88 protein-coding genes and 1 pseudogene (1 of these 89 cut by a window edge) are annotated in these 108,817 nt (G+C 71.5%); 48 read left to right on the top strand and 41 right to left on the bottom strand.

Annotated elements, in window-relative coordinates; all coding sequences use genetic code 11:
* Positions 1 to 103 precede the first annotated feature (103 nt).
* Positions 104 to 892, bottom strand: a complete 789-nt coding sequence (locus CF165_RS38075; protein WP_093952443.1) for an SDR family oxidoreductase — start codon at positions 890 to 892, stop codon at positions 104 to 106.
* Between the two features lie 302 nt (positions 893 to 1,194).
* Between CF165_RS38075 and gltB the strand changes: the two genes are divergently transcribed.
* Complete coding sequence (gene gltB, locus CF165_RS38070) at positions 1,195 to 5,748, top strand: glutamate synthase large subunit (protein WP_093952442.1); 4,554 nt, start codon at positions 1,195 to 1,197, stop codon at positions 5,746 to 5,748.
* Positions 5,741 to 7,249: a glutamate synthase subunit beta gene (locus CF165_RS38065; protein ID WP_093952441.1), complete on the top strand. Its 1,509-nt coding sequence runs from the start codon at positions 5,741 to 5,743 to the stop codon at positions 7,247 to 7,249. Before gltB ends, CF165_RS38065 begins: the two co-directional genes overlap by 8 nt.
* 48 nt (positions 7,250 to 7,297) lie before the next feature.
* On the opposite strand, the gene CF165_RS38060 is transcribed toward CF165_RS38065, so the two are convergent.
* On the bottom strand, positions 7,298 to 8,212 hold the full coding sequence (locus CF165_RS38060; RefSeq protein WP_093952440.1) for a glycoside hydrolase: 915 nt from the start codon (positions 8,210 to 8,212) through the stop codon (positions 7,298 to 7,300).
* A 226-nt stretch (positions 8,213 to 8,438) separates the two neighbouring features.
* On the opposite strand from CF165_RS38060, the gene CF165_RS38055 reads away from it, so the two are divergent.
* From CF165_RS38055 to CF165_RS38045, 3 genes are all read left to right on the top strand, one after another.
* On the top strand, positions 8,439 to 9,326 hold the full coding sequence (locus CF165_RS38055; protein ID WP_093952439.1) for a trypsin-like serine peptidase: 888 nt from the start codon (positions 8,439 to 8,441) through the stop codon (positions 9,324 to 9,326).
* Positions 9,327 to 9,407: 81 nt separating this feature from the next.
* Positions 9,408 to 10,802, top strand: a complete 1,395-nt coding sequence (locus CF165_RS38050; protein ID WP_093952438.1) for an alpha/beta hydrolase — start codon at positions 9,408 to 9,410, stop codon at positions 10,800 to 10,802.
* Positions 10,803 to 10,840: 38 nt separating this feature from the next.
* Complete coding sequence (locus CF165_RS38045; RefSeq protein ID WP_143268737.1) at positions 10,841 to 11,158, top strand: hypothetical protein; 318 nt, start codon at positions 10,841 to 10,843, stop codon at positions 11,156 to 11,158.
* A 6-nt stretch (positions 11,159 to 11,164) separates the two neighbouring features.
* Here CF165_RS38045 and CF165_RS38040 read toward each other — a convergent pair whose 3' ends face one another.
* Positions 11,165 to 11,761, bottom strand: a complete 597-nt coding sequence (locus CF165_RS38040) for a hypothetical protein (protein ID WP_093952436.1) — start codon at positions 11,759 to 11,761, stop codon at positions 11,165 to 11,167.
* Between the two features lie 12 nt (positions 11,762 to 11,773).
* On the opposite strand from CF165_RS38040, the gene CF165_RS38035 reads away from it, so the two are divergent.
* Positions 11,774 to 13,177, top strand: a complete 1,404-nt coding sequence (locus CF165_RS38035) for a class II 3-deoxy-7-phosphoheptulonate synthase (RefSeq protein WP_167441695.1) — start codon at positions 11,774 to 11,776, stop codon at positions 13,175 to 13,177.
* A 7-nt stretch (positions 13,178 to 13,184) separates the two neighbouring features.
* Here the strand turns inward: CF165_RS38035 and CF165_RS38030 are convergent, their stop codons facing one another.
* Positions 13,185 to 13,967, bottom strand: coding sequence for an SDR family NAD(P)-dependent oxidoreductase (locus CF165_RS38030; protein ID WP_093952435.1), 783 nt, complete (start codon positions 13,965 to 13,967; stop codon positions 13,185 to 13,187).
* An 86-nt stretch (positions 13,968 to 14,053) separates the two neighbouring features.
* Here CF165_RS38030 and CF165_RS38025 point away from each other — a divergent pair, with 86 nt between their 5' ends.
* Positions 14,054 to 14,890 carry a helix-turn-helix transcriptional regulator gene (locus CF165_RS38025; RefSeq protein WP_093952434.1) on the top strand — a complete coding sequence of 279 codons (837 nt, stop codon included), beginning with the start codon at positions 14,054 to 14,056 and terminating at the stop codon, positions 14,888 to 14,890.
* Positions 14,891 to 14,899: 9 nt separating this feature from the next.
* Here CF165_RS38025 and CF165_RS38020 read toward each other — a convergent pair whose 3' ends face one another.
* The 5 genes from CF165_RS38020 to pknB all read right to left on the bottom strand — a co-directional run bounded on the left by CF165_RS38020 (position 14,900) and on the right by pknB (position 21,037).
* Positions 14,900 to 16,213, bottom strand: a complete 1,314-nt coding sequence (locus CF165_RS38020; RefSeq protein WP_093952433.1) for a wax ester/triacylglycerol synthase family O-acyltransferase — start codon at positions 16,211 to 16,213, stop codon at positions 14,900 to 14,902.
* Positions 16,214 to 16,399: 186 nt separating this feature from the next.
* Positions 16,400 to 17,101 (bottom strand): hypothetical protein, encoded by a 702-nt coding sequence (locus tag CF165_RS38015; protein WP_093952432.1) that lies wholly within the window; start codon positions 17,099 to 17,101, stop codon positions 16,400 to 16,402.
* Between the two features lie 138 nt (positions 17,102 to 17,239).
* Positions 17,240 to 18,745 carry an SPFH domain-containing protein gene (locus CF165_RS38010; protein WP_093952431.1) on the bottom strand — a complete coding sequence of 502 codons (1,506 nt, stop codon included), beginning with the start codon at positions 18,743 to 18,745 and terminating at the stop codon, positions 17,240 to 17,242.
* 58 nt (positions 18,746 to 18,803) lie between these two features.
* Entirely contained in the window at positions 18,804 to 19,013 is a 210-nt protein-coding gene (locus CF165_RS38005) for an NfeD C-terminal domain-containing protein (RefSeq protein ID WP_093952430.1), read from the bottom strand.
* Positions 19,010 to 21,037 (bottom strand): Stk1 family PASTA domain-containing Ser/Thr kinase, encoded by a 2,028-nt coding sequence (pknB, locus tag CF165_RS38000; RefSeq protein WP_093952429.1) that lies wholly within the window; start codon positions 21,035 to 21,037, stop codon positions 19,010 to 19,012. The genes CF165_RS38005 and pknB overlap by 4 nt, the downstream gene beginning before the upstream one ends.
* Before the next feature lie 103 nt (positions 21,038 to 21,140).
* Here pknB and CF165_RS51370 point away from each other — a divergent pair, with 103 nt between their 5' ends.
* A complete protein-coding gene (locus CF165_RS51370; protein WP_158226873.1) occupies positions 21,141 to 21,509 on the top strand; it encodes an Rv2175c family DNA-binding protein in 369 nt (122 codons plus the stop codon).
* A gap of 499 nt (positions 21,510 to 22,008) precedes the next feature.
* Positions 22,009 to 22,098 (top strand): annotated as a pseudogene (locus CF165_RS37990) (CGNR zinc finger domain-containing protein); the annotation flags it as partial.
* 3 nt (positions 22,099 to 22,101) lie between these two features.
* On the opposite strand, the gene CF165_RS37985 reads toward CF165_RS37990, so the two are convergent.
* From CF165_RS37985 to merB, 5 genes are all read right to left on the bottom strand, one after another.
* Positions 22,102 to 22,881, bottom strand: coding sequence for an LLM class F420-dependent oxidoreductase (locus CF165_RS37985; protein ID WP_093952428.1), 780 nt, complete (start codon positions 22,879 to 22,881; stop codon positions 22,102 to 22,104).
* Complete coding sequence (locus tag CF165_RS37980) at positions 22,878 to 23,804, bottom strand: phytoene/squalene synthase family protein (protein ID WP_093952427.1); 927 nt, start codon at positions 23,802 to 23,804, stop codon at positions 22,878 to 22,880. The genes CF165_RS37985 and CF165_RS37980 overlap by 4 nt, the downstream gene beginning before the upstream one ends.
* The gene (gene crtI, locus CF165_RS37975) at positions 23,801 to 25,273 is read right to left on the bottom strand and encodes a phytoene desaturase family protein (protein WP_093952426.1); all 1,473 of its coding nucleotides are present in this window, start codon (positions 25,271 to 25,273) and stop codon (positions 23,801 to 23,803) included. The genes CF165_RS37980 and crtI overlap by 4 nt, the downstream gene beginning before the upstream one ends.
* Before the next feature lies 1 nt (position 25,274).
* Positions 25,275 to 26,357 (bottom strand): polyprenyl synthetase family protein, encoded by a 1,083-nt coding sequence (locus CF165_RS37970; protein ID WP_093952425.1) that lies wholly within the window; start codon positions 26,355 to 26,357, stop codon positions 25,275 to 25,277.
* Between the two features lie 61 nt (positions 26,358 to 26,418).
* Entirely contained in the window at positions 26,419 to 27,108 is a 690-nt protein-coding gene (merB, locus tag CF165_RS37965) for an organomercurial lyase (RefSeq protein WP_093952424.1), read from the bottom strand.
* A gap of 106 nt (positions 27,109 to 27,214) precedes the next feature.
* Here merB and metF point away from each other — a divergent pair, with 106 nt between their 5' ends.
* From metF to CF165_RS37950, 3 genes are all read left to right on the top strand, one after another.
* Positions 27,215 to 28,099, top strand: coding sequence for a methylenetetrahydrofolate reductase [NAD(P)H] (metF, locus tag CF165_RS37960; RefSeq protein ID WP_093952423.1), 885 nt, complete (start codon positions 27,215 to 27,217; stop codon positions 28,097 to 28,099).
* Between the two features lie 42 nt (positions 28,100 to 28,141).
* On the top strand, positions 28,142 to 29,830 hold the full coding sequence (locus tag CF165_RS37955) for a DUF885 domain-containing protein (RefSeq protein WP_205661077.1): 1,689 nt from the start codon (positions 28,142 to 28,144) through the stop codon (positions 29,828 to 29,830).
* A 402-nt stretch (positions 29,831 to 30,232) separates the two neighbouring features.
* Complete coding sequence (locus tag CF165_RS37950) at positions 30,233 to 31,105, top strand: DMT family transporter (RefSeq protein ID WP_093952421.1); 873 nt, start codon at positions 30,233 to 30,235, stop codon at positions 31,103 to 31,105.
* A gap of 4 nt (positions 31,106 to 31,109) precedes the next feature.
* On the opposite strand, the gene CF165_RS37945 is transcribed toward CF165_RS37950, so the two are convergent.
* Both CF165_RS37945 and CF165_RS37940 read right to left on the bottom strand, forming a co-directional pair.
* A complete protein-coding gene (locus tag CF165_RS37945; RefSeq protein WP_093952420.1) occupies positions 31,110 to 31,682 on the bottom strand; it encodes a GNAT family N-acetyltransferase in 573 nt (190 codons plus the stop codon).
* Complete coding sequence (locus CF165_RS37940; RefSeq protein ID WP_093952419.1) at positions 31,679 to 32,191, bottom strand: YbaK/EbsC family protein; 513 nt, start codon at positions 32,189 to 32,191, stop codon at positions 31,679 to 31,681. Before CF165_RS37940 ends, CF165_RS37945 begins: the two co-directional genes overlap by 4 nt.
* A gap of 221 nt (positions 32,192 to 32,412) precedes the next feature.
* Here CF165_RS37940 and CF165_RS54120 point away from each other — a divergent pair, with 221 nt between their 5' ends.
* The 5 genes from CF165_RS54120 to CF165_RS37915 all read left to right on the top strand — a co-directional run bounded on the left by CF165_RS54120 (position 32,413) and on the right by CF165_RS37915 (position 36,473).
* Positions 32,413 to 33,303, top strand: coding sequence for an SAV_6107 family HEPN domain-containing protein (locus CF165_RS54120; RefSeq protein ID WP_093952418.1), 891 nt, complete (start codon positions 32,413 to 32,415; stop codon positions 33,301 to 33,303).
* Positions 33,293 to 34,060: a maleylpyruvate isomerase family mycothiol-dependent enzyme gene (locus CF165_RS37930; protein ID WP_093952417.1), complete on the top strand. Its 768-nt coding sequence runs from the start codon at positions 33,293 to 33,295 to the stop codon at positions 34,058 to 34,060. The genes CF165_RS54120 and CF165_RS37930 overlap by 11 nt, the downstream gene beginning before the upstream one ends.
* Before the next feature lie 71 nt (positions 34,061 to 34,131).
* Complete coding sequence (locus CF165_RS37925) at positions 34,132 to 34,863, top strand: VOC family protein (protein WP_093952416.1); 732 nt, start codon at positions 34,132 to 34,134, stop codon at positions 34,861 to 34,863.
* 42 nt (positions 34,864 to 34,905) lie between these two features.
* Positions 34,906 to 35,325 (top strand): alpha/beta fold hydrolase, encoded by a 420-nt coding sequence (locus CF165_RS37920; RefSeq protein ID WP_205661076.1) that lies wholly within the window; start codon positions 34,906 to 34,908, stop codon positions 35,323 to 35,325.
* Between the two features lie 56 nt (positions 35,326 to 35,381).
* The gene (locus tag CF165_RS37915; protein ID WP_439098538.1) at positions 35,382 to 36,473 is read left to right on the top strand and encodes a GNAT family N-acetyltransferase; all 1,092 of its coding nucleotides are present in this window, start codon (positions 35,382 to 35,384) and stop codon (positions 36,471 to 36,473) included.
* Positions 36,474 to 36,479: 6 nt separating this feature from the next.
* On the opposite strand, the gene def is transcribed toward CF165_RS37915, so the two are convergent.
* From def to pdxA, 3 genes are all read right to left on the bottom strand, one after another.
* Positions 36,480 to 36,980: a peptide deformylase gene (gene def / locus CF165_RS37910; protein WP_093952414.1), complete on the bottom strand. Its 501-nt coding sequence runs from the start codon at positions 36,978 to 36,980 to the stop codon at positions 36,480 to 36,482.
* An 87-nt stretch (positions 36,981 to 37,067) separates the two neighbouring features.
* Positions 37,068 to 41,738: an Lhr family helicase gene (locus CF165_RS37905; RefSeq protein WP_205661079.1), complete on the bottom strand. Its 4,671-nt coding sequence runs from the start codon at positions 41,736 to 41,738 to the stop codon at positions 37,068 to 37,070.
* Positions 41,739 to 41,940: 202 nt separating this feature from the next.
* Positions 41,941 to 42,966, bottom strand: coding sequence for a 4-hydroxythreonine-4-phosphate dehydrogenase PdxA (gene pdxA, locus CF165_RS37900; protein WP_093952412.1), 1,026 nt, complete (start codon positions 42,964 to 42,966; stop codon positions 41,941 to 41,943).
* 192 nt (positions 42,967 to 43,158) lie between these two features.
* On the opposite strand from pdxA, the gene CF165_RS37895 reads away from it, so the two are divergent.
* The 4 genes from CF165_RS37895 (at position 43,159) to CF165_RS37880 (ending at position 47,283) form a co-directional block, all read left to right on the top strand.
* On the top strand, positions 43,159 to 44,994 hold the full coding sequence (locus CF165_RS37895; RefSeq protein ID WP_093952411.1) for an Hsp70 family protein: 1,836 nt from the start codon (positions 43,159 to 43,161) through the stop codon (positions 44,992 to 44,994).
* Between the two features lie 39 nt (positions 44,995 to 45,033).
* Positions 45,034 to 45,228, top strand: a complete 195-nt coding sequence (locus CF165_RS37890; RefSeq protein WP_093952453.1) for a DUF3046 domain-containing protein — start codon at positions 45,034 to 45,036, stop codon at positions 45,226 to 45,228.
* Positions 45,229 to 45,465: 237 nt separating this feature from the next.
* Positions 45,466 to 46,512, top strand: a complete 1,047-nt coding sequence (gene recA, locus CF165_RS37885; protein ID WP_093952410.1) for a recombinase RecA — start codon at positions 45,466 to 45,468, stop codon at positions 46,510 to 46,512.
* Between the two features lie 243 nt (positions 46,513 to 46,755).
* Positions 46,756 to 47,283, top strand: coding sequence for a regulatory protein RecX (locus CF165_RS37880; RefSeq protein ID WP_093952452.1), 528 nt, complete (start codon positions 46,756 to 46,758; stop codon positions 47,281 to 47,283).
* Positions 47,284 to 47,310: 27 nt separating this feature from the next.
* Here the strand turns inward: CF165_RS37880 and CF165_RS37875 are convergent, their stop codons facing one another.
* From CF165_RS37875 to edd, 4 genes are all read right to left on the bottom strand, one after another.
* A complete protein-coding gene (locus CF165_RS37875; protein WP_093952409.1) occupies positions 47,311 to 48,573 on the bottom strand; it encodes an MFS transporter in 1,263 nt (420 codons plus the stop codon).
* Positions 48,574 to 48,593: 20 nt separating this feature from the next.
* Positions 48,594 to 50,561, bottom strand: coding sequence for a PEP/pyruvate-binding domain-containing protein (locus tag CF165_RS37870; RefSeq protein ID WP_093952408.1), 1,968 nt, complete (start codon positions 50,559 to 50,561; stop codon positions 48,594 to 48,596).
* Between the two features lie 216 nt (positions 50,562 to 50,777).
* A complete protein-coding gene (eda, locus tag CF165_RS37865; protein ID WP_093952407.1) occupies positions 50,778 to 51,398 on the bottom strand; it encodes a bifunctional 4-hydroxy-2-oxoglutarate aldolase/2-dehydro-3-deoxy-phosphogluconate aldolase in 621 nt (206 codons plus the stop codon).
* Entirely contained in the window at positions 51,395 to 53,281 is a 1,887-nt protein-coding gene (gene edd, locus CF165_RS37860) for a phosphogluconate dehydratase (RefSeq protein WP_167441690.1), read from the bottom strand. The genes eda and edd overlap by 4 nt, the downstream gene beginning before the upstream one ends.
* 254 nt (positions 53,282 to 53,535) lie before the next feature.
* Here edd and CF165_RS37855 point away from each other — a divergent pair, with 254 nt between their 5' ends.
* From CF165_RS37855 to CF165_RS37830, 6 genes are all read left to right on the top strand, one after another.
* Entirely contained in the window at positions 53,536 to 53,823 is a 288-nt protein-coding gene (locus tag CF165_RS37855; RefSeq protein WP_026469165.1) for an Rv0250c family protein, read from the top strand.
* The gene (sdhC, locus tag CF165_RS37850; RefSeq protein ID WP_093952406.1) at positions 53,820 to 54,644 is read left to right on the top strand and encodes a succinate dehydrogenase subunit SdhC; all 825 of its coding nucleotides are present in this window, start codon (positions 53,820 to 53,822) and stop codon (positions 54,642 to 54,644) included. Before CF165_RS37855 ends, sdhC begins: the two co-directional genes overlap by 4 nt.
* Positions 54,645 to 54,705: 61 nt before the next feature.
* Positions 54,706 to 56,622, top strand: coding sequence for a fumarate reductase/succinate dehydrogenase flavoprotein subunit (locus CF165_RS37845; RefSeq protein WP_093952405.1), 1,917 nt, complete (start codon positions 54,706 to 54,708; stop codon positions 56,620 to 56,622).
* Positions 56,619 to 57,371: a succinate dehydrogenase/fumarate reductase iron-sulfur subunit gene (locus CF165_RS37840; RefSeq protein WP_003054483.1), complete on the top strand. Its 753-nt coding sequence runs from the start codon at positions 56,619 to 56,621 to the stop codon at positions 57,369 to 57,371. The genes CF165_RS37845 and CF165_RS37840 overlap by 4 nt, the downstream gene beginning before the upstream one ends.
* Before the next feature lie 88 nt (positions 57,372 to 57,459).
* Positions 57,460 to 57,999 (top strand): GNAT family N-acetyltransferase, encoded by a 540-nt coding sequence (locus CF165_RS37835; RefSeq protein WP_093952404.1) that lies wholly within the window; start codon positions 57,460 to 57,462, stop codon positions 57,997 to 57,999.
* Positions 57,996 to 59,114 (top strand): amidohydrolase family protein, encoded by a 1,119-nt coding sequence (locus CF165_RS37830; protein WP_158226872.1) that lies wholly within the window; start codon positions 57,996 to 57,998, stop codon positions 59,112 to 59,114. Before CF165_RS37835 ends, CF165_RS37830 begins: the two co-directional genes overlap by 4 nt.
* Here the strand turns inward: CF165_RS37830 and CF165_RS37825 are convergent.
* Positions 59,098 to 59,283 carry a DUF397 domain-containing protein gene (locus CF165_RS37825; RefSeq protein WP_093952402.1) on the bottom strand — a complete coding sequence of 62 codons (186 nt, stop codon included), beginning with the start codon at positions 59,281 to 59,283 and terminating at the stop codon, positions 59,098 to 59,100. The genes CF165_RS37830 and CF165_RS37825 overlap by 17 nt on opposite strands.
* A 3-nt stretch (positions 59,284 to 59,286) precedes the next feature.
* Positions 59,287 to 60,138, bottom strand: a complete 852-nt coding sequence (locus CF165_RS37820; RefSeq protein ID WP_093952401.1) for a helix-turn-helix domain-containing protein — start codon at positions 60,136 to 60,138, stop codon at positions 59,287 to 59,289.
* 170 nt (positions 60,139 to 60,308) lie between these two features.
* On the opposite strand from CF165_RS37820, the gene CF165_RS37815 reads away from it, so the two are divergent.
* The gene (locus CF165_RS37815; protein ID WP_093952400.1) at positions 60,309 to 61,379 is read left to right on the top strand and encodes a DUF4037 domain-containing protein; all 1,071 of its coding nucleotides are present in this window, start codon (positions 60,309 to 60,311) and stop codon (positions 61,377 to 61,379) included.
* A gap of 72 nt (positions 61,380 to 61,451) precedes the next feature.
* Here the strand turns inward: CF165_RS37815 and CF165_RS37810 are convergent, their stop codons facing one another.
* Positions 61,452 to 61,970: a hypothetical protein gene (locus CF165_RS37810; protein WP_093952399.1), complete on the bottom strand. Its 519-nt coding sequence runs from the start codon at positions 61,968 to 61,970 to the stop codon at positions 61,452 to 61,454.
* Positions 61,971 to 62,252: 282 nt separating this feature from the next.
* Here CF165_RS37810 and CF165_RS37805 point away from each other — a divergent pair, with 282 nt between their 5' ends.
* Entirely contained in the window at positions 62,253 to 65,921 is a 3,669-nt protein-coding gene (locus tag CF165_RS37805) for an ALF repeat-containing protein (protein WP_093952398.1), read from the top strand.
* A gap of 6 nt (positions 65,922 to 65,927) precedes the next feature.
* Positions 65,928 to 66,545 carry a hypothetical protein gene (locus tag CF165_RS37800; protein WP_093952397.1) on the top strand — a complete coding sequence of 206 codons (618 nt, stop codon included), beginning with the start codon at positions 65,928 to 65,930 and terminating at the stop codon, positions 66,543 to 66,545.
* Here CF165_RS37800 and CF165_RS37795 read toward each other — a convergent pair.
* The 5 genes from CF165_RS37795 to CF165_RS37775 form a co-directional block, all read right to left on the bottom strand.
* Positions 66,542 to 67,279 carry an SDR family NAD(P)-dependent oxidoreductase gene (locus CF165_RS37795; RefSeq protein ID WP_093952396.1) on the bottom strand — a complete coding sequence of 246 codons (738 nt, stop codon included), beginning with the start codon at positions 67,277 to 67,279 and terminating at the stop codon, positions 66,542 to 66,544. The two genes, CF165_RS37800 and CF165_RS37795, sit on opposite strands and share 4 nt — an antisense overlap.
* Before the next feature lie 76 nt (positions 67,280 to 67,355).
* On the bottom strand, positions 67,356 to 68,219 hold the full coding sequence (locus CF165_RS37790; RefSeq protein ID WP_093952395.1) for an amino acid ABC transporter permease: 864 nt from the start codon (positions 68,217 to 68,219) through the stop codon (positions 67,356 to 67,358).
* Positions 68,216 to 68,863: an amino acid ABC transporter permease gene (locus tag CF165_RS37785; RefSeq protein ID WP_093952394.1), complete on the bottom strand. Its 648-nt coding sequence runs from the start codon at positions 68,861 to 68,863 to the stop codon at positions 68,216 to 68,218. The genes CF165_RS37790 and CF165_RS37785 overlap by 4 nt, the downstream gene beginning before the upstream one ends.
* 97 nt (positions 68,864 to 68,960) lie before the next feature.
* Entirely contained in the window at positions 68,961 to 69,887 is a 927-nt protein-coding gene (locus CF165_RS37780; protein ID WP_093952393.1) for a glutamate ABC transporter substrate-binding protein, read from the bottom strand.
* Between the two features lie 54 nt (positions 69,888 to 69,941).
* Positions 69,942 to 70,670: an amino acid ABC transporter ATP-binding protein gene (locus CF165_RS37775; RefSeq protein ID WP_205661078.1), complete on the bottom strand. Its 729-nt coding sequence runs from the start codon at positions 70,668 to 70,670 to the stop codon at positions 69,942 to 69,944.
* 278 nt (positions 70,671 to 70,948) lie between these two features.
* On the opposite strand from CF165_RS37775, the gene CF165_RS37770 reads away from it, so the two are divergent.
* A complete protein-coding gene (locus CF165_RS37770; RefSeq protein ID WP_167441694.1) occupies positions 70,949 to 71,623 on the top strand; it encodes a response regulator transcription factor in 675 nt (224 codons plus the stop codon).
* Between the two features lie 5 nt (positions 71,624 to 71,628).
* Entirely contained in the window at positions 71,629 to 73,026 is a 1,398-nt protein-coding gene (locus tag CF165_RS37765) for a sensor histidine kinase (RefSeq protein ID WP_093952390.1), read from the top strand.
* On the opposite strand, the gene CF165_RS37760 is transcribed toward CF165_RS37765, so the two are convergent.
* Entirely contained in the window at positions 73,023 to 73,943 is a 921-nt protein-coding gene (locus tag CF165_RS37760) for a TAXI family TRAP transporter solute-binding subunit (protein ID WP_093952389.1), read from the bottom strand. The genes CF165_RS37765 and CF165_RS37760 overlap by 4 nt on opposite strands.
* Positions 73,944 to 74,006: 63 nt before the next feature.
* A complete protein-coding gene (locus CF165_RS37755; protein WP_167441689.1) occupies positions 74,007 to 74,360 on the bottom strand; it encodes a winged helix-turn-helix transcriptional regulator in 354 nt (117 codons plus the stop codon).
* A 92-nt stretch (positions 74,361 to 74,452) separates the two neighbouring features.
* Between CF165_RS37755 and CF165_RS37750 the strand changes: the two genes are divergently transcribed.
* Both CF165_RS37750 and CF165_RS37745 read left to right on the top strand, forming a co-directional pair.
* A complete protein-coding gene (locus tag CF165_RS37750; protein WP_240521958.1) occupies positions 74,453 to 74,947 on the top strand; it encodes a DUF1579 domain-containing protein in 495 nt (164 codons plus the stop codon).
* Positions 74,944 to 76,008, top strand: a complete 1,065-nt coding sequence (locus CF165_RS37745; protein ID WP_093952388.1) for an LLM class flavin-dependent oxidoreductase — start codon at positions 74,944 to 74,946, stop codon at positions 76,006 to 76,008. Before CF165_RS37750 ends, CF165_RS37745 begins: the two co-directional genes overlap by 4 nt.
* Positions 76,009 to 76,017: 9 nt before the next feature.
* On the opposite strand, the gene CF165_RS37740 is transcribed toward CF165_RS37745, so the two are convergent.
* A complete protein-coding gene (locus CF165_RS37740; RefSeq protein WP_093952387.1) occupies positions 76,018 to 77,982 on the bottom strand; it encodes a hypothetical protein in 1,965 nt (654 codons plus the stop codon).
* A gap of 228 nt (positions 77,983 to 78,210) precedes the next feature.
* Between CF165_RS37740 and CF165_RS37735 the strand changes: the two genes are divergently transcribed.
* The 5 genes from CF165_RS37735 to CF165_RS37715 all read left to right on the top strand — a co-directional run bounded on the left by CF165_RS37735 (position 78,211) and on the right by CF165_RS37715 (position 86,844).
* Positions 78,211 to 79,320, top strand: coding sequence for an ROK family protein (locus CF165_RS37735; protein ID WP_093952448.1), 1,110 nt, complete (start codon positions 78,211 to 78,213; stop codon positions 79,318 to 79,320).
* Between the two features lie 167 nt (positions 79,321 to 79,487).
* Entirely contained in the window at positions 79,488 to 80,444 is a 957-nt protein-coding gene (locus tag CF165_RS37730) for a carbohydrate ABC transporter permease (protein ID WP_093952386.1), read from the top strand.
* Positions 80,445 to 80,471: 27 nt separating this feature from the next.
* On the top strand, positions 80,472 to 81,311 hold the full coding sequence (locus CF165_RS37725) for a carbohydrate ABC transporter permease (RefSeq protein ID WP_093952385.1): 840 nt from the start codon (positions 80,472 to 80,474) through the stop codon (positions 81,309 to 81,311).
* Positions 81,312 to 81,347: 36 nt separating this feature from the next.
* The gene (locus CF165_RS37720) at positions 81,348 to 82,661 is read left to right on the top strand and encodes an ABC transporter substrate-binding protein (RefSeq protein WP_093952384.1); all 1,314 of its coding nucleotides are present in this window, start codon (positions 81,348 to 81,350) and stop codon (positions 82,659 to 82,661) included.
* Between the two features lie 7 nt (positions 82,662 to 82,668).
* A complete protein-coding gene (locus CF165_RS37715; RefSeq protein ID WP_093952383.1) occupies positions 82,669 to 86,844 on the top strand; it encodes a glycoside hydrolase family 38 N-terminal domain-containing protein in 4,176 nt (1,391 codons plus the stop codon).
* 103 nt (positions 86,845 to 86,947) lie between these two features.
* On the opposite strand, the gene CF165_RS37710 is transcribed toward CF165_RS37715, so the two are convergent.
* Positions 86,948 to 87,676 (bottom strand): protein kinase domain-containing protein, encoded by a 729-nt coding sequence (locus CF165_RS37710; RefSeq protein WP_093952382.1) that lies wholly within the window; start codon positions 87,674 to 87,676, stop codon positions 86,948 to 86,950.
* Between the two features lie 102 nt (positions 87,677 to 87,778).
* Positions 87,779 to 91,831, bottom strand: a complete 4,053-nt coding sequence (locus CF165_RS37705) for a family 43 glycosylhydrolase (protein ID WP_093952381.1) — start codon at positions 91,829 to 91,831, stop codon at positions 87,779 to 87,781.
* A 262-nt stretch (positions 91,832 to 92,093) separates the two neighbouring features.
* Between CF165_RS37705 and CF165_RS37700 the strand changes: the two genes are divergently transcribed.
* From CF165_RS37700 to CF165_RS37690, 3 genes are all read left to right on the top strand, one after another.
* Positions 92,094 to 93,473: a glycoside hydrolase family 43 protein gene (locus CF165_RS37700; RefSeq protein WP_167441688.1), complete on the top strand. Its 1,380-nt coding sequence runs from the start codon at positions 92,094 to 92,096 to the stop codon at positions 93,471 to 93,473.
* Between the two features lie 22 nt (positions 93,474 to 93,495).
* The gene (locus tag CF165_RS37695) at positions 93,496 to 94,932 is read left to right on the top strand and encodes an RICIN domain-containing protein (RefSeq protein ID WP_240521957.1); all 1,437 of its coding nucleotides are present in this window, start codon (positions 93,496 to 93,498) and stop codon (positions 94,930 to 94,932) included.
* 79 nt (positions 94,933 to 95,011) lie between these two features.
* On the top strand, positions 95,012 to 96,778 hold the full coding sequence (locus CF165_RS37690) for a cellulase family glycosylhydrolase (protein ID WP_093952447.1): 1,767 nt from the start codon (positions 95,012 to 95,014) through the stop codon (positions 96,776 to 96,778).
* Positions 96,779 to 96,806: 28 nt separating this feature from the next.
* Here the strand turns inward: CF165_RS37690 and CF165_RS37685 are convergent, their stop codons facing one another.
* On the bottom strand, positions 96,807 to 97,475 hold the full coding sequence (locus CF165_RS37685; RefSeq protein ID WP_093952378.1) for a TetR/AcrR family transcriptional regulator: 669 nt from the start codon (positions 97,473 to 97,475) through the stop codon (positions 96,807 to 96,809).
* A 72-nt stretch (positions 97,476 to 97,547) separates the two neighbouring features.
* Between CF165_RS37685 and CF165_RS37680 the strand changes: the two genes are divergently transcribed.
* Genes CF165_RS37680 through CF165_RS37670 form a run of 3 tightly spaced genes read left to right on the top strand, consistent with a single transcriptional unit; the run spans position 97,548 to position 100,657 of the window.
* Entirely contained in the window at positions 97,548 to 98,663 is a 1,116-nt protein-coding gene (locus tag CF165_RS37680; protein ID WP_093952377.1) for an FAD-dependent oxidoreductase, read from the top strand.
* A gap of 30 nt (positions 98,664 to 98,693) precedes the next feature.
* A complete protein-coding gene (gene miaB, locus CF165_RS37675) occupies positions 98,694 to 100,187 on the top strand; it encodes a tRNA (N6-isopentenyl adenosine(37)-C2)-methylthiotransferase MiaB (protein ID WP_093952376.1) in 1,494 nt (497 codons plus the stop codon).
* Positions 100,184 to 100,657 (top strand): Rv2732c family membrane protein, encoded by a 474-nt coding sequence (locus tag CF165_RS37670; protein WP_093952375.1) that lies wholly within the window; start codon positions 100,184 to 100,186, stop codon positions 100,655 to 100,657. Before miaB ends, CF165_RS37670 begins: the two co-directional genes overlap by 4 nt.
* A 19-nt stretch (positions 100,658 to 100,676) precedes the next feature.
* Here the strand turns inward: CF165_RS37670 and CF165_RS37665 are convergent, their stop codons facing one another.
* Positions 100,677 to 101,132 carry a hypothetical protein gene (locus CF165_RS37665; RefSeq protein WP_093952374.1) on the bottom strand — a complete coding sequence of 152 codons (456 nt, stop codon included), beginning with the start codon at positions 101,130 to 101,132 and terminating at the stop codon, positions 100,677 to 100,679.
* Positions 101,133 to 101,583: 451 nt separating this feature from the next.
* The gene (locus CF165_RS37660; RefSeq protein WP_093952373.1) at positions 101,584 to 102,897 is read right to left on the bottom strand and encodes a DUF349 domain-containing protein; all 1,314 of its coding nucleotides are present in this window, start codon (positions 102,895 to 102,897) and stop codon (positions 101,584 to 101,586) included.
* Between the two features lie 217 nt (positions 102,898 to 103,114).
* Between CF165_RS37660 and miaA the strand changes: the two genes are divergently transcribed.
* Positions 103,115 to 104,026 carry a tRNA (adenosine(37)-N6)-dimethylallyltransferase MiaA gene (gene miaA / locus CF165_RS37655; RefSeq protein WP_093952372.1) on the top strand — a complete coding sequence of 304 codons (912 nt, stop codon included), beginning with the start codon at positions 103,115 to 103,117 and terminating at the stop codon, positions 104,024 to 104,026.
* 10 nt (positions 104,027 to 104,036) lie between these two features.
* Positions 104,037 to 104,864 (top strand): diaminopimelate epimerase, encoded by an 828-nt coding sequence (gene dapF / locus CF165_RS37650; RefSeq protein ID WP_093952371.1) that lies wholly within the window; start codon positions 104,037 to 104,039, stop codon positions 104,862 to 104,864.
* A 15-nt stretch (positions 104,865 to 104,879) separates the two neighbouring features.
* On the opposite strand, the gene valS is transcribed toward dapF, so the two are convergent.
* On the bottom strand, positions 104,880 to 107,393 hold the full coding sequence (gene valS / locus CF165_RS37645; RefSeq protein WP_093952370.1) for a valine--tRNA ligase: 2,514 nt from the start codon (positions 107,391 to 107,393) through the stop codon (positions 104,880 to 104,882).
* Between the two features lie 9 nt (positions 107,394 to 107,402).
* Positions 107,403 to 108,656 carry an MFS transporter gene (locus CF165_RS37640; RefSeq protein ID WP_093952369.1) on the bottom strand — a complete coding sequence of 418 codons (1,254 nt, stop codon included), beginning with the start codon at positions 108,654 to 108,656 and terminating at the stop codon, positions 107,403 to 107,405.
* Between the two features lie 63 nt (positions 108,657 to 108,719).
* Between CF165_RS37640 and CF165_RS37635 the strand changes: the two genes are divergently transcribed.
* On the top strand, positions 108,720 to 108,817 hold the beginning of the coding sequence (locus CF165_RS37635) for an ArsR/SmtB family transcription factor (RefSeq protein WP_093952368.1). 406 nt of this gene lie beyond the right edge of the window; the window shows 98 of its 504 coding nt (coding positions 1-98); the start codon lies at positions 108,720 to 108,722; its stop codon lies beyond the right edge, outside the window.

The raw sequence follows: 108,817 nt of genomic DNA, 5'->3' as shown, positions 1-108,817 counted from the left end.
GAACGCCACATTGGGGCGCTGGCCACCGGTCAACAGGGCCGGGGGCTTGGGCGCCGCCCCCGGTTTCCACGCTACCGGGCGGGACCGACAGTTTCGGTGTCTGTCAGCCCAGGTCGGGGAGGCCCAGCTCCAGGTTCGGGGCCTGCAGGCCGCCGTCGACCTCGAGGATCTTGCCCGTGATGTAGCCGCCGGCCGGGGACGCCAGGAACACCACCGTCGCCGCGATGTGCTCCGCTTCGCCGATCCGCTTCAGCGGGGTCGCCGACTCCATCTTCGCCTTCAGCTCCGGGTTGCCGACCACGATCTCCAGGGCCGACGTCGCCACCGAACCCACCGAGATCGCGTTCACCCGCACCTTCGGGGCCAGGTCCGCCGCCGCGAGGCGCGTGTAGTGCGCCAAGGCGGCCTTTGCCGTTCCGTAGGCCGCGAAGCCGCGGCCCGACACCCGGCCCATCACCGACGAGATGTTGACCACCGAGCCGCCCGTCTCCACGAGGGACGGCGCCGCCGCCACCGTCAGCGCGTGGGCTGTCGCCACGTTGAAGCGGAATGCTTCCTCCATGAAGTCCACCGTCGACTCCAGCAACGGCCGCGGGTACGTGCCGCCGACGTTGTTGACCACCAGGTCGAGGCGGCCGAACTCCGACACCGCCGTCGCGGCCAGCGCCGCCGCCGCATCCGGCGACGAGAGGTCGACGGGCACCGGGAAGGCTCGGCGGCCCGCGTCGGAAACTCGCGCGGCGACTTCCTTGAGCTGGGACTCGGTGCGGGAGGCGATGACCACGTCGGCGCCCGCTTCGGCGAGCGCCACGGCGGTGGCGGCGCCGATTCCGCGTCCGGCGCCGGTGACGACCGCGACCTGGTCGGTGAGCTTGAACCGATCGAGGATCATGCGGCGAAATGTAACACGTTCTAGTGACCGGGGACACACTCCGCCGATCACGTCACGTTGGACTTGACTGGAGTTTCCGGGCCGTATACTTAGCGGAACGAACTACCGGGAACCCATCAGGAACTACGTCGTTCCGCGCAGCCAGATCGTTACCGTCCGCCGCCGTCCGGGGCGCTCTGGAGTGCTGCTGCCGTGTTTCCCAGGTGTTAAAGTCGCGCTAACGAAGCGGGCCATCGTCGTCCCGTGCGCTCCCCGGCCGGTAGCCCGGCCCCGCACGACAAGACGACGAAGGAGGTCCCTTCATGATCTTCTCCGCCATTCCCGGCAAGCAGGGTCTCTACGATCCGGAGACCGAACAGGACTCCTGCGGTGTGGCCATGGTGGCCGACATCCGCGGGCGCCGCTCCCACGGCATCGTCACCGACGGCCTGGCCGCGCTGACCAACCTGGACCATCGCGGCGCCGCCGGCGCCGAGCCCACCAGCGGCGACGGTGCCGGCATCCTGCTGCAGCTGCCCGATGCGCTGCTGCGCGCCGAAGCCGGTTTCGCGCTGCCCGAACCCGACGAGCACGGCCACCACACCTACGCCGCCGGTATCGCTTTCCTGCCCGAAGACGCCGAGCAGCGCCGCAAGGCCGTCGGGCTCACCGAACGCATCGCCGTCGAAGAAGGACTCGAGGTCCTCGGCTGGCGCGAGGTTCCCGTCGACGCCGACCGCGCCGACCTCGGCCCGACCGCCCGCTCGGTCATGCCGCACTTCGCCATGCTCTTCGTCGGCGCCGACGGAAAGTCCGGCTTGGCGCTGGACCGCCTCGCCTTCTGCCTGCGCAAGCGCGTCGAGAACGAGAGCGCGAACGCCGGCTGCGGCACGTACTTCCCGTCCCTGTCCTCGCGGACGATCGTCTACAAGGGCATGGTGACGCCGGAGCAGCTCCCCGCGTTCTTCTCCGACCTGCGCGACGAGCGCCTGGAAAGCGCCATCGCGCTGGTGCACTCCCGCTTCTCCACCAACACCTTCCCGTCGTGGCCGCTGGCCCACCCGTTCCGGTTCGTGGCCCACAACGGCGAGATCAACACCATCCGCGGCAACCGCAACCGCATGCGGGCCCGCGAGGCGCTGCTCGAATCCGACGTCATCCCCGGCGACCTTTCGCGGTTGTTCCCGATCTGCTCGCCGGACGCGTCGGACTCGGCGTCCTTCGACGAGGTGCTCGAGCTGCTGCACCTGGGCGGCCGGTCGCTGCCGCACGCGGTGCTGATGATGATCCCGGAGGCGTGGGAGAACCACGCCACCATGAAGCCCGAGCGCCGCGCCTTCTACCAGTTCCACGCCAGCCTGATGGAACCGTGGGACGGCCCGGCCTGCGTCACCTTCACCGACGGCAGCCTGGTCGGGGCGGTCCTCGACCGCAACGGCCTGCGCCCGGCCCGCTGGTGGCAGACCGCCGACGGCCGCGTCGTGCTCGCCAGTGAAGCCGGCGTGCTCGACGTGGCCCCGAAGGACGTCGTCGCCAAGGGCCGCCTCAAGCCCGGCAAGATGTTCCTGGTCGACACCGAGGCCGGCCGGATCGTGGACGACGAAGAGGTCAAGTCCGCGCTGGCCGCCGAATCGCCCTACGACTCGTGGCTGCACGCGGGCCTGCTGAAGATCGCCGAGCTGCCCGACCGCGACCACGTCGTGCAGAGCCACGACTCCGTGCTGCGGCGCCAGCTTTCCTTCGGCTACACCGAAGAAGAGCTGAAGATCCTGCTCGCGCCGATGGCCGAGAAGGGCGCCGAGCCGATCGGCTCGATGGGCACCGACACCCCGCCCGCGGTGCTGTCGAAGCGGTCCCGGCTGCTCTACGACTACTTCAAGCAGAACTTCGCCCAGGTGACGAACCCGCCGCTGGACGCGATCCGCGAGGAGCTCGTCACCTGCATGGCGCGGATCATGGGGCCGGAGCGCAACCTCCTGGCTCCGGGACCGGCGTCCTGCCGCCACCTGAAGCTGCCGTACCCGGTCATCGACAACGACGAGCTGGCCAAGCTCATCCACATCAACGACGACGGCGACCTCCCCGGCTTCGCCTGCAGCGTCCTTTCCGGACTGTACGAAGTGGACGGCGGTGCCGAAGCGCTCGCGAGCGCCGTCGAACGCGTCCGGCGCGAGGCGTCCGAGGCGATCGCGGCCGGCGCGCGCACACTCGTGCTGTCCGACCGGGACTCCGACCACCGGATGGCGCCGATCCCGTCGCTGCTGCTGGTTTCCGCGGTGCACCACCACCTCGTCCGCACCAAGGAACGCCTGCGCGTCGCGCTGGTCGTGGAATCCGGCGACGCGCGCGAGGTCCACCACATCGCGCTGCTGCTCGGCTACGGCGCCGCCGCGGTCAACCCGTACCTGGCCTTCGAAACCATCGAAGACATGATCGGGCAGGGCGCGGTCACCGGCATCGAGCCCGCCAAGGCGATCCGCAACTACGTGTACGCACTGGTCAAGGGCGTCCTGAAGATCATGTCCAAGATGGGCATCTCGACGGTCGGCGCGTACACCGCCGCCCAGGTCTTCGAATCCCTCGGCCTGAGCCAGGACCTGCTGGACGAGTACTTCACCGGGACGTCGTCGAAGCTCGGCGGCGTCGGCCTCGAGGTGCTCGCCGAAGAGGTCGCGACACGCCACCGCCGCGCCTACCCGGACAACCCGACCGAGCGCGTCCACCGTGGACTCGACACGGGCGGCGAGTACGCCTACCGCCGCGAGGGCGAGCTGCACCTGTTCACGCCGGAGACGGTGTTCCTGCTGCAGCACGCGTCCAAGACCGGCCGTGACGAGGTCTACCGCAAGTACACCGACGAGGTGCACCGCCTCTACCGCGAAGGCGGCACGCTGCGCGGGCTGTTCTCGTTCAAGGATGGCGTCCGCGAGCCGGTCCCGATCGACGAGGTCGAGCCCGCCGAAGCGATCTTCAAGCGCTTCAACACCGGGGCGATGTCGTACGGCTCGATTTCGGCCGAGGCGCACGAAACCCTGGCCATCGCGATGAACCGCATCGGCGGCCGCTCCAACACCGGCGAGGGCGGCGAGGACCCCGAGCGGCTCTACGACCCCGAGCGCCGCAGCGCGATCAAGCAGGTCGCGAGTGGACGGTTCGGCGTGACCAGCGAATACCTGGTCAACGCCGACGACATCCAGATCAAGATGGCGCAGGGCGCGAAGCCCGGCGAAGGCGGCCAGCTGCCGCCGAACAAGGTGTACCCGTGGATCGCGCGGACCCGGCACTCGACGCCGGGTGTGGGGCTCATTTCCCCGCCGCCGCACCACGACATCTACTCCATCGAGGACCTGGCCCAGCTGATCCACGACCTCAAGAACGCCAACGAGCACGCCCGCATCCACGTGAAGCTGGTGTCCTCGCTCGGCGTCGGCACGGTCGCGGCGGGTGTGTCCAAGGCGCACGCGGACGTCGTGCTCATCTCGGGGCACGACGGCGGCACCGGCGCGTCCCCGATGAACTCGCTCAAGCACGCGGGCACGCCGTGGGAGATCGGCCTCGCCGAGACCCAGCAGACGTTGCTGCTCAACGGGTTGCGCGACCGGATCACCGTGCAGGTGGACGGCGCCATGAAGACCGGGCGCGACGTCGTCATCGCGGCGCTGCTCGGTGCCGAGGAGTACGGCTTCGCGACGGCACCGCTCGTCGTCGCGGGCTGCATCATGATGCGCGTCTGCCACCTCGACACCTGCCCGGTCGGCGTCGCCACGCAGAGCCCCGAGCTGCGCAAGCGCTACACCGGCCAGGTCGAGCACGTCGTCAACTTCTTCAAGTTCGTCGCCGAAGAGGTCCGGGAAACCCTTGCCGCGCTGGGCTTCCGCACGCTCGACGAGGCCATCGGCCACGCCGAGCTGCTGGACACCGACGAGGCCGTCGACCACTGGAAGGCGTCCGGCCTGGACCTGGCGCCGATCTTCGAGATGCCGACGGAGACCCCGTACGGCGGCGCGAAGCGGCGCACCCGCGGCCAGGACCACGGCCTCGAGCACGCCCTGGACCGCACGCTCATCCAGCTCGCCGAAGCGGCGCTGGAAGACGCGCACCAGGTGAACATCGAGCTGCCGGTGCGCAACGTCAACCGGACCGTCGGCACGCTGCTCGGCTCGGAGATCACCCGCCGCTACGGCGGGGAAGGCCTGCCCGAGGGCACCATCCACGTGACCCTCACCGGGTCGGCGGGCCAGTCGCTCGGCGCGTTCCTGCCGCGTGGCATCACCCTCGACATGGTCGGCGACGCGAACGACTACGTCGGCAAGGGCCTCTCCGGCGGCCGGATCGTCGTCCGCCCCGACCCGGAGGCGACCTTCGCGGCCGAAGCGCAGACGATCGCGGGCAACACGATCGCCTACGGCGCCACCGGCGGCGAGATCTTCCTGCGCGGGCAGGTCGGCGAACGCTTCTGCGTCCGCAACTCCGGCGCCACGGTCGTCGCCGAGGGCGTCGGCGACCACGCCTTCGAATACATGACCGGCGGCCGCGCGGTGGTGCTCGGCCCGACCGGGCGGAACCTGGCGGCCGGCATGTCCGGCGGCATCGCCTTCGTCCTCGACGTCGACGCGAAGAAGGTCAACCAGGAAATGGTGGACCTCCTGCGGCCGACCGCCGACGACCTGGCGTGGCTCAAGAAAACCGTGCAACAGCACTACGATCTCACCCGCTCCGCGGTGGCCGCGTCGCTGCTCGGCGACTGGCCACGCCGCTCGGTGGCGTTCGCGAAGGTGATGCCGCGCGACTACCAGCGGGTTCTGGACGCGGCGAAGGCGGCGCGCGCCGCCGGCCGCGATGTCGACGAGGCGATCATGGAGGCCGCTCGTGGCTGACCCGACCGGTTTCCTGAAGTACGAACGCGAAGAGCCGAAGAAGAAGTCCAAAGAGGAGCGGCTCGCCACCTGGGGCGAGGTCTACGCGGACGTCGACCCGGCCGAGCGCAACGGACAGGTGCGCAAGCAGGCGTCGCGCTGCATGGACTGCGGCATCCCGTTCTGCCACTCCGGTGGTTCCGGCTGCCCGCTGGGCAACCTGATCCCGGAGTGGAACGACCTGGTCCGCCGCGGCGACTGGGCCGCGGCGAGCGACCGGCTGCACGCCACCAACAACTTCCCCGAGTTCACCGGGAAGCTGTGCCCGGCGCCGTGCGAGGCGGGCTGCGTGCTGTCGATCTCGCCGGCCTCGGGCGGGCCGGTGTCGATCAAGCGCGTCGAGCAGACGATCGCCGACCAGTCCTGGGAAGCGGGTTACGTCCAGCCGCAGGTGTCCGAAGTGTCCAGTGGACGGCGGGTCGCCGTGGTCGGGTCCGGCCCGGCCGGCCTGGCCGCCGCCCAGCAGCTGACCCGCGCCGGCCACGAGGTCACCGTCTTCGAACGCGACGACCGGCTCGGCGGGCTGCTGCGCTACGGCATCCCCGAGTTCAAGATGGAGAAGAAGGTCCTCGACCGGCGCCTGGCGCAGCTGCGCAAGGAAGGCACCCGGTTCGTCACCGGCTGCGAGGTCGGCGTCGACCTCACGGTGGAGGACCTGCGCGCGCAGTACGACGCCGTCGTGCTCGCGGTCGGCGCGCTGCGCGGCCGCGACGACACGACGACGCCGGGCCGCGAGCTGGCCGGCGTCCACCTGGCGATGGAGCACCTGGTGCCGGCCAACAAGTTCGTCGAGGGCGACGGCCCGCCGTCGGTCGACGCGAAGGGCAAGCACGTCGTCATCATCGGCGGCGGCGACACCGGCGCGGACTCCTACGGCACCGCCACCCGCCAGGGCGCGCTGTCGGTGACGCAGCTCGACCAGTACCCGATGCCGCCGTCCACCCGGGACGACGAGCGGTCGCCGTGGCCGACCTGGCCCTACATCCTGCGCACCTACCCGGCGCACGAGGAGGCGGGCGAGCGGAAGTTCGCCGTGGCGGTCAAGCGGTTCGTGGGCGACGGGAACGGCCGCGTCAAGGCGGTCGAACTGCAGCAGGTCAAGGTGCAGAAGGACCCGGCGACCGGCCGCCGCGAGGTGATCCCGGTCAACGACGAGATCGAGACGCTCCCGGCGGACCTGGTCCTGCTGGCGATCGGCTTCGAAGGCGTCGAGGAGATGCCGCTGCTTTCCGAGCTCGGCCTGTCGTTGACCCGCCGCGGCACGCTCTCGTGCGGCGCGGACTGGCAGACGGAGACGCCGGGCGTGTTCGTCTGCGGCGACGCCCACCGTGGGGCTTCGCTGGTGGTTTGGGCGATCGCGGAAGGCCGCTCGGTGGCCCACTCGGTCGACGCGTTCCTGACCGGCGCATCGGACCTCCCGGCCCCGGTCCACCCGACGGCCCTCCCGCTCGCCGTCGTCTGATCCGACCCGTCGAAGGCCCCCTCGCCACTGGTGAGGGGGCCTTCGCCGTCAGCTGCCGGAGGCCCAGTAGAGGCCGGGATCGCTGCCACTGCCCTTCCACAGGGCGTACAGCCGGTCGTCGAAGGCCGACAGAGCGGGGCCCCTGCTGCTGCCAGTGTTGCTCATCTGCCGCTGAGCGGCCCAGGTCGTCCCGTCACTCGAGGACCAGTACAGGGCGGTGTCGGTTCCGGTGCCTTTCCACAGGGCGTAGAGCTGCGTGCCGAACGCGGCCAGCGCGGGCCCCGCACTGGTGCCGGTGTTGACGATCTTCTGCTGAGGGGTCCAGCTCGTTCCGTCGGTGGAAGCCCAGTACAGGGCGGGGTCGCTGTGGCTGCCCTTCCACAGCGCGTAGAGCCGGTCCCCGAGCACCGCCAAGGAGGGGCCTTCGCTGGTGCCGATGTTGAGGATCTCCTGCTGATCGGTCCAGGTCTTCCCATCGCTGGAGGACCAGTAGAGGCCGGGGTCGAGTCCGGTGCCCTTCCACATGGCGTAGAGCCGCCCCTTGTACGCGGCCAGGGCCGGCTGGGCACTGGTGCCGCGGTTGCCGAGCAGCTGCTGGCTGCTCCAGGTGGAGCCGTCGCCGGAGGAAGCCCAGTAGATCGCCGGGTCGTTCTGGCTGCCCTTCCACATGGCGTACAGCGTTCCGTTCAACGCGGCCAGGCCGGGGCCTTCGCTGCTGCCGGCGTTGGGCATCTTCTGCTGACCGGCCCAGGTCGTCCCGTCGGTGGAGGACCAGTAGAGACCGGTGTCGGTGCCCGTGCCCTTCCACAGGGCGTAGAGCCGCTTGCCGAACGGGGTCAGCGCGGGCTCCGCGCTGGTGCCGGAGCCGCTGATGCTTTGCTGAGCGGTCCAGGACAGTGCCGCGCTCGCCTGCGCGGACGCCATGCCGGATCCCAGGGAGAACACCAGAACGCAGTTGATCATGACGAACAGATTTCGCGAAAATCCTGTCACCTTCCGCTCCCATCGGATGATCGTCGGGAAACCGCTTTCCGGAGGGATACGCCAGGGGGTTACACGCCTCGGCGCTTACGTCGAACGGTGGCCGCGGATCCGGCCGAACAGCGGTGTGCGCTCTGTGGCGAGGCAATTACTTTCGAGTGGCTGTGTCGCCTTTGCGACGATTCACTTCTGCGGAAGGTGGGGCGTCTTGAAGCACACGAAACTCCGGGCCGCGGTGGTCACCGCCGTCCTCTCCCTCGCGTTCGCCCTGGTCGGAACGCCCGCCCAGGCCGCGCCGAAACCCTTCTGGACGCCCGATGCCATGCGGGCGGCCGTTCCGATGGACTCGCTCGTCAAAGCCCCGGCCTTCACCCCGAAGGACGTCGCGCGCGGGCAGAGCGCGATCATCCGGAGCATCCCGAACGGCGGTGGGCCCTGGACCGGCGGCGGCAAGGTCACCCAGACCGCCGGGCGCGTGTTCTTCCTCTTCAACGGCCAGAAGGCGTCCTGCTCCGGCGACGCCGTCACCAGCACCAACGGCAGCGTGGTCGTCACCGCGGGGCACTGCGTGAAGTACCAGGGCACCTGGCACACGCAGTGGGTGTTCGTGCCCGGCTACAACAACGGCAACGCGCCCTACGGCCAGTGGACGGCGAAGACCACCCTCACCACGCCGCAGTGGGAAGCCAGTGAGGACATCAACTACGACGTCGGCATGGCCGTCGTCAACCCACTGAACTCCCAGCGGCTCACCGACGTCGTCGGCGCCCAGGGCATCGCGTTCAACCAGCCGAAGAACCAGAACATGTACACCTTCGGCTACCCGGCCGCGTCGCCCTACGACGGTACGAAGCTGATCTACTGCAGCGGCACCACGTTCACCGACTTCCTGCTGACCCAGGACCACGGCATGAGCTGCAACATGACCGGTGGCTCCAGCGGCGGGCCGTGGTTCCTGTCGTTCAACGAGGGCACCGGCGCCGGCGTGCAGGCCTCGGTGAACAGCTTCGGCTACAACTTCCTGCCGGGTTACATGTTCGGGCCGTACTTCGGCACCGACGCGCAGAACCTGTACAACCGCGCGCAAGCCGCGTGAGGTTCGTCAGCCCAGGGGAGGAGCCGTGGTTCCGGCCCCTGGGCTGACGTCCGCGCGCGCGGCCCGGGGCAGGCTCGGGGCATGCGAAAAACCCTGATCGCGCTGGCTTTCCTGCCGCTGCTCGCCGCGCCCCCGGCGGAGGCGGCCCCGAGACTGCAGTGGACGACCCCGTGCCCGGACTACGGCATGTCGCCGTCGCCGACGGCCGGGCTCGAATGCGCCACCCTGCGCGTGCCGCTCGACTACGCGCACCCCGGGCGCACCATCGAACTGACGATCTCCCGCCACGCCGCCACCCCCGGCAAGAGAAGGGGTGTGCTGCTGATGAACCCCGGCGGGCCGGGCAGCCCCGGGCTCGCCATGCCCGCCCAGCTGGTGCAGCGCATGGGTGATTCCGGCCTGCCGGACGCCTACGACGTCATCGGGTTCGACCCGCGTGGCACCACCTACAGCACGCCGGTGACGTGCGGCATGACGACTTCGGAGGAGCGCGGCGCCGTGCTCGGTCCGTACGCGAACGGGCCTGCCGACGTCGCCGCGACCGCCGCGAAGGCGCGGGCCGTGGCGGAGAAGTGCGGAAACGCGTCCACAAAGGACCTGCTGCCGCACATGACGACCGCGAACACCGCCCGTGACCTCGACCGGATCCGGGAAGCGCTGGGGGAGAAGAAGATCTCCTACTACGGCGTCTCGTACGGCAGCTACCTCGGCGCCGCCTACGCGTCGATGTTCCCTGGCCGGGGCGACCGGATCGTGCTCGACAGCGTCCTCGGGCCCGGTGGCCTCGACGTCCGCGCCAACCAGCGCTTCGCCGAAGGGTTCGACGACCGCTTCCCGGACTTCGCCGCGTGGGCGGCCGAGCGAGACGACGTCTACCACCTGGGACGGACCCCGGCGGCGGTGACGGCGAAGTTCTTCGAGCTCGCCGCCGTCCGCGGGCCGGAGTTCCGGTCCGACACGTGGAACGGGCTCTACGACGACGCGTTCTTCCCGGCACTGGCCCGGGAATGGGCGGGGACCTCGCGCACCGCGGCCGGGCCGCTCGACGGCGACAACCGCGCCGCGCTGCAGCTGCAGGTGATCTGCAACGACTCGAACTGGCCCGAGCGGATCGGCTACTACCAGCACGCGGTCGAACGCGAACGGGCGAAGCGCCCGATGTTCGGCCCGGCCACGGCGAACGTGAACCCGTGCGCGTTCTGGCCGGTCGAGCGCGCGGAGCCGCCGGTGCGCGTCGGCGGCCCCGGCCCGGCGAACGTCCTGCTGGTGCAGAACCTGCGCGATCCGACGACCCCGCTTTCGGGCGCGCGGGAAACGCTGGAGGCGTTCGGGGCCCGCGCGCGGATGGTGACCGTCGACGCCGGCGGGCACGGCGTCTTCACGCGGGAAAACGCTTGCGGCAACGAAGTGGTGCTGCGCTATTTGCGTGACGGGGTCTTCCCGGCGGCCGACGGGTCCTGTCAACCTGGTCGGTGAGGGGGGCTTTCCCCCTCGGGGGAAAAGGGGAAAGAATCATGAAAAGAATCGTGTTCTTCGCCGTGTCCGCGCTGGCTGCGATTCTGCTGACCGCGCCGACGGCGTCCGCGTCCGGAGGGAACCCGGTCTGCATCCCGGAAAGCCTGCGGTTGCTCGGCACGGACGGCACTTCGATCTGCCTGGCCGTCCCGACGCCGTCGATCACGCCGCCGTTCACCGCGTTCGCCGAACAGAACGGCAGCCAGGACACCTGGTGCCTGTACACCCAGCCGAAGTACGCCGGCGCCATGGTGCGGATCCCGCCGTTCTCGCGGACCAACGTGTTCGCGACGTTCGCCGCCGGCCGGCCCTGCTGAGCGGCCTCAGCTCAAGGCGGTGAGCAGCGCCCAGTAGCCGCCGCCGCCGACGACGACGCCCATCAGCAGCCCGGCCAGCACCTCCGGGGTGGTGTGGTCGCGCAGCCGCACGCGCGACCACGCCACCCAGACGACCGGCAAGGCGAGCAGCAGCGCCCACGGCCCGTACGTCAGCGTCAGCACCACCACGGCGGCCGAGGCGACCGCGGCGTGCAGCGAGATCTTGAACTTCGCCCCGAACGTGATCGCGACCGCGACCACGAGGCTGGCCAGCATCGACGCGGCCAGCGCGACCAGCGGCGCGGGCGCACCTCCGGCCAGCAGCCCGGCGAAGCCCAGGCCGAGCGACACCCCGGCGAACAGCAGCGGGACGCGGCGCCCCGCCCGGTTCGTCACGTGATGGCCGTCCCATTTGCCCCGTTTCGCGCCGTGGACGATGAGGGCCATCGGGAGCAGCGAGCCGGTGACGGCGATCAGCAGTCCCCAGCCCAGCGCGGGGAGCGGGCGGTGTCCGGTGGCGGACCAGGAGACGGCGAGGGGCAGTGTGAGGACCCACACCCAGGGAGCCAGGACCTCGGTGGCCAACCGGGCGAAGCGGAGCACGGGGCGAACCTTATCCTGGTCTGTGTGAACTGGACTGTGGACGTCCCCGTCGACACGCTGCCCGAGCTGCCGCCGCTCCCGCCCGTGCTGCGCGAGCGGCTCGACAAGGCGCTGGCCCTCCCGGCCGCGCAGCAGCCGGAGTGGCCCGACCCCGACGCGACCCGCCGGGTCCGCGGCGTGCTGGAGAGCGTGCCGCCGATCACCGTCCCGGCCGAGATCGACCGGCTGAAGAGCCGGCTGGCGATGGTCGCCCGCGGCGAGGCGTTCCTCCTCCAGGGCGGCGACTGCGCGGAGACGTTCGAGTCCAACACCGAGCCGCACATCCGCGCCAACCTGCGCACGCTCCTGCAGATGGCGGTCGTGCTGACCTACGGCGCGAGCCTCCCGGTGGTCAAGGTCGGCCGCATCGCCGGCCAGTACGCGAAGCCGCGTTCGGCCGCGACGGACGCGCTGGGCCTGCAGGTGTACCGCGGCGACATCATCAACTCGCTGGTCCCGAAGCCCGAGCTGCGCGTGCCGGACCCCGGCCGGATGATCCGCGCCTACGCGAACGCGGGCGCGGCGATGAACCTGGTCCGCGCGCTCACCGCGGCCGGCATGGCCGACCTGCACCAGGTGCACGACTGGAACAAGGACTTCGTGTCGGCTTCGCCGGCCGCGCAGCGCTTCGAGTCGCTGGCCAACGAGATCGACCGCGGCCTGCGGTTCATGTCGGCGTGCGGCGTCACCGACACGTCGCTGCAGTCGACCGAGATCTTCGCCAGCCACGAGGCGCTGCTGCTCGACTACGAGCGTTCGATGCTGCGCCTGGACAACGCCGACGCCGCCAACCCGAAGCTGTACAACCTCTCGTCGCACTTCCTCTGGGTCGGCGAGCGCACCCGCCAGCTGGACGGCGCGCACATCGCGTTCGCCGAGCTGCTGGCCAACCCGATCGGGTTGAAGATCGGCCCGACGACCACGCCCGACCAGGCGCTGGAGTACGTCGAGCGGCTCGACCCGCGCCACGAACCGGGCCGCCTGACCCTCATCGCGCGCATGGGCAACGGCAAGGTCCGCGAGGTGCTGCCGGCCATCGTCGAGAAGGTCGAGGCGTCCGGGCACAAGGTCATCTGGCAGTGCGACCCGATGCACGGCAACACCCACGAGTCGTCCACCGGGTACAAGACCCGCCACTTCGACCGCATCGTCGACGAGGTCCAGGGCTTCTTCGAGGTGCACAACAAGCTGGGCACCTACCCGGGCGGCATCCACGTGGAGCTGACGGGCGAGGACGTCACGGAGTGCCTGGGCGGCGCCCAGGAGATCTCCGACGTCGACCTGTCGGGCCGCTACGAGACGGCCTGCGACCCGCGGCTGAACACGCAGCAGTCGCTGGAGCTGGCGTTCCTGGTCGCGGAGATGCTCCGCGGCTGAGGCCGGTTCACGCCCCGGCGCCGCCGTCGACCGGCACGATCGCGCCGGTCACCATGGACGCGCGGTCGCTGAGCAGCCAGGCCGCCGCCTCGGCGACCTCGCGGGGCTCGGCCATGCGGCCGAGCGGGATCGAGGCGTTGATCTGCTCGACGATCCCGGGGGACGCCGCTTCCCACGTGTCGATCATTTCCGTGGCGGTGCCGCCGGGGGTGATGCCGTTCACCCGGATCCCTTGCGGGCCCCAGGTCACGGCGGCGGTCTCGGTGATGCTGTTCAGCGCGCGCTTCATGGCGCCGTAGGCGGGCAGGGCGGGGTTGGCGCGGCGGCTGCCGATGCTGGAGGTGTTGACGATCGCCCCGCCGCCGTGGCGTCGCATGAGTGCGGCTTCGGCGGTCATGGCGGTCCAGTGCGCGCGGAAGTTCACGGCGAACTGCTGGTCGATGTCCTCGTCGGTGGTGGCGTCGAGCGGGCCGGGCTGTTGAATGGCCGCGCCGTTGTTGAACGCGCCGTCCAGCCGTCCGTGCAGCTCCTCGACGCGGTCGACCGCCGCGCGGATGCTCTCGCGGTCGGCGAGGTCCAGGGTGACGGCGTCGGCGACGCCGCCGTTGGCGCGGATCTCGGCGACGATCCGCTGGAGAGCGTCGCTGGTGCGGGCGGCGAGCACGACGGCGGCGCCCTCGGCGGCGAAGAGCCGGGCCGCGGCCGCGCCGATGCCGCGGCTGGCGCCGGTGATGAGCACGACCTTGCCGGTGAGCAGGCCGATCGGGCGGAATTCGCTGGTGTTCGTCATGCCTTCGACGCTGCCCCGGTCCGCGGCCGGGAGACAGGCATCATCCGTACCAGGATCGGGACCGGCAGGCGTCGCATACTGGAGGTATGGACAAACAGGAGCTCGGGGCGTTCCTCCGCAGCCGTCGTGAGCGGCTGCGGCCGCAGGACGTCGGCCTGCCCGCCGGGCCGCGCCGGAGAACGCCGGGCCTGCGCCGCGAGGAGGTGGCGGTGCTCGCGCACATCTCCACCGAGTACTACGTCCGCCTCGAGCAGGGCCGGGCGCCGCGTCCGTCGGGCGAGGTCCTGGCCGGGATCGCCGGTGCGCTGCGGCTGACCGACGCGGAGTCCGAGCACCTGCACGTCGTGGCGGGCACCGCGCCGATCCGGAGCGGCCTGCACCGCCGTGACGTGCGCCCCAGCATCCTGGCGCTGCTGCAGCGGCTGCCGCAGACGGCCGCCTTCGTCATCTCCGCCACGTTCGAGGTGCTGGCCTGGAACGACCTGGCGGCAGCGCTCATGGAGGACTTCGCCGAGGCCTCTCCCGAGGGGCGCAACCTCGCCCGCAAGGCGTTCCTCGGGCCGGCCGAGCCGCCGTACGGGATCTCCGACGCCGCCGAGTTCCGGCTCAGCGTCGTCATGGACCTCCGCACCGCACTGGCCCGTTACCCCGCCGACCCGGCGGTGCGCGGGCTCGTCGAAGAACTGCGCGCGGGCAGCGCCGACTTCGCCCGGCTGTGGGAGCGGCACGACGTGCAGGCGACGCCGGTGCTCACGAAGACCTTCCGGCACCCGGCAGTGGGGGAGGTGACCGTCGACTGCGACTCCCTCGCCCTGCCCGACCGCGACCAGAACCTCGTGCTCTACACGGCGCCGCCCGGCTCCCCCGGGGCCGAGGCGCTGGCGTTCCTGGAGGTGGTCGGACCGGCGGGCGTCACCTTCTGACGAGGCCCGTCAGGAGGCGTCCACCAGGCGGGCCACCGACTTGAGGACCGCGTCCCGCAGCGAGCCGACGTCCGGGACCGCTTCGCCGTTGGCCTGGAGTCCGATGTGGACGGAGTCGCGGTACGGGGCGACCGCGATGCCGACCGCGTGGCGCGGGGCCAGCGGCACGAACGGGTAGATCTCCGCCAGCCGGGCGCCGCCGATCGACAGCCGGGCCGGGGGCACCGGGACCGTGGTGATCACCAGGTCGAACAGCATCGGCGCGGCGAGGCCCGCGGTGCGCGTGCCCAGCCGGTGCAGCAGGGGCGGGACGCGGCCGGCGAGCAGCGGCAACGCCCCCGCGCCGCGGGCCGGGCCCGCCGCCTTGTTGCGGGTCATCGCCCGGCGGACCAGCCGGAGCCGCTCGACCGGGTCGTCCTCGCCGACCGGCAGGTCGCACAGGTAACCCGACAGCTTGTTGCCGCCGAGCTGATCGCCCGCCCGGCCGCGCACGCTCACCGGGATCAGCGCGCGCAGGGTGCGGCCGTCGGCGCGCTGCCCGCGGTTCACCAGCCACTCGCGCAGCGCGCCGGCCAGCACCGCCAGGACGACGTCGTTCGTCGTGCCGCCGTGCGTCCGGCGCACCTGGCGCAGTTCGGTCAGCGGCAGCCGCACGAACCCGAGCCGCCGCTCGGCGGACGGCGGCGCCGACACCGGGGAGAGCGGCGGACGCGCGGCGCGCACCACCGACGACGCGATCCCGGCGGCCTCGTTCGCCTGGCCCCACACCGTGCCCAGCGCGTCCTTCACCGTGTCCAAAGTGGAGCGAGGGGCGGGGATCGGCCGGGACGGGGAGATCCGTTCCGGCAGCTTGACGCCGTCGAGCAGGCCGGCGGCGACCGCGTACGCCCCCGCGCCGTCGGTGAGCGCGTGGTGCAGTTTCAGCAGCAGCGCGAACTTCCCGTCCGGCAGCCCGGTGACCAGGGTCAGCTGCCACAACGGCCGGGACGTGTCGAGCGGCTCGGCGATCCACCGCGACGCGTAGGCCGTGAGCGGGTCCGGCTCGTACAGCGAGCTCAACCGCACGTGCTCGATGTGGTCGGCCGCGACGAACTCCGGGTCCTCGGCCCAGCTCGCCGAGCCCGGCGGGAACAGCTCGGCCCGCGCCCGCTGGCGCAGCTTCGGCAGGCGGGCGGCACGTTCGGCGAGCAACGCGGTCAACGCGGCGGGATCGACCGGGCCGCGGGCGGTGAAGGTGACCACCGCCCCCATGTGCATCGGAGAGGTTTCGCTTTCCAGGCAAAGGAAAGCGACATCGAGTGCGCTGAGCGGCGAGCCTGCCATGGGCGACCTTTCCGGGTTTCGCGGAGGCGCACGGCCACGTGCGTCGGAAGGGAGGAAACCCACTGCACCAGCCCGACGTGACGGGCGGGTGGTCGACGTGTTTCCACGAAGCTAACGACCCACCCCGTTCATCCATTCGAGATACCCCGGGCCGCGGTGCCCCGGCTCACAGCTCAAGAACGGGACTCAATCACCTGGAGCATGCCCGGGTTCTTCCGCGCGGACCACCGCTGTCCCCCAATCAGGGGTGAGCGCGACCTGCTTGCCGACGCGGCGGACCGGCAGGCCGTTCGCCTGCCGCTTGCCGAGCCCCGGCCAGATTTCCGCGGCGTCCTTCGACGCGGCGCGGATCGCGCCGCCGTCGAGCGTCGTCCGCGTCTCCGGGATCTCGCGGTCCGTCCACTGCACGACCAGCTTCAGCGGGCCGGCCGAGGGGAGCGGCCACAGGAAGATCTCGTGGTCGACGGCGAACCGCGTGCCGCCGACCGGTTGCGCCCGCAGCACCGGGTCCTCCGGCTCGGACGCGGACGGCACCGAGACCGTTTCGGAGCTCGCCCGGCTGCCGTCGGCGTAGAGGACACCGATGAGCAGCCCGTTGTAGTCGGGCTTCCGCCGGTGGTCGATCAGCCCCTCGGCGGGGTTGTCGACCAGGCTGTCGCGGGAGTACACGGTGACGCGCAGTGTCAGCGCCTCCGGCCACACCTCGATGGCCCGCAGCGCGATCACCGTGCGTTCCGACCGGCCCAGCGGCTGCGCCCACGGCAGCACGGCCGGGACGATGTGCTCGCGCGGGGCGTCGGTCCAGTGCCGGCCGTTGAACGCGTAAAGCTCCTGCTCCGGCACGGGGAACAGGGGACGCTCACGGGGACCGCCGGTGAAGAAGCTCATCGGACGGCCCGCGACGCACGGTCCGGCACCATGCGCCCACGGTAGGACAAGCGAGCGGGAATTTCCGCCCCCGTTCGGGGGTACGGCCCCTGTTCCCTGTGATCCGGGACACAGGGGCCGTACACGCACGGTGAACGATCAGTCGCTGAGCTTCAGCTCGCCGTTGCGCCGGGCGGCCTCGTCGAGCTCCTTGTCCGCCGGCTTGCCCATGGCGTCCATCAGCTGGCGGGCCAGGCCGAGGCCGGTTCCGCCGAGCGACAGCGCCTTGGCGAACATGTCGGACATGCCGTCGGCGCCGTTGAGCACGACCATGTGATCGATGTTGCCGAACGCGCTCGCGCCGGCCTCGACGATCTCCGGCCAGCGCTCGGCCAGCTGCTGCGCGACGACGGCTTCCTGGTTCTCCGCCAGCGCCGCCGCGCGCGCCTTGATCGCGTCCGCCTCGGCCAGACCCTTCGCGCGGGCCGCTTCGGCTTCCGCGAGACCGCGTGCCTTCGCGGCTTCCGCTTCCGCGAGACCCCGGGCCTTCGCCGCGGCGGCCTCGGCTTCACCGGTCGCCCGGGTCGCGCCCGCCATCGCCTCGGCGCGTGCCTTCGTGGCCTGCGCCTCGGCCTCGGCGGCCGTCTTCACGCGGGTCGCGTCCGCCGCGGCCCGCAGCTCGGTCTCCTTCGCCTCGGCCTGGGCCTTCGCGATCGAAGCGTCGCGGGCGGCGTCGGCCGCGGTCCGGGTGTCGTACGCCTTCGCGTCGGCCGGCTTGCGGACCTGCGACTGCAGCCGCTGCTCGGCCAGCGCCGCTTCCAGCTCGGCCGCCCGCGTCTCCTGGACGACGACCTCCTGGCGCGCGGTCGCCTCGGCCAGCGGACCCGATTGGGACATCTTCGCCCGGGCCTGGTCGACCTCGGCCTGGTAGCCGGCCTGCTGGATCTGGCTTTCGCGGACGGCGGCGGCCTTCTTCGCGGCCGAGATCTGCTCGACTTCGGCGGCTTCCTGGTCGCGCTGGGCTTCGGCGATCCGGGCCGACGCGGCGATCGCGGCGGCGTGCGGCTTGCCGAGGTTCAGGATGTAGCCGGACTCGTCGTCGATCTCCTGGATCTGCAGCGAGTCGACGATCAGCCCCAGCTTGATCATCTCGGTGGCCGAGGACTGGCGCACCTCGCCGGTGAGCGCGTCCCGGTTGTGGATCATCTCCTCGATGGTCAGCCCGCCCACGATCGAGCGCAGGTGCCCGGAGAAGAGCTCGTGGATCGTGTCGTTCATGCCCTTCTGCTGGTCCAGGAACCGGCGGGCGGCGTTGGCGATCGAGGCGAAGTCGTCCCCGACCTTGTAGATCACGACGGCCCGGACGGTGACCGGCAGGCCCTGCTTGGTCACGCAGGAGACCTGCAGGTTGACGCCCCGGGTGTCCAGCGACAGCCGCCGCGCGGTCTGGAAGCCGGGCAGGACGTTCACCCCACGGCCGGTGATGATCTTGAAGCCCAGGCTGTCCGCCGTGTCCGCGCGGTCGACCCGGACGCCGAGCCCGGAGATGATCAGCGCTTCGTTCGGTTCCGCGACCTTGTACAGCAACCGCAGGACCCCGAAGATCACGAACAGCAGGACGATGAGCCCACCCGCCGCGTACAGCAGGATTTCGACGAGACTCATGGCACCGACCCCCTCGCTCTTTTTCTGTTGTGCGTGTGTTGGTCCCCCTTCTACGCCGTCAGCGGCTCAGGGGTTGCCACCGCTCGACGTAAACCGTCCGAGGGGGTTCGAAGTCGACCACGAGCACCTGGGTGCCGGAGGCGAAGGACTCGTCCGGGTCGGCCGGGTAGGCGTAGAACGCCTCCGTGCCGCCCCGGACGTTCAGCAGTACCTCGCCGATGAGGCCGGGGCCGATCGTGCCCGTCACGCGGCCTCGGCTGCCGATCATCCCCCGAAGCCCTTCAGCTTGACCTTGCTGCCCTTCTGCACGAACGTGCCCGGCTGCGGGTCCTGCTCGAAGACGAAGTCGAACCCGCCGCCGCCGCGCCCGCGGCCGCCGTCGCGGTCGGCCTTCAGCCCGGCCTGCTCGAGGATCTTCTGCGCGTCGCCGAACGAGCGGAACCGGACGTCCGGCACCTGGACGGCGTTGTTGACGAAGACGCCGATCCGTTTCGCCTTCGGCTGCGTGTTGGCCGACGGGTCGGTCCGGGTCACCGCCCCGCCCGGGACGTCCTGCTTGAACTCCTCGCCCGCCTGGAACGGCTCGAACCCGGCCTGCTGCAGGATCTGGAACGCCTCGTCCTTGGACCGGCCGGTGACGTCCGGGACCGGCGGCAGCGGGATCGGGCCCTTCGACACGATGATCGTGACCTGGCCGCCGATGGTGAGCTGGCTGCCCGCCGACGGCGTCGTGCGGATGACGGCGCCCTGCGGGACGTCGGAATCGAAGTCGTCGCCCCCGCGGACCGGCGTCAGCTGGGACGCCTTGATCGCCTGCTCGGCGTCGGCCAGTGCGGTGCCCGGCCGGATGTCCGGCACCACCGGGCGGCCCTTCGACAGCACGACCGACACCGAGGAGTTCGGCGCCACCGTCGTGCCCTCCGCGGGGCTGACGCGCAGCACGGTGTTCGACGGCGCCGTGTTGTCGAACTCCTGGCTGAACTGCGGGTTCAGTTTCACCGCCCGCAGCGCGTCCCCGGCCGCGGCCTGGTTCAGGCCGACGAGCTTCGGCACGGTCGCGATCTTGTCGCCGCCGCCGTCGGTGAGCATGAACGCGAACGCCGTGATCAGCCCGCCGAACAGCAGCACCGCGGCGGCGATCAGGGCGATCCGCTTCCGGTTGTCCTTCGGCTTCTCCGGTTCCGCCTGGCTCCGCCGCCGCGGGGCCGGCCGCACCGGCGGCACCGCGCCGCCCACGGGCACCCCCGGTGGCGGGGTGCCCGGGTGGCTCAGCGCCTGCGTCGGGTTGGGCCGGTGCACCGGCATCGTCTTCTCGGAGTCCGGCAGGACCTGCGGGATCCGCGGCAGCGTCCGCTCGGTGTCGGCGAGGTCGCCCTGGCCGTGCGAAACCGGGACCGGCACGGTCACCGGGAGCAGCCCCAGCTGCGCGCGCACCGCCGTCAGCTCGGTCAGGAAGTCGCCGGCGTCGGCCGGGCGCAGCGCCGGGTCCCGCCGGGTCGCGCGCGTGATCAGGTCGTCCAGCGCCGGCGGGAGGTCCGGGCGCAGCTCGCTCGGGCGCGGCACGTCGTCGTTCACATGCCGGTAGGCCACCGAGATCGCGGTGTCGCCGGTGTAGGGCACCCGGCCGGTGAGCATTTCGTAGAGCAGGATCCCGGCCGAGTAGACGTCGCCGCGCGAGGAGGCCGCGCCGGTCGCGACCTGCTCCGGCGACAGGTAGGCGACCGTGCCGAGGATGACGCTCGAGCTCGTCGTGCCCGCGCTCGCCACGGCCCGCACCAGGCCGAAGTCGGCGACCTTCACCGCGCCGCCGGTGTGCGGTCCCGTCCGGCCGATCAGCACGTTCTCCGGCTTCACGTCGCGGTGCACCAGGCCTGCCCGGTGCGCGGCGGCCAGCGCCGACAGCACCGGCTCGGCCACGCTCAGCGCCAGCGCGACGTCCAAGGGACCCTTGTCGTCCAGCAGGTCGCGCAGCGTGCCGCCGTCGACCAGCTCCATCACCAGGAACGCCAGCCCCGACTCCGCACCCTGCGGCAGGTCGAACCCCTGGTCGTGCACCGCCACGACGTGCGGGTGGTGCAGCTGTGCCGCGGACTGGGCCTCCCGCACGAACCGGTCCACGAACGACCGGTCGTCCGCGAACCGCGGGTCCATGATCTTGATCGCGACCGGACGGTCCAGCCGGGTGTCCGTCCCCCGGTAGACGGAAGACATTCCGCCGTGGGCGAGCAGCCGGTCCACCCGGTAGCGCCGCTCCAGGAGCGTGCCGACCAGGCTGGGGTGGGTGCGTGTCACGAGTATGGATCGTACGGAACCGCGTACGCCTCGTGGAGGAGACCTCGCGGGTCACCCGTGCGTACTAGCGGGTGAGGGGACGAAATGTGGCACAGTGTCACCTGTGAGTGGGATTCCTGTCGCCGAAGACATCCTCGATACCGCCATCGAGGTCCTCCCGTTGCAGGAGGTGGCGAACGTCCTCGGGACGTCGAGCAACAAGGTCCGGCAGATGCTGCGGGACGGGCAGCTGATCGCGGTGAGGCGGCGCGGCGAACTGTGCGTGCCCAGCGACTTCTTCGTGAAGGACGGGGTCGTCAAGGGCCTGACCGGGACGATCACCGTGCTCGCCGACTCCGGGTACAGCCGGACGGAGATGCTGCGGTGGCTGTTCGCCGCGGACGACACGCTGCCGGGCAGCACCCCCATCAACGCGCTGCGCACCAGCCACGGCACCGAGGTCAAGCGGCGAGCGCAGGCGATGGCGTTCTGACCTGCGCAAACAGGTCACCGCGGCGGCTGCTTGGACGGCCGCGGCGGTGAGCAGGCACGCCGGGAGCGACCACACCGGCCGCCGGGCCGGTGATCTTCACGCTCGCCGCCGTCGCTGGGCCGCGTAGGTGTCGTGTCGTTGCGGCTTGGTAACCCACCACCCCGAAGCCGGATTGTGACTACGGACGGTAGCACCGCGTCAAGGCGGGAAAGCGTGCCTTGACCCGGTACTGCCGTCCGTGTTCTGGCTTCGTATCGGGGTGGCAGGGAGGGGTCTGGGTGGGGTGCCGGTTATGCCGTCAGCGTGCCTTTCACGCGCGGGAGGCGCCTGACATGGGCCGCTACGACTTTGCCTGAACCCTGCCCGCAGGGGGTAACAGATGGTGATCATGCCGATCCCGGCGCAGGAGATCGTCGAGGCGGTGGTCGCCCGCCGCAGTGGCGCGTTGCGGACCAGAACCCTGAAGCCGACCTTGAGGCTGGGCTTCTTCGGCGGAGCCGCGCACACAGGCGGCGGCAGCCCGCGGCGGTTTTGCTCGCCCCGGTGCGCGACGCGCGAACGCGTCGCCGCGCACCGGGCGCGGAGGTGAAATTCAGCTCTGGGTCTTGTCGCGCCAGGCAATCCACTTCTTCAGCGCGCCGAGGTCGTGGTCCGGGCCGCCCACGCCGACCGTGAACGTCGTGACGCCCAGGTCGAGGAGCTTCGGGCCCAGCTCGTCCGGCTCGCCCTGCACGCCGCACGAGCGCTCGATCTCGGCCGGGTCGCGGCCGACGTCCGCGCAGTGCTGGTCGAGGATCTTCACCTTGCGGCCGACGACCTCCGGGTCGCCGAAGCCGTGCCAGATGTCGCCGTGCTTCGCCACGAGCTTCAGCGTCTTCTTCTCGCCGCCGCCGCCGATGAGCACCGGGATCTTGCGGGTCGGCGCCGGGTTCAGCTTGCCAAGGCGCGACTCGATCCGGGGGAGGGACTCCGCCAGGTCGTCGAGGCGGCCGCCCGCCGTGCCGAACTCGTAGCCGTACTCGTCGTAGTCCTTCTCGAACCAGCCGGAGCCGATGCCGAGGATGAGCCGCCCGCCCGAGATGTGGTCGACCGTGCGGGCCATGTCGGCCAGCAGCTCGGGGTTGCGGTAGCTGTTGCAGGTGACCAGCGCGCCGATCTCCACCCGGGACGTCGACTCCGCCCACGCGCCCAGCATCGTCCAGCACTCGAAGTGCTTGCCCTCGGGCTCGCCGTACAGCGGGTAGAAGTGGTCCCAGTTGAAGACGATGTCGGCGCCGAGGTCCTCGGCCGCCGACGCGGTGCGCCGGATGGTGTCGTAGTCGGCGTGCTGCGGCTGGAGCTGCAAGCCGATCCGGATGCGTCGTTCGGTCATGATCGCAGCCTACGACCGCCGCGGAACGTCTCGCTCGCCCAGACCGCGGCCAAGGGTGGTAGCGCGACTACCAGCCTCCGCCGCTTCGGGACCACCGCCCGCCGCGTCAGGATGTCGTAGTCCAGCGCGACGATCTCGTCGAGGATTCCTTCGTACAGCGTCAACGCCGTCCGCACGCAGGGCCGCGATTCGGGACGCAGCAGCGCCACCCCGGCTTCGGCCCGCCGGTACACCGCCCGCGTCCGCGCCACGAAGTACGCCAGCGCGGCGCGGATCCGCGGATCGGGGCACCGCCGCTCCAGCAGCTCCCGCGAGACGCCGAACGCGGCCAGTTCCGCGGCCGGCAGGTAGAGCCGCCCGCGGTCGAGGTCCTCGCCGACGTCGCGCAGGAAGTTCGTCAGCTGGAACGCCTCGCCGAGGGCGATCGCGCCCGGTTCGGCGTCGGCGAGCGGGCCGACGGTGCCGAAGACCGGCAGCATCTGCAGCCCGATGACCGCGGCCGAGCCGTACATGTACTCGCCCAGCTCCGCGAACGTCGTGTATTCGACGGGCTTGAGGTCCGCCCGCATCGACTTCAGGAACGCGTCGAACAGTTCCCGCGAGAGGCCGTACCGGCGCACCGTGTCCGACAGCGCCACCAGCACCGGGTCGTCCGGCGTCCCGCCCTCGAAGACGACGTCGACCATGGCCGCGACACGGTCCAGCTCGGCCGCCGGGTCACTGCCCGGCGACGGGTTGTCGACCAGTTCGTCGGCCATCCGCGCGAACCCGTACAGCGTGTGCGCGGCCGGCCGGGCCCTGGCCGGCAGCAGCCGCGTGGCCAGGAAGAACGTCCGCCCGTAGTGCGCGTTGATGCGGCGGCACGCGGTGTAGGCGGCGCGCAGGGCCGGCTCGGTGATACCCGCGGCGTCGAGTTCGTTCACCGGCCGGTGATCCTTTCCGCTGCCAGTTGTCCGGAGATGAGCACCGGCGGGATGCCGACACCCGGGGTCGTGCCGCAGCCGGCCAGTACCGCGTTGCCCGCCGCGCGCACCAGGTTCGCCGGCCGGAAGGGGCCGGTCTGCGCGAACGTGTGCGCCAGCGAGAACGGCGTCCCGGCCGTCAGCCCGCGTGCCGCCCAGTCCGCCGGGGTGATCGTCTCGTCGACGGTGAACTCGTCGCCGAAGCCGGTCAGCCCGCGTGCCTCCAGCGTGCGAAGCAGCTCTTCGCGGTACGGCCCGCGTAGGCGTTCCCAGTCGATCGGCCCGCGACGCAGGTTGGGGGCGGGCGCGAGCACCGAGACGATCTCGCCGCCGCGGCCGGCCAGCCCCGGGTCCGTCGCCGTCGGCCGGGTGACCAGCAGTGACGGGTCGCTCATGAGCTTGCCTTCGCGGATGATCTCCGCGAACGTCCGCTCCCAGGCGCCGCCGAAGAAGATCGTGTGGTGCCCGAGGTCCCACGCTTGGGTGGTGCGGCCGTGCAGGACCACGGCGGACGGCGAATAGCGCAGCGGCACCGGCCGCCGGGGCCGCGCCCCGAGGAGCCGGTAAGCCGTCCCCAGCTCGGTGGCCAGCACGACGGCGTCGCACGCGATGCGTTCGCCCGAGCGCGTGCGGACCGCTCGCACTCGCGACGCGACCCGTTCCAGCCAAGCGGCTTCGGTGCCGAAGCGCACGTCCGCGCCCGCCCGTGCGGCGGCACCGGTCATCGCCCGGCCGATTTCACCCATCCCGCCTTCGGGGTAGTAGACGCCGCCGACGGTGTCCATGTAGGCGATGACGCCGTACGCCCCCATCGCCCGCGCCGGATCGAGACCCGCGTAGAGCGCCTGGAAGGAGAAGAGCCGCCGGACGCGCTCGTCGAGCAGGTACCGGCCGACGCGCGGGCCCAGCCTGCCGAACCCGCCCAGCGCGGCGAGCTTCGCCAGCTCGGGGCGGGCCAGGCCGAGCGGCGAGTCGAAGTTCGCCGCGAGGAAGTGGTCCTTCTGCACGGTGTAGAGCTCGGTCAGCCAGCGCCGCAGCGCCCGGTAGCCCACCGCTTCGCGGGCGCCGGCGAAGGCGCGGATCTCGGCCTCCATCGCCTCGCCGTCGGTGTGCAGCGCCAGCGTGGAGCCGTCGGCGAAGCGCGCCCGGTAGGCCGGGTCGAGTCGGGTCAGGCGCACGTTCTTCGCCAGCGGCTCGCCGACCGCGGCGAACGCCTCTTCCAGCAGCTCCGGCATGGTGAGCACGCTCGCGCCGGTGTCCACGGCGTTGCCGTCGAAGCTCTGCTGCCCGGCCCGCCCGCCCGGGACGTCGGCCTGCTCCAGCAGCGTGACCCGCCGTCCCGCGCCGAGCAGGTGCAGTGTCGCCGAAAGCCCGGCCAGCCCGGCCCCGATCACGACGACGTGGTCCGCCCGGCCGTCGATCTTCCGCACGTCAGTACGTCCGCTGGGTGGCCTTGACGACCAGCCCGGTCAGCGCCTCGGGCGCCGGCTCGGCCAGGTGCGCGCGCTCGAGGGCGGCCATCGCCGCTCGAGTCAGCTCGTCGATCCGCCGCTCGACCGCGTCGACCGCGCCGACCTGCTGCAGGGCCATCCGGACGGTCTCCACGCCCTCGTCGGACAGGTCGGCGTCGCCGATCGCGTCCGCGATCACGGTGGCCGCGGCCCGCTCGCCCTTTTCCGCGGCGAGCTGCAGGCCGAGCGCGACCAGCAGGGTGCGCTTGCCTTCCCGCAGGTCGTCGCCGGCGGGCTTGCCGGTGACCGACGGGTCGCCGAACACGCCCAGCAGGTCGTCGCGCAGCTGGAACGCGACGCCGACTTCGCCGCCGAACTCCAGCAGGGTGGCGATCAGCTCGGGGGAGGCGCCACCGAGCGCGGCGCCCAGGTGCAGCGGCCGCTGCACGGTGTAGGCGGCCGTCTTCAGCTTGTCGATCTTGAGCGCGGCCTCGACGGAGGCGTCGCCGGTCGCCTGCGTCCGGACGTCGAGGTACTGCCCGGCCAGGACCTCGGTGCGCATCGCGCGCCAGGCCGGGCGCGCGGCGGCGAGCGTCCCGGCCGGCAACGGGGCGTCGGCGAACATGTCGTCCGCCCAGGCCAGCGCCAGGTCGCCGACCAGCACCGCGGTGGCCAGGCCGAACGTCGACGGCGAACCGAGCCAGCCGCGGTCCGCGTGCAGCTTCGCGCCCGCGATGTGGACGGTCGGGAAGCCGCGGCGGGAGTCGGAGGAGTCGATCAGGTCGTCGTGGATCAGCGCGCACGCCTGGATCAGCTCGAGGCTGGACACCGCCTGCAGGACACCCTCGGCGTCCGGGCCCGCCGGGTCGCCGCCCGCGCCGCGCCAGCCCCACCAGGCGAACGTCGGGCGCAGCCGCTTGCCGCCGTTCAGCACGAACCCGCTCAGCGCGTCGATCCCGGCGGCCACGGTCGGCTCGGTCACGAGGATTTCGGCGCTCGCCCGGCCGAGGAACCCGGCCAGCGCGCGCTCGACGTGGGCGGGCAGGTCGACGTCGGCGTTCATGACGTCATCCTCGCCGAACCCGTGGCCGCCCGGTCGGCCGGGGCACCCCCGGTGTGGCGAATCAGACTGCGGCCGTGGCCGCCCAGAACGGGCCCGTCAGGCCCGCTTCGGCGAAGTAGGCGACGGCGTCGTCCGGTTCACGCCGCCGGTAGCCGCGTTCGAGCCTGCCCTCGTACCAGCCACGCGCGAGCCGCCAGAGCGTGACCAGATCCAGCACGGACCCCTTGGCCTGCCCGGTTTCCGCCAGCCAGGCGTCCACACAGGACTCGCAGCAGAAGAGCCGCTGGTTCGCGCAGGTGTGCAGCACGTCGTCCCACATCCGCGCGGCGGGCACGAGGAAGTGCGCCACCTGGACGCCCTCGGGCGGCGTCGTCCGGTTCACGACCAGCGCGTGCGGCTGCCCGCAGCCGGGACAGCGGGTCGCGACGAGCACCTCCGGCTCGGCGTCGACCAGGTGGGGGATGGCGAACGAGTCCCACGCGCAGCCGCCCCACCAGAGCGTGTGCGAGCCCATCACGGAGAAGCCGAGCGACTTCGCGGCGAACGGGTGCGCCAGCACGACGTGCTCGCGCTCGTCGAGGACCAGGTGGTGGGCGTCGGCCAGGCGGTGCAGCGCCTGCTTGGCGACGGCCAGGGACCCGCCCGCCGCGTCGGCCAGCTCCGGGGCGCTCGGCGCACGGCCGTGACCGGCGAAGGCGCGGTAGACCGCGAGGCGCACGTCCTCGTCCCAGCTCGCGTCGTCGTCCCTCATCGCTCACTCCCGGGTCCAGCTTAGTCCTCGAAGGTGACTCGAATGACTGTCTCGCGACGCGGACGGGGGCTCCCGGATGCCGGGCGTCGGCCTTTAACATGCGTTTATGACGTCGGTGATCGAGCGGTTGCGCGGAGACGGGCCGAAGTTCTCCATCGAGTTCTTCCCACCCCGTGACACGGCGGACGAGGCCGTCCTGTGGAAGGCCGTCCGGGAGCTCGAGCCGTACGACCCGGCCTACATGTCGATCACCTACGGCGCCGGCGGCTCCAGCCGCGACGGCACGATCCGCAGCATCGCCCGCGTCGCGACCGAGACGACGCTGGTGCCGATGGCGCACCTGACCGCCGTCAACCACTCCGTCGCCGAGCTGCGCAACGTGATCGGCTGGTACGCCTCGGTCGGCGTCCGCAACATCCTCGCCCTGCGCGGCGACCCGCCGGGCGACGTCTACGGCGACTGGATCCCGCACCCGGAGGGCCTGACCTACGCCGAAGAGCTGGTCCAGCTCGTGCGCGAGCTGGGCGACTTCTGCGTCGGCGTGTCGGCGTACACCTACGGCCACCCGCGCTCGCCCGACCTGGAGACCGACACGAAGTACCTGGTCCGCAAGCTGCGCGCGGGCGCCAACTTCGCGATCGCCCAGCTGTTCCACGACGCCGAGGACTTCCTGCGGCTGCGCGACCGCGTCGCCGCGACCGGCTGCGACGTCCCGGTGCTGCCCGGCGTCATGCCGCTGACCACGATGCGGACCCTGCAGACGACGATCAAGCTGTCCGGCGCGCCGGCCCCGCGGAAGCTGCTCGACCGGCTCGAGCCGCTGGCCGACGACCCCAAGGCGTTCCGCGCCGCGGGCATCGACGTCACCACCGAGCTGTGCGAGAAGCTGATCGCCGAGGGCGTGCCGAACCTGCACTTCTACACGTTCAACCGGTCGAAGGCGACGCGCGAGGTGATCGCCCGGCTGGGCCTGGTCCCAGCCCGTGCTTAAGTACGTACCACTGCCCACCGGTGGCCCGGTAGCGTGCGGCGCATGGCTTCTACTGCTTCCGAGGGCGTGCACGGGATCTGCGACCGCTATGTCGACGACTACGCGGCCGCGGACCCCGTCGCGGCGACCGCGCACGGCATCGCCGGGCACGACCACCGGCTGACCGACTACTCGGCGGACGGGTTCGCCGAGCGCGCCGGGCTGGCCGCGCGGGCCCACGCCGCCGTCGCCGCCGCCGAACCGCGGGACGCCGCCGAACGCGCCGCCAAGGCTGTGTTCACCGAGCGCGTCGGCCTGGAGCTGGAGATCCACGAGGCCGGCCTCGACGTCGCGAACCTCAACGTCATCGCCAGCCCGGTGCAGGAGCTGCGGATGGTGTTCGACCTGATGCCGCTCGAGAACGAGCACGACTGGTCGGTCGTCGCGACCCGGCTCGGCGAGGTGCCGAAGGCGCTGGCCGGCGTCCGCAGCGGCCTGCTTTCGGCAGCCGACGCGGGGCACGTCGCGGCCCTGCGCCAGGTCGCGAAGGTGGCGGAGCAGTGCGAAACGTGGGCCGGCCTGAAGGAGGAGAAGGGGTTCTTCACCGCGCTCGCCGGCGGAGCGTCTTCGCAGGGCGAAGCGCTGAAGTCGGACCTCGCGCACGGCGCCCGCGCCGCCGACGAGGCGTTCGCGGAGTTCGCCGGGTTCCTGCGTGCCGAGCTGGCGCCGAAGGCCCCGGTCAAGGACGCCGTCGGCGAGGACGTCTACCGCCTGTGGTCGCGGTACTTCGTCGGCGCCACGCTGGACCTGCGCGAGGCCTACGAATGGGGCTGGGCGGAGTTCGCCCGGATCGAGGAGGAGATGCGCGCCGTCGCGAACCGCGTCAAGGCGGGCGCGACCCCCGCGGAAGCCGCCGCGGTGCTGGACGCCGACCCGCGCTACCGCGTCCGCGGCCGTGCTGAGTTCGAGGCCTGGATGCAGCGCCTGTCCGACCAGGCGCTGGAGTCGTTGCGCGGCAAGCACTTCGACATCTCCGACCGCGTGATGGCCCTGGAGTGCAAGATCGCCCCGCCGGGCGGCGGCGTCGGCGCGTACTACACGGGACCGAGCGAGGACTTCGGCCGTCCGGGCCGGATGTGGTGGTCGCTGCCCGCGGGCCGCGACGAGTTCAGCACCTGGCGCGAGACGAGCACCGTGTACCACGAAGGAGCCCCGGGCCACCACCTCCAGATCGCGACGGCGGTGGACCAGTCGGGCGCGCTGAACAAGTACCAGCGGATGATGGCGTTCACATCGGGCCACGCGGAGGGCTGGGCCCTGTACGCGGAGCGCCTGATGCAGGAACTGGGCTACCTTGCGGACGACGGCGACCTGCTGGGCATGCTTTCGGAGCAGCTGTTCCGCGCGGCCCGGGTGATCGTCGACCTGGGCATGCACCTGGAGCTGCAAATCCCCGCGGGCACCGGCTTCCACGAAGGCTCGCGGTGGACCCCGGAGCTGGGCCTGGAGTTCATGCTGAGCCGCACGATCACGGACCCGGCCCACCTCCACGACGAGATCGACCGCTACCTCGGCTGGCCCGGCCAGGCCCCGGCGTACAAGATCGGCGAGCGCCTCTGGCTGGCGGCGCGCTCGGAGGCCCAGGTGAGGGCCGGGAAGCCGTTCGACATCAAGCGGTTCCACACGGAGGCGCTGAAGCTGGGCGGCATGGGGCTGGACACGCTGCGGGAGCAGCTGTCCCAGCTGGACTGACGTGTGGGCCGAGGCCTCCTGCCGTGTGCCCGGGCCCCGGAAACGCACGTCCGCTCGCCGTGCGTGGCGGCGGCGGCTGCTGCGATGTCATAAATGAGTCATTTACGTCGCCGGACGACATGAATGACTCATTCATGTCGTCGAGCGCGGCGCCCGGCTCGGCGGCCCCTTGACCGCTGCTCACCGGGGGCGCCGTGCGGCCCTGGGGAAAACTCGTCGCGCCGCCCCGTTCTCCCCGCTAGATTCCCCCTCGTGCGCCGAATTCTCTTCGTCACCCCGCCGCCTCGCGCCTGAGCGGGGTGGTCCCTCGCCGCGTGGCTCCGAGGCCCGCGGCTGATTTGTCTTGCGCACCGCCCCGCGTCGTCGAACTCCCTTTTCCTTCGACGCAGGAGCGTTCTTCCGATGTCCATCGCCACACCCGCGCGCGCCCGTTCGTCGGCCGCGCTCGTTCTCGCCGGTGTCCTGTGGGGCACCGGCGGCCTCGCCGGCTCGCTGCTCGGCGACCTCGCCGATCTCCACCCGCTCGCCGTCGCCGCCTACCGGCTGCTCGTCGGCGGCGGCACCGCGTCCCTGTTCGTTCTCCTGACCGGCGGCACCTTCCCGCGCACGGCCGAAGCGGCGAAACGCGTCGCCGCGGTCGGCGGGCTGTTCGCCCTGTTCCAGGCGAGCTACTTCGCCGCCGTCGCGCTCAGCTCGGTGAGCGTCGCGACCATGACCACCATCGGCGCCGCACCCGTTGTGGTCACCCTCGCCGGGCGGCGGAAACCGCACCGCTGGACGCTGGTCTCGCTGGCCGGCACCCTCGCCGGCCTGGTGCTGCTCCGCTGGTCACCGGGGGAAGCGACCTCTCTCGCCGGGCTCGGCTTCGCGCTGCTCGCGGCGGCCGGCTTCGCCACCCTCACGCTGCTCACCGCCAAGCCGGTCGAGGGCCTGGAGCCGTTGCCCACGACGGCGTTCGGCTGCCTGGCGGGCGGGCTGCTGCTCGCCCCCGTGGCGAGCTGGTCCGGCATGGCGTTGCCGCTGCACGCGGACGTCCTCCTCGTGGCGTGCTACCTCGGCGCGGTGCCGACCGCGCTCGCCTACGCCGCGTACCTGCGCGGCCTGGCGGACGCGCACCCGCTTCTGGGCGCGCTGGCGGCGGTGCTCGAGCCGCTGACGGCGGCGGTGCTGTCCGCGGTCCTGTTCGGCGAGCGGCTGAGCGTCACGGCGTGGTGCGGCGCCGCCGTGCTGGTCGCGGCGCTGGTGGTCGGCTACTGCCGCCCGGAACCGCGGTGAGGGATCAGCGCGGTTCGAGGGGCAGCGCGCGCCCGAGGATCGCGAACGGCCGCGGGTCGCCGGCGAAGTGGTAGTCGCGCAGGACGTCGACGAACCCGGTCCGGCGGTAGAGCTTCCACGCCCGGCTGGTGCCCTCGGGCGTGGAGAGCAGCACGTTCGCGCTGGGCACGCCGTCGAGCAGGCCGCGCAGCAGGTCCTCGCCGATCTGGTGGCCCTGGTTCTCCGGCCGGACGTGGATCTCGGTCAGCTCGAAGTAGTCCGACAGCCAGCGGTCGGCCTCGGCGGGCCCGGACCGGCGGCTCAGGCCGTGGCGGACCTGCTCGTGCCACCACTGCCCGGCCCGCCCGCGGTAGCCGTAGGCGACACCGAGCAGGACGTCGTCGGCGTCGAGGGCGGCCATGCAGCGCCAGCCCTCACGCAGCGCGTGGGTGAGCCACATCGGTGCGCGCTGCTCGGCGGTGCCCACCGGGTACCGCATCGCCCGGACGTAGATGTCGAGCGCTTCGGGCAGGCGTGCGCGGAACTCGTCCGCGGAGAGCTGGACGTAGCGGGAGCAGCCGGCGGGCATCGCGGTCACGGCTGTCCATCTTCCTCCGCGCCGCCGAGCGCGCCCGGGGTGCCCCCGGTCAACGCCACCAGCCCGGCGAAGGTGGTGGGGTAGACGGTCTTCGGATGCCCGGCGGCGGCCCAGACGACGTCGTGGTCCCGCAGCGCGGTGTCGACGAGCGTCGGCAGCGGCCGCGGGTGCCCGGCAGGGGCGACCCCGCCGATCGGCTGGCCGGTGTACGCCCGGACGAAGTCGGCGTCGGCCTTGCCGATCTCGGCGCCGGCCAGCCGGGCGAGGGTGGCCGGATCGGCGCGGTGGGCGCCGGAGGTCAGGGCGAGGAGCGCGTTTTTGTCGGACCCCAGGCGGAAGATGAGGCTGTTGGCGATGGCCCCCACGGGCACGCCGAGTGCTTCGGCCGCCTGGGCGGCGGTCCGGACCTCGGCGGGCAGCACGCGGATGCCTTCGGCGGCGGCGTGCTGCCCGGCTTCGGCCAGCGCGGCCGCCACCTTGGCGACGGCGGGGTGGTCCAGCGAACTCATGAACCTATGAGATCACGCCACCGACCTGGTGTCCCGCACCACGTCCGGGATCGCCCCGGTGGGCTTGAGCGGACGCCGGGTCGGGGTTACTCTGGAAATCGTTCGAACAAGCGTTCGACATCGGTGAGCGCGCACCGGTCAGGTGCCCGGTACCGGGACGGGGGAAGCGTCTCGGCACCGGGCCCCCGATCGGGCTCACCCCGCGCGGGAGGAGGGTCGCCATGTCCGTCAAGGTCGTGTCCCCCACGGATCCGGGGCAGCCGCAGCTGCCCATGTCGCTGCGCCCGCCGGTCACCCCGGCGGCGGCCGGAACCCACCACGTCCGCCCCCGGCGGCACTCGCCGGCCTCGGCTCCGGTGGTGGATTCCCGGCAGCCCGAGCTGCCGATGCCGCTGTGCCGTTCCGCTGCTGAGCTGGAGTCCGGCGGGGCTGGGCTGCCGGTGTCGTCGCGCTCGTCGGCTGTCGAGGTGGGGTCCGAGCAGGCTTTGCCGATGTCGCTGCGTTCGTCCGTCGCGGAGTCGGAGGCTGGCGTGCCTCAGGCGCCGATGCCGCTGCGTCCGCCTGCCGCCGAGGTGGAGTCCGAGCAGGCACTGGCCACGTCGCTGCGCCCGTCCGTCGCCGAGCCGGAGGCCGACCGGCCTCGGCTGCCGCCGCGTCCTCCGGCCACCGGCACGGAGTCCGACCAGTCCCTGCTCCCCATGGCCGTGCGCCCGCCCGCTCCGCCGGTCGCCGCCGGTCTGCTCGCGCAGGCGCGGCGCGGGCTCGCCGAGGCCGAGCGGGAGACCGATCCCGCGGAGCGGTTCATCGGCGCCTACCTCGCGGCGCTGCGCGGTGCCGCCGCCGTGCTCGCTGCCCGTGGCCGTCCGCACCGGGGCCGCGCGCGCCCGGCCAGCACCTGGGTCCTGCTCGACTCCGTCGCTCCCGAGCTGCGGGAATGGTCCGCCTTCTTCGCGGGCAACTCGGCCGCCCGCGCCGCCGCGCAGGCCGGGATCACCGGCAAGGTCACCGTTGAGTCGGCCGCTGGGCTGGTGCGGGCCGCCACGCCGTTCCTCGAACTCGTCCGCCGCCTGGTGCACGGCCTGCCGATCACCGGGGAAGCCCATGTCGCGTGAGCACGGCCTGGTCGACTCCGGGCGGCTGCTCACGGCGTTGGGGATCGAAGGCCGGGTGCTGGCCGAGGCCGTGCACGCGGCGCCGGTCGATGCCCCGGTGCCGGCCTGCCCCGGCTGGTCGCTCGGCGAGGTGGCCCGGCACGTCGGAAGCCTCTACCGGGTGGTCCGGCGCCGGCTGGTGGAGGGCCGGAGTCCCGAAGACTGGCAGCGTGACCCCGAACCGGGCCAGAGCCTGCGGGAGTTCCTGGAGACGGGCCTCGCCGAACTCCTGGACGAACTGGCCGCGCACGACCCGGAGGAGCGCGCCGACACCTGGTGGCCGGCGGACCCGACGTACGGGTTCTGGCGGCGGCGCATGCTGCACGAGACACTCCTCCACCGCGTCGACGTCGAGCAGGCCGCGGGCGCGGACCCGCGCGGGGTGCCCGAAGACCTCGCGCTCGACGGCATCGACGAAGCACTGACCCTGTGGTTCGGGCAGAAGCTGCCCATGCTGGGGCTGACCGGCACGAAAGCGGGCTCGGTCGGCGTGCGGTCCGGCGCGCACAGCTGGATCGCGCGGGCCGGACCGGAGACCACGGAAGCCTGGCGCTGTTCGGCCGAGGAGGCCGAGAACGCCGACGACGTCGTCACGGCGAAACCCGCGCAGATCTACCTGTGGCTTTGGGGCCGCGCGTCCCTGACCTCGGTGACCGTGCGGGGCGTGCACGACCAGGCGGCCCAGCTCTGGGCGCTGCTGCGGCTCGCGACCCGATGACCCGGCCGGTGGGGAAGCCGAACCGGAACTGTCGGGGGTGACTGTCGGGAATGGCAGCTAGCCTGCGGCGCATGAACACGCGCCTGGTGAACGTGGTGATCGACGCGGCGCGGCCGAGGGTCCTGGCGGACTTCTGGGCCGCGCTGCTCGGCTGGCACGTCGCCGTCGAGGAGTCCGGCGAGGTCGACGTCCGCGCCCCGGAGACCGACGGCTGGGACCTCGATCTCGTCTTCGTGCCGGTCCCGGAACCCAAGGTGGGTAAGAACCGGATCCACCTGGACCTGGCGAGCACGACTCTCGCGCACCAGGCCGAGCTGGTGGCGCGCGCCCTGGAGCTGGGCGGCCGGCGGGTCGACCTCGGGCAGGGCGCCGTGCCGTGGGTGGTGCTGGCGGACCCGGAAGGGAACGAGTTCTGCGTGCTCGAGCCCCGCGACCGGTACGCGGAGACCGGCGCGGTGGCGTCGATCCTGGTCGACGCCCACGACCCCGCGGTCCTGGCGGACTTCTGGGCGCGGGTCACGGGCCGCCCGATCGAGGTTCGCGAGGGCGAGGTGCTGGTGGGCCTGCGCGCGCCCTCGGGTCGCGGGCCGTGGCTGGAATTCCTGCGCAACGACGACGTCAAGCGGGTCAAGAACCGCGTGCACCTGGACATCGCGCCGCCGGCGGGCGCCGACCACGCCGCGGCCGTGACGGAGGTCATCGCGGCCGGGGCGGCGTCGGCGGACCTGGGTGGTCCCGCGCTTCCGTGGCGCGTGCTGACGGACCCGGAGGGCAACGAGTTCTGCGTGCTGACCCCGCGCTGACCTAGCTCGCCGTTCTTCCGGCTCGTCAAGGAGCATCCGGACGTGCTCGCCCAAGTTCCGCCCTACATCCACGAGGCGCTGGTCCGGGCCTACGTCGGCAACGCGAGTTTCCGGCAGCTGCGGGAGGCCGATCTGGATGCGCTCGTCGCGCCGTGGCTCGGTGAAGAGGGCCAGCCGGCGTTCTACCGCCAGATCGCCGCGTACGACGAGCAATACCTGGTCGAGAACGAGGAACGGCTGGGCGAGGTCGACCTGCCGGTCCGCGTCCTGTGGGGTGCCGAGGACACGTGGATCCCGCCGTCCATCGGCGAGCGGCTCGCCGCGGGCATCCGGGGCGCGACCTTCACCCCGGTCGCCGGCGCGGGGCACCTCATCCAGCTGGACGCCCCGGTCGCGCTGGCGACCGAGCTGCGGTCGTGGCTGAGTGTTTCGCCCGGGTTGCGAGAGCGCGTCCAACGCTGACCTGCGCGAAACACCGGCGCCCTGGAGCGGCAACAACCGCGGGGGACCGTGGGGGCATGGAGACCTCCAGAGCGTTGCCCCAGCCCGGCCGGACGGCCGCCGTCGAGGAGCCCGCCACCCCGTCGGCGTGGCGGGTGCGGATCCGGATGCACGACCACCCGGGCACGCTGGCCCGCATCGCCATCCGGCTCGCCGACCTCGAGTGCAACATCCTCGGCCTGAGCGTGCTGCCGGTGCCCGGCGGCGTGCTCGACGAGATCGTGCTGCGCCCCGCGACGGGCCTGCCCCGGCGGCACCTGGCCGACGCCATCCGCGCGGAGGGCTGCGAGTGCACCGCGATCATCGACGCGGACGTCCACGAGCTGGTCGACCCGTCTTCGTCGACGCTGCTGGCGGCCCGCCGGGCGATCGACGACCCGGCCCGCCTCGCCGACGTGCTGAAGGACGTCCTCGGCGCGGACGTCGTCACGCTCGTCCCGGCCGCCGAAGCGAACCCGGCCCGCACCGAGAGCGGGCACCGGGCGGTGTTCGAGCTGGGCGCCGACAGCGCCCTGGTGGCGCGCCGCCAGTGGGCACCGTTCGTGCAGCTGGAGCTGACTCGCGCCGAAGCCCTGGTGACGCTGCTCACCGCGGCGGTGCGGAACGTCGCCGGCCCGGTGGTCCTCGACCGTCCGGACGGCGCGGCGATCGTCCTGCGCAAGGGCGTCCCCGGCGACGCCGACGCGGTGTCCGAACTGCACCGCCGCTGCTCGATGGCGACGCTCTTCCGGCGCTACCACACGGGCATGCGGACGATGCCGCGCCGCCGGCTGCACCGGCTCCTGGTGCCACCGCGCGGCACGAGCGTGCTCGCCGTGTTCGGCCGCGAGGTGATCGGCCTGGGACAGCTGATTCCGCTGATGTCGGGCGGCGCCGAGATCTCGCTCCTGGTGGAGGACGCGTGGCAGCGGCAGGGAATCGGCACGGCGTTGCTGGCACGGCTCGCGGTGCTCGCGGAGGCACAGGGCATCACGGAGCTGTCGGCGGACTCCCTCGCGGGCGACGACGCGCTGCCCCGCACCGCGGCCCGCGCCGGCCTGCGCACGGAACCAGACATGGAACGCGGCGAGGAGGGTGGTGCCAAGCTGCGCTTGTTCCTGCCCGCTTGAGCAGGCTCAGCGCTTCCAGAACCAGTCTTTGTCCCGCGCTTCGCGCAGGGCGGTCTTCTTGCGCTCGGCGGTGAGCCGGTCGAGGTAGAGAATGCCGTCGAGGTGGTCGGTTTCGTGCTGCAGGCACTGCGCCAGCACGTCCTCGCCTTCGACCTCGATCGGCTCGTTGTGGACGTCGACGCCCCGGACCTTCGCGTGCTTCGCCCGCTTCGTGGGGAACCACAGCTCCGGCACCGACAGACAGCCCTCGGTGATCTCGTGCGTCTCTTCGGACAGCTCGACGATCTCGGGGTTGATGAGGTACCCGGTGAGCCCGGCGACGTCGTAGCTGAAAACGCGAAGCCCCACCCCGATCTGCGGCGCGGCCAGCCCGGCGCGCCCGGCCGGTTTCACCGAGTCGAGCAGGTCCCGCACCAGCGCCTCGAGCTTCTCGTCGAACACGGTGACCGGGTCGCAGACGGACTTGAGGATCGGATCCCCGAAATAGCGCAGTTCGCGCATCGCCATGAGCAGAACATCCTTCGTGCGTGTCGGACTGGCAGCTTAGGGCAGCGGCGAAGGGCGCCGCGATGGAATCGGGAACCCGGCGCCGCCTCAGGCCCGGAGGCGCAGGCCGGACGGCGTCGCCCGGAAACCCGCCTCCCGCAGCACTTCCGCCAGCTCCGAGGTCAGCGCCTGCTCGCCGTCCGCGCGCTGGACGGCCAGCTGGCCCAGCCAGCCCTCCCGGACCGCCGCCGACAACGCCTGGGCCGCCTCCGACAGGGGTTGCCGCTCCTCCGTGAAGCTCAGCAGTGACCGGCCTCCTCGCTCGACGTAGAGCGCCGGCACGCCGTCGACCAGCACCGCCAGGGCGCCGGCCTTGCGGGCGGGACGGTGCTTCGTGTCGCCTGTCGCGGCCGGCCAGGGCAGGGCCGCACCGTAGGGCTGGGCCGGGTCCGCCGCGGCCAGCACCACCGCGCGGCCGGGCGCCGGACGGCCGGGTCCGGACAGCGCACGCAGCCGGTCCACCGCGCCCTTCGCCGCGAACTGCGCCGCGCCGAGCCCCTCGACGACGTAGCCGCGGATCACCTGGCCGGTGTCCTCCATGCCGCGGAGCACCTTGTAGATCCCGGAGAACCCGCCGCTGACGCGTTCGGTGTCGAGCGCGCCGCGGGTCAGGACGCCGTGCCGCTCCAGGAACGCCTCGGTCCGCGCGTGGGCCCGTCGGGTCGCGTCGGTCTCCCGGGCCGGCGTCAGCGCCCACCGCCCGGCGACGGTCGGCGGCCCGGACCGCGACGGCATCTGCGGCCGCCCCGCCCGCAGCCGCGCGTACCGGCCGCGAGGCGCCTGCCGCCGGGGCTTGTGCGCGCCGTGCCCGGCGACCTGGGCCCGCAGCGGCCCCAGCGTGTCGCCCGTGACCAGCCCGGCCCACACCAGGTCCCACAGCGCGGCCACGACTTCGGCGTCGTTCGGTGCCTGGTCCACCAGCACGGTCGCGCGGTCCACCAGCTGGCGGAAGAACAGCGCGCCACCCTCCAAAGTGGACACAATCGCGTCGTGCAGCGGGCCGGTCGGGATGTCCTCGACGACTTCGGGCAGCAGGAGGTCGGCGACGTCGGTGGGAGCGAGGGCGATCCAGCCGTCGCCGCCGGACAGCGCGCCGCAGCCCGCCCACGTGACCTCGCCCGCGGTCGTCAGCTCGTCCAGCAGCGCGGGGGAGTAGCCCGGCAGCCGCCCGGGCAGGATCAGCGACTCCACCGCGCTCGCCGGCAGTGGCGCCCCGGCCAGCTGCTCGACGACCGACAGCACGTCGTCCGCCGTCGGCGCCGCCCGGACGCGCCCGCCGAACCCGTGCCACGCCGGCAGGAACCGGCCCAGCGCCGCCGGTTCGACCGGCTCCACCTCGGCGCGCAGCTTCGCCAGCGACGCCCGCCGCAGCCTTCGCAACACCGCCGAGTCGCAGTACTCGACGCCCACCCCGTGGGTGTCCGGGTGCCCGACCGGGCTCAGCTCGCCCCGGACCAGGCGGCCTTCCCCGGTCATCCGGTCGAGGACCCCCGTGACGACCGCCGTGCCCAGCCCGAACCGGGCGGCCGCGTCCGCCGCCGCGAACGGCCCCCGGCTCCGGGCGTACCGCGACAGCAGGTCCCCGAGCGGGTCCGCGACCGGTTCGGTGAACGCCTCGGGCACGCCCACCGGCAGCGCGGTGCCGAGCGCGTCCCGCACCCGGCCCGCGTCCTCGATGGCCAGGAACCGTTCGGTGCCGCCGATCCGCACCCGGATCGCCCGCCGCGCCGCTTCCAGCTCGGTCAGCCACTCCGCCCGGATCCCGCGTTCGGCGGCCTCTTCGACGGTCAGGTCGCCGAGGAACCGCAGCAGGTCGGCGGCGTCCTCGGCCGAGCGCGCGTGCCGGTCGGGTTCGAGCCGCTGCAGCGACCGCTCCACCTCGCGCACGGCTTCCGGGTCGAGCAGTTCGCGGATCGCCTCGGTGCCGAGCAGTTCGGCCAGCAGCGCCGAATCCAGCGACAGCGCCGCCGCCCGCCGCTCGGCCAGCGGCGCGTCGGTCTCGTACAGGAACATCCCGACGTACCCGAAGAGCAGGCTGCGCGCGAACGGCGACGCGGCCGGCGTCTCGACCTCCACGAGCCGGACCTTGCGGGCCCGGACGTCGGCCATCAGCTCCCGCAGACCGCTCACGTCGTAGACGTCCTGCAGGACCTCGCGCATCGCCTCCAGCACGACCGGGAACCGTTCGTACTTCGCCGCGACCGACAGCAGCTGCGACGCGCGCTGCCGTTGCTGCCACAGCGGGGTGCGGCGCCGCGGGTCCCTTCGCGGCAGCAGCAGCGACCGAGCCGCGCACTCCCGGAACCTTGCGGCGAACACGGCCGAGCCACCCACCTCGGCGACGATCAGCTGCTCGACCTCTTCGGGATCGAGCAGCACGTCGTCGGCGCCGATGGTGACGTCGGCGCCCTCGGCGTCCAGCGCGTCCGGCAGGCGCAGGACGATGCCGTCGTCGGAGTGCGCCACCTGGGCGTCGACCCCGCGGTTTTCGCGCAGCCGCGCGGCGATCGCGAGGGCCCACGGCGCGTTCACCTGCGCGCCGAACGGCGAGTGCACGACGATCCGCCAGTCGCCGAGCTCGTCCCGGTAGCGCTCCAGCAGGATCGTCCGGTCGTTCGGCACGTGCCGGGTGGCGGACTTCTGCTCGGCCAGGTAGTTGAGCAGGTTGTCGCAGGCCCGCTCGTCCAGCCCCGCCGCCTCGGCCCGTTCCCTGGCTTTCTGATCGTCCGATGTGGACAGTTCGCGGACGAACTTGCCCAGCGCCCGGCCGAGCTCCAGCGGACGGCCCGGCGCGTCGCCCTTCCAGAACGGCATCCGCGCCGGCTCGCCCGGCGCGGGCACCACGATGACGCGGTCGTGCGTGATGTCGGTGATCCGCCACGACGACGTGCCGAGCAGGATGGTGTCGCCGACGCGCGATTCGTACACCATCTCTTCGTCGAACTCGCCGACGCGCGAGCCGGGCTTGTCGTCCGAGCCCGGGGTCATCACAGTGAACAGCCCGCGGTCCGGGATCGTGCCGCCCGAGGTCACCGCCAGCCGCTGCGCGCCCGGCCGCCCGCGCAGCTCGCCGCTGATGCGGTCCCAGGTGATCCGCGCCCGCAGCTCGCCGAACTCCTCGCTCGGGTACCGGCCCGCGAGCATGTCGAGCACCGCGTGCAGCGCGTCGTCGGGCAGCGCGGCGAACGGCGCCGCCCGCCTGACCAGCGACGCCAGGTCCGGCACCGTCCACGGTTCGAGCGCGACCATGGCCACGACGTGCTGCGCCAGGACGTCCAGGGGGTTGCGCGGGTAGCGGACCGCCTCGATCGCGCCGGTCGCCATCCGCTCCGCGACCACCGCGCACGAGACGAGGTCACCGCGGAACTTGGGGAACATCACCCCCGAGGACACCGCGCCGACCTGGTGCCCGGCCCGGCCGACCCGCTGCAGCCCGGACGCCACCGTCGGCGGTGCCTCGATCTGCACCACGAGGTCGACCGCGCCCATGTCGATGCCCAGCTCCAGCGACGACGTCGCCACCACGCACGGCAGCTGCCCGGACTTCAGCGACTCTTCGACGTGGGTGCGCTGCTCCCGCGACATCGACCCGTGGTGCGCCCGCGCGATCACCGGCGGCGCGCCGGTGCTCACCCCGGACTGCCCGACGGCTTCGGCGGGGAACGCGTCGGCGGGCGTGAGCTCCGTCTGCTCGGCGGCCAGCTCGTTGAGCCGGGCGGTGAGCCGCTCGGTCAGCCGGCGCGAGTTGGCGAAGACGATCGTCGAGCGGTGGGCGCGGATCAGGCTCAGCACCCGCTCTTCGACCGCCGGCCAGATCGACGGCCGCTGCACCGGGTTGCCCGCCATCTCCTCGAGCGTGCCCAGGCCGCCCGGCGCGATGTTCCCGGGCGGGAACGCCTCGGTCAGCGACTCCAGCGACTCCAGCGCGTCGAGCGGGCTCGGCGCCGGGCCGCCGCGGGGCGCGTCGAGGTTGCTCATGTCTTCGACCGGGACTTCGACGCGGACCTCGATGGTCTTCGCCAGCTTCGGCTGGACCACGCGCACCGGACGGCCGCCGGCCAGGAACGCGCTCACCTCGTCGATCGGGCGGACCGTCGCCGACAGGCCGATCCGCTGCGCCGGCTTCGCCAGCAGCGCGTCCAGCCGCTCGAGGGAGAGCGCGAGATGTGCCCCGCGCTTGCCGCCGGCGACCGCGTGCACCTCGTCGACGATCACGGTCTCGACGCCGCGCAGCGACTCCCGCGCCGACGACGTGAGGATGAGGAACAGCGATTCCGGGGTCGTGACCAGCACGTCCGGCGGGGTCTTGCCGAACGTGCGGCGCTCGGCCGCGGTGGTGTCGCCGGTGCGCATGCCGACCTCGATCTGCGGCACCGGCAGCCCGAGCCGCCGGGTGGCCTGCGAAATCCCGGCGAGCGGGGCGCGCAGGTTCCGCTGGACGTCGACCGCCAGGGCCTTCAGCGGCGAGACGTAGAGGATGCGGCAGCGTTTCGTCGCTTCCGCCGGTGGCGGCTCCACCGAGAGCCTGTCCAGCGCCCAGAGGAACGCGGACAGCGTCTTGCCGGACCCGGTCGGCGCGACGACGAGGGCGTGCTCGCCCGCGTGCGCGGCCCGCCAGGCCCCTTCCTGCGCCGCGGTGGGCGCGGCGAAGGCCCCCGCGAACCAGTCCCGGGTCGCGGGGGAGAAGAGGTCGAGAACGTCAGCTGCCACGTCGTCCATGATGCGCGGCACCACCGACAGTTTCCGGCGGACCGGCGAGCAGCAGGCCTCCGCTCTCGGCGAACGACGTGCCCCGGACGTCGAGCGCCGACGGCGTCCAGCACGAACGAAGCGCCTGGTCCAGCCGGGAATCGACGGCACGGTCCGCCCCGGGGCCCCACCCGATCGGGTGAGATGCGCCGCACCTGCGCGAGCCGGGTCGTCACCGGCCCGGTGGGTAGACGACCGGCAGCCTGCGGGCGAACGGCGCCAGGGTCGCGGCGGCCTTGAACGCAGCCTGCATGGTGCTGTGCGGGGCCCGGCCGGTGCCGGCGATGTCGAACGCCGTGTCGTGGTCGACCGACGTGTGCAGGATCGGCAGGCCGACCGTGACCGACACCGTGCCGTCGAAGTCGTACGTCTTCGACGCGATGTGCCCCTGGTCGTGGTAGAGCGAGAGCACACCGTCGAACCGGCCCTGGATCCCCAGGTGGAACACGGAATCCGCAGGGATCGGGCCGACCACGTCCAGCCCGGCGGCACGGGCGGCGGCCACCGCGGGGGCGATCGCGACGATCTCCTCCTCGCCGAACTCGCCGTTCTCCCCGCCGTGCGGGTTCAGCGCCGCCACCGCCAGCCTCGGTTTCTCCGTGCCGAAGACCTCCAGCGCGGTGTACGCCTCGCGGATGGCGTGCTCGATGTTCTCCCGGGTGATCCGGTCGAGCGCCTCGCGCAGCGAAAGGTGGCGGGTGGCGAAGAAGATCTTCAGCCCGGACACCCAGGACATCGTGGTGAACCGGGTCGACCCGGTCAGCTCGCCGAGCATTTCGGTTTGCCCGAGGTGCCGGGAGCCCGCCGCCCGGATGGCCTCCTTGCTGATCGGCCCGGTCACGATCGCGTCGACCTCGCCGGCCAGCGCGATCCGGGTCGCGACCTCGATCGCCCCGACCGCCGCGGCGCCCGCGGTCGCGTTCACCTCGCCCCACGGCAGGTCTTCGGTGACCACGCCGAGGTTGAGCACGTCGATCACGCCGGTGGTGAAGCGCGCGTCGGCGACCGTCGCGACCGGGTTGACCTCCAGGTGCAGGCCCAGGTGCCGGACCAGGCGTTCCAGCACGATGGCGTCGCCCACCGCGATCCCCCGCGCCAGCTGGAGCGATTCGGGCTCGGCGAGGGTCTTCAGGGTGATCTCCGGGCCGATGCCCGCGGGGTCGCCGAGGGTGACGGCGAGGATGGGGAGGTCGCTCAAGGGCTCTTCCTTCCGTGGCGGGGACTGCCTGCTCGGATGTGCGGGGTACCCAGATCGGCGCGGTGTCGATCGTTTTCCGCGCGACCGGGGTGATCGGACTGTGACTTTCGCGGGTCCGCACGCACGGTCACCACGCGCATGGCAGCATCACGGCGAACGCCGTCGGGGCGTGTGTTCGTGAAGGGGAGTTCAGTGCGGATCCTGTCGGTGGACCTGGGGACGTCCAACACCGTCGCGGTGCTTTCGGCGCACGGCAGGCCGCCCCGGGTCGTCGAGGTGGACGGCTCGGCCAACATGCCGTCGGCGGTGTTCGCCACCGAAGAGGGCACGATCATGGTCGGCCGCGACGCCGAGCGCCGCGCCCGCCTCGACCCCACGCGCTTCGAACCGAACCCCAAGCGCCGCATCGACGAGCAGACCCTGCTGCTGGGCACCGACGTCGTCCCGGTGGCCGACGCGCTCGCCGCCATCCTGCGCCGCGTGCTCGAAGAGACCACCCGCCAGCTCGGCGGCGAACAGCCCGACGAAGTCCGGCTGACCCACCCCGCGCAGTGGGGCCAGACCCGGCGCAACGTCCTGATGTCCGCCGCCCGGCTCGCCGGGATGGGCCCGAACATCCTGCTGGTGCCCGAACCGGTCGCGGCGGCGGCGCACTTCGCGTCGTTCCCCGGCAAGTCCCTGGCCCCGGGCCAGGCGCTCGCCGTCTACGACCTCGGCGCGGGCACCTTCGACGTCGCCGTCGTCGGCGCCACGCAGAACGGGTTCACGGTGCTCGCCGAGGACGGCCTGCCCGACCTCGGCGGCCTCGACGTCGACCAGGCGCTGATGGTGCACGTCGGGCGCGAGGTCTCGCACTCCGACCCGCAGCGCTGGCAGCGGCTGCTGCGGCCCGAGTCCACCGCCGACCGGCGCACCCGGCGCGCGCTGCAGGAGGACGTCAAGGCGGCCAAGGAGGCACTGTCGCGGCACCCGCAGACCGAGGTGCCGATGCCCGAGCCGTTCAAGGACGTCCTCGTCACCCGCGGCGAGCTGGAGGGCCTGGTCCGGCCGGCGATGCTGCGCAGCGTCGAGCTGCTGTCGCGGACGCTGCGGTCGTCGGGGCTGACCCCGGACCGGCTGGCCGGCATCTACCTCGTCGGCGGGTCGAGCAGGCTGCCGCTGGTCGGCACGATGATCGCGGAGAAGCTCGGTGTCGTGCCGGGCAGCCTCGACCAGCCGGAGACCGCGGTCGCGCTCGGCGCGCAGCACGTCGCCCGCGACGGGCTGTCGATGCGCACCCAGAACGTCGAGGGGGCCGTGGCCGCGGGTGCTCCACCGCGCCGTCCGCAGTACGCGCCGCCTCCTCCACGGCAGTACTACGGGAACTTCCCGCCCGGCGGCCCGCAGTCCGCGCCATCGAACTTCCCCACGTACTCGCCGCCCGACCAGGGCGAGCCGAAGCCGAAGCCCGGCGGGAAGAAGAAGCTGGTCATCGGGATCGCGGCGGCAGTCGTCGTGGTGCTCGCGGCGGGGCTGACGTTCTTCCTCACGTCGTCGTCCTCGGTGACCACCTACACCGCGGAGCAGTGCAAGAAGCCGGGACACGCGGACGACCGGGGTTTCACCGGCTGCCTGCGCCAGCTCGCCGGGAAGATCGCCGACACCGGCGACTGCAAGCCGGGCATGGGCAACGGCCCGGCGGCGCCGGCGCAGCAGATCGGGGTGTCCTCGACCTGCTCCGCGCCGGGCCGGGCGGGCACCCAGGTGACCTACGTCCACGGCGACGACGCCGCCACGCTCAAGCAGTACACCGACGGCCTGCTCGCTTCGGCGGGCGGCGACCGCACCGAGGCCGACTGGGGCGGCAACGGGCTCAAGGGGCACTACTCCTCGGCCGCGGGCAAGACGTCGGCGGTGCTCGTGTTCACCGTGTCGGACCGGCCCCTGGCCGGGTTCATCTACCAGCTGAACACGAGCGACCAGGCCCAGGCGACGACGCCGGGCACGCTGGCCGACTACTTCGAGCAGAGCGTCCAGCCCGGGGAGTAGCGAACGGTCCGTTCGCGCCCTCCGGTTAGAGTGGGTTCGATGCGGATCACGGTTTTCCGGCGGCTGATGGCCGACGAGTTCGGCTCGGGGCGGGCTCAGGTGCTGGCCAGGGACCACGTCCTCAGCGGGCTCGGCGGGCGCACCGTCGACCAGGCGCTGACCGCGGGAATTCCGGCGAAGGAGGTCTGGCGCGAGGTCTGCGACGCCTTCGACATCCCGGCCGAACGGCGCTGACCTGGGTGAACACCGAGGGGTCCTGACCCGGGCGGGCGAAAATCCTAGCGCAAGGGTGTGTCGCCGCCGACCTCGAACAGGTGTTCGTCTAAGGTGTTGTCCACATCGGGTCCAGCGATCCACAGATTGGGCGCCGCGCCTGGAATTGTCGGTCCCCGCCGCTAGCGTCGGACCGGACAGCTGAAGAACCGACACAGAGAGCCCTCGACGGGGCTCAGACCAGCGAGGTGGACTTCCATGCCTGCAGCACCCGACAAGGACAAGGCGCTCGAGCTCGCGCTCGCGCAGATCGACAAGCAGTACGGCAAGGGCTCGGTGATGCGCCTCGGCGAGGACACCCGGCCGCCCATCGCCGTGATCCCCACCGGCTCGATCGCCCTCGACGTCGCGCTCGGTATCGGCGGCCTGCCCCGCGGCCGGGTCATCGAGGTCTACGGGCCGGAATCCTCCGGTAAGACCACGGTCGCCCTGCACGCGGTGGCGAACGCGCAGCGCAACGGCGGCATCGCGGCGTTCATCGACGCGGAGCACGCGCTGGACCCGGACTACGCCAAGAAGCTCGGCGTCGACACCGACGCGCTGCTCGTCTCCCAGCCGGACACCGGTGAGCAGGCCCTGGAGATCGCGGACATGCTGGTCCGCTCCGGCGCGCTCGACATCCTGGTCATCGACTCCGTGGCCGCGCTCGTGCCCCGCGCCGAGATCGAGGGCGAGATGGGTGACTCGCACGTCGGCCTCCAGGCCCGGCTGATGAGCCAGGCGCTGCGCAAGATGACCGGTGCGATGAACAACTCCGGCACCACCGCGATCTTCATCAACCAGCTGCGCGAGAAGATCGGCGTCATGTTCGGCTCCCCGGAGACCACCACCGGTGGCAAGGCGCTGAAGTTCTACGCGTCGGTCCGCCTGGACGTGCGCCGCATCGAGACGATGAAGGACGGCGGCGAAGCGGTCGGCAACCGCACCCGCGTCAAGGTCGTCAAGAACAAGATGGCCCCGCCCTTCAAGCAGGCCGAGTTCGACATCCTGTACGGCCACGGCATCTCCCGCGAGGGTTCGCTCATCGACATGGGGGTCGACCAGGGCATCCTGCGCAAGTCCGGTGCCTGGTACACCTACGAGGGCGACCAGCTCGGCCAGGGCAAGGAGAACGCGCGGAAGTTCATGCGCGACAACCCGGACATCGCCAACGAGATCGAGAAGCGGATCAAGGAGAAGCTCGGCATCGGCCCGCAGCTCGACGCGGACGCCGTCGAACCCGTCCCGGCGCCGGTCGACTTCTGATCCGTTCGGAGGGGGAAGGGCTGCGGGATTGGGTGAGGTGTGCTCGCGGAGTGCGCTTGCCCCTATCCCTTCGCCGTGTCCTCCGGGGGTCGAACCCCCGGACCCCCGCCAGGGGGCGAGCCCCCTGGACCCCCGCCGTGGTTGCGTTGGGCCTTGACGTGCGGCTTTGTGGCGTGCGGTTTGGGGATGTGGGGTTTTGGTTGTGAAGAACGAGGAGTGATCCAGGTGGCGAGGGCGCCCAAGGTGCCGCCCGCCGAGTTGCCTCCCGAGGAGCGGTACAAGAAGGCCAAGGAGATCTGCTTCGATCTCCTGGCCGCTCGGCCGCGTACCCAGGAGGAGCTGCGGCAGACGTTGCACCGCAAGGGGTTCGACGAAGAGACCTGCGAGACCCTGCTCGGCAAGCTCGACCGGGCGGGGCTGGTGAACGACGAGGAATTCGCCCAGCTGTGGGTGAAGTCCCGCCACGCGAACCAGGGGCTCTCCCGCACGGCACTGGTGGCCGAGCTGCGGCGCAAGGGCGTCGACGGCGAGGTCGCCGCGCAGGCGGCGGAAGAGGTCGACCGCGAGTCCGAGGAGCAGATGGCCAGGGAACTGGTCCGCAAGCGCCTCGGCTCACTGGGCAACGTCGACGAGCAGACGGCGTTGCGGCGGCTGCTCGGGTTCCTGGCGCGCAAGGGCTACCCGCAGGGGCTGGCGTACACGGTGATCAGGGAGGAACTCCGCGCGTACGGCGCGGAGTCCACCCTGCTCGACGACGCCGTCATCGACTGACGGCCGGACCGCCGGGCACCACCCGGTTCAGGGGGAGGTGGCGGACACCGGCTCCCGCCGGACCGGCCGCCGCCGGTCCGAGCGGTGCTTGCGGACCGCCAGCAGCAGCGCCGCCAGCAACCCCATCGCGACGCACGTCACCACGGCCGTCAGGACCAGGAACTCGTTCAGCTGTCCGGCGGCCAGGGACGCGCCCAGTGCCACCGCGACCAGCGCGCACACCGCGCGGTCCACAATGGACTCCATCGACAGCAGGGTCGCGCGGTACCGGGAGTCCGGGATCGAATCGTTCAGCAGCTGTTTCTGGACCGGGAACGCGATACCCGTCGCCACGGCGAAGACGCACAACAGGACCACCGCCGGGAAGGAGCCGGCCGGTACGACGAAACCGAGGCACAGCGCCATCACGATCGTCAGCGTGAACACCGAGCCCACCGGGCCGATCGCGCGGCGGAGCCGGTGGGGACGGGCCGCGCCCAGCGCTTCGAAGACCGTCATCGCGGCCAGCACCGCGCCGTACCAGTTCACCGAGAGCGACTTCGACTCCAGGATCGGCTGGAACAGGTTCACCTGGCAGATCCGGACCAGCGTGAACATCGCGATGCCCTGCACCATCAGCAACGCCAGCCACCGGGACGAGCGCAGCGCCGACAGCGCGCCGCCGACTCCCGCGAGCATCGACGCCGTCTTGCCGGTCGTCCGGCGGCCGCCGGGGATCGGCGGGAGCTTCAGCGCGAACAGGAGCGCGATGCCCGCGTTGATCGCCGTCAGCCAGTACGGGGAAGGGAGGTTCCACGTCATCAGCAGACCGATCACCGGCCAGAACACGATCTTGCCGATCAGGCTGTACGCGCGGCCGACGCCTTCCACGCGAAGGTAGTGTTCGCCGGAACCGGAAGCGTGCAGGTACTCGTACAGGTACGCGCTCTGCGCGCCGGACACCAGCGAGCGGGCCAGGGCGATCAGCACGAAATGCACCAGGAACCCGGGGTACGCGCCCAGGACCACCGGCACCAGGTTCGCCACCACCAGCACGCCGGCGCCCGCCGTCAGCGAGGTGCGGTAGTCGAACCGGTCGGCGAGCATCCCGGTCGGGATCTCCAGCAGGCAGAACACGATGTAGTAGATGCTCTGGATGCCGAAGATCTCGCCGTCGGAGAGGCCGGCGAGCTTCTGGTACTGGTAGAAGATCGGCACCCACAGCAGCAGGCCGAAGAAGAACTGGAACCCGTAGGTCAGCCGGACGGTGCGCTGAACGTCGGGTTTCGCGGGCAGGCGAAGGCCCAGCATGGTCGTGTCTCCCGGGAAGGTCAGGCCGAATAGGGGCGCAGCTGGACGAGGTGGACGTGGTCGCGGTCGGCGAGCCACTCGACGTCCACCGGTGATTCGAAGGTGTAGTCGGGCGAGAAGTGGCCCTGCAGCAGGCGGCCGGCGACGGCGAGCCGCTGCAGCTGCTCGTGGGCCCGCTCGTCGAGGTCCGCGGCCGCGTCGCCGAGCGACACCGTGCGGCCGCCGCCCTCGACCGTCGAGTACAGGTACTGCATCGGCAACGCCGAACCGTCGACGACGTCGGTGACCTCCGGCGACACGTTGACGTACACCGAGCGGAAGTCCGCGCGGTTCATCGGGTTCGTCGTCACCAGCACCCCGCCGAAGTCCGCCGAGACCTGTTCCTGGATCACGACGCCCATGAAGCACTCGTCGAGGGAGATCCCGGCCTGGTGGCGCAGCCGCACGCTGCGCACCGACACCAGCGAAGCCCAGACTTCCTTGACGCTGGCGAAGATCCGCTCGGCGGTGGTGACGTGGTTGATCGACTCGTAGATCCCGGCGGCCGAGAACCCGGCGAGGTCTTCGGCGTTCGACGAGCTGCGCACCACGAACGCCCGCACCCCGGCCAGCTGCGACACGAGCGCGGAGTCGATTTCGCCGGCGAGCGCGCCCGGCAGGCGCGCCGACCGGATCAGGCCCTGCAGCTCGACGCACAGGGGTTCGATCTCCCGCGCGTCCAGCTCCAGGGCCATCTTCAGCTTGCCGATGGCCTGCTGGATCCGCGGCGACGACTCCAGGAACCGCCGCTGCAGCGAGAACGGCAGCGCGACGCCGCGCGGCACGCGGATGTGCTCGTCGAGCAGGCGGTGGGCCGCCGCGGCCAGGTCGGCCTCCGGGGCGACGTCCAGCAGCCGGGCCAGGTACGGCAGCAGGTTGTCCCGCGGCGGCCGCGGCACCTGGTAGAAGCCGAGCAGCCGCTGCGAACCGTTCGCCAGGACGTGGTGCAGCTCGCCGAGGTTGGCCGCCTTGGTGCCGTAGCGGTGCCGGTCGGACGCGCGCAGCCGGGTGAGGTTCACGATCGGGTTGTGGCCGGCCTCCGGCTCCTCGAGGGTGACACGCTGGGCGTACCAGGACGGCGGCGCCGCTTCGGCGGGGGCCGCCACCTCGGTCAAGGAGATCGACGACGCCTGACTGTCCACTGTGTACTCGACCCACTTGCCGTCGAGCCCACGGCGGTCGATCTCGGCCAGGACGTCGAGCTGGACGGCGTTCGGGATCTGCCAGCCGGTGGCGAGGACGTTGGTGTGCGACAACGGCGTCGTGTGCCGGGCGTTGACGATGCCCGACAGGCGCGGGATGTCGTCGGGCACCCGGTCCATCACGATGATGTCGGTCCAATCCAGCGTCGCGGCCCGGTACTCGGCTTCGGTGCGGAACGCGCGCAGCCGTCCCGTGACCGTGCCCGGGTTCAGCGCCACGAACGGCGCCGTGGAGAACAGTTCGTGCGCGAAGACGCGGGGCAGCTCGCTCGCCGGGATCTCCCGGACGAGCCGTTCCTGCAGCTGGTTGGCCGGTTTGAACAGCAGCGGCAGCGCCGGGTCGACGTACTGCGCGACGAAGGCGTGGAACTCGCGGATCAGCTCGGCCGGCATCGTGTCGACCTCGACCGTTTCCAGCGAAAGCAGCTGCGGGTGCAGCGCGAGAATACCGAGCAGGAACCGCCGGTCCGGCGCGTGGTAGAAGGCCTCGTTGTACGAATCGATCTCGGCGCGCACCCGTTCTCCTGGCACGCCGAGGATCTCCTCGCCGATATAGATCGCGTGGAAGGAATGGCGCGCGTCGTTCAGGAAGTGGATGACAGAATTCTCGCGGTCCACCACGACCTTGACGAAGGAATAGCCGCCGAGGGTGCCGCCCAGCTGGTGGAGGGCGGACAGGGAAAGCCGCTCGCCGACCAGGGCGGCGACGGACTCGGGGCTGGGGGCGACCACGCTGGTCAGGGACACCGGTTCTCCTCGCTCGAAACAGCGAGGAGGAACGATAACAGGCCGGTAAATCACTCACCACAGCGCAATTGGCCCGTTCACCGGCACATTCGGCGGAATCCATGACCGCCGCCACACCCGCTCGGAGCACCGTTCCAGCGCGCTGGAACGGTGCTCCCGGAATGCGGACGTTTTGTTCGGCCGTTCGGGCGGGGTTGGCGCCCGGGGTGATCTGCGCTACAGCTTCGCGGCTTCCGCGGCCAGCTTTTCGATCGCGGCGAAATCACCCGCCGCCACCGCGGATTTCGGCGTCAGCCAGGAGCCGCCGATGCAGCCGACGTTCGGCAGCGCCAGGTAGGACGGCGCCGAAGCCACCGTGATCCCGCCGGTCGGGCAGAACTTGAGCGAAGGCAGCGGGCCCGCGATCGACTTCAGGTACGCGACGCCGCCGGACGCCTCCGCCGGGAAGAACTTCAGCGCCGACAGGCCGCGTTCGGCCAGCCGCATCGCCTCGGACACCGTGCTCGCGCCGGGCAGGAACGGCAGCCCGGACTCGAAGCACGCGTCGACGACCGCGTCCGTGCAGCCCGGTGTCACGAGGAACTTCGCGCCCGCGTCGGCCGCCTGCTTCGCCTGGTCCGGCGAGACGACGGTGCCCGCGCCGATGACGATGTCCGGCACCTCGGCGGCGACGCGCTCGATCGCCGACAACGCGGCCGGGGTGCGCAGGGTCAGCTCGATGACCCCGATCCCGCCGGCGAGCAGGGCCCGCGCCGTGGGCACCGCGTCGGCGGCGTCGTCGATCACCACGACGGGCATCACGGGGGACAGCTCGAGCAGGTCCTGACCGGTGGTCACTGACCGACCTCCTGGGTTGCGAAAGCGGGCGTTCCGAAGTGCTCCGGAGTCAAACCGCCGAACACGGATGCGCCCTGGTCGGCGGGGCCGACGGCACGGCGCAACGCGGCGAACAGCTCTCGGCCGGTGCCGGTCCAGGATGCTTCGGACGGCGGCGAGTCCACAAGCTCACGACGGGCGAGTTCTTCGTCACCGACCAGCACGTCGAGCGAGCCCGCGGAAGCGTCGAGCCGGATGACGTCGCCGTCCGCGATGCGGGCGATCAGGCCGCCCGCGGCAGCCTCCGGCGTCACCTGGATCGCGGCCGGGATCTTGCCCGACGCGCCTGACATCCGGCCGTCGGTGAGCAACGCCACGGCGTGCCCGCGGTCCATCAGCACGCCCAGCGCCGGCGTCAGGCCGTGCAGCTCCGGCATGCCGTTGGCCCGCGGGCCCTGCTGCCGGAGCACGACGACGACGTCCCGGTCCAGCTCGCCGGCCTCGAACGCGGCCTTGAAGTCCTCTTGAGTGGTGAACACCCGCGCCGGCGCCTGGACGACGCGGTGCTCGGGCGCCACCGCGGACACCTTGACGACCGCGCGCCCGAGGTTGCCCTCGACCATCCGCAGCCCGCCGTCCGCGGCGAACGGGCGCCACGCCGGGCGCAGCACGTCCTCGTCGAGGCTGCGGGTGGGCACGTCGCGCCAGACCAGCTCGCCGTCGGACAGGATCGGCTCGGCCCGGTAGCGGTGCAGCCCGAACCCGGCCACCGTGTGCACGTCTTCGTGCAGCAGCCCGGCGTCGAGCAGCGTGCCGACCAGGAACTGGATGCCGCCGGCAGCATGGAAGTGGTTGATGTCGGCGCTGCCGTTGGGGTAGACCCGCGCTAGCAGCGGCACGACGGCCGAGAGGTCGGAGAAGTCGTCCCAGCTCAGCTCGATGCCCGCGGCCGCGGCGACGGCGACCAGGTGCATGGTGTGGTTGGTCGAGCCGCCCGTGGCGAGCAGCGCGATGACGCCGTTGACGAACGCCTTCTCGTCGAGGATCCGCGAGACCGGCGTGTACTCCTCGCCGCGCGAGATCGCGACCACCCGCCGTCCGGCTTCTTCGGTCAACGCGCGACGCAAGGACGAACCCGGCTGGACGAAGCTGGCACCCGGCAGGTGCAGGCCCATCACCTCGACGACCATCTGGTTCGAGTTGGCCGTGCCGTAGAACGTGCAGGTGCCGGCCGAGTGGTACGACGCCGCTTCGGCGTCGAGGAGGTCTTCGCGGGTCGCGAGGCCTTCGGCGTACAGCTGCCGGACGCGGGCCTTCTCCTTGTTCGGCAGCCCGGAGTTCATCGGCCCGGCGGGCACCAGGATCGCCGGGAGATGCCCGAACGACAGCGCGCCGATCAGCAGGCCGGGCACGATCTTGTCGCACACCCCGAGCAGCAGCGAGGCGTCGAACATGTCGTGCGAGAGCGCGATCGCCGTCGACATCGCGATGACCTCGCGGCTGAACAGGGACAGCTCCATGCCCGCGCGGCCCTGCGTGATGCCGTCGCACATGGCCGGGACGCCGCCGGCGAACTGGGCGACACCGCCGGCGGAACGCACGGACTTCTTCAGCCAGGCCGGGTACTCCTGCATCGGCTGGTGCGCCGACAGCATGTCGTTGTAGGAGGAGACGATCGCGACGCCGGGGGCGCGCGCGGCCCGCAGCGCTTCCTTGTCGGCGCCTTCCATGGCGGCGAAGCCGTGGGCGAGGTTGCTGCACGCGAGACCACGGCGGACCGGGCCTTCGGCGTGCGCGGCGGTCATGCGGTCGAGGTACGCCGACCGCGTCGCAGCACTGCGCGCGGCGATGCGAGCGGTGACTTCGGCGACGACGGGATGCAGGGGCGTGGTGGGATGGCTCATGTCCGGCTCCGGATCACGGGGTGGGGTGGTCCGCGGGACGGCAGCGCTGGCGCCTCTGGGTCGTGACTCTGGCCACAGTACCTCGGGAAAACGCCGAATCAAAATCGATTCAGATGATCGACCCGCGTGACCCCGATCACCCCCGGAACCGTTAGTGTGCTAGTTGTCACACTGCACCACGCGCGGCAAAGCCGTAGGGGCGAGCGATCGCCCGGCCGGTTCCCTGTCGGCCCCACCACCACCCGGGAGGCATGATGTCCACCTCCGAGATCGCCGAGCTGCGGCGAACCATCGGCCAGCTCAGGCAGTGCGTCGGCGCACTGCGCTCGCGCTACGGCGACGCGTCGGCGGTGCGCCGGCTCGCCAACGACGTGGAGCGCCTCGACATCGACACCGCGGATCTCGACGGTGTGCCGCCGGCCGTGCCCGCCCAGGCCAAGGCGGCCGAACGCGTCCCGGTACCCGACACCCCCTACGACCCGGCGCTGTGGCACGGCGCCGATGACGAAGGCGTCGGCGGCTACAAGCGCGACCAGCGGTGAGCGCACCCGCTGACAACGGCGTCGGCACCGGCGTCCAGGCCCCGAAGCGGGCGCGGATCGCCGAGCGCACCCTCCGCACGGACCGGTGGTGGCTCCAGCCGCTGCTGACCGTGCTCGGACTGTCGGCGTTCATCGTCTACGCGACGGTCCGGTCGTTCGTGCGCACCGCCTACTGGGTGCCCGACTACCACTACCTGACGCCGTTCTATTCGCCCTGCCTGTCCACTTCCTGCGTCGAGGGCTCGAGCCACTTCGGCCACTGGTTCGGCGACCTGCCCGGCTGGATCCCGCTCGGGTTCGTCGTGCTGCCGTTCCTGCTCGGGTTCCGCCTGACCTGCTACTACTACCGCAAGGCCTACTACCGGTCGGTGTGGTTCTCCCCGCCCGCCTGCGCCGTCGCGGAACCGCACGCCAAGTACACCGGCGAGACGCGGCTGCCGCTGATCATCCAGAACGTCCACCGCTACTTCTTCTACGTCGCGCTGATCGTCTCGCTGGTCAACACCTACGACGCGATCACGGCGTTCCACGGCAAGACCGGCGGCTTCGGGTTCGGGCTGGGCAACATCATCCTGCTCGCCAACGTGATCCTGCTCTGGGCCTACACGCTGTCCTGCCACTCGTGCCGGCACGTGACCGGCGGCAGGCTGAAGCACTTCTCCAAGCACCCGGTGCGCTACTGGATCTGGACCAAGGTCTCGAAGCTCAACACCCGCCACATGACGCTGGCCTGGACGACGCTCGGCACGCTGGTGCTGACCGACTTCTACGTCATGCTCGTGGCCAGCGGCGCGATCGCGGATCTGAGATTCGTCAACTAGCGCCCCGCCCGACAGTGCTCCCAAAAAACTGACGTCCCCAGTTCCGAGGTGGAATCTCTTCATGACCGAGGTCGAACGGCACAGCTACGACGTGGTGGTGATCGGTGCCGGTGGCGCCGGTCTGCGAGCTGTGATCGAGGCGCGCGAACGCGGCTTCCGCGTCGCGGTCGTGTGCAAGTCCCTGTTCGGCAAGGCGCACACGGTGATGGCCGAGGGCGGGTGCGCGGCCTCGATGGGCAACGCGAACTCGAACGACAACTGGCAGGTGCACTTCCGCGACACCATGCGCGGCGGGAAGTTCCTCAACAACTGGCGGATGGCCGAGCTGCACGCCAAGGAGGCACCCGACCGCGTCTGGGAGCTCGAGACCTACGGCGCGCTGTTCGACCGCACCGCCGACGGCCGCATCAGCCAGCGGAACTTCGGCGGGCACACCTACCCGCGGCTCGCCCACGTCGGTGACCGCACCGGCCTCGAGCTGATCCGCACGATGCAGCAGAAGATCGTCTCGCTGCAGCAGGAGGACTTCGCCGAGACCGGGGACTACGAAGCGAAGATCAAGGTCTTCGCCGAGTGCACGGTCACCGAGCTGCTCACCACCGAGGGCCGGATCGCCGGCGCGTTCGGCTACTGGCGCGAGAGCGGGCGGTTCGTCCTCTTCGAGGCACCCGCGGTCGTGCTCGCCACCGGCGGCATCGGCAAGTCGTTCAAGGTGACGTCGAACTCGTGGGAGTACACCGGCGACGGCCACGCGCTGGCCCTGCGGGCGGGCGCGAAGCTGATCAACATGGAGTTCGTCCAGTTCCACCCGACCGGGATGGTCTGGCCGCCGAGCGTCAAGGGCATCCTCGTCACCGAGGGCGTGCGCGGCGACGGCGGGGTGCTCAAGAACTCCGACGGCAAGCGGTTCATGTTCGAGTACGTGCCCGACGTCTTCAAGGGCCAGTACGCGGAAAGCGAAGACGAAGCCGACCGCTGGTACTCCGACCAGGAGAACAACCGCCGCACGCCGGACCTGCTGCCGCGCGACGAGGTGGCCCGCGCGATCAACTCCGAGGTCAAGGAGGGCCGCGGCTCCCCGCACGGCGGTGTCTTCCTCGACATCGCCAGCCGGCTTCCCGCCGAGGAGATCCGGAAGCGGCTGCCGTCGATGTACCACCAGTTCAAGGAGCTGGCGGACGTCGACATCACCGCGGAGCCGATGGAGGTCGGCCCGACCTGCCACTACGTCATGGGCGGCATCGAGGTCGACCCGGACACGGCCGCGGCGAGCGTGCCCGGCCTGTTCGCGGCCGGCGAGTGCTCGGGCGGCATGCACGGGTCCAACCGGCTCGGCGGCAACTCGCTGTCCGACCTGCTGGTCTTCGGGCGCCGCGCCGGGCTCGGCGCCGCCGAGTACGTGATGGGTCTCGACGGCAGGCCGGCGGTCGAGGAGTCCGATGTGGACGCCGCGGCGAAGATGGCGCTCGCGCCGTTCGACCCGCCCGAGGGCGCGACGGCCGAGAACCCGTACACCCTGCACACCGAGCTGCAGCAGTCGATGAACGACCTGGTCGGCATCATCCGCAAGGCCGGCGAGATCGAGCAGGCGCTGGTGAAGCTGGCCGAGCTGCGGCAGCGGATCCTGCGCGTCACCGTGGAGGGGCACCGGCAGTTCAACCCGGGCTGGCACCTCGCGATCGACCTGCGCAACATGCTGATGGTCAGCGAGTGCGTCGCGAAAGCCGCGTTGACGCGGACCGAGAGCCGTGGCGGCCACACGCGGGACGACTACCCGGGCCTCGACGCCGAGTGGCGCAACAAGCTCCTGGTGTGCGCGGCTTCGGAGGGTGACAACCCGGTCGTGCCGGACATCGACGTCACGGTGAAGGAGCAGGTGCCGCTGCGGCAGGACCTGCTGGAGCTGTTCGAGTTCGGCGAACTCGGGAAGTACTACACCGATGCGGAGCTCGAGACGCACCCCGGGAGCAAGGCATGAGCTATAAGGCGAGTTTCCGCGTCTGGCGCGGCGACGACACCGGCGGCGAGCTGCAGGACTTCACCGTGGAGGTGAACGAGGGCGAGGTCGTCCTCGACATCATCCACCGGCTGCAGGCCACCCAGGCGTCGGACCTCGCGGTGCGGTGGAACTGCAAGGCGGGCAAGTGCGGTTCGTGCTCGGCGGAGATCAACGGCCGCCCGCGCCTGCTGTGCATGACGAGGATGTCGACGTTCACCGAGGACGAGGTCATCACGGTGACGCCGATGCGGACGTTCCCGGTGATCCGCGACCTCGTCACCGACGTGTCGTTCAACTACACGAAGGCGCGGGAGATCCCGTCGTTCACCCCGCCGGCGGACCTGAAGCCGGGCGAGTACCGGATGCAGCAGGTGGACGTCGAGCGCTCGCAGGAGTTCCGCAAGTGCATCGAGTGCTTCCTGTGCCAGAACACCTGCCACGTGGTGCGTGACCACGAGGAGAACAAGGAAGCCTTCGCCGGGCCGCGGTACCTGATGCGCATCGCCGAGCTGGAGATGCACCCGCTCGACGTCGCGGACCGCCGCGACGCCGCGCAGGACGAGCACGGCCTCGGGTACTGCAACATCACCAAGTGCTGTTCGGAGGTGTGCCCGGAGGGCATCCACATCACCGACAACGCGCTGATCCCGATGAAGGAGCGCGTCGCGGACCGCAAGTACGACCCGATCGTGTGGCTGGGCAACAAGCTCTTCCGGCGAGACAAGTAACGCTTTTCCCCCGACGCTCGCGAACCGTGCTCAAGCCGGTTCGCGAGCGTCTTTTCGCGCGAGCAGTGAGCTGCGGCAGGATGGTCGCATGGGAGTACCGGAGATCGAACTGCTGCCGCCGTCCGCGGCGGACGACGTCACGCTGATCGCCCGGCTCACCGGGCTGGTCAACCAGGTTTACGCCGAGGCCGAGAAGGGTCTCTGGCAGGAGAACACCGACCGGACGTCGGCGGCCGAGATGGCCGGGCTCGTGCGGGCCGGGGAGATCGCCGTCGCGCGGGTGGACGGTGATCTCGCCGGTTCGACGCGGCTCCAGCGGCTCGACGAGAACACCGGTGAGTTCGGCATGCTCGCCGCCGACCCGGCGCGGCGGGGTATCGGCATCGGGCGCGAACTCGTCCGGTTCGCCGAGCGGGCGAGCCGGGACGCCGGCTGCCGTGAGATGCAGCTGGAGCTGCTGGTGCCCCGGGAGTGGCAGCACCCGTCGAAGGTGTTCCTGGCCGAGTGGTACGGCCGGCTCGGCTACCGCGTGACGCACCACGTCGACCTCGCCGAGGACTACCCGCACCTCGCGCCGCTGCTGGCCACGCCGTGCGACTTGTTCGTCTACCGCAAGGGACTCGCGTGACGGTGCTCGCCGGAGCGCGGGTCTTCGATCCCGACACCGGTGAGACGACCCGCGCGGACGTCCGGCTGGACGGCGACCGCATCGCCGAGGTCGGGCCCGGCCTCGACGGCGGCGAGCGCGTCGACTGCTCGGGCGGGCTGCTGATCCCCGGGCTCGTCGACTGTCACGTGCACGTCGCGTTCCCGCGGACCGAGCCGTTGCCGCGCAGCGCTCGGATCCTCGAAGCCGTGCCGGTGCTGCGGGGGCTGCTGGCGCGCGGGATCACCACCGTCCGGGACGCCTGGGGCGCCGACGCCGGGTTCAAGCACGCGTTGCGCGAAGGCTGGCTCACCGGCCCGGACCTGTTAGTCAGCCTTCGCCAGCTGGGGCCGACCGGAGGGCTCGGCGACAGCTGGGAACCGCCCGCGGGCGCTGTCGACACCTTCGGCGACCCGTCGCTGCCGGACCCGCTGTTCGACGGGCCGGACGCCGCCCGCGCGGCGGTCCGCCGGATGGTGCGCGCGGGCGCGGACTGGATCAAGATCGGCGCCGGCGGGGCGATGGCGTCGATCCGCGCCGGCGTCGACGTCCGCCCGGCCGACGACGAACTCCTCGCGGTCGTCGAGGAGGCTCGCCGCTGCGGCCGGGACGTCATGGCCCACGCACACACGGCCGCGGCGGTCGTCTCGGCGGCCCGCGCCGGGGCGCGCAGCATCGAGCACGGCACCTTCCTCGACGACTCCGCCGTCGCAGCCATGGCCGACGCCTGGTACGTGCCGACGCTTTCGCCGATCAGCGACAGCGAGTTCGCCGAGACGCACCGGCGCTCACTCCGCCTCGCGGTGGAAGCGGGCATCCGCATCGCCGCGGGCTCGGACCTCGCCCCGCGTCCCCATGTCGACTTGGCGACCGAGCTGCGGTTGCTGGCCGCGGTGCTCGGCGACGCGGCAGCCCTGAAGGCGGCCACCTCCGAGGCGGCCCGGCTGCTCCGCCTCGACGACGACCGCGGCCGCCTCGAGCCGGGCCTGCGCGCGGACCTCGTGCTGCTCGACGGCCCGGACCTCGACGTGACCGACCTGCCCGGCCGGATCCGGGCGGTCTGGCACGACGGGGAACGGGTCAGCGAAGCGAGCTGAGGAGCGCGCTCCACGCGGGGTGGGGGACGGTGAGATGCCCGGCGCCGGGCGCCTTGGAATCGCGAACCGCGGTGACCTCCGAGGTCAGCGCCACTTCGACGCAGGTGCTGTGTTCGGTGTCGGCATCGCTGTGACTGCTCTTGAACCAGACGAGTTCCCGGGCCGCCATCGGTCACTCCTTCATGTGTTCGAACTCCTCCGCCAGCCGGACGAGCATCGCCCTCGATTCTCCCTCAGACAGGGCCGCTTGTTCCAGGCGTGTGGCGAGAACATAGAACGCTTCGACCGCGATCCGATCGTCGATGAACAGACCGGCCGCGTAGGTTTCCTCGTAGACGACCGGCGGATGCTCGGCGAACTCCAAGATGGTGAACCGGCTGCCGACGAGGTGGTAGGGCGGCGCGGAGTCCGGCAGCACCCGGATGGTGCAGTGCGGCAGGTTGGTGGACAGCACGAGGTACTGCAGTTGCTCGTGCATCAGCGCCGGATCGCGGACGACGGTCCGGAGACTGCGCTCGTAGACGAAGTAGGTGCAGCGCGGCGGATTCCGTCGCTGCAGGAGCTGCTGCCGGTCGACTCGCGCCTGCACGAGGATCTTGAGGCGGTCCGCGGTGTAGCGGCCGGTCAGTTCGTGAAGTTCCTTGACGTAGTCTTCGGTCTGCAGCATGCCCGGGATGGCGGTCGGGCTGTGCGAGATGATCGCGCTCGCCAGGTTCTCCTGGATGATGAGCGACTTCATCGGGTCGACGAGCTTGTCGAAGTAGGGCCGCACCCAGTAGAGGTCGCCGGGCGGCTTGGTCAGTTCGAGGAGCCGCGCGCGTTCGGCGGCTTTCGTGCCGCAGTGGGCGAGGTAGATCGCCGCCTCGATCGGCGAGATGCGGCGGCCGTTCTCCCAGGCCGACACCTTCGACGCCGACCAGTCCGCGCGCCGCGCCACCTCGCGCAGGGACATCTCCTTCTGCTCACGCTGGCTCTTCAGTTCGAAGGCCATTTCCCGCGTGCGCACCGTGCTCTTTTCGGTCATGCCCCGCACGCTAGAGGCGACCTCCGACAAAACAGGGCAGGCCGCGCGCGGATTCACCGCAAGGAGGTCGCTGTTCTGCCTGTGTGACAACGGAATCCGTCCGCGAAGCGCTGCGAAGCTGCTTCGCATAATGAAGCGCGCTTCGCGCTTTCGCACGTCACAATGAGCTTATGGAATTCGTCCCCGGAATCGAACTGGCCCGGCGCTTCCACGCGGAAGCGGTCCGGCCGATCCTGCGCCGCGAGCTGCCCGGCCTCCGGTACACCGCCGCCCTCATCGGGTACGGCTCCGAAGTGCTGGGCTTCGACTCGCCCCGTTCCACCGACCACAACTGGGGGCCGCGGCTGCTGCTGTTCACCGACGACGGCGAGGGGATCCCGGAGCTTCTCGCGGACCACCTGCCCCGGATGTTCCTCGGGTATCCGACACACTTCGTCACCGACGAGGAGGGCACCCGGCACCTCGCCCCGACGACCGGCCGTCCCGACCACGGCGTCGTCGTCGCGCAGCTCGGCGACTGGACGCGCGGCGCGCTCGGCTTCGACCCGCGGCACCCGGTGCTCACCGACTGGCTCGCGACCCCCACCCAGCTCTTCGCCGAGTTCACCGGCGGCGCGGTCTTCCACGACGACCTCGGGCTCGAAACCCTGCGGCGGAACGTCGCCTGGTACCCGGACGACGTCTGGCGGTACGTCCTCGCGTGCCAATGGCAGCGCATCGGCCAGGAGGAAGCGTTCGTCGGCCGGTGCGGTGAGGCCGGGGACGAACTGGGGTCGGCGGTGGTCGCCGCGCGGCTCGTCCGTGACCTGATGCGGCTGTGCCTGCTGATGGCGCGCCGGTATCCGCCGTACAGCAAGTGGCTCGGCAGCGCGTTCGCCCGGTTGCCCGCCGCCGCGGAGCTGACTCCGCTCTTCACCGCGGCTCTCGCGTCGACAACCTGGCGCGAGCGCGAGCGGCACCTCGGGGCGGCGTACGAGCGCGTCGCCGTGCTGCACAACGAGCTGGGCCTGACCGATCCGGTGGAGCCGCGGACCAGCGGGTACCACGACCGGCCGTTCCAGGTGATCCACGCCGGCCGGTTCGTGACGCCATTGCTCGCGGGGTCGCCGCTGCGGGCGCTGACCGGGGCGATCGACCAGTTCGTCGACAGCACGGACGCGCTCGGGGACCGCGCGTTCACCCGCGGGATGATGTGGCCGGGCGATGACGAGCGGGTCCACAAAGGACCCGGCCGGGCGTGACCGGCCGGGCCCGGAAAGGCCACCCGCGCCGCAGGTGGCCTTTCCGGACCCGAATCCACCAGGGACGATGGATCAGGGACCGGTGACCTTGAGCTCGACCAGCGTCGCCGGGTCCTGGCCCGCGCCCTCGCCGAACCCGGTCCAGCCGTGCGTGGACACGTTGACCGTGGTCGGCGCGCCCTTGATGGTGACGGTCGCCTTGACGTTGTGCGCTTCCTGGTCGTCGCCCTTGGCCTGGAACGCGTACGGGATGCTGAGCTTGAGGTAGCCCGTCGGCCCGGACACCTGGAAGCAGTAGTGGCCGGGGTCTGCGTCGTGGTCGGCCGCGTTGTTCGTCGAGTACACCTCGATCACGCCTGTGTGACCGGCGCAGCTGACCAGCAGGAGGTGCCCGTCGCCGCTGACCAGGGTGATGCCGCGGTCGCGAAGGATCTTGTCGGCGCCCGGGTAGCTGTAATCCTCGACCAGGCCGGGCGGGGTGTCGTCCGCGGCCGTGCCGGCGGTGGCGGCGCTGGTGATCGCGGCGGTACCGGAGATCACGGAGACGCCGGCGACGGCGGTCGCGGCGAGCAACGTGGTGCGGAAACGCATGTCGGGTTGCACTCCTTGTCGTTGACGGGGCTGGGCACGCGTCGCGGGACAGAGTGCTGAGTCCTCGACCCGACATGGCCCCCCATGCGAGAACAACCGGACGGTATCTCCCACTCCACCGTTCGGTCAATGTCGTTGATCAGTACTTGATCGGAGTCTTTCCTTCACGGCGAACCTGCCCTTAAGGTACATCTCGGCTGACACAGGGGGGACCGCGTGCGCGGCAGCCGGCGGCTTGCTGCCGTCACCCCCTGCGGATCTGACGAGGGGGCAACGGGGTACATGGGCATCCGACACCTGAGAGCCGTTCTGACGGCGACGACGGCGTTCGCGCTCGTCGCCGGCATCGTGGCGACACCGGCCGCGGCGGCGGACACGCCGCAGCCGACGGAACGCCAGCAGGTGCTGTCGCTGATGCGCGACGGCAGCCCGGTCATCTCCCGCGCGGCCGAGGCCGCGCTCTGCGGCACCGACGACGACGTGCACGCCTTCCTGGCCACCGGGCTGGGCCGGCTGCAGGAGGTCTCCGACCGCGTCGCGGTGCAGCAGATGATCTCCACCGGCGGCCCGGCGACGCAGCGCACGGCCAACGCCGCCCTCAGCGGCACCATCGCCGACGTGCGGGCCTTCCTCGCGAACGGCTGGCGGCAGCCCTGGCAGACCGACCTGCGCGTGCAGGTCTCACGGCTCCAGTCGGCCGCCACCGGCCCGACCGTGAAGAGCGCGGCCAACACCGCCCTCAACGGCACGTCCGACGACCAGCTGGCCTTCCTCGGCCAGGGCTACCAGCGCGCCCAGGTGATGGACGACCGGATCGCCGTGCAGCGCCTGATCAACGTCGCCGGGGCCGAGGTCCAGAAGGTCGGCAACTGGGCGTTGTCGTCCAGCGCGGACGACGTGCGCTGGTTCCTCCAGAGCGGCTACCTGGTCGCGTTGCAGCGTGACCAGGAGACCGCGACGGTCGCGCAGCTCGCCGACCTCGCGAAGAGCTCGCAAGCCCGCGCGACGGAGCAGACGCAGGCGGCGAAGGACGCGGCCGACCAGGCCGCGACCGCCGCCGCGGCCGCGAAGGCCGACGCGCAGATCGCCGCCGACGAGACGCGCAAGGCGCAGGGGTCGGCCGAGCAGGCCGCCCAGGCCGCGGCGCGGGCGGCCGATGCCGCCAACCGGGCCGCCCGCGCCGCGCAGACCGCGATCAACGCGGCCAACGCGGCGAACAACGCGGCTCGCGAGGCCGCGGCCGCGGCCAGCCAGGCCGCCTGGGCCGCGTCCATGGCCGGCCGGGCCGCCTCGAACGCCCGCAACGCGGCCGCCGCCGCAGCAACCGACCGGGGCCAGGCCGACCGGGCGACGCAGGCCGCGAAGGACGCGCGGGACGCCGCCAACGGCGCGCAGAGCGCCGCCGACGCGCTGACCCACGCGATCGACGCCGTGCACGCCGTCGCCGTGACCGTGCAGGCGGCCGCCGCCGCGGCCAACGACGCTGCCGCGGCCGCCGCGGCGTCGTCGGAAGCCGGCGGCTACGCGCAGCAGGCCGGGGCCAGCGCCGCCGAGGCGAAGAACGCCGCCGCCCGGGCCCAGCGCAACGCCAACGAAGCGAGCCGCGCGGCCGCCGCCGCGCTGTCGCTGGCCAACGACGCCGCCGCTTGGGCGGGCCAGGCGCGGCAGGCCGCGCTGGACGCCGTCGCGCACGCCAACGCCGCGGCCGCCGCGGCCGACGACGCGGCCCTGCACGCCGGGGAGGCGGCCGGCGCCGCGCAGCGCGCCAAGGACGCCGCGATCGAGGCGAAGACCGCCGCCGACGCCGCGCAGACGGCCTCCGACCAGGCCGAGAACACCGCCGGCCTGGCCCGTCGCGCCGACGCGGAGCGGCTGGCACAGCAGCAGTCCCAGGCGACGCGCGACGCGCAGGACGCCAAGCAAGCCGAGGACTCCCGGACGGTCGCGGCGCACTGGACCGCCGGCCAGCCGGAGCAGCTGAGCGAGCGGGCGGCGACCCTGCTGGCCGCGGCCAAGGACCCGGCGGCCCCGCCGGCGACGGCGGTCGCCAGCGGCCGGAAACTGGCCGCCGAACTGATGCACACCGGCGGCCCGAAGCTGTTCGCCGCGGCGAGCAACGCGCTCGCGGGCACGGACGCCGAGCTGACCGTCTTCGTCCAGAGTGGACTGAACGGTGCGCTGGAGCAGGACGACCGGCTCAGCCTCAGCATCGTGGGCGGCGCCTCGCTGGTGCCGGCCCAGCGCGCCGCGGCCGGCACCGCCGCCACGGGCGGCCACGACCAGGTGAAGCAGTTCCTGACGACCCGCGACTACCAGGGCAAGGTCACCAACGACCGGCTCGAAGCGCAGCGCATCTCCTCGCTCGGCGGGCCGGCCACCAAGGACGCGGCCAACCGCGCACTTTCCGGTACTCCGGCCGACGTCGCAGCGTTCCTGAAGACCGGGCAGTTCACCGCGGCCAAGAACGACGACCGGATCGCCGTCCAGAAGATCCTGGACAAGGGCGGCCCGGAGGTGAAGGCCGCGGCCAACGCCGCGCTGTCCGGTCCGTGGACCTACGTCCGCCAGTTCCTCCAGTCCGGGCAGTACAGCGCCGCGTGGCGGGACGCCGACGCCGCGCAGCACGTCGCCCAGATCAACGGCTACGTCGCCAACGCGAAGGAAGCCGCGGCTCTGGCACATCAGCAGGCGGCCCTCGCCGCCGAGTACGCGGCCAACGCCGCCGGTTCGGCTGCCGAAGCCGCCGCGGCGGCCCAGGCGGCGAAGGACTCCGCCGCGGAGGCGCAGCGGCACGCCGAGGACGCCAAGGCCTCCGCCGACCAGGCCGAGCGGTCTGCCGCCCAGGCGGCCCAGTCGGCCGAGACCGCCCGGTGGGCGGCGTCGAACGCGCAGGCGGCGGCGCAGTCCGCGCAGCGATCGGCGGCCCAGGCGGCGCAGTCGGCCGCACTGGCCAACGAGTACGCCGCGGAGGCCCGCGGGGCGGCGGCCCGGGCGCAGGCCGACGCGGACGCGGCAGGCAAGGACGTGCTGGAGGCCAGCAAGGCGGCCGCCGACGCGTACAACGCGGTCGGCGTCAAGCAGGCCGAGGAGAACGCCAAGCAGCAGGTCATGGACATGCGCGGCACCGTCCAGCAGGTCCGGGACGCGGTGGCGCAGACCATCAAGGACCACCCGGAGCTGCAGAGCCTCCTGGACGCGGCCAACCAGCTGCTGTCCATGATCGACACGATGGCCGGCGCCACCCTCGAATACGTGCGCGACCACTCGGGCGAGCTGCTCGCGCTCATCCAGCACCTGGCCGAGACCGCGGCGGGCGTCGGAGCCGCGCTGGGCGGCGCGTCGGTCGCCGGTGGCGCGATCGCGGCGTGCGCCGAGGAGGTCGGCGCGGGTGCGGCGATCGGCGCCGGCGGCGGTGCCGCCTTCGCCGGCGTCGGTGCGATACCGGGCGGCATCGGCGGCGCGCTCGTCGGGGCCATCGCGTGCGTGTTCACCTCGGGTCCGGCGATCTACGCGGGGGTCGCCGAGCTGATCGGCGGCCTGGCCATGGCCATGCACGGCATGGAGGGCATGGCCGACGACATCAAGAACCTCTCCGAGAACCCGGGCAACGCGCTCGGCGACGCGCGGGAGTCGAAGGTCGCGGACATCGTCGGCGGCCGGCGCACCAAGGAGCTGACCAACGACGGCCAGGACTTCCAGATCGTGATGCCGGGCGTCAACAGGACCGGGGTGGATGTGTTCGGGCCGAACGGTGAGTACATCGCGGTCGGCGGCTACAGCAAGGCGTTCGATCCCAAAAAGCTGGGCACCCAGATGAAGATCCTGAAGTGGGGCGCAGATCAGGCGGGGGTACGGGCACTGGCGTATTTTGAGGAAGGCACTCCACAGGAGGCCCTCGACCTCGCCAAGAAGTGGCTCGGCGACGGCAACGTCCTCAGCTTCCCGAAGTAGGCAGGAATGTCATACGGATTCGTCCGGCTGTACCGGCGCGACTGGTCACCGGAACAGGTGCGCCGGCGGGTGGACTCACTGGCGGCGGCGGGGATGGTGCTGAGCCATCCCCGCACCGGCCGGATCACCGCGATCAGCGGTGCGTGGGAGACCATCGGCGAGCAGGTCGAAATGGACCGCGACGGCCTGCTCGCCGCCATGGCCGGTCTCGGCGAAGAGGGGTTCACCTTCCAGTACTGGATGACCGACGACGAGGACGCCGACGTCATCTGCACGCTGAGACAGGCCGGTGACGGCGTGGTCGTCGAGGACTACGGGCTCGACGGCTTCGGCGGTCCGGTCTACCGGAAGGGACAGGACACGGTGATCCGCCGGCTGCTGGCCGAGTTCCGGGCGACCGGGCCGACCGCGGTCGGCCTGGTCGTCGACCGGTGGGGACCGTCGCAGGAAACCGACCTCGACGACATCGTGATCGGCGGTCCGACTCCGGTGACGATCACACCGGAACTGATGGTGTTGCGCCCCGAGGTCGCCCACCGGCACCCGGAGCTGCGGAACCTGGTCCCGTTCGGCGACTTCCTCGCCCGTGACACGGACGGGATCCTCGCTCTGGTCCCGGACTAACCGAGCGAGCGGCCGCCGTCGACCAGCAGGCGCTGGCCGGTGACGAAGCCCGCCTCCTCCGAGGCGAAGAAACTCACCGCCGCCGCGACATCCTCCGGGGTGCCGAGGCGGCCCGCCGGGACCGAGGCCCGGTACGCCTCCCGCTCGGCCGCCTCGACCTCCGCGTGCCGCTCCACCGGGACGAACCCCGGTGCCACCGTGTTGACCGTGATGCCGTCCGGGGCCAGCTCGCGCGCCCACGCCCGGGTCAGGCCGATCTGGGCGCTCTTGGCCGTCGCGTACGCCGAACGGCCCGGTGGCGGGCGGTCCGCGACCTCCGAATCCACGTGCACGATGCGCCCGTACCCGCGGGCGCGCATGCCGGGCAGCACCGCGTGCCCGAGCAGCACCGGCGACCGGACGAAGAAGTCCAGCTGCGCCAGGTGGTCCGGCCAGTCCACTTGGGACACCGGCGCCTCGGGCTGCGGGCCGGTCGCGTTGAGCACCAGCACACTGATCGAACCCAGCAGCGCCGTGACGGCGTCGACCAGCTCGCCGACCTGACGCCGGTCCGTCACGTCCGCGGCGAACGCCCCCGCCCGGCCGCCTTCGGCGAGGATTCCCTCCGCGGCGGTCTTCAGGTCGGCGTCGTCGTGGAGGCCGTTGACCGCGACGGCGAACCCGTCGCGGGCCAGCCGCCGGGCGATCACCCGGCCCAGGCCGCGGGAGCTGCCGGTCACCAGTGCGACATCCATGCCGCCGACGCTAGGGGAGACCCACCGGACACGACAAGGCCCCCGGGACGTGTCCCGGGGGCCTCGAACGGGTGACTCAGGCCGACGCGGCGGCGAGGGTCTCGGTCACGGGTGGCGGCGGCGCCACCACGACCTTCTTGTTGCGCCGGTTGCGCCGCTCCAGGTACGTCGCCAGCGCCGTCAGCAGCAGGCACATCACGACGTAGATCGCGGTCGCCACGATCGTGGACGGCACGATCGGCCGGCCGAACGTGCCCTGCGAGCCGATGTAGCGCGCGTAGTAGAGCAGCTCCTGGTACGTGATGATGAAGCCGAGGGCGGTGTCCTTCAGCAGCACGACCAGCTGGCTGATGATCGTCGGCAGCATCGCCCGGATCGCCTGCGGCAGCAGGACCAGGAACATCACCTGCGTCTTGCGCATACCGAGCGCGTACGCGGCTTCGCTCTGGCCCTTCGGCAGGGACTGGATGCCCGCGCGGAAGACCTCGGCGAGCACCGAGCCGTTGTACAGCGTCAGGCCGAACACCACACCGAGGAACGGGCTGGCCGGCACGCCGACGGTCGGCAGGCCGAAGTAGAACAGGAACATCAGGATCAGCGCGGGGATGGCGCGGAAGAACTCCACGACGAAGCCCGCGACCCCGCGGATCCAGGCGTGGTCGGACAGCCGCCCGGCGGCGAAGATCGCGCCGAAGATCAGGGCGAGCACGGCCGCGGCGGCGAACGCCTGGAGCGTCGAAAGCACCGCACCGACCAGGTCGCGCTGCACCTGCGCGTACTGCAGCCACTCCCACTTGCGGGCGGTGAACTGGCTGCTGTCGTAGAAGCGCCACCCGATGTAGCCGATGAACGCGAGCACCACGAGCGTGCCGACCACCGCGTACGTGCGGTACCGCAGCCGCGCTTTCGGGCCCGGGACGTCGAACAGGACGTTGGTCATCGGGCCACGCTCCAGCGCTTCTCCAGGCTGCGTTGGACGAACGACAGCACGGCGACCAGGATGATGAAGCCGAGCGCGACCCAGAGCAGGCCGATCAGCTGGTTCTCCCCGCGTTCGGACAGGTACGAGCGGATCGCGCCGGCCTCCGCGACGGAGAAACCGGCGGCGATGGTGGTGTTCTTCAGCAACGCGATCAGGGTGCTGATCAGCGGCGGCACGACCGAGCGCAGCGCCTGCGGCAGCACGACCTGGCCGAGGATCTGACCGAAGGTCAGCCCCAGCGCCCGGCCTGCCTCGGCCTGGCCGACCGGCACGGTGTTGATGCCCGAGCGCACGACCTCGCAGATGAACGCCGAGGTGTACACGGTCAGGGCGGTCACCGCGGCCGGGAAGTAGTCGAGCTTGACGATGTCCAGCAGCGGGTACGCGAACACGAAGAACGCGAACACCAGGGTGAGCGGGGTGTTCCGGGCGATGGTCACGTACGCCGTGCCGACAGCGCGGAAGACGGGGACCGGGCTCACCCGCAGCATGGCCAGGATCGTGCCCCAGACCAGCGCGCCGACGGCCGAGAGCAGGAACAGTTCGATCGTGGTGAGGAAGAACGGACCGAACAGGTCCAGGTTGTTGAGCAGGACGTCCATGGAGCCTTCCCCGCGTCCGTTTGCCAGAGGTGGTCAGGTGGTGGATGGAGAAGGCCGGTGGACCGGGAAGCCCGATCCACCGGCCGTCACGCGAACGTCAGTACTTCTCGAGGGTCGGGACCTTGGCCTCCGAGCCCGACTTGCCGAGGGTGGCGTCGTAGATCTTCTTCCACGTGCCGTCGTCGATCGCCTTCTGCAGGATGTCGTTGACCTTGTCGCGCAGTACCTTGTCGTCCTTGTTGAGGCCGATGCCGTACTTCTCGGTCGAGAACGTCTTGCCGACGACCTTCAGGTTGTCCGGGTCCTGCGCGGCGTAGCCCTTCAGGATCGCGTCGTCGGTCGTGACCGCGTCGACGTCCTTCGACAGCAGCTTCTCGACGCACTGCGAGTACTTCTGGAACTCGACGATGTTGTTCGGCTCGGTCAGGTTCTGCGAGCGGACCTTCTGGATCGGGGTCGAGCCGGTGACCGAGCAGACCTTCTTGCCCTTCAGGGTCTCCGGGCCGGTGATCGAGCTGTCGTCCTTGCGCACCAGCAGGTCCTGGCCCGCGAGGAAGTACGGCCCGGCGAAGGAGACCAGCCCCTTGCGCTTGTCGGTGATCGAGTAGGTGCCGACGTAGTAGTTCACGTCGCCGTTCGCGATCGTCTGCTCACGGGCGCCCGAGTCGACCGTGCGGAAGGTGATCTTCTCCGGGTCGAAGCCGAGGCCGGCCGAGACGAGCTTCGCGATCTCGATGTCGAAGCCGCCGAACTTGCCGGTCGTCGGGTCCTTCAGACCCAGGCCGGGCTGGTCGTCCTTGGCGCCGACGGTCAGCGCGCCCGCCGACTTCATCTTGGCGAACACCGGGGAGCCGGCCAGGTCGACGCCGGTCGCCACCGGGTAGCTCAGCGCCGCGGGGGCGTTCGAGCCGCTCTGGTCGCCCGAGCCCGGCGTGGCCGGCGTGCCTTCCTTGCCGCAGGCGGTCAGCGTGGTCAGCGCCAGGCCACCGGCGAGCAGTCCCACCGCGAGGGTGCGGATCCTCATGTGAATCTCTCCTGTGTGTCGTCACCCGGACGCCGACGGCGCCGCGGAACGTTCTCAGTGGGTAAGGATCTTGCCGAGGAAGTCCTTCGCGCGCTCGCTCTTCGGCGCGGTGAAGAACTCTTCCGGCGTCGTGTCCTCGACGATCTCGCCGTCGGCCATGAAGATCACCCGATCGGCTGCCCGCCGGGCGAACCCCATCTCGTGGGTGACGACGAGCATCGTCATGCCGTCCTTGGCCAGGCCCGTCATCACGTCGAGGACCTCCTGGACCATCTCCGGGTCCAGCGCCGACGTCGGCTCGTCGAACAGCATGACCTTGGGCCGCATCGCCAGCGCCCGCGCGATGGCGACGCGCTGCTGCTGACCGCCCGAAAGCTGGGCCGGGTACTTGTCCGCCTGGTTGGCGATGCCGACGCGCTCCAGCAGTTCCATCGCCGTCTTGCGGGCTTCGGCCTGGCCGACCTTGCGGACCCTGACCGGCGCGAGCATGACGTTCTCGACGATGGTCTTGTGCGCGAACAGGTTGAACGACTGGAACACCATGCCGACGTCGGCCCGCAGCGCGGCCAGCGCCTTGCCCTCGGCGGGCAGCGGGACGCCGTCGACGGCGATCTCACCCGAGTTGATCGGCTCGAGGCGGTTGATCGCCCGGCACAGGGTCGACTTGCCCGACCCCGACGGGCCCAGCACCACGACGACCTGGCCGCGGGGCACCTCGAGCGTGATCTCCCTGAGCACGTGCAGGTCGCCGAAGTACTTGTTCACGGCGGCCGCCTTGATCATCGGCGCCGCCACCTCCGCGGTCATCTGGCCTCCAGGGTCGTTCGTGCAAATCGGGCATGGGTCACCACGCGATGGCGAGAACCTACCGTTGTCGTACCGGCTGGCAAGGCCGCTTGAGCAATACTTAGGGTTTCAACTGAGTATCGATGTCCTTTTTGGGGGGTGTCCACCCGAAGTCACGGGGAGTGACCGTCCGGGTGGCCGGTGCGGGGGCCGCCCGGACGTCCTAGAGTTCGCCATACCGGCCGGTGGAGCAGGTCACCATGGGAGGCGGACGGGTGCGGGTGCTGCTGGTGGAGGACGACGACCGGGTCGCGGGTGCGCTCATCCCGGCGCTGACCCGCCGCGGCCTGGCGATCGCCCGGCTGGCCACCGGCGCCGGCGTCCTCGACCGGGTGCACGAGGTCGACGTCATCCTGCTCGACCTCGGCCTGCCCGACATCGACGGCGTGACGCTCTGCCGCCAGATCCGGGCGGTCAGTGACGTCGCGATCATCGTCGTGTCGGCGCGCGGCGAGGTCGACGACCGGATCCAGGGCCTGCGCGCGGGCGCCGACGACTACCTCGTCAAGCCCTACGACGTCGAGGAGCTGATGGCCAGGGTCGAAGCCGTGCGCCGCCGCCGCGGGGAGCACCCGGCCGCCGAGCCGGTGGTGATCCGCGTCGGGGACGTCAGCGTCGACCTGTCCCGGCACGAGGTACTGGTCGACGGGCGGACGGTCGCGTTGTCCCGCAAGGAGTTCCAGGTGCTCGCGCTGGTGGCGGGCGCCCGCGGCGCGGTGTGCTCGCGTGAGCACGTGCTCACCGAGGTGTGGGGGCACCGCGGGCCCGCGGAGAGCCGTTCGCTGGACGTCCACGTCGCGACGCTGCGGACGAAGCTGGGCCGCCCGGCGCTGATCGAGACGGTCCGCGGGGTCGGCTACCGGCTCGGCGGCCAGGTCGCGCGGAGCTGAGGGGCGTGCGCGTCCGGTTGCAGGGCATCGTGCTGACGCTGGTGGCGTTGCTGGTGTTCGGCCTGGGCATCCCGCTGGCCCGCAGCATCGCCGCCGGCGCGCAGCAGGACCTGTTCCTCGACCGGCTGACCGACACCGCGCGGTTCGCGTCGCTGGCGCAGCGGCCCTTGCTGGACAACAAGCCGACGCTGATCGAGCCCGACCTGCACCGCTACACCGAGGTGTACGGCGTCCAGGTGCTGGTCTTCGACCAGGACGGCAGGCAGGTGGCCAGCGCGCTGGGGCCGAACGGCGCGCGGCTCGACAGCCACGCCGAACGGATCACCGGTCCGGTCCACGAGGCACTGGCCGGGCGCCGCTCCCAGCCCGGCGGCGTGCTGATGCCGTGGGACGCCACGCCGCTGGTGCTCGCCGAACCGGTGCTCGCCGACGGCGAGGTGCACGGCGCGGTGGTGACCGTGTCCGACACCGGGACCGAACGGGCCGACGTGCTGTGGTGGTGGCTGCTGCTCGCCGCAGGCGGAATCCTCGCCTTCACGCTGGCGCTGGCCGTGGCGGTCCCGGTGGTCCGGTGGATCCTGCGGCCGGTGCAGCGGCTCGACGACGCGACCGGCGCGCTCGTGGCGTCCGTGGTCAGCGGGCGGGAGGCCGAGCCGGTGGGGGAGAGCGGCGGGCCACCGGAGCTGCGGCAGCTCGGCCGCTCCTTCGATCGGATGGCCGAAAGCGTGTCCGGTGCGCTGGCCGCGCAACGCGCGTTCGTCGCCGATGCCTCCCACCAGCTGCGCAACCCGCTGACGGCGCTGAAGATCCGGCTGGGCAACCTCGAAGGGCACGTCGACGACGAGCCGGCGGCCGCCGACCTGGAGGCCGCGCGGGTCGACGCGGGGCGGCTGCACCAAATCCTGGACGGGCTGCTGTCGATGGCCCGCGCCGAGGCGTCCGGTGGCGAGCTGGACCCGGTGGTGCTCGACGACGTCGTCGCCGAGCGGGTCGCCGACTGGTCGGTGGTCGGGCAGGCGCGGGACGTCCGGCTGGTCGTCGACACCGACGGCGGTGGCGCGCGGGTGTGCGTGCCGCCGCGCGGCGCCGAGACGATCCTGGACGCGCTGCTCGACAACGCGCTGAAGTTCACCGCGGCCGGCACGGAGATCCGGGTCGCCGTCGAGCGCGACGGCGACGGGGTGCGCCTGTCGGTGCGCGACCACGGGCCGGGGCTGCGGCCCGACGAGCTCGACCGCGCGCGGGACCGGTTCTGGCGCAGCCCCGCCCACCAGAACGTGCCCGGCTCGGGACTGGGCCTGGCGATCGTCAGCGAGCTCGTCGCGCACTCCGGCGGCGAACTCGAGCTGGACCTGCCCGAAGGCGGCGGCCTCCGGATCACGATGACGTTCCCGGCGGCTTAGGTCTTCGCCGCCCGGTAGTAGCGGAGCGCCCCGGGGTGCAGGGGGAGTGGCTGGGTCTCGATGCCGGGGTGCACGTCGATCGACAGCGCCGCCGAGTTGGCCTTGGCGAGCTGGCGCCGGGCGTCGAACAGGCCGCGGACCAGCGCCTCGGCGACGTCGGCGTTCATCGACTGCCGCACCAGCAGGAAGTTCGGCACCACCAGCGTGGTCACCGGCGCGGTCTGGGCGTAGGTACTCGCGGGGATGGTCGCGGTGCCGTAGACCTGGCTGAGCGCCCGCATCTTCGGCATCACGTCGGCGACGTCGACCAGCCGCAGCCGGTTCTGGTATTTCACGATCCGCGGCGTCGGCAGCCCGCCGGACCAGAAGAACGCGTCGACCTCGCCGCGCAGCAGCGCGCCGATGGAGTCGTCGAGGCCGAGGCGGGTCTTGCTGACCGAGCCGGTCAGGTCGGCCGCGTCGAGCAACTTGTCCGCGATGTACTCGACGCCGGAGGCCGGCGAGCCGATCGCGATGCGGTGGCCGCGCAGCTGGTCCACCGACCGGATGTCGGACTCGGTGCGGACCACGATGTGCAGGTAGTCGTCGTGGATCCGGGCGAGCGCGGCCAGTTCGGGGTGGGTCTTGTATTGCTCCTCGGCCACGTCGGCGGCGACGAAGGCGACGTCGACCTGGCCGGCCAGCACCCGGTTGACGTTGTCGGGCGAGCCCTGGGTCTGCAGCACCTGCGGCCGTTCGATGTCCAGGTCGGCCTGCCAGGCCGTCGCGAGAGTCTGGGCGAGCCCGTCGTAGACGCCGCCGGGGTTGCCGCCGGCGATCCGCAGCCGGAGGTTCCCGAAGCCGCCGGTGCAGGCGGAGAGGATCAGCAGCAGGGCGGCCGCCATCGCGAGTCCGCGCGTCCGCCCGGTCCTGGCCATGGGCCGATCGTGCCAGACTTCGCGCCTTCCGGGCAGCTCAGCCGCCGAAAGTGCCGGCGGATCTCAACCGGGTTCTCCGGCCTGGTGCGCCGCCCAGTCGGCGCTCCACACCTTGACCGCGTCCAGCACCGGCCCCAGCCGCGAACCGATGCCCGTGAGCGTGTACCGGACCTCGACCGGCCGGGCGACCGTCACCACCCGCTCGACGACTCCGGCCAGCTCGAGCTCCTTGAGCCGCTGGGAAAGCATCGCGTCGGTGATCCGGGGGATGCGTTCCCGCAACTCGTTGAACCGCAACGCGCCCGAGCGCAGCTGATCCAGGATCACGCCGGTCCACCGGCGGCCGATCAGCTCGATGGCCGTGTGGAAGTCGGGGCGCTCGGTCGCGGGCCCCGGCTCTTCGCGTTTCGCCTCCATGTCATCGAGCACATTAGGAGGCTCTGACTTTCGTTGCCAACTATGTTTTCCATAGTGTACTTTGAAAATTGAAGCTACTAGGGAGGAACCTCATGACATCCGATCCGGCCGAGACCCTCGCCCCGGTGCCGCACGAGCGCCTGCGGGAGCTGGACTTCTTCCTGGGCGGCTGGGACGCGCCCGGTGTCTTCCACGAAACCCCGTTCGGCCCGCGCAAGCCGATCCGGATGCGGATCGACGGCGTCCGTGAGCAGCGCGGCTTCTGGATCACGTTGGGCACGGCCGAACTGCCGACACCGGAGAACCCGGCCCCGCTGAGTGCCCGCTACGTGTGGGGTTACGACCCGGCCGCCGGCGAATTCGTCGCCGACTGGTACGACAGCAACGGCGGACGCGCGGTCCAGCGCTCCGCGGGCTGGGCGGGCGACCGGTTGCGGTTCCTGGGAACCATCACGATGAACGGCGCCACCGTGCCCCTGCGCGACACGTTCACGCGCCGGGGCGCCGACGCGTACCACCACGTGGGCGAAATCGACCTCGGCGAGGGCTGGATCCCGGTCGACGAAGAGGAAGCGGTCCGGGCGTGAGCCGGCCGGTCGACATCGGGATCGCGTCGCTGGCCGACGTGCAGCCGGTCACCGTGGACGGCACTCGTCGCACGCACCAGGGCCGCGTCGAACAGATCGTGTCGCTCGCCGTGCAGGCCGACGAACTCGGGCTCGATCACTTCGGGCTGGGCGAGCACCACAACCCCGGCTTCGCGGTGTCCTCACCGGCCGTCGTGCTGGCCGCGATCGCATCCAGGACGACCCGGTTGCGGCTGACCAGTTCCGTCACGACCCTGGGCGCCCTCGATCCGGTCCGGGTCTACCAGGACTTCGCCACGCTCGACCTGCTGAGTGCGGGCCGCGCCGAGATCACCGCGGGCCGCAGCGCCTACCCCGAGCCGTTCCGGCTCTTCGGCTTGCCCCTCAGCCACTACGACGACGCGTTCGAGGAGAAACTCGAGCTGCTGCTGAAGATCCGGGCACGACCGGCCGTCACCTGGCAGGGCCGGTTCCGTGCTCCGCTCGATGACGCGGCGGCGATCCTGCCGAGGGCCGTGCAAGAGCCCTTGCCAGTGTGGCTGGGCGTCGGGGGAACCCCGGCCAGCGCGGCCCGCGCCGGAAGACTGGGACTGCCGATGATCCTGGGATACATCGGCGGGACGCCCACGGAACTGCGCCGGCTGGCGGACGTCTACCGCGAGGCCGGCGACCGTTCCGGGCACGCGAACGACCTGCGGCTGGGCGTCGCGCTGCACTACCTCGGCGCGCCGAGCACGCGGGAGGCAACGTCGACCTATCCGTACTACCGGGACTTCCTGCGCCCCAAGCACCCTGGTGGCGGTGGCTTCCTGGTCACGGCCGAGCAGTTCGAGCTGGGGATGCGGGCCGGACAGCACCTGATGATCGGGACCGCCGAGCACGTCTCGGCCAAGCTCGCGGAGCTGCACGACGTGCTGCGGTTCGACCGGGTGCAGGCTCTGGTCGACTGGGGCGGGTTGCCGGCCGAGGCGGTGGTGGAATCGCTGCACCGGCTGGGCGAAGAGATAGCACCGGCACTACGCCGGCACGTCGGCGAACGCACGCCAGCACAGGCGGGGTGACCGGCTCGGTCATGGATGCGCCGTCAACCGGAGGACTGGTTCCCCGTCCGCGTCACCCGCGGGATCGCCGGCGACGACGGAGAATCCCGGCGCCTCGATGAGCAGGCCGCCGGCCGTGTCCCGGACCTCGACGGTGAACGGGACGTCGCCGTGCGGGCCGTACCGCACCGCGAAGACCGACGACCCCGGCGGAGAATCGGGAAGCGGGCCTGCGAGGACGTGGTTCGTGTCGGTCACCCGGTGCCAGCCCGCGTCCGGGTTTCCGTAGCCGCGGGGGTCGTCGGCCAGGGAGAACGCCAGCTGCTCCTGGGTCAGGCCGATCGTTTCCGGGCTGCTGAAGCTCGTTCGCCCCGCCGGGGGGTTGACCACCCGCAACGTCGCACCCGAGGTGATGGCCATGCTGCCCGCGAGGAGCGTTCCGGCCGTGTGCAGGACCGCGCCCGGTGTACCGAGGTCGAACGGTGCTCCGCCCGGCTCCGCCACGGTGACGATCTTGCGCTGACCAGCTTCCGTTTCCTCGACGTAGGGCAGCCCGGCGAGGAACTCGCACTCCGCCGGGACCACGGCGAACAGCGTCACCCGCCGTCCGTCGGTCACGAACAGCTGCTGGACGCTCAGCATCACCTGCTCGCGGGTGACCACCGCCTTGGTCACCAGCCGCGCGGCGAGGTCGCCGTCCCGGGCGTCGCGGACGCGGAGCGGGCCGAGCGCGCGGGTGAGCAGCGTCCGGTGGCCGTCGGCGTAGCGCAGGACCGGGCCGATCCCGTGCTGGCCCGCCACCACGGACTCGATGACGACGGCGCGTCCGGCGTCGATCAGGTACGGCGTGTGGCTGCCCGTCAGTGACACCGACGCGGCGCGGTGGCGCAGCGAATACGGTGTCGTGACGGGGAAAGCCGGTGTCCGGTGCCACTTGCTGTCGTCCTGGTACAGCCAGACGGTCGTGAACGCGAAATGCCCGCTGGGCGCCCCGGTTTTCGCCACCGGGTAGTAGGTGACGCGGCGGTCGGCGAGGTAGCGGCCGAGGTCGGTCTCGAGGTGGGCGCTGAAGTACCGGAGGCCCAGCATGCCTTCGGCACCGCAGTGCTGCTCGCTGTACCGCGGCCCGCCGTAGTCGAAGCCCCGCGCGGAGAGGCGGCAGTCGAGGTGCCGGGCGATTTCCGCGCCGTCGTCGAGGAACAGCCGGTCGCCGGTCACCCGGTGGGCCTGGGCCAGGAAGGACAGCGAGATCGGCAGGTAGTTCTGGTCATGGCCGGCGCCGTGCTCCGCCGGCAGCGCGAACCCGCGGTCGGTCAGCCGCGCCGGCCGGATCACGTCGGTGTAGAGCCGCATGGCCGTCGTGGTGACGCGTTTGCCTTCGCGCTCGCGGGAAACCCAGCCGAGGTGGCGGCCGAGCATCAGGCCCGCGACGACCGCGCCGATCGCCTGGTTCGCCGTCTGCTGGGGGTTGACCATGCTCGCTTCGGTCAGCCACCGCCAGTAGCCCAGCGCCAGCTCGGTCACCTCGGCGTACTGCTCGTCCGTGAGCAGGCCCTCGCCGAGCTCCAGGACGTTGACCGCGTGCAGCATCGCCCACACCGTGCTCGGCCAGTCGCCGAAGGGGTGTTCGCCGTCCCCGGGCATGTACCGCGCGTACGGCAGGCCGCTGTTCCGGACGCGGAGGAACGGCTCGCCGGGGTTGTCGTGCCGGTACACCCGGTTCGCCAGGAAGAAGTCCAGGCCGCGGCGTACCGCGCCGGGGAACGCGGGATCGTCCGGCGGCCGGCGCCGCCAGGCCAGGCAGAGCAGGGAGATCACGCCGAGGGCCATGTCCCCGATGTCGTCGTCGGCCGCGGGGTCCTCGAAGTTGCCGTCGGGCTGCTGGGCGGCCAGCGCGGCGGTGACCGCGTCCGCGAGGACCGCGTCCAGGTGCGCCGGATCGTCGGGAAGGTCGTGCGCGCTCGCGTGCTGGCTCGGCAGCAGGATCGGGTTCATCCGCTTCGCAGCCTCCCTGCCGCCCTGGGCGCCGGACCGGTCGATGTGGTCAGGAAGCGCTTTCCCGGAAAACTTGCCCATTGTGGACCGGAAAAGCGATGATGCGGCTGGGACCCGCACTTGGTTAAGTAGTAAACAAACGAACGCCCGCGTTGTCAACGGACCGGCTCCCGGACGCGCGGGCCATGGGTGGCATTCGACAGTTTCACCGGGGGAAAGTGGGTGCAGATGGCGAAAACGGGCATCGGCGACCGCGCGGGCGAGGTCTTCGCCGCGCTGGCGGCCGCCGGTCAGGCCACCCGGCCACAGCTCGCGGTGGCCTGCGGGCTCTCGAAACCGACGGTGTCCCTGGTGATGGCGGAACTGGAGGCCGCGGGGCTCGCCGAGCGCAGTGGCAGCTCGGCGGGGGCCACCGGGCGGACGGCGGCGGTCTACCGGCTGGGCCCCCGGGCGGGGTACGTGCTGGCGGTCGACCGGGGATCGACGCAGGTGGCCTTGCGCGCGACCGGGCTCGACGGGGAGCTCCTCGACGAGGACCACACCTCGCGGCCCGCTTCCGCGGCCGCGATGGTCCAGGCGGCACTTGGGCGCGGAGGTGCGCGAGGCCCGCTTCGCGCCGTGGTCGTGGCGGTGTCCGAAGTGGTTTCCCCGCCCGGACGGGGTGATCCGGCGACCATGGCGCGGGTCCGGGACGTCGTGGCCGCGCTCGGGCTGCCCGACGGCGCGGCTGTCCGCACCGAGAACAACGTCAACTGCGCGGCGATCGCCGAACTGGCCGAAGGCGCGGGCACCGACCACGACAGCTTCGTGTACCTGCAGGTCGGCGTGGCGATCGGGGCCGGGGTGGTGATCGGGCGACGGCTCGTCCGGGGGGCCAGCGGCGCGGCCGGGGAGGTCGCGCGCCTGGCGTACCCGTGGGCGGACGACCGGTCGCCCGCCCCGGAGGCCCTGGAAGCGCGGCTCGGTTCGCGGGCGCTGCTGCGCCGGGCCCGCGGCCGCTGGGCCGGACGGCCGGATCCGGCGCCGAAGACGGCCGCCGCGCTGTTCGCGCTGGCGGAGAAGGGCGACCCGGTTGCCCTGGAGATCGTGGGGGAACACGCCGAAGCCGTGGGGAACCTCGCCGCGTCGCTGTGCGCGGTCGTCGACCCGGGCCTGGTGGTGCTCGGCGGCGGCGTGGGACGCAACCGGCTGCTCCTGCCCGGTGTCGTCGCCACCGTCGATCGGCTGAGCTGGCCGACCGAGGTCGTGGTGAGCGAGCTGGGTGCGCGCGCGACCGTGCTCGGCGCCGCGCACCTGGCCAGGGAAAGAGGCATCGGCGCGGTGGTGGCCGAGGGCTGAACGGCGGTGCGTTGACAGCGGCGGACGGCGCTGCCTAGAGTGCCGAGAAAGCGCTTCCAGCTCCCTGGGACGGAACCACTGGAACCGCGTGCGTCGGAAGAGTGCCACGGCAGCCGCCCGTCTTTCAGGGGCACTGCCGGTCCACGCTGGAGTCCCGGGAGCAGCCGATGTCAGCCGAAGCAGCAACGCACCCCGTCGAAGCCGGGGTCCCGCCGGCGGCGAAAACCACGCCCGCCGGGCGACGCCGGAAGCGGCACCGGGACAACCTGGCGGCGTACGCCTTCCTGTCGCCGTGGTTCCTCGGCATCTTCGGGTTCGTCCTGATCCCGATGGGATATTCGCTCTACCTGTCGCTGACGAAGTTCGACCTGCTGAGCTCGCCGCAGTGGGTCGGCTTCCAGAACTACCTGGCGATGTGGCAGGACGAGAAGTTCCTGCACTCGGTCAAGGTCACGCTCACCTACGTCTTGTTCTCCGTGCCGCTCAAGCTCGCGGCCGCGCTCGTCGTCGCCGCGGTGCTGAACCGCGGCCTGCGCGCGCTGGGTTTCTACCGTTCGGTGTTCTACCTGCCGTCCCTGCTCGGGGCGAGCGTCGCCGTTTCGGTGATGTGGCGCCAGATCTTCTCGCAGCAGGGTCTGCTGAACCAGGTGCTGGGCTTCTTCGGCGTCCGCGGCGCGGACTGGATCGGCGACCCGCGGTTCGCGCTGTGGACCCTGGTCCTGCTGTCGGGCTGGCAGTTCGGCACGCCGATGCTGATCTTCCTCGCCGGGCTGAAACAGATCCCGAAGGACCTGTACGAGGCGGCGGAGCTGGACGGCGCCGGCCGGATCCGGGTGTTCTTCCGGATCACCGTGCCGATGCTGTCCCCGGTGATCTTCTTCAACCTGGTCCTGGAGACGATCAACGCGTTCCAGACGTTCACCCCGGCGTACGTGGTCAGCGGCGGCCTCGGCGGGCCGATCGACTCGACCATGCTGTACACGCTTTACCTCTACCGCAAGGGGTTCACGAGCCTGCAGATGGGCTACGCGTCGGCGATGGCGTGGGTCCTGTTCCTGGTGATCGGCCTCTTCACCGCGCTCTACTTCGCGTCGTCGCGGCGCTGGGTCACCTACGCGGACTGACACGCGCTCGTACCGGGAAGGACCGAGATGGCCATCAAGACCACGAAGTACCACTGGCGCGCCCACACGGTGCTGCTCGTCGCGGTCGTCGTGATGATCTACCCGCTGGTGTGGCTGGTCGGGGCGTCGTTCAAGCCGGAGAACCAGATCTTCAGCACGCTGAACCCGATCCCGTGGCACTTCACCTTCGAGAACTACCTGAGCGGCTGGACCGCGACCGGGACGTCGTTCACCGTCTACCTCACGAACTCGGCGACCATCGCGATCTGCGTGGTGATCGGCAACATCGCCTCCTGCTCGCTGGCCGCGTACGCGTTCGCCCGGCTGGACTTCGCCTTCCGCAAGATCTGGTTCGGGCTGATGCTCGGGACGCTGATGCTGCCGTTCCAGGCCACGATGATCCCGCAGTACACGATCTTCTACAAGCTGAACTGGATCAACACGTTCCTGCCGCTGGTGGTGCCGCAGCTGCTGGCGTTCGACTCGTTCTTCATCTTCCTGATGGTGCAGTTCATCCGGGGCATTCCCCGCGAACTGGACGAAGCGGCGGCCATCGACGGCGCCGGGCACGGCCGGATCTTCTTCTCGGTGATCCTCCCGCTCCTGCGGCCGGCCCTGCTGACGACCGGCGTCCTGACGTTCATCTGGACGTTCAACGACTTCCTGCGCCAACTGGTCTACCTGTCCGACAAGTCGCGCTACACCGTCCCCTTGGGACTCAACTCCTTCATCGACCGGGCGAGCGGGTCCAGCTACGGCGGAATGCTCGCGATGTCGGTGGTCACCCTCGTCCCGACGGTCGTGGTCTTCCTGGTCTGCCAGAAGCGGCTGGTCGACGGCGTGGCCAACTCCGGGATCAAAGGCTGAAAACCCCGCACTCCAGCAGCAGAAAGTGAGACCGCCATGGCACAGCACCTGTCCAGGAGGGGATTTCTCGGGATCGCCGGGGCGGGGGTGGCCTCGGCCGCGCTCGCGGGCTGCGGGTTCGCACCGCCCAGCAGCAGCGGAACCGGCGGCGGGAACAACGCGCTGACCTTCCGCTGGTGGGGCGGCAACGCCCGCAACGACGCCTACCAGAAGGCGGTGAAGATCTTCACCGACAAGACCGGGATCGCCGTCACCACCCAGTACTCCGGCTACGACGGCTACTTCGACAAGCTGAACACGGAGTTCGCCGGCGGCAACCCGCCCGACATCTTCCAGATGGACACCGCGCTCGTCAGCACCTACGCCGGCCGGAACGTGCTCACCGACCTGGGCACCTATGTCCCCGGCACGATCGGCCTGGACACCCTGTACGCGCCGGTGCGCGGTGCGGGCACGGTCAAGGGCAAGACCTACGGCGTCCCCTCCGGCTCCGGCAACGCCCCGGTGCTCTACGACAAGACGCTCTTCGACCAGCTGAAGATCTCGCCCCCGACCAACGACTGGACGTGGCAGGACTTCGGCACCATCGCCACCGAGGTCTCCAAGGCGTGGGGCCCGGACAAGTACGGCGCGCTGGACGCGTCGAAGGACCACTCGGGCGCACTGCAGCCGTGGCTGCGCCAGCGCGGCAAGGACCTCTACACCGCCGACCAGACCCTCGGGTTCGGCCCCGACGACCTGACCGAGTGGTTCACCTTCTGGGACGGGCTGCGCAAGGCCGGCGCGATCTGCCCGCCGACGCTGCTGAGCAACACCGACGCCGCGACCGGCAACCACCCGTTCATCACCGGCCAGATCGCGATGACCACCGGCTGGGGCCTGGCCCAGATGCAGCCGCTGACCCAGCACGAGCTGAAGCTGGTCGTCGTGCCCCGCGCGAACGGCAAGACGGGCCAGGCGCCGAGCGGCGGTGTCCTGCTGTGCATCCCGGTGAAGAGCAAGAACCCGGAGGGCGCGGCCAAGCTGATCAACTTCTTCCTCAACGACGACGACGCGATCAAGACGATGAAGCTGCAGCGCGGGCTCCCGCCGTCGGACAAGGCGAAGAACCTCCTCGCGCCGACCGCCACCGCCCCCGAGAAGGCGGACATGGACTTCGGCGAGTACGTGGCCGCGCAGGTCGCCAAGGACGCCCTGCCGACCGCGCCGACCGCGCCGCCGGGCTACGGCGACGTCAAGACCGCGCTCGACTCGGCGGCCAAGCAGGTCGCGTTCGGCAAGATGTCGATCGCGGCCGGCGTGACCCAGTTCTTCAGCGACGCCAAGACGGCGCTCGCCAACGCCAAGTAGGAGAAGCGTGCGCATCACCGCCGTGCGGGGCACCGACCTGTTCGTCGGCTCCGCCGCCGCGGCCCGCCAGGTGGTCCGAGTCGCGCTGAGCGGGCCGCCGGCGGTGGCGCGGATCCGCGTCGAGGGCAAGCGGGTGTTCACACCGGAGCCCGTGATCGCCGACGTCCGCCCGGACGGCGTCACCGTGGAGGTCGGCGTGGTCTTCCAGGCGCCCGAAGGCTCGACGCACCGGGTCACCGTCGTCGCGGAGTCGGCCGGGCAGCGCGTCACGGCGGAGGCGGACCTCGTCGTCGCGGAAACCGGCTGGACGATGTGGATGGTGTCGCACTTCCACTACGACCCGGTGTGGTGGAACACCCAGGCGGGCTTCACCGACACCTGGCTCGACCTGCCGCTGGCGCAGGAAAAGCGGATGAACTTCCAGCGCTCGGCGTTCGACCTCGTCCGCGCGCACCTCGAAGCCGCCCGCGACGACGAGGACTACCGGTTCGTCCTGGCCGAGGTCGACTACCTCAAACCGCACTGGGACACCTTCCCCGGCGACCGCCACGACCTGCGGCGGTTCCTCCGCGACGGCCGGATCGAGCTGGTCGGCGGCAACTACAACGAGGCCAACACGAACCTGACCCACCCGGAGTCGACGATCCGCAACGCCGTCTACGGCGTCGGCTACCAGCGGGACGTCCTCGGCGGCGACCCGCGTTCGGCCTGGATGCTCGACGTGTTCGGTCACGACCCGGCCTATCCCGGGTTGATGGCCGACGCGGGCCTGGAGTCGAGCGCCTGGGCGCGCGGGCCGTGGCACCACGTCGGGGCGAAGCGGCACACCGGCGACATCGGCCGGATGCAGTTCCCGTCGGAGTTCGAGTGGATCTCGCCGAGCGGGCGGGGGCTGCTGACCGCCTACATGGCCGACCACTACGTCGCGGGCTGGGGCATCGAGCGCCAGGACACCCTCGAAGAGGCGATGGAAGAGGCCTACCGGCAGTTCAGCACGCTGCGGCAGGTCGCCGCCACGCGCAACGTGCTGCTGCCGGTCGGCCACGACCACAACATCCCGTCGCGGTTCTGCACCGAGATCCACCGCGCCTGGAACGCCCGGTACGTCTGGCCGCGGTTCGTCGTCGGCCTGCCCCGGGATTTCTTCGCCGCGGTCCGCGCGGACGCCGCGGCGCGCGGCACGGCGATCAGCGTGCAGACCCGGGACATGAACCCGGTCTACACCGGCAAGGACGTCTCCTACATCGACACCAAGCAGGCCCAGCGCGCGGCGGAGGTCGTAGTGCTCGACGGGGAGCGGGCGGCGACTCTCGCCACCCTGCTCGGCGCGCGGTACCCGCACGAAGCCCTCGACAAGGCCTGGCGGCAGCTGGTCTACGGCGCCCACCACGACGCGATCACCGGGACCGAGTCCGACCAGGTCTACCTGGACCTGCTCACCGGCTGGCGTGAAGCGGCCGAACGCGGCGGCGAGGTCCTGGACGGTGCGATCGCCGAACTGGCCCGGCACGCCGACACGTCCGGGGAAGGCGTGGCCGTCTTCGTCCTCAACACGTTGTCCTGGACTCGCGATGCGATCACGTCGGTGACTGTGACCCCGGGGACCACGGGCGCGCGGGTGGTCGATCCGGGCGGCCGCCCGGTCCCCGCCGTCACCGACGCGGTCGTGCGGCACCCCGACGGCTCGCTCGCCGAACTCACGCTGACCTTCCTCGCGACGGCGGTTCCCGCGCTCGGCTACCGGGTCTACCGGGTCCTCGACGCGGACACCGTGCCGCCCGGGTGGACAGTCCGGCCCAGCCCGCCGTCGATCGAAAACGACGTCTTCGCCGTCGAAGCCGACCCGGCACGCGGGGGAGCGCTCAAACGCGTCCGCGACCGGCGGACCGGCCGGGAACTGCTGCGGGACGGCGGTCTCGCGGCCGGACTGGTGGTCCAGGACGAGCACGCCGAGCACCCGGTGTGGGGCGAGGGCCCGTGGCACCTGCTGCCGAAGGGACCCGGCCGCGGCCCCGGTGCGGCGGAGGTCGTCGTCGAGACCAGCCCGCTGGGGGAGCGGCTGGTCGCGACGGCGTCGCTGGACGAGCTGCGGATCACGCAGCGCACGACGCTGTGGCGCGGAGTGTCCCGTGTGGACGTTCGCACCCACGTCGACGGCTCGGTGGGCCAGGACCGGCTGCTGCGGGCCCGGTTCGACTTCGACTTGCCCGGCGCGCTCCCGGTGGCCGAGGTCGGGTTCGGGGCGATCGGCCGGTCGTTCGGCTTTCCCGACGTGGACGCCGCCGAGCACCTGTGGACGCTGGACAGCCCGGCCCACACCTGGGCCGGGCTGTCGGCGACGGCCCGCGTCGCCCTCGTCCGCGACGACGGCACCCGGACCGCGCACGCCATCGGCGTCGCCGAAGTCGTCGAGCCCCTCGAGCCCGGGCCCGAGGTCCGGGCACTGGTGGCGGTGATGGCCGCGAAGGGCGTGACAGCCACGTGCACCCGCCCGGGCGGCCCGCGCTACGGCGCCCTCGACGCCGACTCGAACCTGCCCGACGTCCGGATCGTGCTGGGCGGTGACAACCCGTTCGCCGCCGAGGTCTTCGCCGCGGCCGGGCCCGCGTACCGCGACGCGTTCGAACGGCACGGCCGGGTGTTCGTCCCGGCGACCCGGACCCGGCGCGAAGCCTGGGTGCCCGACGCCGACCTCCGGGGACCGCGCGACCTGCCGGTGCTGGTCGTCGCGGACGTCACGGCGGCCACCGACGAGCTACGCGCTGGGGTTCTTGACGTGCGGGTCCCGGATGGACTGGACGGCACTGCCGAACCCGCCGACAGTTACTCCGTCGCGGTCGTCAACCACGGCACACCCGGGTTCGTCGTCGACCCGGGCGGCACCCTGCACCTGTCGCTGCTGCGCTCGTGCAGCGGCTGGCCCAGCGGCGTGTGGATCGACGGCGAACGCCGGACCGCGCCGGACGGCTCGAGTTTCGCCTGGCAGCACTGGACCCACACCTTCGACTTCGCCGTCGTCGCCGGGGAAGGGGACTGGCGTGACGCCGGTTTCCCGCGCGGCGCACAGGAAGCCGCCCACCCGCTCCGGACCCGGCAGGTGCCCGCCGGCGGCGGCACACTGCCGTCCACGCTGAGCCTGATCGCCGTCGAACCGGCCGAAGTCGTTTTGACCGCCGCGAAAGCGGCGGGCAACCCGCTCGCCTCGGGAGCGGTGGCCGCCCCCTCGGACGCGCTCACCGTGCGGCTGTACGAGCCGGCCGGGACACCGGCCACGGCGTTCGTCTCGCTGCACGGCGGGGTGCGATCGGCCTGGCGCACCGACCTGCTCGAGGAGCGTGGCGAGCCACTGCCGGTCGACGACGGGCGGGCGCGCGTCGACCTGGGTGCCGCGGACGTGGCGACGCTCCGGCTCGAGCCCGGGGTTCGTGCTAGGGGACTTGCCGGGGAGTTCGTCCCCGCCGCCGAACCCGTGCAGCCGGTCCACACGCGGTACTGGCTGCACAACGAAGGCCCGGCGCCGGTCGGCAACCTGCCGGTCAGCGTGCACGTCACCCCGCCCCGGCTGAAGCTCGGCGAGGACGGGCGCGCCCGGTTCGACGTCACGGTCGGCTGTAGTGGCCGGCGGGCGCGCGGCCGCGTCGAGCTGGACCTGCCTCCGGGGTGGCGGGTCGAGCGAGTCCCGGACCTGGGTTACGACCTCGAGCCGGGAGAGCACGCCCGGATGGCGGTCGAGGTGCGGGGGACGGCGGCGTCCGGCCGGTACCTGCTCGCCGCCCGGATCGCCGACGACCACGGCCAGGTTCTCGAAGACACGGCCGAAATCCTGGTGGGGGCACCGCCGGTGGGCGACGACCTGGTCGACGTCACTCTCGCGACCGAGGCGATCGCGGTGGAACCGGGCGGCAGCGCGGAGCTGGTGGTGTCGCTCGCCAACCGGGCCCAGAGCGAAATCCGGGGCGGGGTGGCGGTGATCAGCCCGTTCGGCACCTGGGCGGGCGAGGTGACGATCGGCCCGCGGGTCCAGCCGTTCCGGCTCGCGGCAGCCGGCCGGACGACGGTCCCGGTCACGATCCGCGCGGCGGCCACGGCCCGCCCCGGCGCGCACTGGTGGGCCCTGGTCCGCGTGACCGCCCACGGCCGCCTGACGTACACCCCGGCGGTCGAAGTCCGCATCACCGGCTGACCCAAGCGCCCCAATGTGGCGTTCGGTGCGTTGGACGCACCCAATGTGGCGTTCGGTGCGTCCAACGCAACCAACGCCACATTGGGGCGTTTGAGACCGGGCCCTACACGCAGCGGTAGTCGCCCGCGCCGGTGCGTTTCGTCCCGCCGTCCGTACCGGTCAGCAGGACGCTCAGCAGCTCTTCGGCCGCCGCCATCGTGGGCCGGGCCGTCGGGTAGGGGTGGAGCAGCCGCAGCACGGCGTCGGTGACCGGGCCCTCCGTCCGCGGGCTGATGAGCCCGCCGTCGTACGGAGGGTGTCCTTCCAGCGCGGCGTAGAGGGTCGCGCCGAGCGAGAACACGTCCGACGGGAAGTCGGGGAAGCCGCCGTCGAGCACCTCGGGCGCGAGGTAGGCGCGCTCACCGGAGCCCGCCACGATCCCCGCGTGGCCCTCGGCCGAGATGACGACGTGGTCCGGGTCGACAGCGGCGTGCAGGACGCCCTCGTCGTGCGCCGCGGCCAGCGCGGCGGCCAGCTGGGCGCCGAACCGGGCGACGAGGCCGGGGGCGAGCGTGCCGTGCTCTTCGAGCAGTTCGGCCAGCGTCCGCGCCTCCGGGGACTCGAGCACCAGGTAGGTCTTGCTGTCCTCGTCGACGACGTCACAAATTGCCGCATTTGCCGCACGACTTGCCGCCCGCGGCACGGGGATGGTGGGTGCCGCGGGCGGCTCGTCGAACAGCGGTTTGACGGCGACGATCCGGTCGAGCCGTTCGTCCCGGGCGTGCACTGTGCCGTGCCCCGCCCGGCCGAGCAGCCGGTACCGGTCGCCGATCAGTGTCCCTTCGCGCGTCACGTCGTCGTCCCTCCGCGTCGTTCACCGTCCTGCTGGGGGATACGGCCGAAACGCGAATCCGGTTCGCTTGATCGACTCGAATTCCCCCAGCCGGGTGGGCGATCACCTCAGCGGCCGGACGCTCCCGAGGGTCGGCACCACCTTGGCGATGGTGCCGTCCGGGTTGAACCGCAGCCGGTCGATGGTCACTTCGCGGTGCGTGCCGTCGCCGCCGGGGATCGCGAAGCGGTGGTAGGCGATGTACCAGTCGTCCGTTCCCGGCACCTGGACGATGCTGTGGTGGCCGGTCCCGAGGATGCCGAGCGACGGGTCCTTCTCGAGGATGACGCCCCGGTTGACCAGCCCGTCGAGCAGCGGGCTCGTCGCCGTCGCGTAGCCGACGCGGTAGTTCTCGCTGCCCGTGTCGTCGATCGACCACGTGAGGTGGTACGTACCGGCGCGCTTGGTCATGAAGAGCCCCTCGCGGAACCCGTCGAGCCCGGTGAGCTGCTTGACCTTCGCCGGGTCGTACGACGTCAGGTCGGCGTTCAGCGGCACGACGTAGGCGTTGCCGTTGCCCCAGTACAGGTAGGTCTGCCCGTCGTCGTCGGTGAACACCGCCGGGTCGATCGCCTGGCCGCCACCCGGGTTCGCCGCGATCAGCGGCTTGCCCAGCGCGTCTTTGAACGGACCGGTGGGGGAGTCGGACACCGCGACGCCGATCTTGGCGTCCGCGCAGAAGTAGAAGTAGTACTTGCCGTTCTTCTGCGTGATGGTCGGCGCCCACGCCCGGCTGTCCGCCCAGGACACGTCCGGGCCGAGGTCGAGGATCTTCGGGTGCCGCGTCCAGGTGACGAGGTCCTTGCTCGACCAGGCGTCGAACGTCGTGCCCGACCAGCCGGGGAAGCCGTCGGTCGTGGCGTAGATGTAGTACGTGTCGCCGAAGCGGACGATGTTCGGGTCCGCGTTGTAGCCGGGCAGGACCGGGCTGTTCATGACGACCGCGCTGACCGTCCACGTCCGCCTGGTCCAGCCGGCGCCGACGACCGAATAGCCCACCGGGCCGGTGAAGTCCTGCCGGGAACCGTTGTGCGGGAACACCTGCGTGCCGTCGGCCACCTGCAGCACCGGCGCGAGGCGCCGCACGTCCGTGCCCGGCTTCACCGGCAGGACGATCGTGCCCTTCGCGCTGTCGATGATCGCGGGCACCTTGAGGGAGTCGAGGGTCACCGAGCCGACGGCGGTTTCGTTGCCCGGCGTGCCGAGCACCTCCTTGGCGGTCAGGCCGCGGTTCCACACGGTGAACCGCCGCATCTTGCCCTGGAAGTACTTGTCGGCGCCGTAGGCCGAGCGCCCGAGGTAGTTCGACGTCGTGATGCCCGCGCCGAGGTCGCCCGGTTTCGTGGTGACACCGTCCACACGGGACACTTCGACGCCGTTGTCGTAGAGCCGCGCCGTCCCGTTCGCCAACGTGTACGTCAGCGTGTGCCAGGCGCCGCGGGTCAGCGCCCGCTTGCTGTCGGTGTTCTGCTCGGTTGACCAGTTGCCGGACGCGATCGCGGCCCGGTAGGTGTCCCCGGTCGCGAAGAGGTAGCCGTCGCCGACGTTGTCGGTGCTGTTTCCCAGGTTCCACAGGAAGTACGACGTCTGCTGGGCGGGGTCGACCCACACCTGCGCGGACACCGTGATCCCGTTCAGCCCGGTCATGAGGTTGTTCGGCAGGGCGACGTAGCCGTCCTTGCCCGCGAAGGCGAGCCCGTCCGCCGAGCGCGTGACGCCGCCGTGCATCGTGGCGTCCCGGCCGTTGCCGGAGACGTCGGTGACGGTGTCGCCCCGGCCTGCCGCCGTGAGGTCGTAGTCGGCGACGACGCCCTTGGCGTCGGCGCTCACCGGCGGCGGCCCCTGCCGCAGCCGCGCGAGTTCGGCCTTGGTCAGCGGCAGCACCGTGCCGTGGCGCGGGCTCTTCGGGAGCTGGTACTCGGCCGGGATCGTCCAGTTCGGCTTCGCCAGCGAATCGGTGACGAAGGGGACGTAACCGCGGTGCGGCGTCTCGTCCATGAAGGCGTAGAACTTGCTGCCGTCGTTGGACTTGAACGCCGTCGGGCCTTCCACCCAGTCCGTGCCGAGCTTGGTGCGGATGCAGTCGTCCACGAGCTCCCAGTTGCGCGGCTTCGTCGTCGGCAGGTCCACCGCGCGCAGGTTCTTCGACCGCTCGAGCACGATGTCGCGCTCGCAGGACCCGATCACCTTGCCGTCGGTGGTCAGCCGGTAGTAGTAGTCGCCGTCCTTGATGACGGTGGAGTCGATGACACCGGCACCGGGGTCGTTCCACACCTGGGGCTTGCTGAACGTCCGGAAGTCGCGGGTGGTCGAGTACATCATCCGCGGGTACGTCGAGCCGGTGTGGTCGACGTCGGAGGGAGCGTAGGGGCTCGTCGCCCAGTAGACGACGTAGGCGCCGATCGTCGGGTCGTAGGTCGCCTCGGGCGCCCACGTCATGCCGGCCGTGTCGTCGGAGACCCGGACGTGGCGCTGGTTCGACCAGGTCACCAGGTCGGTCGACTCCCAGATCTCCAGGTACTGGCTGCCGTGGCGCTGTGCCTGGTCCCAGCCGCGGCCGTCGTTGATCTGCAGGTCGGTGGCGACGATGTAGAACCGGTCGCCTTCCGGGCTGCGGACGATGAACGGGTCGCGCACGCCGGTCTCGCCGTAGTTCGACCGCAGCACGGGACGGCCGCCGTTGAGCTCGTCCCAGTGCAGCGGGTCGTTCCCACGGCTGGCCGCGAAGTGGATCTGCTCGGTGTCCTGGGTCGCCTCACCGGTGAAGTAGGCGAACATGTACCCCTCGAGCGCTTCCTTCTTGGGCAGCGGCAGGACCGTGAGGGTGAAGGAGCGTTCCGCCGTCGCGTGACCCTTCGTCGCGCGAACCGTGAGACGTGCCTTCGCCGGCCGCGATCCGGCCGCGGGCCGGGTCACCTCGCCGGTGGCGGTCACGACGCGGGGGTCTTGGCTGCACCAGGTCAGCGTGACGTCGCGGGCGCCCTTGACCGGCAGGGTGATGTTGCCGCGGATCGCGTCCTGGTCGGGGATGACGATGTCCTTGAGCGCGTTGTCGACCTTCTGCCGGTCGGTGATGTCCTGCAGCACGGTGACGGTGAAGGCGCGGTTCGCGGTCTGGCCGGCGTAGGAGACGGCCGCCGTCAAGGTCACCGTCGCGTTGCCGGTGCCCGGCGCGGGCCGCGTCACGACGCCCGCCGCCGACACCACGGCCGGGTTGCTCGACGACCACGTGATCGCGGAGCCGCCGGCGCCCGTCCTGGGCAGGGTGAGGTTGTCGGTGACGGCGGAGGTGTCGCCGAGGTCGAGGGTGGCCGCGTCGGCCGTGGCGCGACCCGAAGCGGTGCGCTCGCCGAGGGCACGGGCTTCGTCGGCGGTCACCGCGCGGTCGTAGACGCGGAAATCGCGGACGTTCCCCTTGAGGTACTTGTCTCCCGTGTAGACGGACCGGCCCAGGTAGTCGGCGGTCGTGCTGCCGCCGCCGATCGAGCCGGGCGTGATCGTGATGCCGGTCTTGCGGGCGACCTCGATCCCGTCTTCGTACAGGACCGCGGTCCCGCCGCCGAGAGCGTAGGTGATCGTGCGCCAGCTGCCGCGCGCGAGGTTGCGGCCCGCACTCGTGGTCTGTTCGGTGGACCAGTTGCCGGAGGCGATCGAGCCGCGGAACTCGTCGCCGGTGGTGAACAGGTACCCGTTCCCGGTTCCGCCGCCGTCGGTGTTGCCCATGCCCCACAGGAAGTACGGCGTGCCCTGGTCGGTGGCGACGTTCACTTGAACCGAAACCGTGATGTCCGCGAGATCCCGCATCAGGTTGTCGGGCAGGCGGACGTGCCCGTTCGTGCCGCCCAGCCGCAGGCCTTCGTCGCCCTGCCACGTCGTGTCGCCGCTGACGGTGGCGTTCCGCCCGTGGCCCGACGCGTCGGGCACGGTGGTCCCGGAGCCGCCGGTGAGGTCGTAGCGGACGACCAGGCCGTCGTCCAGGGTCGCCGCGTGGCCGGAGGTGGCCCAGACGGTCGTGGACGCCGCGGCGACGGCGAGGGCGGCGAGGATCGCGGTCAGCGGTCGGGGCCGCCGGGCGAACTTCGGCGACGTCGTCGTCGCCGAGAGTCGAACGGGCATACCGGCTCTCCATGAGGTGGGCGCCGACGGCGCGGGAAGAGGGCAACGCGAGGGGAGTTTCCGAAGCCGCAACCGGCTGCCGGGCGCGAAGTGAGCGCTAACATAGCTCCCGATCCGGGCGCGGTCAATTACGTGTTTTGGCTGGTGGTGTCCGACCTCCCGACGATCGGCCCCTTGACACCGTGTGGCGCGGGTCACTTACACTACGGCGGATTGTTAGCGCTAACAATCGCCCGGCACTCGACGACGAGATGGGTGGACGATGATCAGTCGACGAGGACTGATGGCGGGCACGGCGGCAGCCGCGGTCGCCGGCGTACTCGGCAGCAAGGCCGCACGCGCCCAAGCCGCCGCCTCCGGCGGGTACGTCATGGCGTACTTCACCGAGTCCCCGTCCATGACGGGCGCCGACTACGGGCTGCACCTGGGGGTCAGCCCGGACGGTCTCGAGTGGATGCCGCTCAACCAGAACCGCCCGGTGGTCACGCCGACGGCGGGCACCGGCGGGCTGCGCGACCCGTTCGTGCTGCGCAAGCAGGACGGCCGGTTCGTGGTGCTGGCGACCGACCTCAAGGGCACCGACTGGTCGCTGCAGAACCAGTACGTCCACGTCTGGGATTCGGCGGACCTGCGCGGGTTCACCGGCTACCGCCGGATCAAGCTGCATTCGATGGCCACGCACAGCTGGGCGCCGGAGGCGTTCTGGGACCCGTCGCGCAACCAGTACGCGATCATCTACTCGGCGGCCTACGGCGGCCACGACGTCATCATGGTCAACTACACCACCGACTTCGTGACGGTCGGCGCGCCGCAGGTGTTCTTCGACCCCGGCCACGCGACGATCGACGGGACGATGGCCACCATCGGCGGGGCCAACTACCTGTACGTCAAGAACAACACCAACAGCACCCTGGTGGGCCAGCGCTCCGGCTCCCTCGCCGCCGGCAGCTTCACCACCTACAAGACCGGAATCTCACCCGGGCGGGGGGTGGAGGCGCCGCAGATCGTGCCGGCGCCGGCGGGGAACCGCTGGTACCTCTGGGGCGACACCTGGAGCCCCAACGGCCGGTTCTTCTGCTGGGAGACCACCGACGTGGCCGCGGGGAACTGGACGCTGCTGAGCGACCGCGCGTACACGCAGCCGCTGAACTCCAAGCACCCCGGGATCACGCCGATCACGGCGGCGGAGATGTCGGGCCTGGTCGCGCAGTGGGGCGCGCCGGCGTGGCGGCGTCTCAAGTCCTACAACTTCCCGGACCGCTACGTCCGGCACGCGGACTCCGTGGGACGCATCGACGCCTACCCGTTCGACCCCTACCAGGACCAGCTGTGGAAGCTGGTGCCCGGCCTGGCGGACGCGACCGGCGTGTCGTTCGAGTCCGTCAACTACCCCGGCCGGTACCTGCGGCACAGCGACTACGAGCTGCACCTGGCGGCCGACGACGGCTCGGCGACGTTCAAGGCGGACGCCACCTTCCACCAGACGCCGGGGCTCGCCGACTCGAGCTGGTCGTCGTTCCGCTCGCACAACTACCCGGACCGGTACGTCCGGCACTACTCCTACGTGCTCCGGATCGACCCCCTCGGCAGCACGTCGTCCACTGTGGACAAGCAGGACGCGACTTTCCGCGTCGGCTACTGACCCCGCTCGCGAAGGAGCCGTCATGCTACGACGACGTGGCACGGTCTTGTCCTTGCTCGTGCTCGCCGCTGTCCTGCTCGGCGCGCCCGGCGCGCAGGCCGCACCGGTGACGGTGACCAACGGGAGCCAGTTCACCGACACGTCCGGCGCCTTGGTGCACGCCCACGGCGGCGGCATGCTCAAGGTGGGCGCGTACTACTACTGGTTCGGCGAAAACCGCAATGCCGACGACACCTTCCGCGCGGTCTCGGTCTACCGCTCGACCGACCTGAAGACGTGGGAGTTCCGCAACGACGTGCTGACGCAGTCCTCGGCGGCCGAGCTGGGCCGGGCGAAGATCGAACGGCCCAAGGTGATCTACAACAGCTCGACCGGGCAGTACGTGATGTGGATGCACAAGGAGAACGGGGACGACTACGCCGAAGCGCGCGCGGCCGTGGCCACGTCGTCCACGGTCGACGGCGGCTACACCTACCGCGGCAGCTTCCGGCCGCTCGGCGCCCACATGTCGCGTGACATCACGCTGTTCAAGGACGACGACGGAACCGCGTACATGGCCTCCGCGGCCCGCGAGAACGCCGACCTCAACGTGTACCGGCTCACCGCCGACTACACCGGAGTCGCTTCGCTGGTGCAGACGTTGTGGCCCGGCTCGTACCGCGAGGCCCCGGCGATGTTCAAGCGGAACGGGGTGTACTTCCTCGTCACCTCGGCCGCGACGAGCTGGCAGCCGAACCAGCAGAAGTACGCCACGGCCACGAGCGTCACGGGGGCGTGGAGCGGGCTGACGAACGTCGGGGATTCCACCGGCTACGGCAGCCAGACCGCGTACGTGCTGCCCGTGCAGGGCTCGCAGGCGACGTCCTACCTCTACCTGGGTGACCGCTGGGCGGGGGCCTGGAACCGTCCGGTCGACGAGTCCCGGTACGTGTGGCTGCCGCTGAGCTTCCCCAGTGCCACCACGATGTCCATGAGCTGGTACCCGCAGGTGAGCGTCGATACGGCCACCGGCGTGGTCGCGGGTGTGGGCAGCGGCAGCGCGTACGAATCCTTGGTGGCCCGGCACAGCGGCAAGTGCGCGGACGTCCCGAGTTCGGCGAAGGACGACGGCACGGCGATCAAGCAGTACGCCTGCAACGGCGGCTGGAACCAGCAGTGGAGCGAGCTGGACCTCGGCAACGGGTACGTCAACCTGATCGCGCGGCACAGCGGGAAGTGCCTCGACATCTCGGACGCCTCGACCGCGGACGGCGCCGCGGCGGTGCAGTGGACGTGCAACGGCGGCACGAACCAGCAGTGGCAGGCCCAGGCGGTCGGCGGCGGGTACGTCCGGTGGGTGGCCCGGCACAGCGGTAAGTGCCTCGACGTCGTCTCCGCGTCGACGGCCGACGGTGCCGCCGTCAAGCAGTACCCGTGTACCGGCGTGACGAACCAGCAGTGGCTCCGGCGGGCGGCCTGAACAGCTCCTTCCGGCCCTTGACGGGCCAGGATCGGGTCGCTAGCTTTTGCGAAACTCCTTCATGTTTGGGGCCGCCATCATGCGCATGCTCGTGGCTTTGCTGACCGCCGTGGCGATGACTTCCGGCGTGACTTCCGGCGTCGTCGCCTCCGCCGTGGCCGAGGACGTTCCGCAGCACCGGTTGACCGTGCGCGGCTCGGCTTTCGTCGACGAGTACGGCCGCGAAGTGGTCTTGCGCGGCTTCAACGTCTCGGGGGAGACGAAGCTGGCGGAAAACGGTTTCCTGCCGTTCGCCAACGCGGCCGACGCGCGCCGGTCCGCGCAGTCGATGCGGGCGCTCACCGGCGCGAACGCGGTGCGGTTCCCGATCGCGTGGGCGGGGACGCAGCCGGTGCGCGGCCCGGTGAACACGCAGTATCTGGCCGCGCTGACCGACCAGATGAAGGCGTTCCTCGACGAGGGTTTCACGGTCCTGCCGGACTTCCACCAGGACCTGTTCTCCCGCTACCTGTTCAACCGCGGCAGCTGGTACACCGGCGACGGCGCGCCGAAGTGGGTCGTCGACCTCGGCGGCTACCCGGCGGAGAGCTGCGGCATCTGCGCGCACTGGGGACAGAACATCACCCAGAACGGCGCGGTCCAGGACGCCACGAAGGACTTCTGGCACAACGCCCGCGGCGTCCAGGACGAGTTCGTCGGCCAGGCCGTCCAGACGATGTCCTACCTGCGGACGAACCTGAGCGCCGCCCAGTTCGCGGGCGTGGCGGGCATGGACCCGTACAACGAGCCCTTCGCCGGGCGGTACGACCAGGGCCAGGACAGCAAGGCGTGGGAGCAGAACGTGCTCTGGCCGTTCTTCAAGCGGTTCCGCGACGCGATGGACACCGCCGGCTGGCAGGACAAGCCCGCGTTCGTCGAACCGAACATGTTCTGGAACGCCAACATCTCCTTCCAGCTCCACCCCGGCGGCTTCCAGGACACCGGCGTCATGGGCCCGCGGTACGTGTTCAACACGCACTTCTACGACCAGCTCGCCCAGTCCGGCGTGTTCATGCCGGGCAAGGCGGGCGACGGCCAGTACAGCGCGAACTTCGGCACGGTCCGCGACCGCGCGACGGCCTTGGGCACGGCGGCGATCGTCACCGAGTTCGGCCACCCGATGACGGGCTACACCTCGGACAAGACCCCGACGGTCGACAAGGCGATGTACCAGGCCCTGGATTCACGGGTGTCCGGCGCGAACTGGTGGAGCCAGCCGGCGCAGTCGGGCCCGGTGCTGTCGTCGACGCAGTGGCAGTGGGACATCTACAGCGGCCGTCACCACGAGCTGATGAACGACAACCCGGACAAGGTCAAGACGGACGGCGACGCCTGGAACGGCGAGGACTTCTCCTCGGCCCGCACGGCGGACGACGGGACCGTCCAGCTCCGCCAGGACGCGCGCCTGCTCGACCGGCTCTACCCGGCCGCGGTCGCCGGCCACACGCTGGCGTTCACGTACGAGGACCGCTCGCGCGACGGCAGCCAGACCCTGACCTGGAACCGGATCCCGTCGACGATGCCGGCCACCGCCGCGCTGACCGGCACCGGCCGGTACGGAGTCCTGGTGTGGCAGGGAACCGACGCGGGCGCGCCGACCGAGCTTCACGTACCGGCGGGGATGACGCCGACGGTGGTCACGGACGTGGCTTCGGTCAGCCGGGCGGGCGACCGCCTGCGTCTGGGTGCGACCCCGGGCCTGCACTACGCGCTGATCGCGGAACCGGCGACCGCGCCGACCGCGGCCCAGCTGGCGGCGGTCCGTGCGGAACTCGCGGCTTGGGCGCCTACCGCGTCCGCGAAGTGATCCGCCGCAGCCGCTCCACTGTGGACTGCTAGCGAAGGGTCGCTATTCCGGCCAGGAAGAAGTCGACGCCCGCGAGGAACTGCTCGCGGTCGTCGTGCTCGCGCAGGTGCGCCGCGGCCCGGCGGACGAACGGGTACCGGTCGGGGTCGAGCGACGCCCAGCGGGCGGAGACGTCGGCCAGGAAGGCCGAGCGATCCCCCTGGCCGGACGTGAGCAACCGGGCGTTCGCCGCGTTCTGCCCGGCGACGCCGAGGACGTAGTTCACGAGCGCGCCCGCGGCGTCGAACAGCGCTCGCTCGGGCACGCCGAGCGCGTCGAGCAGCCCGCCGATGCGCTCGTAGATCTCCATCAGCGCGGGCCGCCACGGCTCGCGCGAGAGCTGGGCGCCGACCCAGGGGTGGGCGTCGATCGCGTCGAACAGGCCCAGCGCGACGGTGCGCAGAGCCTCCCGCGGCTCGGCGCCGTCGGCCGTGCCGGTCATGACGCGGGCGATGACGTCGTCGGTGGCCGCCGCGAGCAGGTCGCTCTTGTTCGCGACGTGGTGGTAGATCGCGCCGTAGCCGGTGTCGAGGCGGGCGGTGAGCGCGCGGAACGTCAGCGCGGCCTCGCCGGCCTCGTCCAGGATCCCGGCCGCCGCCCGGACGATCACGTCCTTGGACAGCCCGTCCGTGCGTCTCTTCGTCACAGGTCCGATCATCGCACGTATGGAACGCCGATCCAAACTCGTGCTACGGTGACGATTGGAACGACGATCCAATCGGAGGAAACCATGACTGTCACGATCATCGGAGCCGGCCTCGGCGGCCTGGTCCTGGCCCGCGTGCTGCACCGGCACGGCATCCCGGTGGCGGTTTACGAAGCGGAGGCCTCGCCGGACGCCCGCCGCCAGGGCGGCATGCTGGACATCCACCCGTGGAACGGCCAGCCGGCCCTCGAGGCGGCGGGCCTGACCGAGGGGTTCCGGAAGCTCGTCCTGCCGGGCCGCGAGTCCACCCGCGTCGTCGACAGCACCGGGACTGTGCTGCTCGACCGGCCCGACGACGGCACCGGCGAACGTCCCGAGGTCCAGCGCGGCGAGCTGCGGCAGCTGCTGCTCGACTCGCTCCCGCCCGGCACCGTCCACTGGGGACACAAGGTCACCGGGGTCCGGCCCCTCGGCGACGGCGGCCACGAGGTGAGCTTCGCCGACGGTGCCACGGTCGTCACGACCCTGCTGGTCGGCGCGGACGGCGCGTGGTCGAAGGTCCGCCCGCTGCTCACCGGCGCCACCCCGGAGTACGTGGGCATCACGGTCGTCGAGACGTTCCTGTTCGACGGCGACGCCCGCCATCCCGCCGCCGCGAAGGCCGTCGGAGCCGGAGCGCTCTACGCGCTCGCGCCGGGCAAGGGAATCGTGGCCCATCGGGAGGGCGACGGGGCACTGCACACGTACGCGCAGCTGTTCAAGCCCCAGGACTGGCTCGCCGGCGCCGACGAGGCCACCGTCGTGGCCGGGGCCGTCGAGGAGTTCGCCGGCTGGGCGCCCGAGCTCACGGCTCTGATCACGGACAGCGACACGCCGCCGGTCCTGCGCCGCCTCCACACGCTGCCGGCCGGGCATCGCTGGGACAGGGTGCCCGGAGTGACCCTGCTGGGAGACGCGGCCCACCTGATGCCCCCGAACGGCGAAGGAGCCAACCTGGCCATGCAGGACGGCGCCGAACTCGGCCGGGCCATCGCCGCACACCCGGGCGACGTGGAGACGGCGCTGGCCGAGTACGAGCAGGGCATGTTCGAGCGCGCGGCGGCGGAAGCGGAAGACGACATCTACGAGGTCATGTTCGGCGACGACGCGCCCCACGGCATGCTCGCCCTGCTCGCCGGAGCCGAGGCCACCGCGAAGTAGCAGGTGGGAGCGGGGCTACCCTGAAGGGCGATGACCGAGAACCAGGCACCCAGGGCGTACCAGATCCGCACGTTCGGCTGCCAGATGAACGTGCACGACTCCGAGCGGCTCGCGGGGCAGCTCGAGGACGCCGGGTACGTCCCGGTGAGCGCCGGGGCGAAACCCGACCTGATCGTGTTCAACACCTGCGCCGTCCGGGAGAACGCCGACAACAAGCTGTACGGCACCCTCGGGCACCTGCGGCCGGACAAGGTCGCGAACCCGGACCTGCAGATCGCCGTCGGCGGGTGCCTGGCCCAGAAGGACCGCGGCGAGATCGTCAAGCGGGCGCCGTGGGTGGACGTCGTGTTCGGGACGCACAACCTCGGGTCGTTGCCGACGCTGCTCGAGCGCGCCCGGCACAACGCCGAGGCCGAGGTCGAGATCCTCGAATCGCTCGAGACCTTCCCCTCGACGCTGCCCGCGCGCCGCGAGTCGTCCTACGCGAGCTGGGTGTCCGTTTCGGTCGGGTGCAACAACACCTGCACCTTCTGCATCGTCCCCGCGCTGCGCGGCAAGGAACGCGACCGGCGGCCCGGCGAGATCCTCGCCGAGGTGGAAGCGCTCGTCGCCGAGGGCGTGCTCGAGGTCACCCTGCTCGGCCAGAACGTCAACTCCTACGGCGTCGAGTTCGGCGACCGGCTGGCGTTCGGCAAGCTGCTGCGCGCGTGCGGCACGGTCGACGGGCTCGAGCGCGTCCGCTTCACCTCGCCGCACCCGGCGGCGTTCACCTCCGACGTCATCGAGGCGATGGCGGCGACCCCGAACGTCTGCCACCAGCTGCACATGCCGCTGCAGTCCGGCTCCGACCGGGTGCTGCGCGAGATGAAGCGCTCGTACCGCTCGGCGCGGTTCCTGAAGATCCTCGACGAGGTCCGCGCGGTCATGCCGGACGCGGCGATCACCACCGACATCATCGTCGGCTTCCCCGGCGAGACCGAGGAGGACTTCCAGGCGACCCTGGACGTCGTGGCGCAGGCCCGATTCTCCAGCGCGTTCACCTTCCAGTACTCGAAGCGCCCGGGCACGCCGGCCGCGACGATGGACGGCCAGCTGCCGAAGGAGGTCGTCCAGGAGCGGTACGAACGCCTGGTCGAGCTGCAGAACACGATCTCCTGGGAAGAGAACAAGAAGATCGTCGGCCGCCGCGTCGAGCTGCTCGTCGCCGAGGGCGAGGGGCGCAAGGACGCCGAGACGCACCGGATGAGCGGCCGCGCCCGCGACGGGCGGCTGGTGCACTTCGCGCCGACCGGGGCGAACGTCGACCGCGCGGTCCGCCCGGGCGACGTCGTCGAGACGGTGGTGACCTACGGCGCGCCGCACCACCTGGTGGCGGACGGCGACCTGCTGTCGCACCGGCGGACGCGGGCCGGCGACAACGCGGAGGCCGGGCTGCGGCCGAAGACGAGCGGCGTCACGCTGGGCCTGCCGGGCTTCGGTGCCCCGGCCGCTCAGCCCGAGCCGGTGAGTGGGTGTGCGCTGTGACGGAGCCGAAGGGCAACGGCGAGCTGGCCGAGCTGGCCGCCGAAATCGACGAAGCCGGTGAGCACGCGTCCCGCACGGTGGAGCTGGGCCGCCGCGGGTTCACCATCGCGGTGTTCACGTTCGTGCTGCTGATCTGCCTGATCCTCCCCTGGGTCGGCGACCACGCGGGCTGGCAGGTGCTCGCCGGCGAGGGTGGCGGCATCCCGCAGCTGTTCGCGGCGACGTCGACCGGCGTCGGCATCGTCGCTTCGGCGCTGGCGCTGGTGACGCGCCGCTGGTGGCTGTCCTGGGTGTGCGCGGCCGGCGGCTGGTTCGCCTCGGTGGACGGGCTGCTGGCCATCTGGTCGCAGCAGTCGTCGCACGCGCCCGGGTCCGCGGGCGGCGGTCCCGGGATCGGCCTGGTCATCGCCTGGATCGCGATGATCTGCCTCGCGGTCCAGTGGATGCGGACGGCGTTTTCGCGGTCCTGAGTGCCGGTGGGGACCAGGCTCAGCCGACTCGCAGGGTGAAGGTGCTCGCCGAGTAAGCGGCGGCGTACAGCGTCGTCTCGGGGTGGTAGAGCCGCAGCGAGATCGTGGCGCTGAGGCTGAAGCTGAGGCTGAACGTGAAGCCCCCGTTCGGCCGGCAAGTCGTGTCGGCGAGGTTCACCCACGTCCCGGCCTGCAGCTGCTGCACGATGACGGTCTCGAGGGCCTGGGTGCCGTCCTCGGCGCGGGCCCCGTCGAGCACCTTGAGGTTGCCCTTGAGGTCGACCTTCTCGTTGACCTTGACGTGGTTCTTGCCGAGTTTCCCGTCGACCTTCACCTTCCCCTTGCCGGCTTCGACGGAGGAGGTGAGCGGCGCGGCGGTGGCCGGCGCGGCGAGAGCCGGAGCGAGCCCGGCGACGGCGATGCTGATCACCAGCGCGGAGAGGATCCTGCTGGCACTGAACGGTGTCCTGGTCATGATCGAAAGTGGAGCACCGGACGCCGCGCGAAGCGCGCGGAAACCCCCGGAAGTGGCGGCTACCGGCCCCCTTCGGGCGAACCGCCGACCCTCGGCTTGCCGACCTCGCCCCTCAGCAGCCCCCACCCTCCCTGGCAGGGCTCCGGCAACGTCGTGTCGTTGCCGGTAGCTCCGCGAAGCACTCGTTGGCCCACCACCCCGAAGCCGGATTGTGACTACGGACGGCAGTACCGCGTCAAGGCGGGAAAGCGTGCCTTGACCCGGCACTGCCGTCCGTGTTCTGGCTTCGTATCGGGGTGGCAGGGGGGGGCTGGATGGGGTGCCGGTCACGCCGTTAACCTGCCGTTACGCCGGTGAGCGCGGTCCTCGGCTTGCCGACCTCGCCATAAAGCCGTGAAGGCCACCTTGAATCCTCAAGGTGGCCTTCACGAGCTTGAAGCGACCTCTGACCTCAGCGGTCCGCGACCGCCGCCTCCGCGGCCTGCAGCCACTCACGCCACTGCGCGGCCTGCTCGTCGGCCTTCTTCGCGCGACGCTCGTCCCCGGCCGCGCGGGCCTTCGCCGCCTGTGACTCGAACTGCTCGACGCGCTCGCGGAACTGCGCGGCTCGGGCCTGCGCCTCCGGGTCGGTGCGGCGCCAGCGGCTGTCCTCGGCCGACTTGACCGCGTCCTGGACCGCCTTGAGCCTGCCGTCGAGCTCGCGGATGCGTTCGCGCGGGACCTTGCCGATCTCGTCCCACTGCTCCTGGATCCGGCGCAGCGCGTTCTTCGCCGCCTCCAGGTTGGCTGCCGCGTCGATCTTCTCGGCCTCGACCAGCAGTTCCTCCTTGCGGGCGGCGTTCTGCGAGAACTCCGCGTCGCGCTCGGAGAACACCGCGGACCGGCGGGCGAAGAACTTGTCCTGCGCCGCGCGGAACCGCTGCCACAGTGCCTCGTCGCTGTCCTTCGGCGCGCGGCCGGCGGCCTTCCACTCCGTCATCAGGTCCTTGTAGCGGCCGGCGGTGTCGCCCCAGTCGTCGGACTCGCTGATCGCCTCCGCTTCGGCGATGAGCTCCTCCTTGCGCTGCTTGGCCGCCGCGCGCTGCTTGTCGAGCTCGGCGAAGTGCGAGCCGCGCCGGCGGTTGAACGCCTCGCGGGCCTTCGAGAACCGCTTCCACAGCTCGTCGTCGGTCTTGCGGTCGACGCCCTTGACCGTCTTCCACTCGTCGAGGATCGTCCGCAGCCGGTCGCCCGCCGCCTTCCACTGCGTGGACTCGGCGGCGATCTTCTCGGCCTCTTCGGCCAGCTCCTGCTTCCGGGCGACGGCGGCCGCGCGGGCCTCCTCCCGCTCGGCCTTCGCGCTGGCCAGCGCCTTCTCGGCGTGCGCGATGACGTACTCCAGCCGCGCGGCGAGCGCCGCGAGGTCGCCGACCACCGCGGCCTCGGCCAGCCCGTCCCGGATCTGGGTCGCGCTCGACAGCGCGTGCTTCGGGTCGCCCGCGCCGGAGATCAGCCGGGTTTCCAGCAGCTCGACCTCGGTGCGCACGTCGTCGAAGCGGCGGGCGTAGTGCACCAGACCTTCGTCGGGACTGCCTGCCTGCCAGACGCCGACGGCACGTTCCCCCTCGGCGGTGATGACGTAGACGGTGCCCTCGTCGTCGATCCGGCCCCAGGTCGCGGGGGTGGGCTCGGCGGGCGGCACGGGCGGGGCGGCGTGCCCGGCGTGCAGCGCGTGCGGCACCGGGTGCGGGGCCGGGGTACCGGTGGAAGTGTTCTCCTGGGCCATCGCAGGCTCCTTATCGCCTGTACGCCCGCTCGCGCGGGCGCCCCGCCGTGGAGCGGGGCCGGGTAATGCGGTCGTCACGGGCCGTGCTCGGATGCTACGGCCCCACGCGGCATTCAAGCAGCTCAGCGCGCACCGTGGTACTGGATGGGCCACTCGAAGCTCGTGATCCTACTTCCGGTGGACGCTCCGTGTCGGCCCGCAGGTATCGTCAGCCGCCGTGAACAGCCCCGTCGTCCCGCTCGCGGTGGTCGGGCCGACGGCCACCGGCAAGACCGCGCTGGCTGTGGACCTGGCCCGCGAGCTCGGCGGCGAAGTCGTCAACGCCGACGCGATGCAGCTCTACCGGGGCATGGACATCGGCACCGCCAAGGCCACCGAGGCCGAACGCCGCGGCGTCCCGCACCACCTGCTCGACGTGCTGGACGTGACCGAGACGGCGTCCGTCGCCGCGTACCAGCGCGAAGCGCGTGCCACGATCGAGCGACTGCTGGCCGGGGGCAAGGTCCCGGTGCTGGCCGGCGGATCCGGCCTCTACGTCCAGGCCGTGCTCGACGACCTGCGGTTCCCCGGCACCGACCCGGCCGTCCGAGCCAGGCTCGACGCGGAAGCCGACCGGCTCGGCACCCCCGCGTTGTACACCCGGCTGGGTGAACGCGACCCCGCCGCCGCGGCGGCCATCCTGCCCACCAACACGCGCCGGATCGTGCGCGCCCTCGAGGTCATCGAGATCACCGGCGAGCCGTTCTCGGCGAACCTGCCGAAGCCGGGGCCCGCGCGCTACGGCACGGTCGTCATCGGCGTCGACCGCGCACCCGAGGAGCTCGACGAGCGCGTGAACGAGCGCGTCGGGCGGATGTTCCGGGCCGGGCTGGTCGACGAAGTGCGGGCACTGGAGAAGCGGGGCCTGCGCGCCGGGAAGACGGCGTCGCGGGCCCTCGGGTACCAGCAGGTGCTCGCCGAACTGGACGGCGAAGGCGACTTCGAGGCGGCCGCCGCGGCGACGGCGCAGGCCACGCGGCGCTTCGTCCGGAAGCAACGCTCCTGGTTCCGGCGCGACCAGCGGATCCATTGGTTCGACGGCGCCGATCCCGGGCTGGCCGCGCGCGTCCTGGATACCCTGGGCCGGTAATCTTCACCCTATGGGCGGAATCGAGTTCCTCAAGGGGCACGGCACACAGAACGACTTCGTGCTGCTCCCCGACCCGGCCGGCCGCCTCGGGCTGACCGAGGCGAGGGTCGCCGCGCTGTGCGACCGCCGCCGCGGCCTCGGGGCCGACGGCGTGCTGCGCGTCGTCCGCGCCGCCGCGCTCGACGAGCCGTCCGCGGGCGAGTGGTTCATGGACTACCGCAACGCCGACGGGTCGATCGCCGAGATGTGCGGCAACGGCGTGCGCGTCTTCGCCCGCTACCTGGTCGAAGCGGGTCTGGCCACCGAGGGCGAGTTCGTCGTCGGCACCCGCGCCGGCGACCGCCCGGTGGTCGTGCACCCGGACCGCTCGGTGACCGTCGAGATGGGACCGGCGACGATCACCGGCACGTCCGTGACGGTGGTGGCCGGCCGCCCGTTCTCCGGCGTGGCGGTGAACGTCGGCAACCCGCACCTGGTGTCGCTGCTCGACGACGACGTCGCGGACCTCGACCTGCGTGACCAGCCCGACTTCGACCACGACGTCTTCCCGCACGGAGTCAACCTCGAGTTCGTCAACCGCCTCGGCGAGAACGCGCTGCGGATGCGCGTGCACGAGCGCGGGGTGGGCGAGACGCGGGCGTGCGGCACCGGCACGGTCGCCGCGGTGGCGGCGGCGTTCCACCTGGCGGGCACCGACACCGGAAGGTCCACTGTGGACATCCCGGGCGGCCGCGTCGAGGTGACGGTGTCCCGCGGCGCGTCGACGCTGTCGGGCCCGGCGGAGATCGTGGCACGCGGCGAGATCGACGAAGCCTGGTGGGCCGCCGCCGGTTCGTGATGGCGGCCCCTCCGGCTAGACCTTGGCCTCCACCGCGAAGTCGCCTTCGCGGGTGGTGACGTCCGAGATCGCGCCCGCGATGCGGATGTCGGGCTCGATCTGCTCGAACCGCGCCAGCACCTCCGCCGGCCCGGTCACCGTCAGGCTCTCCACCGCCGTGCGCATCGACACCTTCGCGTCGGTCTTCGCGCGGCGGACCGCCGCGATCACCTGGCCCGCCAAAGCGAGCACCTCGGGGTCACCGTCGGACGACGCGGCCGCGGGCCACGCGGCCCGGTGCACCGAGCCCTCCTGCCACCACGACCAGACCTCCTCGGTCGCGAACGGCAGGAACGGCGCGAACAGCCGCAGCAGGGCCGAGAGCGTGGTCACCAGCGCGGCCCGCGCCGACTGGGCCGCGTCGTCACCTCGGTCACCGTAGGCGCGGCCCTTCACCAGCTCCACGTAGTCGTCGCAGAACGTCCAGAAGAACGTCTCCGTCACCTGCAACGCCCGGGCGTAGTCCAGTGCTTCCAACGCCGCCGTCGCCTGCTCGGTGACGACGGCCAACGACGCCAGCAGCGCCCGGTCCAGCGGCTCGGTGGCGACGGCGCCGGGCATCGGCACGCCGAGGCCCAGCACGAACCGGCTCGCGTTGAGCAGCTTCGTCGCCAGCCGCCGCCCGACCTTCATCTGGCCTTCGTCCACCGCCGTGTCGACGCCCGGGCGCGCGCTCGCCGCCCAGTACCGCACGGCGTCCGAGCCGAAGCGCTCCAGCAGGTCCACCGGGGTGATCACGTTGCCGATGGACTTCGACATCTTCTTGCGGTCGGGGTCGAGCACCCAGCCCGCGATCGCCGCCGCCCGCCACGGCAGTACGCCGTGCTCCAGCTCCGCGCGCACCGCCGTCGAGAACAGCCAGGTGCGGATGATCTCGTGCGCCTGGGGCCGCAGGTCCATGGGGAACACCCGCTCGAACAGGTCGTCGTCGATGCTCCACCGGCCGACGATCTGCGGCGTCAGCGACGACGTCGCCCACGTGTCCATCACGTCGGGATCCGCGGCGAACCCGCCCGGCTTCCCGCGCTGCTCCTCGGTGAACCCCGGCGGGACGTCGCTGCTCGGGTCGACCGGCAAGGTGTCCGGCAGCAGGCGCGCGTCGTAGTCCGGCTCGCCGTCCGCGCCGAGCCGGTACCACAGCGGGATCGGCACCCCGAAGAACCGCTGGCGGCTGATCAGCCAGTCCCCGGCCAGGTTCTCCACCCACGACGAGTACCGCACGCGCATGTGCTTCGGCACCCAGTTGAGCTCTTCGCCGCGCGCGAGCATCTTCTCCCGGAAGGCGGCGTCGTTCCCGCCGTTGCGCAGGTACCACTGCCGGCTGGCGACGATTTCCAGGGGCTTGTCGCCCTTTTCGTAGAACTTCACCGAGTGCGTGATCGGCCGCGGTTCCCCGTGCAGGGCACCGGCTTCGCGCAGCAGGCGCACCATGATCTCGCGTCCCGTGTGGACGGTCTTGCCGACGAGCGGCGCGTACGCCTCCACCGGCACCCCGGACGGCGCGTCGGGCAGGAACCGGCCGTCGCGGCCCAGCACCACCCGCGTGGCGAGCCGCAGCTCGCGCCACCACGTGACGTCGGTGGTGTCGCCGAAGGTGCACACCATGGCGATGCCGCGGCCCTTCTCCGGATCCGCGAGGTGGTGGGCCACCACGGGCACTTCGACGCCGAACACCGGCGTCCGCACGGTTTTCCCGAAGAGCGGCTTGAACCGCTCGTCGTCCGGGTGCGCCACCAGCGCGACGCACGCGGGCAGCAGCTCCGGCCGGGTCGTCGCGATCACGACGTCCGCGCCGTCGGGACCGGTGAACGCGAGGTCGTGGAAGGCGCCCGGCCGTTCGCGGTCCTCCAGCTCGGCCTGGGCGACGGCGGTGCGGAACGACACGTCCCAGAGCGTCGGCGCTTCGGCCTGGTACGCCTCGCCACGCTCGAGGTTGCGCAGGAACGCGCGCTGCGAGATCAGCCGCGACTCACGCCCGATCGTCTGGTACGTCATCGTCCAGTCGACGGACAACCCGAGCCGCCGCCACAGTTCCTCGAAGACCTTCTCGTCGGTCTCGGTCAGCTCTTCGCACAGCTCGACGAAGTTCCGTCGCGACACCGCGACGACGTCCTTGCCCGGCTTCTCCGGCGGGCGGAAATCCGGGTCGTACGGCAGCGACGGCTCGCAGCGGACGCCGAAGTGGTTCTGCACCCGGCGTTCGGTCGGCAGGCCGTTGTCGTCCCACCCCATCGGGTAGAACACCTCCGACCCGCGCATCCGCTTGAACCGCGCGACCACGTCGGTCTGGGTGAAGGAGAACACGTGCCCGATGTGGAGCGACCCGCTGACCGTCGGCGGCGGGGTGTCGATCGAGTAGATCTCTTCGCGGGTCTTCGTGCGGTCGAAACGGTAGGCGCCGGTGGATTCCCATACGGGTACCCACTTGGCCTCCAGACCGTCGACACCGACCTTGTCCGGGACTCGCGGGCGCTCGTATGGAGTACTCATGAAGCAACTCTAGGCGGCCGCGGAACCGCTTTTCGCCTCGGTCGGCAGATCGCGCATGTGCCGCAAGGGCGAGCACACCACCCACAGCACCGACGCGGCTTCGCCGGCGACCGCCACCCACATCGCGCCGCGCAGCCCGAGTCCTTCGCCGAGCGCGCCGCCCAGCAGCCCGCCGAGCGGGATCGTGCCGAAGACGACGAACCGCACGCTGGCGTTCATCCGGCCGAGGAGACGGTCCGGGCAGATCGCCTGCCGGTACGAAATCTGCGCGACGTTGTAGACGATGATGCCGAACGAGCCGAGCGCCGCGCCGAACCCGGCGAGCCCGAGCCGCCAGTCCGGCGCGGCGAGCGGGATCAGCAGGTGACCGGGCAAGGTGCCCAGCGGGATCAGCCAGATCGCGCGAGACTGGCCGACCCGCCGGGTGATCGCGCCCGAGCAGACCGCGCCGAGGATGCCGCCGGCGCCGCCGACCGCCATGAGCGCGCCCACCGCGGCCGGCGGCAGCCCGACGGTCCGCGTCAGGAACAGTACGTACACGGCGGCGAACGCGCCGCTGAAGAAGTTCGCCGTCGACGTCGTGCCGACGATCGACCGCAACGGCTTGTCGGAGAAGACGAACCGCAGTCCTTCGGTGATCTGCGGGAGCAGTCGGGGGTTGTCGCCGCGGTCCGGCGCGGGTTCCTGCGCGCGGATCCGCAGCAGGCACAGCGCCGACGTGAGGAAGCCGAGGCCGGTGACCAGCACGGTGTTCGCCGCGGTCACCAGCTGGACCAGGACGCCGGCGGCGCTCGGCCCGGCGATCTGCGCGGTCGACTGGACGGCCTGCAGCTTGGCGTTGCCCTCCAGCAGGTGCTCCCGGCCGACGAGCGTGGGCAGGTACGACTGGTAGGCGATGTCGAAGAACACCGTCGCGATGCCCACGAACAACACGACGACCAGCAGCTGCGCGAGCGTCAGTACCCCCGCCCACCAGGCGACCGGCACGCTCAGGAGCAGCGCCGCCCGGGTGAAGTCGGCGGTGAGCATGACCGGGCGGCGGCGCATCCGGTCGACCCACACGCCCGCCGGCAGCCCGATCAGCAGGAACGCGAGCGTTTCGGCGGCGGTGAGCAGCCCCATCTCGAACGGCGTCGCGGCCAGCGTCACGGCCGCGAGCAGCGGGACGGCGGTGTTGCCGACGAACACGCCGAACTGGCTGGCCGTGTCGCCGGCGAACAGCCGCCTGAAGTCGGCGTGGCGGAAAAGTGACCCCCTGTGCATGCCCGCGAGTCTGGCGCAAGTGATTGGAAAGAGTCAATCACTGTTCGCTCTAGGCTGTGCGCCGTGCTCCCTGCGAAACGACGCGCCGCGACCGAAGCCGAGGCCGCCGCGCTGGCCTCCGGAATACGGCTGCGCATCATCCGGTTGACCTTCTCGGAGGC

This window comes from Amycolatopsis vastitatis, assembly GCF_002234595.1.
In the GTDB taxonomy this organism is placed as follows: Bacteria; Actinomycetota; Actinomycetes; order Mycobacteriales; family Pseudonocardiaceae; genus Amycolatopsis; species Amycolatopsis vastitatis.
The sequence above is the reverse complement of the archived record's forward strand: the minus strand, read 5'-3'. Positions and strand labels throughout refer to the sequence as shown.

Excerpts from the sequence above, each read along its gene's own strand:
- CF165_RS38075 (WP_093952443.1), bottom strand. The coding sequence starts at position 892 with ATGATCCTCGATCGGTTCAAGCTCACCGACCAGGTCGCGGTCGTCACC.
- gltB (WP_093952442.1), top strand. The coding sequence starts at position 1,195 with ATGATCTTCTCCGCCATTCCCGGCAAGCAGGGTCTCTACGATCCGGAG.
- CF165_RS38060 (WP_093952440.1), bottom strand. The coding sequence starts at position 8,212 with ATGATCAACTGCGTTCTGGTGTTCTCCCTGGGATCCGGCATGGCGTCC.
- CF165_RS38050 (WP_093952438.1), top strand. The coding sequence starts at position 9,408 with ATGCGAAAAACCCTGATCGCGCTGGCTTTCCTGCCGCTGCTCGCCGCG.
- CF165_RS38045 (WP_143268737.1), top strand. The coding sequence starts at position 10,841 with ATGAAAAGAATCGTGTTCTTCGCCGTGTCCGCGCTGGCTGCGATTCTG.
- CF165_RS38030 (WP_093952435.1), bottom strand. The coding sequence starts at position 13,967 with ATGACGAACACCAGCGAATTCCGCCCGATCGGCCTGCTCACCGGCAAG.
- CF165_RS38025 (WP_093952434.1), top strand. The coding sequence starts at position 14,054 with ATGGACAAACAGGAGCTCGGGGCGTTCCTCCGCAGCCGTCGTGAGCGG.
- CF165_RS38020 (WP_093952433.1), bottom strand. The coding sequence starts at position 16,213 with ATGGCAGGCTCGCCGCTCAGCGCACTCGATGTCGCTTTCCTTTGCCTG.
- CF165_RS38015 (WP_093952432.1), bottom strand. The coding sequence starts at position 17,101 with ATGAGCTTCTTCACCGGCGGTCCCCGTGAGCGTCCCCTGTTCCCCGTG.
- CF165_RS38010 (WP_093952431.1), bottom strand. The coding sequence starts at position 18,745 with ATGAGTCTCGTCGAAATCCTGCTGTACGCGGCGGGTGGGCTCATCGTC.
- CF165_RS38005 (WP_093952430.1), bottom strand. The coding sequence starts at position 19,013 with ATGATCGGCAGCCGAGGCCGCGTGACGGGCACGATCGGCCCCGGCCTC.
- CF165_RS37985 (WP_093952428.1), bottom strand. The coding sequence starts at position 22,881 with ATGACCGAACGACGCATCCGGATCGGCTTGCAGCTCCAGCCGCAGCAC.
- CF165_RS37970 (WP_093952425.1), bottom strand. The coding sequence starts at position 26,357 with ATGAACGCCGACGTCGACCTGCCCGCCCACGTCGAGCGCGCGCTGGCC.
- merB (WP_093952424.1), bottom strand. The coding sequence starts at position 27,108 with ATGAGGGACGACGACGCGAGCTGGGACGAGGACGTGCGCCTCGCGGTC.
- metF (WP_093952423.1), top strand. The coding sequence starts at position 27,215 with ATGACGTCGGTGATCGAGCGGTTGCGCGGAGACGGGCCGAAGTTCTCC.
- CF165_RS37955 (WP_205661077.1), top strand. The coding sequence starts at position 28,142 with ATGGCTTCTACTGCTTCCGAGGGCGTGCACGGGATCTGCGACCGCTAT.
- CF165_RS37950 (WP_093952421.1), top strand. The coding sequence starts at position 30,233 with ATGTCCATCGCCACACCCGCGCGCGCCCGTTCGTCGGCCGCGCTCGTT.
- CF165_RS37940 (WP_093952419.1), bottom strand. The coding sequence starts at position 32,191 with ATGAGTTCGCTGGACCACCCCGCCGTCGCCAAGGTGGCGGCCGCGCTG.
- CF165_RS54120 (WP_093952418.1), top strand. The coding sequence starts at position 32,413 with ATGTCCGTCAAGGTCGTGTCCCCCACGGATCCGGGGCAGCCGCAGCTG.
- CF165_RS37930 (WP_093952417.1), top strand. The coding sequence starts at position 33,293 with ATGTCGCGTGAGCACGGCCTGGTCGACTCCGGGCGGCTGCTCACGGCG.
- CF165_RS37925 (WP_093952416.1), top strand. The coding sequence starts at position 34,132 with ATGAACACGCGCCTGGTGAACGTGGTGATCGACGCGGCGCGGCCGAGG.
- CF165_RS37915 (WP_439098538.1), top strand. The coding sequence starts at position 35,382 with ATGGAGACCTCCAGAGCGTTGCCCCAGCCCGGCCGGACGGCCGCCGTC.
- def (WP_093952414.1), bottom strand. The coding sequence starts at position 36,980 with ATGGCGATGCGCGAACTGCGCTATTTCGGGGATCCGATCCTCAAGTCC.
- CF165_RS37905 (WP_205661079.1), bottom strand. The coding sequence starts at position 41,738 with ATGGACGACGTGGCAGCTGACGTTCTCGACCTCTTCTCCCCCGCGACC.
- CF165_RS37890 (WP_093952453.1), top strand. The coding sequence starts at position 45,034 with ATGCGGATCACGGTTTTCCGGCGGCTGATGGCCGACGAGTTCGGCTCG.
- recA (WP_093952410.1), top strand. The coding sequence starts at position 45,466 with ATGCCTGCAGCACCCGACAAGGACAAGGCGCTCGAGCTCGCGCTCGCG.
- CF165_RS37875 (WP_093952409.1), bottom strand. The coding sequence starts at position 48,573 with ATGCTGGGCCTTCGCCTGCCCGCGAAACCCGACGTTCAGCGCACCGTC.
- edd (WP_167441690.1), bottom strand. The coding sequence starts at position 53,281 with ATGAGCCATCCCACCACGCCCCTGCATCCCGTCGTCGCCGAAGTCACC.
- CF165_RS37855 (WP_026469165.1), top strand. The coding sequence starts at position 53,536 with ATGTCCACCTCCGAGATCGCCGAGCTGCGGCGAACCATCGGCCAGCTC.
- CF165_RS37845 (WP_093952405.1), top strand. The coding sequence starts at position 54,706 with ATGACCGAGGTCGAACGGCACAGCTACGACGTGGTGGTGATCGGTGCC.
- CF165_RS37840 (WP_003054483.1), top strand. The coding sequence starts at position 56,619 with ATGAGCTATAAGGCGAGTTTCCGCGTCTGGCGCGGCGACGACACCGGC.
- CF165_RS37835 (WP_093952404.1), top strand. The coding sequence starts at position 57,460 with ATGGGAGTACCGGAGATCGAACTGCTGCCGCCGTCCGCGGCGGACGAC.
- CF165_RS37825 (WP_093952402.1), bottom strand. The coding sequence starts at position 59,283 with ATGGCGGCCCGGGAACTCGTCTGGTTCAAGAGCAGTCACAGCGATGCC.
- CF165_RS37820 (WP_093952401.1), bottom strand. The coding sequence starts at position 60,138 with ATGACCGAAAAGAGCACGGTGCGCACGCGGGAAATGGCCTTCGAACTG.
- CF165_RS37815 (WP_093952400.1), top strand. The coding sequence starts at position 60,309 with ATGGAATTCGTCCCCGGAATCGAACTGGCCCGGCGCTTCCACGCGGAA.
- CF165_RS37810 (WP_093952399.1), bottom strand. The coding sequence starts at position 61,970 with ATGCGTTTCCGCACCACGTTGCTCGCCGCGACCGCCGTCGCCGGCGTC.
- CF165_RS37805 (WP_093952398.1), top strand. The coding sequence starts at position 62,253 with ATGGGCATCCGACACCTGAGAGCCGTTCTGACGGCGACGACGGCGTTC.
- CF165_RS37800 (WP_093952397.1), top strand. The coding sequence starts at position 65,928 with ATGTCATACGGATTCGTCCGGCTGTACCGGCGCGACTGGTCACCGGAA.
- CF165_RS37795 (WP_093952396.1), bottom strand. The coding sequence starts at position 67,279 with ATGGATGTCGCACTGGTGACCGGCAGCTCCCGCGGCCTGGGCCGGGTG.
- CF165_RS37790 (WP_093952395.1), bottom strand. The coding sequence starts at position 68,219 with ATGACCAACGTCCTGTTCGACGTCCCGGGCCCGAAAGCGCGGCTGCGG.
- CF165_RS37785 (WP_093952394.1), bottom strand. The coding sequence starts at position 68,863 with ATGGACGTCCTGCTCAACAACCTGGACCTGTTCGGTCCGTTCTTCCTC.
- CF165_RS37780 (WP_093952393.1), bottom strand. The coding sequence starts at position 69,887 with ATGAGGATCCGCACCCTCGCGGTGGGACTGCTCGCCGGTGGCCTGGCG.
- CF165_RS37775 (WP_205661078.1), bottom strand. The coding sequence starts at position 70,670 with ATGATCAAGGCGGCCGCCGTGAACAAGTACTTCGGCGACCTGCACGTG.
- CF165_RS37760 (WP_093952389.1), bottom strand. The coding sequence starts at position 73,943 with ATGGCCAGGACCGGGCGGACGCGCGGACTCGCGATGGCGGCCGCCCTG.
- CF165_RS37755 (WP_167441689.1), bottom strand. The coding sequence starts at position 74,360 with ATGGAGGCGAAACGCGAAGAGCCGGGGCCCGCGACCGAGCGCCCCGAC.
- CF165_RS37750 (WP_240521958.1), top strand. The coding sequence starts at position 74,453 with ATGACATCCGATCCGGCCGAGACCCTCGCCCCGGTGCCGCACGAGCGC.
- CF165_RS37740 (WP_093952387.1), bottom strand. The coding sequence starts at position 77,982 with ATGAACCCGATCCTGCTGCCGAGCCAGCACGCGAGCGCGCACGACCTT.
- CF165_RS37735 (WP_093952448.1), top strand. The coding sequence starts at position 78,211 with ATGGCGAAAACGGGCATCGGCGACCGCGCGGGCGAGGTCTTCGCCGCG.
- CF165_RS37730 (WP_093952386.1), top strand. The coding sequence starts at position 79,488 with ATGTCAGCCGAAGCAGCAACGCACCCCGTCGAAGCCGGGGTCCCGCCG.
- CF165_RS37725 (WP_093952385.1), top strand. The coding sequence starts at position 80,472 with ATGGCCATCAAGACCACGAAGTACCACTGGCGCGCCCACACGGTGCTG.
- CF165_RS37720 (WP_093952384.1), top strand. The coding sequence starts at position 81,348 with ATGGCACAGCACCTGTCCAGGAGGGGATTTCTCGGGATCGCCGGGGCG.
- CF165_RS37705 (WP_093952381.1), bottom strand. The coding sequence starts at position 91,831 with ATGCCCGTTCGACTCTCGGCGACGACGACGTCGCCGAAGTTCGCCCGG.
- CF165_RS37700 (WP_167441688.1), top strand. The coding sequence starts at position 92,094 with ATGATCAGTCGACGAGGACTGATGGCGGGCACGGCGGCAGCCGCGGTC.
- CF165_RS37695 (WP_240521957.1), top strand. The coding sequence starts at position 93,496 with ATGCTACGACGACGTGGCACGGTCTTGTCCTTGCTCGTGCTCGCCGCT.
- CF165_RS37690 (WP_093952447.1), top strand. The coding sequence starts at position 95,012 with ATGCGCATGCTCGTGGCTTTGCTGACCGCCGTGGCGATGACTTCCGGC.
- CF165_RS37685 (WP_093952378.1), bottom strand. The coding sequence starts at position 97,475 with ATGATCGGACCTGTGACGAAGAGACGCACGGACGGGCTGTCCAAGGAC.
- CF165_RS37680 (WP_093952377.1), top strand. The coding sequence starts at position 97,548 with ATGACTGTCACGATCATCGGAGCCGGCCTCGGCGGCCTGGTCCTGGCC.
- miaB (WP_093952376.1), top strand. The coding sequence starts at position 98,694 with ATGACCGAGAACCAGGCACCCAGGGCGTACCAGATCCGCACGTTCGGC.
- CF165_RS37665 (WP_093952374.1), bottom strand. The coding sequence starts at position 101,132 with ATGACCAGGACACCGTTCAGTGCCAGCAGGATCCTCTCCGCGCTGGTG.
- CF165_RS37660 (WP_093952373.1), bottom strand. The coding sequence starts at position 102,897 with ATGGCCCAGGAGAACACTTCCACCGGTACCCCGGCCCCGCACCCGGTG.
- dapF (WP_093952371.1), top strand. The coding sequence starts at position 104,037 with ATGGGCGGAATCGAGTTCCTCAAGGGGCACGGCACACAGAACGACTTC.
- valS (WP_093952370.1), bottom strand. The coding sequence starts at position 107,393 with ATGAGTACTCCATACGAGCGCCCGCGAGTCCCGGACAAGGTCGGTGTC.
- CF165_RS37640 (WP_093952369.1), bottom strand. The coding sequence starts at position 108,656 with ATGCACAGGGGGTCACTTTTCCGCCACGCCGACTTCAGGCGGCTGTTC.